The organism is Rahnella sp. RFA10(1/100) (assembly GCF_004195115.1).
GTDB classification, from domain to species: Bacteria; Pseudomonadota; Gammaproteobacteria; order Enterobacterales; family Enterobacteriaceae; genus Rahnella; species Rahnella perminowiae.
On record NZ_SEWR01000004.1, the window covers coordinates 403,561 to 515,420 of the forward strand.

Below are 111,860 nucleotides of genomic sequence, written 5' to 3' on the forward strand. Positions count from 1 at the left end.
AACCTCACAGCCAGTGCCTTTACAGACCTGGGCTTATCCCTCTGCACAGAGGCAGATATGGATAAATTTCTGTATTGATCAGCCAGATAGTGTTTTGTAGCTTGCAGGTATAAGCAGCATATGCTCAGCGCCAGTGCCGTTTATACCCCCCGCACTTGGGGAGAGCTGAATGATTTTATGAACACCCGGTGTTACGGCTGATGACAGTGAACCTGAACTCTTTCAGTCATTTTCCAGTGCTGAGTAGCCGCCGGTGAAGTTCAGCGTGGTGACTTTTATTTCTTTCATATCATGAGTCAGTCAGATTCTTTGTATAAACCCCACTCATTCTGTATTGTTATGATGATTGATGTTTTTGCTACTTCGCGTTGCCATTTTCATCAGTTTGCGGTTATTTCAATCAAATATAGCCTATGCTAACTTTCTTAACCAAGACTATAAGACATTGAAAATAAAGGTTTTTCTATTTTTAGTTTTGTGGCAAACTGCGCATCTCAACGAATAACCCGCCTTTTTTGTTCCCGAAGGCCTGACTGGTCCGTTTTATGCAACTTTATACCATTCTCATTCTGGCGTTCGGTATGTCCATGGATGCCTTCGCTGCGGCAATTGGCAAAGGTGCCTCTCTGCACCGGCCACCGCTGAAAGAGGCATTACGCACCGGGCTTATTTTTGGCGTGATTGAAGCCATCACCCCGGTGATCGGATGGGGAATCGGTCTGGCGGCCAGTCAGTTTATTATGAGTTGGGATCACTGGGTCGCATTCACCCTGTTGCTGATCCTCGGTATCCGTATGATTGTGGAAGCCTTCAGGAAAGATAAAGCGGTAGAAGATACACTGGCACCGCGCCGTCATGGTTTCTGGCTGCTGGTCACGACAGCCGTCGCAACCAGTCTGGATGCCATGGCCGTCGGAGTCGGTCTGGCTTTCCTTCAGGTGAATATTCTGGTGATGGCACTGACTATCGGTGCCGCCACCACTATTATGGCAACATCCGGTATGCTGCTTGGCCGGTTCCTCGGTGCCGCAATGGGTAAATGGGCCGAAATTCTGGGTGGCGTGGTGCTGATCGGTATCGGTACATCCATTCTTGTGGAGCATCTTGGCCTGCTGGGCTGAGATTTTCAGACATAAAAAAGAGGATTTTGTATCCTCTTGATCATTGGATGTTTTCTTTCTTTTCCCTGCCCCTGTTAAACAGAAAAATCCCGGTTCAGATTATCTTCACGCACAAAATCGATAAACGCCTGTAACGGCGCAGGGATAAGGCGCCTGTCATTGTAGTAAAGATACGGCCCGGAAAACGACAGCCACCACGGTTGCAAGATAGCCTCCAGTTTGCCGCTGGCAATGGCAGGCCGCAGCCATTCTTCAAACAGGTAGATAATGCCAGTACCCGCCACCGCCGTTTCCAGCGCCAGATCCATCGCGCCGCCGACACTGACCACCAGCGGGCCGTTCACCTGCACGCTGAGGCTTTCCCCCTCATGTTCGAATTCCCAGTCCGGCATGATCCCGCTGGCATAGCGACCACGCAGACACCGGTGCTGTATTAGCTCCTGCGGATGCGATGGCCTGCCATGCGTATTGAGATAATCCGGGGAGGCCGCCGCAGCATAACGCTGACGGCGCGGCCCGATAGGGATAGCCACCATGTCCAGTTCAAGGCGTTCGTCATAACGGATCCCCGCATCACAACCGTCACGAAATACATCCTGTACATTACTTTCGGCAATGATTTCCAACTGAATATCCGGATAACGCCGCAGAAACTCCGGCACCAGCGCAGGCAAAACCAGCCGGGTTGCACTAACCGGCACATTCAGACGCAGCGTGCCACCGGGCGTATTGCGATAACGGTTGAGAGCGTCAAGTGCCGCATCCACCTCTTTCATGGCCGGAATTAGCCGCTCGAGCAATGCTCTGCCCGCTTCAGTCAGCACCACTGCACGCGTGGTACGGTGAAACAGACGGATGCCGAGCTGCTGTTCAGCACGGCGCACCGCATCGCTCAACCGGGATGGATTGCTGCCCGTGACGCGTGCCGCCTCACGAAATCCCCCCGCTTTCGCCACTTCTACTACTGCATGCAACAGCGCGATATCCATCGGCATTGTGCGTCACTCCGTACAGTTTGTCCTGATCTCACCGGATAGTTGCACAAGCTGAGTGCGGCTACAATCGATGAACACCCACACAGGAGAATTCCATGACACAACCCTCAATGACTTACCGCCTCGGCGACAGAGAAGTGGCGCGCTTAGGTTACGGTGCAATGCAACTGGCTGGCCCCGGCGTTTTTGGCCCGGTCAGCAATGAAGCACGGGGCATACAGGTGCTGCGTGATGCCGTGGCTTCGGGTGTTAATCACATCGATACCAGCGATTTTTATGGCCCGCATGAAACCAATAAGCTGATCAAAAAAGCCCTCCATCCTTATCCCGATAATCTGCGCATCGTGACCAAAGTGGGTGCGCGACGCGATGAAAAAGGCGGCTGGTTACCGGCTTTCAGCCCGCAGGAACTGACGCAGGCGGTGGAAGATAACCTGCGCAATCTCGGGCTGGAGGTGATGGACGTGGTGAATCTGCGCAGCATGCTCGATGTCCATCAGCCGAAAGAAGGATCGCTGGAACCGCAGCTGGAAGCGCTGATCAGGCTCCGGGAACGCGGTCTGATCCGCCATATCGGCCTGAGCAATGTGACGGCAAAACAGGTCGCCGATGCACAGAAAATGACGACCATCGCCTGTGTTCAGAATATGTATAATCTGGCGAACCGTCACGACGATGCGCTGATCGACAGCCTGGCGGAACAGGAGATTGCTTATGTACCGTTCTTCCCGCTGGGCGGTTTTTCGCCTTTGCAGTCAGCGCGGCTTGATGAAGTAGCGGCACAATTGCAGGCAACACCCATGCAGGTGGCGCTGGCCTGGCTGCTGAAACGCTCGCCGAACATTTTGCTGATCCCCGGCACCTCATCACCGCAACATTTGCAGGAAAATCTGGCCAGTGCGAAGGTAACTTTGTCAGATGAGGTAATGGAAACCCTGAACGGAATGGCGGGTTAGACGTCACGCGTCCCCTGCGCATCATGCAGGGGACGTTTTTCGGGATGGCTGAATCTGCGCTGTCTTATTAACGGTCAGATCACGTCAACGGTATCCGGCTGTTCACTGCAATTCGCGGGCCTGTGCACAGATAAGTTTCCTCAGCCATTTCTGCGCATTACTGTCATCCGAACGCCGGTGCCATAACAGATAAAACGGGATTTCCGGCAGCGCTACCGGCGGCGGCGTCATCACGATATTTTGATGTTTCCCGCTGACTATCACGCTGCGTTTCAATACGGTTGCAACATATCCCGTCTGCTGCACAACACCGGCAACACCCGCCATGGTCGGCAGCGTCAGGCGGAGTTCCCGTGTCAGCCCCATTTTTCTGAGCTGTTCATCGACCAGACCATAATGATTTCCTTCCGGCGAGACCAGAATATGGCTCATTGCCAGATAAGTTTCTAACGTCATGCCGTCGCGAGCCGCATCATTGTCGCGGCGGATCAGTGTGACAAATTCATCACTGAACAGAGGCAGTGACAAGATGCGGTTTTCCGGCCGGGTCGGGGGAATACCGATCACCAGATCCACCTCACCGGCATCCAGCATCGACACGGACGCATCGCGGTCGGTAAATGTCCGCACATGCAGCGCCACACCGGGTGCCTGTTCGCTGATCGCCCGCATAATGCCGGGCAGCAGCACCATCAGCGGGTATTCAGACGTACCCAGCGTAAAGGACATTTTTCTGTTCTCCGGCGCAAAATTGTCGTCCGGAGCCAGCAGATTACTCAGTTCGTTAAGCGCTTTTGACACGTGTAAACTGATCTCTTTTGCCCTGGCGGTAGGCAACAAACCGGAAGCACTGCGAATAAACAGCGGATCTGCAAAATGCGTTCGCAGGCGCGACAATGCCGCGCTCATCGCCGGCTGACTGACCGCCGCTTTGCTGGCGGCACGGGTCACATTCCGCTCTTCCATCAGCGCATCAAACGCGACCAACAGATTCAGGTCGAGGCCCTTAAAATCCATAAAACGTATATTCCTCTATATGCTTTTCTTATTTCAATTATGACTGATACAAATGGGATACTCGCTGCGTGCACCACATTAACCCTATAAAAATGCATTCAGCCAGAGGAATTTAGCGATGTCAGACAATAACGAGATGGCAAATCGACTTATAGCGGAACGTAAGGCAGTTGAAAAAATCTATCAGGCTTTCAGCCTGCATAATCCGGACTTAATGGATGAGGCAGTTACCCCGGACTGGAAAGATATTCCCCTCGCCCCCGGACAGGCTTCCGGCCCTGAAGGGCTGAAACCCATCATCAGGGGATTTATTGAAGCTTTTCCGGACGTGAAGATCACCCTTCACGATCTCCTTCAGACGCCGGGGAAGATTGCCGTGCGTGCAGAAATTACCGGCACACATAACGGCAACTTTATGGGCATCGAGCCTACAGGCAAATTTGTCAGCATCCGGTTGCATGAATTCCATGAGCTAAATGGCGAACGCATCACCACCACCTGGCATCTGGAAGACTGGTTTGGCGCGTTCATGCAACTCGGCCAGTTCCCGCCGCAGGGTTAAAAACGGACAATTCGCCGCACGGGCTGACCGGTTCCCTCTCTTTCATTTCGGATTATCCGGCGGCGAGGCCGGTGCGGCGAACCAGTTGTCCTGAGTCACCATGACGGCTGTTTCCGGCTGATTGACAAAATTCGGCGACATAATCTGCACATTAAATTCGTTGAAGACGTCCTGAATATGGCTGTGTAATTCGCTTCTTACTGTGGCAAGGGATTCGCCCGGACGGAGATGCACCTGCAGTTCATAGGCGATATACCAGTCCATCAGACTGAGCTGACGTACCAGCGGTTTATGCTGAAGATCAATACCCTGCGTACGGCTGGCGGCCAGCTCCAGCATGGCGTGCACCTGCCGCCAGGGCGTGTCATAACCGATGGTGACACTGGTTGTCAGGTTGACACCGCCCCCCGGATTTTGTGCGCTGAGATTGGTGATTTTGCCACTGACCACCACAGCATTCGGCACGGTGACAACGTAACTTTCACGGGTGATAATTTTGGTCGCCAGCATGCCGATTTCACTCACCAGTCCTTCGTTATCGCCGATGCGGATCACATCGCCTTTACGCAGCGCCCGGGAATAAATCAGCACCAGTCCGCTCATCGCATGGTTCATCACGCCGGCAGATCCCAACGTCAGCATCAGGCCAAAGAATACGCTGACACCTTTGAAGGCCAGTGAGTTTGCGCCCGGCAAAAACGGATAGGCCGCAGACAGCGCAAACAGCCAGACCATGACAGAAATCAGTTTTCGAGTCGCGCCCACCGTTTCAGGGTGCAGGCCGGGCACCTGCGTTTTTCGGGTCTCAACCCGTTTTAACAGTATTTTTAGCAGCTTGAGAATAAACGCCGTAATGAGGAAAATGATTGCCACGATCATCAAGCCCGGGAACGCCGACACAATCGCCAGAGCGATTTTTTGCACCACATCGACTGACCAGTCACCCAGCGATTCCCCCCAGATACGCGTCCACGGATATAAACGGAACAACCAGCTCAGCCAGAGATAAAACGCCACGATGCTCAGAAAAATTATCAAAATGGCGTATAAATGCACTTCAACCGCACCCAGCAAACTGCGCCACCGGTACGGGATCCACCCTTTCTTCAGCAAAATCCTTGCCGTGAAATACGCTTTCACTTTAGCCCAGGATGTAAACGCCGCGTAGTACAGCAGAATAAGCACAGCGGTACCCGCAACCACTTTGAGTGTCGCGATCGCCAGATACGAGGAAGAATACTGCTCTGCCAGCGAGGTGCGTTGTGTGTTGAAGCGCGCCAGCACACGCTGCGCGGCCTGATCGAGCGTCAGGTCATCGCCTTCATCCAGATCACTTTCCGACAGCAACATCAGTGGTTTACCATTGATTACAAACAACCGCCCCTGCTGACCATAACGTTGCACAGACAGGATCTGCACCGGATGGCGGATGTCCTCCCCGTTCAGCGAACGCAGCGTATTACGGATACGCAACACACGCTCTTCCGGCGTGGACAAACCGAACGTTGCCTGCAACATCACAACCGGCTGATGAAAAATAAACACAGTGCGGGCTTTTTCCTGATCAGACGGCATCTGCCGGGGTTCAGCTGCCTGCAGATGAAAGGAGCCAAAAAATGCCAGCCACGCCAGCAAAACGCACAGTCTGCCCTTTCTCAGCCAGGCCAGTAACTCCATCACCCTCAACCTGCTGTCACCCATCTACAGACTCCCAACACAAACACGGTAGGATCAAGACGCTGACTTAAAAATTTCAAGATAAGTCATCGTGAAATAAGTCTTTTAATTAAAATCAATCTTGGATAAATGCTAGTTACTCAGGGAAATTTTTACTAGCGATCAGGCATCTTTTTTTATTAACTGCGCCTGACCTACCAATGTCAGGTGTGTCAGATGATATGGTTAAACGCAGGCGGCGGGCCTGCGGCAGTCACTGTATCTGCACCAGCAACCGCCCGCAGGTAAAACGTGGCTATTTAAAATGCGAAGCAATAATATTTATTTTAAACGAGGCATGGCGGTAATTATTTAATAACGAGCAGATCCTGATATCGCGTGGTATATCTCGGCGAGAGCATTTCACGCTTCATCTGCCATTGCTGCCGTATGCCCTGCCCTGCAAAATAAAGCGTTCCACGCCCCTTCCTGGCATTCAGATAATCCAATACGCCCATCAGTTTCTGGCTATTATGTCGCGGTGCGTTTTCATCGAAAAGATTCAGCTGAGCCACACCCTGACTGTAAAAATCGCCCAACATAATCCCGGCTTTCTGATAGCGATGTCCCTCTTTCCAGATAGCATCCAGACAGCGCGTCGCCGCAACCATAATATCCCGGCTATCCTGTGTCGGCGTCAGCAAATTAACGAATGAGCTGGATCCATAATAAGGCTCATTTAATCCGAAGGGAGACGTTTTAATAAACGCGGAGATAAACCGGCAATACTGATGTTCATTGCGGAGCTTTTCCGCTGCCCGGATAGCATAACTACAGATAGCCTGACGCATCTGCTCATATTCCGTGATCCGATCACCGAACGAGCGGGAGCAAACAATTTCCTGCTTTACCGGCGCAAACTCTTCCATCTCAAGACACGGTTCACCCCGTAACTCACGCACCGTTCTTTCCAGCACAACGTTGAAATGTTTTCTGACGAACCGGATATCAGTGTCTGCCAGCTGCAGCACCGTCCCGATCCCCATAGACTTCAGTTTCTTCGTGATCCGCCGGCCGACTCCCCAGACTTCATCCACGGGTAACGCCGCCATAAGCTTTCTTTGCCGTTCGACATTTGACAAGTCAACAACGCCACCCGTCTGCCGTTGCCATTTTTTTGCTGCATGATTAGCCAGTTTGGCTAACGTCTTGGTTTGTGCGATACCGACCCCAACCGTCAGATGCGCACGTTGCAGAACAGTGGCTCTGATTTCACGCCCAAACTCCGTCAGATCGCGACAATTGCGCACGCCCGTCAGGTCACAAAAAACCTCATCAATTGAGTATACTTCGCAGCGTGGCACCATCTCCTCAATTGTGGTCATTACCCGGTTGGACATATCCGCGTAGAGTTCATAATTACTACTAAAACAAACTACGCCATGACGCCTGAACACTTCTTTTTGTTTAAAATACGGTTCTCCCATTTTTACAAATGGATATGCTTCAGCAGAACGGGCAATAACACAGCCGTCATTATTGGATAAAACGACCACCGGCCGCCCCTTCAGGTCGGGGCGAAATACCGTTTCACAGGAAGCATAAAAAGAGTTCACATCACACAGTGCAAACATAGTCAGCTCGCAGATTTCACGATATAGGTCACTACGCCGAAAACTTCCAGGCTTTCTTCGCTGCCAATGATGATTGGCGCATAAACACTATTTTCAGGCCGGAGCATGACAACCGGATGCAGTTGCAGGCGCTTAACCGTGAATTCACCGTCAACCGCAGCAATGACAATATTGCCATGTTCAGCTTTACGGGAACTGTCCACGACCAGTAAATCGCCCTCGCCAATCCCGGCGTCAATCATTGAGTCACCGGTCACTTTCACGAAATAAGTGGCACTCGGATGCTGAATCATCAGTTCATTGAGATCAATACGCCGCTCAACATAATCCTGCGCCGGGCTCGGGAACCCGCAGGGGACAAGGTCGCTGAACAAGGGGAATGCCAGGATCTGCCGTGGCTCGTTAAGCGTGAGGAACTGCATTGTAATCACCATCAAGGAAGGCTGTATGTATATACAGTATTATTTATCCCTGATGGAAAGCAAGAGGCTTTAAAGGCGGCGGTGCTTCTGCTGCGTACCGCGCTGAGTAAAAGCCTTTAAATTAAGGGTTTGCCAGACTGTAAATTTTTAGGATTTGAGGGAACGGAGGTCGGTGAGTACAGTCCGGGCATAACCCGGACTGTACTCAGGACTGGCCGGGGAATATCAGCTGATATCTGCGCCGTTGGTCTCAATCACTTTCTGATACCAGTGGAACGATTTCTTCCTGTAACGGTTCCCCGTCCCGGAAATTTTATCGTCGAGGTCGACATAAATCAGACCGTAGCGTTTGCTCATCTCGCCGGTAGACATACTCACCAGATCGATGCACCCCCACGGGGTATATCCCATCAGTTCCACGCCGTCTTCAATCGCTTCAGCCATCGCTTCAATGTGCCGGCGCAGATAATTGATACGGTAATCATCGGCAATAAAGTGGTTTTCATCCGGTTTATCGACGGCGCCCAGCCCGTTCTCCACAATAAACAGCGGTTTTTCATAACGATCGTACAGCTGATTAAGGGCAATGCGCAGACCAACCGGGTCGATTTCCCAACCCCAGTCACTGGCTTCGAGGAACGGATTGCGCGCGCCGCCGAGCAGATTACCCTGTGCCGAAACCGCGTCCGGACTGGTTTTGTTGATGGTCGAAGACATGTAGTAGCTAAAACCAATGTAATCCACCGTATGCTCTTTAATCAGCGCTAAGTCACCCGGCTGAATATCCAGTTCGACGCCCTGCGACTGCCACAACCGTTTGGCATAGTAAGGATATTTACCACCGGCCTGCACGTCGGCGCAGTAGAAATTAAACGCCTGAGTCTCTTTCAGGGTTTCCAGCTGATTGACCGGATTACAGTCATAAGCGTAATGGGTGGCAAACAGGATCATGCAACCCATCTGGATTTGCGGGTGGGTTTCGTGGGCTATTTTTACCGCCAGGCTGCTGGCCACAAACTGGTTATGCCACGCCTGGAATTTCGCCTGAGCCTCAAGCGCACCGGTTTTCACCGTCAGCCCCTGGCTCATGATCGGGAAATGCGCCGCGCTGTTAATCTCATTGAAAGTCATCCAGTATTTCACTTTATGACCAAAGCGGGTAAGCACCGTGCGGGCAAAACGCTCAAAGTGACCAATCAGTTCACGGTTTTTCCAGCCACCAAATGCTGTAGCCAGATGGAGCGGCATCTCATAATGGGAAATCGTGATCACCGGTTCGATGCCGTGTGCGATACAGGCATCAATCACCTGCTCATAATGCTGCAGCCCCGCTTCGTTGGGTTCCTGCTCAATACCGTTCGGATAGATGCGGGTCCAGGCGATAGAAAAACGGTAACACCTGAATCCCATCTCTGCGAACAGCGCGATATCTTCCCGGAAGCGATGATAGTGATCGATACCTTTATGATTGGGATACGTATATTTTGCAGGATCAAGGGTAAAGTCAAACTCCGGGGAGGAAACGATGTTTAAACGGTCTTTACCACCCGGGATCGCATCGACAATCGACAGCCCTTTGCCATCCTGATCGTAAGCGCCTTCAACCTGGTTTGCCGCCGTTGCCCCACCCCACATAAAGTCTTGCGGAAACTTACCTTTCATAAAAAACTCCCTGAACGTGTCTGGTGATCCCTCGGATCATTTAGCAAAGGAGTAATTTACCTGCCAAAAGACGGCTCTGCCAGAAAAGTTACGCCGATGTCCGGACTTTCACGCGTAACCGACCCAGTGATCTAAATCACAGATTTTGCTGCATTAATCACTCCCGGAACCGCTTATCCCGCGTAATAACCGCTTATCTGCCTCTGTGACCGCTGACCAAGTTTCCCCCCTCCGCGCCCGCGAATTTGGCACCCTATGCAGGCACATAAAACAGGCCCCTGCCTCTCTGAAAGCGATCCTTAATAAAGAAAACAGAGAAGGGTATTTCGTGAGTCCTTTTAAAATAACCGGGTTATTTATGAATAAAAAAACATTATTCAAGCACATACCGTGGATGATTGTTGCCCTCCTCGGTGCCTGCTGTCTGGGCGTGGTTGCCCTGCGGCGGGGTGAACATATCAGCGCTTTGTGGATAGTCGTGGCCTCTGTCTCGGTCTATCTGGTGGCCTATCGCTATTACAGTCTGTATATCGCACAAAAGGTCATGAAACTCGATCCTTCGCGCGCGACGCCCGCAGTGATCAACAATGACGGTCTGAACTATGTGCCGACCAACCGCAACGTGCTGTTTGGCCACCACTTTGCTGCCATCGCCGGAGCCGGTCCTTTGGTCGGTCCGGTGCTCGCTGCACAAATGGGGTATCTGCCGGGCGTGTTGTGGCTGCTGGCCGGCGTGGTTCTGGCCGGTGCGGTGCAGGACTTTATGGTGCTGTTCATCTCTTCACGCCGTAACGGTGCGTCTCTGGGCGAAATGATCAAAGAAGAAATGGGACCGGTGCCGGGCACTATCGCCCTGTTCGGGTGTTTCCTGATCATGATTATTATTTTGGCGGTGCTGGCCTTAATCGTGGTGAAAGCACTGGCGGAAAGTCCGTGGGGAGTGTTCACCGTCTGTTCCACTGTGCCGATTGCCCTGTTTATGGGCATCTATATGCGCTTTATCCGGCCAGGTCGCGTGGGTGAGATCTCAGTGATTGGCGTTGTTCTGCTGGTCGCGGCAATCTGGTTCGGCGGCGTTATCGCCAGTGATCCGTACTGGGGTCCGGCGCTGACCTTCAAAGACACTACCATTACCTTTACTCTGATTGGTTATGCGTTTATTTCTGCCCTGCTGCCGGTGTGGCTGATCCTGGCGCCGCGCGACTATCTGGCAACGTTCCTGAAAATCGGCGTCATCGTCGGACTGGCGATCGGTATCGTCATCCTCAATCCGGAACTGAAAATGCCGGCCCTGACCCAGTACATTGACGGTACAGGTCCGTTGTGGAAAGGTGCGCTGTTCCCGTTCCTGTTTATTACCATTGCCTGCGGCGCGGTATCGGGTTTCCACGCGCTGATCGCCTCCGGCACCACGCCTAAACTGCTGGCCTGCGAAACAGATGCACGGTTTATCGGTTACGGTGCCATGCTGATGGAATCCTTTGTCGCCGTGATGGCACTGGTGGCAGCATCAATCATCGAACCGGGTCTGTACTTCGCCATGAACACTCCGCCGGCCGGTCTGGGCATTACCATGCCAAACCTGCACGAACTGGGCGGCGATAATGCGCCGATGATCCTGGCGCAGCTGAAAGACGTCACGGCGCATGCTGCGGCCACCGTCAGTTCATGGGGGTTTGTCATCTCGCCTGAGCAGATTATGCAGACGGCGAAGGATATCGGTGAACCCTCAGTGCTGAACCGCGCAGGTGGCGCACCTACGCTTGCCGTCGGGATTGCACATGTGTTCCACAAAATTATGCCGCTGGCCGATATGGGCTTCTGGTATCACTTCGGCATTCTGTTTGAAGCGCTGTTCATCCTGACCGCGCTGGATGCGGGGACGCGTTCCGGCCGCTTTATGTTGCAGGATTTGCTGGGTAACTTTATCCCGTTCCTGAAAAAAACCGATTCACTGGTCGCCGGGGTGATCGGCACCGCAGGCTGTGTCGGCCTGTGGGGTTATCTGCTTTATCAGGGTGTGGTCGATCCACTGGGTGGCGTGAAAAGCCTGTGGCCGCTGTTCGGGATTTCTAACCAGATGCTGGCTGCCGTCGCGCTGATCCTCGCTACCGTCGTTCTGGTGAAAATGAAACGCACGAAATATATCTGGGTCACCCTGCTGCCTGCCATCTGGCTGCTTATTTGCACCACCTGGGCATTGGGGCTGAAACTGTTCAGCACCCATGCACAGATGGAAGGCTTCTTCTACATGGCCGGTCAGTATAAAGAACGCATCAGCGCAGGCGGTGCGAACCTGACTCCGGAGCAAATCAGCAATATGCATCACATTGTGATCAACAACTACACCAACGCCGGGCTGAGTATTCTGTTCCTGATTGTGGTGTACAGCATCATTTTCTACGGTATCCGCGCCTGCCTGCAGGCACGTAAAACAGACAAGCGTACCGATAAGGAAACGCCTTATGTGCCGGTACCGGCGGAAGGAATAAAACTCTCATCCGGGCATTGATTGTTTTTCTGAAAGCCCCGCACTCCGGGGCTTTTCAGTTTAAATTCAAAGGAGTATGTATGTTTGACAACTTAGGTGCAGCGAAGAAATACCTCGGACAGGCTGCACGTATGCTGGTGGGCATACCGGATTACGACACCTACGTTCTGCATATGCAGACCAACCACCCGGATACGCCTGCGATGACCTACGAGGAATTTTTCCGTGAACGCCAGCAGGCGCGTTATGGCGGAGACGGTAAAGGCGGAATGCGCTGTTGTTAAGAGGGCGCCGTTATTAGCAGGAAGGCAAACATGACACCGATTGCAGTCACAGTATTAACAGGCTTTCTGGGTGCAGGGAAAACCACACTCTTACGCCAGATTTTGCATACGCAGCACCAGATGAAAATTGCGGTGATCGAGAATGAATTTAGTGAAATACCGATCGACAACCAGCTGATAGGTGACCGTGCCACACGTATTACCACCCTGTCCAATGGCTGCATCTGCTGTACCCGCTCGGGAGAACTGGAAGCGGCGCTGCTGGATTTACTGGACAGCGTGGATAAAGGCGAGGTGCGGTTTGACCGGCTGATGATTGAATGTACCGGCATGGCCGACCCCGGCCCGATCCTTCAGGCGTTTTTCGCCCATGAGATTATCTGTGAGCGTTACGTGTTAGATGGAGTTATCACGCTGGTGGATGCCGTTCATGCCATGTCGCAGCTGGATCAATTTCCTCTGGCGCAGTCGCAGATTGGTTATGCTGACCGCATCGTGCTGACCAAGACTGATGTGGCCGGTGAATGCCCTGAACTGGCAGAGCGGCTGCAACGAATCAATGCACGTGCACCGGTTTATAGAATGATTCAGGGTGACATCGATCCGGCGCTGCTGTTTGATATCCGCGGGTTTATGCTGGAGGAGAACGTGGTCGCCGCCAGACCGCTGTTCTACCGCGTCGCGCCGGAGCAAAATGCCGTCTCTTCAATTGTCGTGGAGCTGGATTACCCGGTCGCGCTGACGGCGATATCGAAGGTGATGGAAGAACTGCTCGCCGGTTTTGCAGATAACCTGATGCGTTATAAAGGGATGTTATGGATAGCCGATCAGCCATGCCGTCTGTTGTTCCAGGGGGTGCAGCGGCTGTACAGCGCCGACTGGGATCGCGAGTGGCAACCGGACGAAACACCGCACAGTGTGTTAGTTTTCATTGGCATGCAGTTGCCCGAAACCGAAATCCGCGAGGTCTTTGCGCGGCTGCGACCAGCCTGCTTAATCTGACCAATTTGACCTAAAGAAAAGCGGCGGGGTTTACAGCCCCACCGTCTCTTTCAGCGATTTCAGATAGCGGCGGCTGACCGGCACAATCTGACCATCGCGCAATAACAGTTCAGCCTGGTTTTTATCTTCCAGACGGATTTCCTTCAGATAATCCATGTTCACCAGATACTGCCGGTGACAACGTAACAACGGCGTGCGGGTTTCCAGCGTACGCAATGTCAGCTCCGTAAATGTCTCTTTACCATTCTGCCCGGTGACATACACCCCGCCGACCCGGCTGCTCACATAGGCTACATCTTCCAGCTGTAACAGCCAGATACGGTTGCTGCTGATACAGGGGATAAATTTCAGCGGCTGCTGATATTGCGGTAACTGCGAAACGTCCTGCGTCTGATAACCCTGACGTAATCTGGCCAGGGTTTTCTGAAGCCGCGCCGCCTGTATGGGTTTGAGCAGATAATCAAACGCGCACTGTTCAAACGCCTGCACCGCATACTCCTCAAACGCGGTGAGGAAAACAATGTGCGGCCGATGTTGCTGATCGAGCATGCCAACCATTTCCAGCCCGCTGATACGCGGCATCTGAATATCAAGAAATACAATGTCAGGGCGGATTTTATGGATCACACCGATCGCTTCAATGGCATTAGTACACTCGCCGACGATTTCAATGTCGCTTTCATCCTGAAGCTGTAAACGTAAATTTTCCAGCGCCAGTGGCTCATCATCCACAACAAGAACTCTCAACATACCACTCCCCCGGCTGGCAGGCGTAGCGTGACGCGGGTAAAATCATCCGGTTTACAGCTGACCGTAATACCGTAATCATCGCCAAAGCGCGCGCGCAGCCGCTTATCCACCAGACTCATGCCTAACCCGTCACCGCTTGCTTCCGGCTGATATAACCCGGCATTATCTTCCACTTCAACAATCACTCTTTCCCCCTCGCTGTAAGCACGAATAATAATATTGCCATTGCTCAGCAGCTGAGAAGTACCATGTTTAATGGCATTTTCCACTAATGGTTGCAGCGTGAAAGCAGGCAGGCTCTGATCAGAAAAGGCCGCCGGCACCTGTAAATCCACCTTCAGTTGTGACGGGAATCTTGCCAGCTCAATTTGCAGATAAGCATTCACATGTTCAAGCTCATCGGCCAGGGTGACAATTTCAGAGGAGCGTTTGAGATTCTTACGAAAGAATGTCGACAGGTACTGCACCAGTTGCCCGGCCTTGTCACTGTCGTGGCGGATTACCGCCATCAGCGTATTGAGGGCGTTAAATAAGAAATGCGGGTTCACCTGTGCATGCAACAGTTTGATTTCAGACTGCGCCAGTAAAGCTTTCTGTTGCTCAAATTTACCGGCGAGGATCTGCGCCGATAACAGTTGGGCAATGCCTTCTCCCAGCGTCCGGTTGATGGAGCTGAACAGCCGGTTGCGGACTTCATACAATTTGATCGTGCCAATCACCCGCTGATTTTCACCCCGCAGCGGGATCACCAGTGTTGAACCCAGCTTGCAGTTAGGATGCAGCGAACAGCGGTAAGGCATCTCGTTGCCGTCGGCATACACCACTTCATCATTCTCAATGGCGCACCAGGTATATTGGGAGGCGATGGGTTTGCCCACCAGATGATGATCGTCACCGATACCGGTAAAGGCGAGTAATTTCTCGCGATCGGTAATCGCCACGGCGCCGATATCCAATTCTTTCAGCAGCACCTGTGCCACTTTCATGCTGTTTTCTTCGTTAAAACCGCGCCGCAAAATCCCTTCCGTTGAGGCCGCCACTTTCAGCGCAGTGGCCGAAAATGCCGAGGTATATTTTTCGAACATCGCCCGCTTATCCAGCAGGATGCGCATAAACATCGCGGCCCCGAGAGTATTTGTCACCATCATCGGCGCGGCAATGCTGCTGACCAGATTAAGCGCATCATGAAACGGGCGGGCGATCAGCAGGATAATCAGCATTTGCAGTATTTCTGCGACAAAGGTGACACCGGCCGCGACCAGCGGATTAAATAATTTATCGATGCGTCCGCGTTTGATCAACACGCTGTGAACCAGACCGCCTAATAATCCTTCGGCGATGGTTGAAATCATGCAACTCAGCGCGGTCATACCGCCCATCGAATAACGGTGGATCCCGCCGGTCAGCCCCACTAATCCCCCGACCACCGGGCCGCCAAGAAGTCCGCCCATCACTGCACCAATTGCGCGGGTGTTGGCAATAGAGTCTTCGATATGCAGACCAAAGTAGGTTCCCATAATGCAAAAAATGGAAAAGGTGATATAACACAACAACTTATGCGGTAAGCGCACCGTCACCTGCACCAGCGGAATAAATAACCGCGTTTTACTCATCAGCCAGGCAATCACTAAAAACACGCACATTTGTTGTAGCAGCAGTAATATTAAATTAAATTCGTACATTCCCGGGCACCCAAAAACTGACAAGCTGGCAATATATCGTGCTTAAAAAAAATTTACCTTGAAGCTACCCGAAGAATAGGAATATTTTTATTGACGAATAAACTTTCATATTCTTTTAAAGGAAATATAAGGAGATTATTTAAAGGTACCGGTCAGGAAACGACAATATTTATTGAGCAGGTACCGCGCCCCGGCGCACATAAGCAAACGGCTCCCTGTCATGGAAGCCGTTATATTACCGGATAACTTATCAGTTCCGCGCCGTCTTTAATGACTACGGCCGGATTGAAAGGGACCGTTTAGCAGGTGACATCCATGATCAGTATGGCTCTCCGCTGGCCGATAATGCAAAGGTGCCCACCGGCATGACGGGCAGATATTTTTTATAATAATCGTGATAGTTTTTCACCGGGTCAATATCCTTGAATAAATCAGGATAAAGGGACTTTGCAATAAACTGTACCATGGTGAAATCGACCAGCGTACGCGATGCACCCTGATAAACCCCGAAGAGTTTGTCGTTTTTAATAGCCGGTAATGAACTCCAGCCGTCACGGTGAGCGAATCCGTTGAGTTTTGCTCTTGCGGCGGCTTCATTAACGCCGATGCCCATTTCTAACGCCGTATCGACTTTATTGTTCTCCCTGCCGGAAATAAAAATGACATCCGGTTTGGCGACCAGCAACTGCTCAGGGTTAATTTCGCCCCACTGTTTAACGAAAGGCGCTGCAATATTTTCACCACCTGCGAGACGCAGCATCACGCCCCACATATTTTCGCCGTAGGTAAATGAATACTCGGCCGGACCTTTATTGCCAAACTCAATATAAACTTTTGGCTTAGGCAAATTCGCTTGTCTGATCCTGTCTTCAATCAGCGCGATGTTGTTTTTATAAAGCCGGGCAAGCTCATTCGCGCGGTCGGTCTGGCCGGTTAATGTCCCGATAATCTCCGTGGATTTCACATGATTTTCCACCGTTTGATCATTATAGTCGAGCACAACAACCGGGATATTCAGGCTCTGAAGCTGGGTAACTTCATACTTCAGGGCGGCGTACTGCCAGCTGGCTAAAATGACCACATCCGGTTTCAGGCTAATCACTTTTTCCAGCGACACGTTGTGCAGATCGATTTCGCCGATATCCGGAATGTTGGCGATGGACGGGCGGTGTTTAATATACATATCCCAGTTCGCAGGTACCTTGCCATGCCAGGCTTCACGGGAGATGCCGACAATATGATCAAACGCTTGCTCACCGCCGACCGCCATATAGTCTTCAAAATAGAATCCTAATACCGCTCTTTTCACCGGGGTTTCTAAGGTTATTTTATTTCCCAGGACATCAGTCAGTGTGGTGGTTGCGGCACTGGACTGTCCGGTCATCACGACTGACAGCATAAAAAGTAAACCATGAAGTAACTTCATTTAATTCCCTTAGGTATTGTGTGATTATCATCTGCAAGTGAAATTCATTATTATGGAAACCGATTTACTACACGGTTTATTTACCTTAAGTCACTGTAAAAAAAGGCGTGACGCCACACGATTATCGCGGCGGTATATTATACGTTCAGTTGGCTACATCAGTACAGTCACAACTGCGCACTGCCGCGGTCGGGGCAAACAAGATCGGCTGATGTGAGTTTGCGTGATGACCGCTAATATCAATCGGAAAACGCTTCTCAGATGCTGAGCTATAATTAAAATTTACCGATAAGAAGGAGAATTATATGGCTCCAGTCGCGAGTATAGCAGGTGGGATTATATTTATTATCGTTGGCGTTGTGATGCTGTGGCTATTGGTGAAGGCGCATAAAGGCAACGCAGGCAAGAAGTTCTTTACTCCTCACAAATGCATGTTACTCATCGGGACCCTTGTCTCTTTTGTTATTTCCATTGTATTTTTCACCTCTTCTTCCTGATGACAGCTTAATTTTTGTCGTTAATGCCCCGGTTTTTATCGGGGCATAATAGCCGACAGGCTCCTCTTCTGCCCATCCTCGTCTATCATTATTATTCGTTTGCTAACTGCCTGCTTAATCGCTCAATCTTTTGTGAGGTGAATCGATGCAACGCGATGCATTTATGACAAGCTGGGGGGCGAGTTTCATTTCCGCCGGGACAGTTCTCTTTCGGGTGTGGGCGCCAGGCCAGGACAAAATGACCCTGCGACTTTCCGGCGAAAACAAAGACATGCTGCCGAAGGAAAACGGCTGGTTTGAGTTTGTGGCAACCGGTGTTTCTCCCGGTGAGGAATATCAGTTCATTCTTGCCAACGGCCTGCCTATTCCTGATCCCGCCTCGCGTGCGCAGCTTGCGGACGTCAACGGCCCTTCGCTGGTGACCTCGTCATCAGGTTATACATGGCAGAATCTTGACTGGAAAGGCCGTCCGTGGGAAGAAACGGTCATTTACGAGATGCATATCGGGACATTCACGCCCGAAGGCACTTTCAGCGCCGCGCAGGAGAAACTTGCCTGGCTGGCAGAAACCGGCATTACCATGATAGAAGTGCTGCCGCTCTCACAATTTGGTGGTAATCGCGGATGGGGTTATGACGGTGTCTTGCTGTACGCGCCTCACTCCGCTTACGGCTCGCCGGATGATTTCAAAGCCTTTGTCGATGCCGCGCACGGTGTCGGCATCTCCGTGGTACTGGATATTGTGCTTAACCATTTTGGTCCTGAAGGGAATTATCTGCCGCTGCTCGCACCGGATTTTTTCGATCCGCAACGCACCACGGCATGGGGTGCAGGCATCAATTATCGAAATGAAGCGGCCCGATGCTATATTGCGCAAGCGCCCCTGTACTGGCTCAAGGAATACCGGCTGGACGGCCTGCGCTTTGATGCCATCGACCAGATGAAAGACACCTCTTCCCCGCATATTCTGATCGAAATCGCCGAGCGAATTCGCGAAGAGATAACCGACCGCCCGGTGCATCTGACCACTGAGGACAGCCGCAATGTGATCTTTTTGCACCCGCGCAATGCTGATGGCAACGTGCCGCTGTTTACCGCCGAATGGAATGACGATTTCCATAACGCCATCCATGTTCTCAGCACCGGTGAAACGCATGCCTACTATCAGGACTTTGCGCAAAATCCTGAGAGACTGGCAGCACGCGCATTAGCAGAAGGTTTCGCCTATCAGGGTGAAAAATCACCACAAACCGGTGAGCCACGCGGTGCGGTCAGCCGCAGGCAGCCGCCGGTAGCCTTTGTCGATTTCATTCAAAATCACGACCAGATTGGTAATCGTGCACACGGTGACCGGCTGATCACGCTGGCTGGCGCTGAACGTACGCGCGTTCTGCTGGCCGCTTTACTGTTATCCCCGCATATCCCGCTGCTGTTTATGGGCGAAGAATATGGCGAAACCCGCCCGTTCCTGTTCTTTACCGATTTTGAAGGTGAACTGGCGCAGGCAGTTCGCGAGGGCCGCGCCCGGGAATTTGAAGGGCACAGCGATTACGGCAGCGAAACCGTACCCGACCCTAACGCCCTCAGCACCTTCGAAAATTCGAAACTTGACTGGCAAAAACTGACCCATCCCGAAGGCAAAAACGCACTGGCACTGACCCGCAAGCTGCTGGCGTTGCGCCAGAAACATATCGTGCCCTTACTGACACCGGCGAAAGGCGAAGTCGGCCAGATTGTCGGAACTTCAGCCGGTTTTCTCGCGGTTAAATGGGTATTCCCCCGAGGCACACTTTCGCTGGTACTGAATGTCGGTGAAGACACGCACCCGCTTCCTGAACTGCCGGGAGAAACACTTTTTGCCTGGCCGCCGGAAACGGTGACCTCCGTACCCGGCTCCCTTATTGTCCGTCTTGCGCCAGGAGTTTTACCGTGAAAATCCCCACTGCAACTTACCGCATTCAGTTCCGTAACGGACTGAACTTTGACACCGCAACCGGGCTAATCCCCTATTTAAAACAGCTGGGGATCAGCCATTTGTATGCTTCTCCGGTGTTTACGGCAACGTCTGACTCCACCCATGGCTACGATATTACCGACGCCAACGAAATTGATCCGTCGATTGGCGGACGCGAAGGCTTCGACCGTATGGCGCAGGCACTGAAAGCGGCAGGGATCGGACTGATCCTCGATATTGTGCCCAATCATATGGCTGCCTCACCCGAAAATGCCTGGTGGCGTGATGTCATTGAACACGGCGAAAAGAGCCGCTATGCACGCCATTTTGATATCGACTGGTCGCGTCGGCTGACGTTGCCTTTCCTCGGGGATTCTTTTGAGGATGCGCTGCAAAAAGGCGAGATTACGCTCAAGGTTGATCCCCTCACTGGAAAGCCCGCTTTCGACTATTTTGGGACGTATTATCCTGTTGCGCCCGGCACCCTCACGGCAGATAACACAGACGGTCTGAACAAAACAGAACTGGCCGCATTACACGAACGCCAGCCCTACCGGCTGATGTGCTGGCGGGATGCGCCCCGCGAGCTTTCGTACCGGCGCTTTTTTGAGATCACAGGTCTCGCGGGGGTACGTGTAGAAGATGACGTCGTTTTCGATGATACGCACCGGCTGATCCTCGAACTGGTCCACGCGGGAGTGGTCGATGGCCTGCGGGTCGATCATGTGGATGGTCTTGCCGATCCCAAAGCTTATCTTGAACGCCTGCGGGAAAAAGCCGGGCCTGACTGCTATATCACGGTCGAGAAAATTCTGGGCAAAGGCGAGCGCCTGCCACCGGACTGGCCGGTTTCCGGTACTACAGGTTATGAGTTTATTGCCTCGCTTTCGGATGTGCTGGTTAATGATGAGAATATTGCAGTGCTTAGCGAGCTTTACGATAACGTGGTGGGCAAGCCGGTGGACCTGCGCAACGAACTTCGCGCGGCCAAGCTGATGATGGTGGAGAAAAATTTCGAAGGTGAATTCACTGCACTCTGGAAACTGGCTACCGATATTGCCGGGACAGAAGACGCGCCGTATGAAGAAAATGATATCCGCACCGCATTGCGCGAATTACTGATCGCTTTCCCGGTGTACCGCACTTACGGCACACCACGGGGCATGCCTGCGGAAGACGCGGCACTTTTACACAAGATACTGCGTAAGGTCAGCGCCACGATCCTTCCCGTTCAGGCTGAAATCCTCGCGTTTCTGGTGCGTATTCTTTGTGGAGAAACCTCCGCGGCGGCTGCATCGCAGGCCGGTTTATTCCGCACACGTTTCCAGCAACTGACCGGGCCGCTGATGGCTAAATCGGTGGAAGACACGCTTTTTTTCCGTCAGAACATGGAGTTGGCGCTCAACGAAGTGGGCGCGGAACCGTTAATTCGCACCTTCTCCCTCAGCCGCTTCCATACGGAGATGATAAAACGCTGCGAAGAGCAACCGGAAGCGCTTTCCGCAACGTCCACGCATGACACCAAACGGGGTGAAGATGCCCGCGCCAGACTGTTTACGCTGACTGAAGCCCCGCAGGAGTGGGCCGCCTGCGTGAAACGCTGGCACCGGATGAACGAGTCAAAGGTGAGAATACTTCCCGATGGCCCGGCACCACGCCCTGCGCTGACATGGATGCTCTATCAGGCGCTGGCGGGCGCATGGCCGGTTACCCTGGCACCTCAGGATGAACAGGGTTTGCAGGAACTCGACGACCGATTTCAGAGTTTTGTCGAAAAAGCACTGCGTGAAGCCAAGCTGCGCACGAGCTGGGATGACAATAACGAAGACTATGAAAAGGCAGTGCTGGATTACGCGCATCATTTGCTTTCACCGGCAAACCGGCTCTTCCTGCAAGATTTCCATACATCGATCCAGCCATTTATTCAGGCCGGACTGGTGAACAGCCTGACCCAGACGGTGATAAAACTCATGGCACCCGGCGTACCGGATATCTATCAGGGCAGCGAGGCGCTAAATTTCAGTCTTGTTGATCCCGATAACCGCCGTTTGCCGGATTTCACCCGGCTGGAACAGCGGTTAAGGCAGGATGAAAAACCGGCCTGGGACCAGCAGGCATACTGGCTGAACGGCCATCTGAAACAATACGTCGTGGCAACGCTCGCCGGGCTTCGCCAGCAAAAGCCTGCGTTGTTTCAGCAGGGCGACTATGTTCCGCTCAGTGCAACCGGGAAGCACGCCGAAAACGTTATCGCGTTTGCGCGGGTGAGTAATGACGAGGCCGTCATTATTGCGGCACCGCGTCTGGTACTGGGTTTACCCGCGCGGGGATTCCCGCAGACGGAAATCGTACTGCCGCCCCATCTTGCTTACCGGCCCTACCGGGAGCTGTTCAGCGATAAAGAGATTACGCTGAACAACCAGATAGATATGGCGGTCTGGCCGGGTTTTGCTCCTGTCATCCTGATAGCGTCCGCCTCCTCTTAACGGAGGTGGAACTTCACGTTACCGACAGGTCTATGCGACGGATGCGCGGGAAGGCGTGCCGGGTAACAGAATGATTTTCCGGCAATCTTCCTGCCGTTTTTCGAAGATGTTATAACCTTTCGCGGCATCTTCCAGCGGCATATGATGCGTCACGATTTCTTCCGGTTTCAGTTGTCCGGATTCAATTAACATCAGCAGATCAGGAAGATAGGCATGAACATGCGTCTGCCCCATTTTAAAGGTCAGCCCTTTATCAAAAGCATCGCCAAATAAAAAACCGTGAATAAAGCCCGCGTAGACACCCGGTACGCTGACTATCCCGCCGCGGCGTACCGCAGCAATGCACTGGCGTAACGCTTTCCCGCTGCTGCCTTCAATCTTCAGATTGCTCAAAATGGTTTCGGTAAGGCTGCCTTTGGCTTCAAAACCAACGGCATCGATTACCGCATCAACGCCGCGGTGTCCGGCAGTGTGCTCAATAATCCAGGCTGCCGCATCGTCATTTTCATCGAAATTAATCGGGATCACTCCATACCGCTCCTGAGCAAACGCCAGCCTGTAGGGGTGATGGTCAATCATGAATATCTGTTCAGCGCCCGCCAGCCGGGCGCAGGCTGCGCTTAACAACCCCACCGGCCCCGCACCGAAAATCGCCACACTCGAACCGGGCATCAGTCCGGCATTTTTAACCGCCTGCCAGGCAGTGGGTAATATATCTGATAAAAACAGCACCTTTTCATCGGCTAATCCGTCCGGGACTTTAAAAGGCCCGGCATTCGCTTTTGGCACCCGCACATATTCAGCCTGCCCGCCCGGAATTCCGCCGTACAGGTCGCTATAGCCAAACAGCGCCGCCGGGGGGGTGATGTTTTTGGGGTTAAGCGCCGCACCTTTGTTGGGGTTAGTGGTTTCACAGGCGGCATACTGGTTGAGTTTGCAGAAAAAACATTCTCCGCAGGCAATAACAAAAGGAATAACGACGCGGTCACCTTTAGCGACGGCAGTAACATCCGCTCCGGCTTCCACCACTTCACCCATAAATTCATGACCAAATATATCGCCATGGTGGGTGCCCGGTATTTTCCCGTGGTAGAGATGCAGGTCAGAACCACATATTGCCGTTGCCGTCACTCTCAGGATGATATCATCGCTGGCCTGAAGTACCGGGTCAGGCATGTTATCAACACTGACCTTGTACGGGCCGTGATAAGTCAATGCTCTCATGATTAATTTTCCTTTCAGGTCTTATTCAGACCGGTTAAGAGAATAGTAAATAATGATCACTGAGAGTATTCAGTCTAGCCCACCCTTATAGAGTGTCAAAAATACACTATATTTCTCACCTGGAAATATGCAGGTTTAAGCACAGGAATTTTAATATTGAAATTAAAGGTTAATACTCAGGTATTGAGAATAATCCTAATTTTGACTTATTTACATCATCAAGACTAAGCTAATCAAAGAAGTGTTCCCCCTGCGAAAGTTTCAGGATGCAAACAGGGCAATATGGCAGAGGATTGCCGGCTTTCTACCTGACACGATGATCTTCGACATGTCGTCACGTATGACAAAACCACGGGAACAGACACACTAATTTAACGCAACCTCTTCACCAGAGAAAAGCGACATGGACAAAGATGATCAACATCAGTTTGAACAAAGGACCACGCCAGTAGAAGAAAACATTAAATGGATCAAAACCGCGTGGCGGCTTGAGCGCATTGGTTTTTTTCTGCTGGGTTTGTTTATTCTTTATGCCTTGCTGGGAGGGTTTTCTCAGGGCTGGCTGAGCGATTCACTCTACCAAAACGATCCGACCTCGACACAAATCACTTATGAAAAATACCTGCGCAGCGACACCGAGTCACCGCTGATTATTGCCTATCCCGTTAAGCAAGAGAAAAGCGATCATATTACCCTCAGTGGAAAATTCGTGAATGAATATGACATTATTAACGTCAGCCCCGAAAGTGCCGCGATACACCGTAGCCCCGGCACGATGATCATCTACCCGAACAACCCCGGCGTTGCGAATACAGGTAGCGTGCAACTCACACTTAAACCAAGGGAATTTGGGATCTATACGCTCTCTGTAACGGCAAATAATAACTCGCCTTTTATCTTCAAACAGATTGTTTTTCCTTAGGGGGTTAAAATGGAAAATGTCCTAAGAGCAGCCATTATGTATGTTTTCCTGTTTATTATTTTTAAAATTTCAGGACGCAAGACACTGCTCGAAATGACTATTTTTGATTTTATACTGGTGCTGATTATCAGTGAGGCTACCCAACAGGCCTTGCTTGGGGAAGACTTCTCCATTACGGGCGCGATGATCACTATCGGAACACTGATTTTCATCGATAAAGGTTTAGGAATTCTGGAAAACAAAATTCCTAAACTTGATTTATGGCTTAATGGCTCTCCTATTATCCTCATCGAGAATGGCAAAGTCCTCGATCAGCGACTGCGTAAATGCTCCCTTTCCGAAGATGAAATCCTGGTAGTGGCTCGCCAGCAGGAAGGGATAGTTAACCTCAACGAGATTAAATTCGCCATCTTAGAAAACAACGGGAAAATATCGATTATCCCTTATAAAGAATAAGGCACCGCGTAATGAGGTGCGTTCGCAGTAACCCGGTGTTCCCGCTGATCATGCCCGTTTTTCTTCACGGGTGACGTCCAGTCTGCCGTTTTCAGGTTCAGCTTGCGTTCTGACAATCATATTCGGCAATGCCATTTCGATCCCCTGCTCGATCAGCTTTTCAATAATGCGGATGTTAATTTCCTGCTGGATATCCATGTATTTATTATAATCGGCAGTATTGACGATATGGACCACTTCGATATTCAGACGATCGGTACCAAAACCAAGCAAATGCGCGCGGTCAAACTTGGTTTCGCCGATATCGATAATAATTTCCTTTACCAGATCACCGATAATGCGCAGCTTTTCCGGCGGCGTATTAATCGCGATGCCAAAATTGAAAACAATACGCCGGGTTTGCATGCGTTTGTAATTATGCAGCGTTTGCTGGAGCAGAATAGCATTGCCGCAAACGATCTGTTCCCCGCTCAGGCTGCGTATCCGCGTCGTTTTAAGACCGATATGTTCGACAGTACCGGCAACATCATTAAAAACGACAAAATCACCAATTTCGAAAGGCTTATCAAAACCGATAGATAAGGAAGCGAATACATCACTGAGAATGGTCTGGATCGCCAACGCGATAGCGATACCGCCCACGCCCAGGCTGGCGACAAGCGCGGTAATATTCACGCCCACATTCGCTAATATCGACAGCAACATCACTGACCACACTACCGCGCGGAAAATCAGCCCGGTGATCACCAGCGTTACCGGGTTTTTGTTCATCCCGGGCTGACGCATAATATGACGTAACCACGAGACAACGGCCTGATCCAACCACAATGCCATCTGGAACGCCAGCACCAGGAACCATGCATGACTGATGGTGTTGTAGAGATTATCGGGCAGATTAACAAACCGCAGGCTGAACAAAAAAGCAGCAACGAAAAGCAGTAAATTACTCGTCCGGTTGAGGATCTCGCCCAGAATAAAACGGATACGGTGGCTGGCCGCATTGACCTCACCCCAGCGTTTTATGCCTTTGCGCAAGAATGACACCAGCCAGCTCAGCAGCCAGTACGTAACAAGCGTGACCACGCACATCGTCGCGACGCCGGTCCAGAACACCGGTGTAATCACCAGCGCGATAAAATCGAAATGTGATAAAAACTTCATCTTCCCTCCCGGAATTAATCACAAACCTTCAGTATAGAAAACGGGTCAGCATAGAACCAGGAATAGGAAAGTTCGGCAAAAACCGGGGGTGACGGTAAAGGAAAAACTTTGCTGATGTCTTACGTTATCGGTATTTATATTATATTCGGTCCGGTTTACTATGATTTCTGGCGTGAGTCCGATGTCCTGAAAAAACGTTCAACTGAGGTGCTTATTATGAAAAGAGCTTTAGTGATTGGTTATATGTCGTTCGTTTCAATTGCATTGGTTACCGCGCTGATAATCGGTGCCCGAAACGGATAACGCAGGTGCTGTAGGATGCATAGGATGAGGCTAAAAAGCGTTCTGACTTCCAGAAATATGTGCTCTTTGTGGCTCTTTTTTGACGATGACTTGAATTACAGGCGGGTCTGGGATTACTCTTAGATCAGCTGACGAAAGAACAGCAGACCATAAGCACCATACCCTTAAATAGCCCACCCATGCGGTGGGTTCTTTTTTGCCTGTCATTCCGCATTAAGAATTATCTTAGTTCAGACATCTGTCAGACGTAAAAAAACCGGTGACACTTTCATATCACCGGTTTTTGCTGCGGGTTAACGCAAAATGAACCTTATGCGTTCAGTATGTCCTGTGCGGTTTTCTCAACCAGCGCCAGCAGCACTTTCACATCTTCCAGCGTGACCGTCGGGTTCAGCAAAGTCAGTTTCAGGCAGGTGATGCCGTTATGCTCGGTTACCCCCACGTTCGCACGGCCGGATTCCAGCAACGCATCCCCGATTTTCTGGTTCAGCAATGCGATTGCCGCATCGCTGCTGCCCGCAAGTGTCTGCGGACGGTAACGGAACAGAACGCTCGCCAGCTGTGGCTTCATCACCAGTTCCAGCGCAGCTTCAGACGTCACGTATTGGGCGACTTCCTGCGCCAGTGACACACCGTGATCGATGATCGCAGCGTACTGCTTCTGCCCTAATGCTTCGAGCCCCATCCACAGTTTCAGCGCATCGAAGCGACGCGTGGTTTGCAGAGATTTGGATACCAGATTCGGTACACCAGCTGCTTCGTCAAATTCAGAATTCAGGTAAGCCGCCTGATATCGCATCAGCTCATAATGACGCTCTTCTTTAAGCAGGAATGCACCACAACTGATGGTCTGGAAGAACTGCTTGTGGAAGTCCAGCGTGATGGAATCCACCAACTCGATGCCGTCCAGATAGTCGCGGTATTTTTCGGACAGCAATAACGCACCGCCCCATGCCGCATCCACATGCACCCAAATCTGATGCGCTGCCGCCAGTTCGGCAATAGCACGCAGCGGGTCGATAGCACCAGCGTCAGTGGTCCCGGCGGTTGCCACAATGGCCAGGATCTGATCGCCATTAGCTTGTGCCTGTGCCACTTTTTCGCGCAAATCGTTGAGATCCATACGGGCAAACTCATCGGTTTTCACCAGCGTAACGCACTGATAGCCCAGACCGAGCAATGCCATGTTCTTCTGCACGGAGAAATGCGCGTTTTCAGAACATAACACTTTAATTTTACGCAGATTGCCCACCAGGCCATCCTGCTGAATGGAATGCCCCTGACGTGCAAAGAAGGCGTCACGTGCCAGCATCAGGCCCATCAGATTGCTCTGAGTACCGCCGCTGGTGAACACGCCTGCGTCGCCAGCCTGGTAGCCCACCTGCGTACGCAGCCATTCGATCAGCTTCATCTCAATGATGGTCGCTGACGGGCTTTGATCCCAGGAGTCCATGCTCTGGTTGGTGGCGTTGATCAGCACTTCCGCAGCCTGGCTGACCACCAGGCTCGGGCAATGCAGATGCGCAACACATTGCGGATGATGCACAGACAAACTGTCTTTCAAAAAATACTCAATCGCACGTTCAATCGCGGCCTGGTTACCCAGACCGTTTGGATTGAAGTCCAGCTTGATACGTTCACGCAGCTCAGCAACGGTTTTGCCCTGATACATTTCAGGTTGTTGCAGCCACTGCACAACCGCTTCACTGCTCTGTGCAATGGCTTGCTGGTAGGCTTCAGTGCTTTGCGCTGAGCCTGCCAGAATCGGGTTTAACTCGGACATCAGGATCTCTTACTCCGCTCAGGCAGGTTTGACGCCAGCCGCTAACAGCGCCTGCTCAAACTTGTCGAGGAAAATACCCAGCTCATCGTTAGTGATCAGCAGGGAAGGCAACAGGCGCAGCACGCAACCATTACGGCCGCCGCGTTCGAGGATCAGACCAGCTTCGAAACATTTTTTCTGCAACAATGCAGACAATTCGCCGTCAGCCGGGTAGCAACCCATGTGATCCTGCGCTTCGTTTGGTTTGACGATTTCGATACCAATCATCAGGCCCAGACCGCGTACGTGACCTATCACCGGATAACGTTTCTGCATGTCAGCCAGTTTGCCTTTCAGCCACTCGCCCTGTGCAGCCACTTTCCCGGCAATGTCCTGTTCTTTAAGAATTTTCAGCGTGGTCAGGCCGGTGGCCATCGCCAACTGGTTACCGCGGAAGGTGCCAGTGTGGTGACCCGGTGCCCAGGCATCGAACTCTTTCCTGATACCCAGCACGGCCAGTGGCAGACCGCCGCCGACCGCTTTAGACATCACAATGATGTCCGGCTCAATGCCCGCGTGTTCGAACGCAAACTGTTTACCGGTACGGCAGAAACCGGCCTGAACTTCGTCGAGGATCAGCAGAATGCCGTGTTCCTGAGTCACTTTACGGATGCGCTGCAACCACTCAGCCGGAGCCGGGTTCACGCCGCCTTCACCCTGAACCGCTTCCAGAATGACAGCCGCAGGTTTGCGAACGCCGCTCTCAACGTCGTTGATCAGGTTTTCGAAGTAATAGGTTAAGGCTTTAACGCCAGCGTCACCGCCAATACCCAGCGGGCAGCGGTACTGATGCGGATAAGGCATAAATTGCACTTCCGGCATCATGCCGTTAACCGCTTCTTTCGGAGACAGGTTACCGGTCACTGCCAGCGTGGCATGAGTCATACCGTGGTAGCCACCCGAGAAACTGATAATGCCGCTACGGCCGGTGACTTTTTTAGCCAGTTTCATGGCAGCTTCAACCGCGTCCGCGCCTGAAGGACCGGTGAACTGCAGGCAATACGCTTTGCCCTGTTGTGGCAATAAAGAAAGCAGATATTCAGAGAACTGATCTTTCAACGGGGTTGTCAGATCCAGTGTATGTAACGGCAAGCCGCTGGTAATGACATTTTGGATGCTTTGCAGCACGTCCGGATGATTATGTCCAAGAGCAAGCGTACCCGCGCCAGCCAGGCAATCAAGATATTGATTATTCTCAACATCAGTGATCCAAACGCCATTGGCCTTCGCAATTGCCAGAGGCAATTTACGTGGATAGCTCCGAACATTCGATTCAAATTCAGCTTGTCTCGCCAAATAGGTTTCATTGTTTCCGTTTAATGAATTCGCACCTAAACTGTCAATACGGACTTTATCCGTCATCATATCTCTCCTACAACCGTGGGTTATTAGAACGCCACAATTGAATAAATTTGATTAAAAAAATTACCAGCGTGTGAAAAACGCGGCCAATATATGGCTTTTTTGCCCCCACCTCAATAATTTATTTTGTATAGATTTGTTTATTCTTTCCTATATGAATCAATATGTTGCTGATTTAATGAACGATCATGCTGACTTAACTGAGTTACACGGTCATTAATAAAGCACTAAAAAGCCCCTCCGGCTTGCTAAACCCCCCGTAAACACGCGACAGGACAGCCTTAAAATCGGGCAGTGGTGTTGCACCGGCAGACCCGCTTAACATGATGTCGCTGCACAGATAGCGACGCGTGAACAGTCTTTCAGGAAAGTTGTTTAATTATAGCGCGCAGGGGGTGATATGAGTGATGACATTAAAGCATCAGGGAGTAAATGGCTGAATAGCCGCCAGATATAAATTTTGAAATATATTACAGCGGCATAGAGTCCGGTTATTACAAAAATAATACTGAATTAGGTTTCACGCGTATATAAACAATACGCCCTGATCTTTACCTCATTATTCAGATTATTAAGTCAAACATTATGGTAAAGCTTATCCAGCGCGACACCCTCATGGAACGTTGGCGACAATGGATAATCCCAAAATCTCATGATTTCAGGATTATGGGATTCTTAAAAACGACGTGTCAGAAGAAAATGTCTGGTCAAGGTGACTAACGGGAAAAACGGGCGTTAAACCGTCCCTGAGCCGTCAGGCTCAGTTGCGCTCAGGATCGCCTGCCTGCTCACGTTTTTGTCTTGCCGCCTCGCGGGCTTCAGCGTCGCGTTTCTCATGGGTAGCGATGGCTTCGTTCTGAATACGGGTTGTGGTGTCTTCCTGCTCTTTGATCTGTCGCTGTATCTGCTCATGATATTCATTGGCAGACTTCTGGCTGTCCTCGCGCCATTGACGCTCAGACTGTAACATCTGTTCATGCTGCTGCCGGTTTTTCTCAGCGAATTGATCTTGCAGTTGTTGTCTGCCTTGTTGGTCTGCAACGGCGGTAAAACTGAAAAGTAATGCAGAAGTACAGGTGATACGGATCAAACGGGATAAAGAACCTGCCATGGATAAACTCCCTTTCCAAAAGTGTTTAAAATTCTTATAAAAACATCCGATTACAGGGAAAGAGTATAAAGCAGGGCGGCAGGCAGAAAGAGGAAGTGTCTTAAAAGTCTGAAAACGGCGAAAGTCCCCTTCCGCCGTCTGATGCTTACGTCATCAATACCCCTGCGTAACAATTTTTGCTGCGGAAGCCAGCACATCGCGACGGGATTTCGCATTTTTCTCCGGCTGCGTAAAATAGGTAATCAGGATCAGCGGAGCCTTATTTTCCGGCCAGATCACCGCAATATCATTCGTTGTCCCGTAATCGCCGCTGCCAGTTTTATCGCCAACCACCCAGGTCGCAGGCAGCCCCGCGCGGATACTCATCGCGCCGGTGGTGTTGCCTTTCATCCATTCCACCAGTTGCGCACGTTGCGGTTCAGCCAGTGCGCTGCCCAGCGCGACGTGTTGCAGACTCAGCGCCATCGCTCGCGGTGATGTGGTGTCGCGGTCATCGCCCGGAATGGCGGTGTTCAGTGTCGGTTCGGTGCGGTCCAGACGGAACGTTTTATCGCCGAGCGTGCGGGCATATTCCGTGACTTTCTGCGGCCCGCCAAGCTGCCCGATCAGTTTATTCATGGCGGTATTATCGCTGTACTGCAAGGCGGCGGCAGCCAGTTCGCCGATCGTCATCCCCGTACCGAGGTGCTTTTCGGCGATCGGGTTGTAATTTACCAGATCAGATTTTTTGATGCTGACGTGCCGGTTCAGCAGTTCCGTTTGCGTTTCACTTTGTTTAAGAATGGCTGACGCGGCCATGAACTTACTGGTGCTGCACATCGCAAAACGTTCATCGGCACGGTAAGCAATCTGGGAGTTGTCTTCGGTATTAATCAGCATCACGCCAAGACGGCCACCGCTGTCTTTTTCCAGCGCGGCAAGCTGCTGCTGCACTGACGTCATTTTTGTAGCCGTTTGCGCCCAGGATGCCGCGCTGAATGCGAGCATTGGCACCACAGCCGCCGCCATCAGGACGGTTTTACGCAGGGTATTTTTCATCATCAAAGCCTTCTCCTTTATATTGGCGAAGGGATTATGGCAAAAGCAGGGGCAGAAAGTAAAAAACCCGACACGAATGTCGGGTTTTGAGCAGAAAAAAGCCGTGATATCACGCTTAAAACGTTTCCCAGTTTCCTTCCTCAACGCCGGGGATCGTCTGTCGGTTTGACAGAAACGCCGGTGTTTTCGTCTGAGAGGCTTTGCGCACCGCAGCTGTCGCCGAACCCGCGCTGACTTTGAAAATGCTGATGGCCTGCGACAAACGCTCAGCCTGCTCGTTGAGCGAATGCGCCGCCGAAGAGGCTTCCTGAACTAACGCGGCGTTCTGCTGAGTCACTTCATCCATCTGGTTGATGGCTTTGTTAATCTCTTCAATCCCGGTGCTTTGTTCGTTACTGGCAATGGCAATTTCGCCGACGATGTCTGTCACATTTTTTACGCTGGACACCACTTCCGCCATGGTGGCACCGGCTTTGGCGACCAGCTGCGTGCCGTTATCCACCTTCGCCACAGAATCATCGATCAGCACTTTGATCTCTTTGGCAGCACTGGCAGAGCGTTGCGCCAGATTGCGCACTTCGGAAGCCACCACGGCAAAACCACGCCCCTGCTCACCGGCACGCGCCGCTTCAACAGCAGCGTTCAACGCCAGAATGTTAGTCTGGAAAGCAATACCGTCAATCACTGCAATGATATCGACGATTTTGCGCGAGGAGATATTGATACCTTCCATCGTGTTCACGACTTCACCGACCACTACACCGCCCTGCACCGCCACGCGGGAAGCCTGCGCCGCCAGCTGATTGGCCTGACGCGCATTATCGGCATTCTGTTTCACCGTGGCTGTCATCTGTTCCATAGCGGATGCGGTTTCTTCCAGTGAACTGGCTTGCTGCTCGGTACGGGAAGACAAATCCAGGTTTCCGGCAGCAATTTCACCGGATGCGCTGGTGATGGCATTCGTGCCTGCACGCACTTCGGTCACGATCCTCAGCAGATTTTCATTCATGTTTTTCAGCCCCTGCATGAGCTGCCCGGTTTCATCCTGCGAAGTTACCTGGATTTGCGTGGTCAGATCGCCGGCCGCTACGTTTTCTGCCACTTTCACGGCAGTATGCAGCGGACGGGTGATTGAGCGGGTCAGGAAATAACCCAGCGCGGCTGCCATTAAAATGGCCAGCGCAGAGAAAATCAGCGTCAGCTGAATGGCGGTGGCACCATCGGCCAGCGCTGTTTTACCTTCGGCCTGTAATTGCTGATCCTGAGAGTTAGCAAACGCGGTCGCCAGGTCCAGATACGCATTTTGCGAAATGGTCAGTTTACGCAGAACAAACTCGGTCGCCCCTTCCATATCACCGGCACTGGCTAAGGCAATCAGTTGCTCTTTGGCGGTTTCGAATGTTTGCCCCGCCTCCTGCAACGCTTTGATTTTTTGCTTGCCGGTCATGGTCGTCTGAATAGCGGCGATTTTGTCCATTGCGACATTGGTTTGTTTAACCGTGTCATCCAGCTGGACATAACGCTTCTTATTCTGCTCAGGATTTTTAGTATCAATGACGATGCCGCGCAGATATTTAATCTGGTCATTTACGCCGTCGCGGACGTCAAATGCCAGCCGGACTTTGACGTAACGGTCACTGACTATTTGGTCAATACTGCTATTGATGTTGCTTATTTTGGTAATGGCGATAGCGCTGACAATCACTAAAAGCAAAATGATAAGGCCGAATGCTGTCCCTAAACGGGCGCCGACACGCATACTGTTGATCAGTTTACACATTTTATTTCCCTTATTTCCTGGCCATTAAAAATTAATACAATGAAAAATAATTCAAAATATTGATTACATAGCGGAACTACTTTCTAATAATCTAATTAATTCTTAAAGGTTATCGGTATAAATAAGGGAATCTTTAGTGATGTGAATATTGGGAAGTGTAAAGAGGGATAAATGGTTCTGCTCCTCCCCTGTGCAGGAGAGGAGCATTATCAGGCAAACATTTCCTCAAGCCAGCCAACCCGCATTTCAGGCACGGATCGCAGCAACTCGCGGGTGTAATCATCCAGCGGTTCGGCCAGTGCGGAGGTGACCGGTCCCTGACGCACAATCACACCCTGTCTGAGCACCGCGACTTCATCGGCGATTTCGCGCACTACCTGCAAATCGTGGGTAATAAACAGGTAAGAAATGGCGGTGTCCTGCTGGATCTGGCGCAGTAATGCCAGCACATCGCGGGCAACTAACGGGTCGAGCGCCGAGGTTGGTTCATCGCAAACGATAACTTTTGGCTCCGCTGCCAGCGCCCGCGCAATACACACGCGCTGTTTTTGCCCGCCGGAAAGTGCGGCAGGAAAACGCGCTGCCAGTTCGGCATGTAATCCGACCTGCGCCAGCAGTTCACTCACCCTGGCCTCGCGCTGGCTGCGGTTCAGGCTTGTAAAGCAGGCCAGTGCACGGGAAATCTGACTGCCAATGCGCTCTTTCGGATTCAGCGCCGTGTCGGGGATCTGATGGATCAGTTGTACATCGCGCAACTGAACGCGGCTGCGCTGGTGCAAACTGGCGGGCAATACTTGCTGATTCAGACTGACTTCTCCGCTTTCCTGGGTAAGCAGCCCGCAAATCACTTTACCGAGCGTCGATTTCCCCGAACCGGATTCACCGATCACCGCCAGCGTGCGCCCGCGCGGCAAACTCAGCGAAACATCTTGCAGTACCGGCTGTGCATGATAGCGAGCACTGATGTTACTGATATCCAGCGCTGCTGGTGCATGACCCGTTTGCGGCGTTTTGTTCCCACCCTGCGCATGCAGCAAACGGCGGGTGTAAACCTGTTGTGGCTGGCTCAGCAATTGTGCCGTTCCCGCCTGTTCAACTGTTTTACCGTGCTGCAACACCATAATGTGATCGCTTATCTGCGCCACCACCGCCAGATCATGGCTGATGTAAATCGCCGCGACGCCGGAAAAGCGGATCACATCACTGATAGCTTTCAGCACGCCGAGCTGGGTGGTGACATCCAGTGCGGTGGTCGGCTCATCGAAAATCAACAACTCAGGCCCGGCGCACAGCGCCATGGCAATCATCGCGCGCTGTAACTGACCGCCGGAAACCTGATGCGGATAACGCTGATAAAACGCCTGTGGATCCGGCAGACCAAGCTGTTCAAACAGAGCAATGGCTTTGGCCTGCGCCTGACGGCGGGGATACACATTGTGTTTCAGCGCCGCCTCAATGACCTGCTCGCCGAGGGTGATCACCGGATTAAACGCCGCTCCGGCAGACTGCGCGACATAAGCAATCTTTCTGCCGCGCACCTGACGCAACTGGCGCTCAGAAAGCGAAGTCAGTTCCTGTCCGCTGAACGCAATTTTGCCGGACCGGATGCGCATCCCCTGCCGGCAATGCCCGAGAATAGCCAGTCCGATGGTGGATTTGCCTGCGCCCGATTCGCCGATCAGACCCAGCACTTCGCCGCGCTTCACAGTGAAAGAGACATCATCCACCAGCGTGCGCGAATTTTTACCCTGCGACACCACGCACAGGTTTTCGATACACAGTACGTGCTCATTCATGCTTTTTTCCCCCACACACGACGCTCACCGCTTATCAGCCAGTCCGCCACGGCGTTGACTGCCAGCGCCAGTACCGCGATTGCGCCCCCCGGCACCAGTGCCGCCCAGACGCCAAACAAAATGCCGTCTTTGTTATCGCGCGCCAGTCCGCCCCAGTCAGCGGTCGGAGGCTGAATACCCAGCCCGAGGAATGACAGCGCAGAGAGAAACAGCAGAATAAAAATAAAACGCAGGCCGAATTCGGCGATCAGCGTCTGGAGCGCATTGGGTAAAATCACATGCAGGAGGATCCAGCCGAGACTTTCACCGCGCAACCGCGCCACATCAACAAATTCCATTACGCCGATATCCACTGCAAGGGATCGGGCCACGCGCAGCACACGGGTTGATTCCAGCAGGCCAAGCACCAGCGTCAGCACCAGAATGGTTTTCGGCAAAACAGCCAGCACGATCAGCGCCAGGATCAGCGTCGGAATAGCCATCACAATATCGTTGCAGCGGGAAATCACCTGATCCAGCCAGCCGCCGCGCAGTCCGGCAATAAACCCGAACGTACAACCGACGATAAACGCCACCAGTGCCGCCAGTGCGGTCACACCAAGGGAAACCCGTGTGCCCCAGATCAGGCGGGAAAGCAGATCACGGCCGAGATTATCGGTGCCCAGAATGGAACCGGGCCCCGGTAAATCCCACGACATGCCGATCGTCTGATCCGGCGTGTGCGGGGCCAGCCACGGGGCAAAAATGGCGATAAGGATAAACAGGCTTAGCACCAGCAGGCCCAGTATCGAAGCAGGTTTTAATGCAGGCATTACAGCAATTCCTAAGATTCAGCGGTTATGGCGTAAACGCGGATTGGCGACCAGCGCCATCACATCCGCCAGCAAATTCAGCAGGATATAAATACCTGCCAGCAGCAACGCGCAATCCTGCATCACCGGAATATCGCGTTTGCTGATGCTGTCGACCATGTACTGCCCGAGTCCCGGATAAACAAATACGTTCTCGACAATCACCACACCGACCATCAGATAGGCCAGATTGATCGCCACGACATTGATGATCGGCCCCACCGCATTGGGCAATACGTGACGCCATAAAATGCGCGACGGTGACAGCCCTTTGAGCAACGCGGTATCCACATACGCCGAACTTTGCGCGGCTATCAGCGCAGCGCGGGTCATGTTGCTCATATGGCCGAGGATCGCCAGTACCAGTGTGGCGCATGGCAGGGAAATGGCGGAGAGTTTGGCCGCCAGCGGCATATCCGCAGTGATACTGCTGTTGCTCGGTGCCCACGCCAGCGTGATGGCAAATATCAGAATCAGCAAATAACCGGAGAAAAATTCCGGCAGGGCCACCGTGGCGCGGGTGATGACGTTGAGCAGTGTATCAATGATACTGCCCTGATAACGCACAGAAATAAACCCGATCAGCAGCGCCAGCGGAACCGCAATCGCGGCGGTACATCCGGCCAGAAACAGTGTATTCCCCAGGCGGGTAAACAACGGACCGCTGATGGCTTCGCGACTCGAAAAACTGGTGCCGAAATCGCCGTGCAGCACACCCGCCAGCCAGCTCAGATAACGGCTTACCGCCGGTTTATCCAGCCCCAGTTGAAAATTCAGTTCGCGGATAGCATCGGGCGTGGCGCTCTGACCGAGGATCGCCGTCGCCGCATTGCCCGGCAGCAGTTGTACACCGGCAAAAATCAGCACGGAAACGGCCAGCACCACCAGCACGCCATAGAACAGCCGCACCAGTACCATGCTCAGCAAGCCGGAGCGGTGTTGCGAAAAACGGCCCGCAGGCCGCTGTGTCACTTTCTGTTGTGCAGATAAGTCAGACATATTTTTACCCGGTTCAGCCTTCAATCCAGACTTTCTCTGCCGCACGGTTACCACTGAGCGGCATTCCCGGAACGGATGTAAACCCTTTAATTTTGGCGGAACAACCGTCGAGCGCATCGGCGTACAGCGGGATGATCTCGCTTCCCTGATCAACCAGCATCACCTGAATGTCATGGTAAATCTGCCTGCGGCGCGCTTCGTCCGGTTCACCGCGTGCGGCTTTGACCATCGCATCGAAAGCCGGTACGTGCCACGCCGATTCATTCCATGAAGACTGACTGGTGAACACCAGAGAGAGCAGCGCGTCGGCGGTCGGACGGTTCGCCCAGTTCGACGACACAAAGGCTTTTTTCTGCCAGATATCATTCCAGAACGCATCGTCCGGCACGCGCACCACATTCAGGTTAATGCCCGCTTTGGCGGCGGATTGCTGATAAAGCTGACCGGCATCGACCGCGCCGGGGAAACCGGCATCGGCGACATTCAGCGTCAGAGGGCCGCTGAAACCGGATTTCTTCCAGTGGAACTGCGCTTTTTCTGGGTCGTACGGACGCTGCGGAATATCTTTCGCAAAGTATCGGTTCGACGGGAAAATCGGGTTGTCGTTCGCCACGCTGGCGTAACCGCCGAGCACGGTGTCGATAATTTTCTGACGATCGATGGCGTATTTGAGCGCCAGACGGCCATCAACATTATCGAACGGCGCCAGATTTGACAGCCCGGGGAAGGTGTAAATCATGCTGTCTTTCGCCCGTACCAGTTTCAGGTTCGGCATACGTTCGATGCGGCTGACAATGCGCGGATTCACGCGGTTAATCAGCTGTGCCGAACCACTGACCAGTGCGGCCACACGGGCTGTTGAATCGTTCATCGCCAGCGTTTCGACAGAATCGACATGCCCGCGTTCGCTGTTCCAGTAGTTCGGATTACGTTTGGTCAGCGCGGACACACCCGGCTGGAATTTTTCAAGGATAAATGCGCCGGTGCCGATGCCTTTATCAAAGTTTTCATTTTCAGCAGTAATGGCGAAATGCACGGCGCTCAGCAGCCAGACGAATTCGACGTCCGGTGCGGTGAGCTTAACAGTGACCTCATGGTCGCCGGTAGCTTCAATCGAACTGACGGTGTCCAGATAACCTTTCACCGGCGAGGTGGATTTCTCACCCCGGTGATGATTGAGGGAATACACCACATCTTTCGCGCCCAGCGAACGGCCATCATGGAACTGCACGCCCTGACGGATTTTCAGCACCCAGGTTTTGCTGCCATCGGTTGAGGCCCAGGCTTCAGCCAGTGACGGTGCCAGTCTGGCGTTTTCGTCGATTTCCACCAGATTGTTAAACATCTGCGAACCGACGAAATACATGTAAGTTTCGAACCAGAATGCCGGATCCAGACGGTCGGTGCTGGAGGCATTGTCCACGCCGACGACCAGATGGCCGCCTTTTTTCGGTTTTTCTGCCTCCGCAGCAAAGGCATTGCCCAGCCACAGTGAATGGGTAGCCGCAGCAACGGAAAGTGCACCCGCACTTTTAATAAATGAACGACGATCAATCATGGTTTTCCCCTGTCTGCGAAGAATGCATCTTCAGCATTAATATGCGTTTTATTCTTTTTATGGATGTTATCTGGTGATGGATATTATCTGGCGAAGGCCTGTTTCAGCGCGGCAATATGTTCAGGCCCGATCCCGCAACAACCGCCGACCATGGTCGCACCCTGCGCCACCCAGTCTTTCGCGAAATCGAGATAACCGGCAGGATCAGTGTCCTGACGCATTTTGCTCAGCCCTTCATTGGCACCGCGTTTATTATCGGAAGGCTCGAATGCATTGGCATACACGCCGATATCAAGCTGAGATCCCTGTGCCGTCAGCGCCGCTCGTGCAGTTTTCACCGCAGTCGCCATCACTTCAGGACGGCTGCAATTGAACAGCACCGCCGCCGCAGAAACCCGCAGCGCCACGCTGACCGCATCGACAACCGCTTCACCGGAGCGCAGCAGCGCATTACCCTGATCGTCGAGATTGTCCTGCAAGGTAAAAGACAGCCACAGCGGACGCGGGTCATCGCCCAGCACATCGCGCACGGCTTCGACTTCTGCGACAGAGCTTTGCGTTTCCGCCAGCCAGACATCAACGCTGTCCGTCAGGTTATCCACCAGCACTTGCAGTAATTTTTTGGCCGCCACTGGCTCGAACAGATCCGGGCGATAAGATCCGAGAACCGGAGGGAGCGAACCCGCAACCTGCACGGCAGCCCGTGCCGCATCAGCCGCCTCGCGAGCCAGCTTGCCGGAGAGCGCAATCAGCGCAGCGCCCTGCTCCGCAAAAACTTCTTCACCCACGTGGAACGGCACAACGGCGTAACTGTTGGTGGTAATGACCTGAGAACCGGCAGCAATAAAAGCATCGTGAGCAGCCCGAACAAATTCAGGAGCCTGCATCAGCGCCAGTGCAGACCATTCAGGCTGGCGAAAAGGAGCCCCCATGCGGGCCAGTTCGCGCCCCATGCCACCATCGAGGATTTTAATGTTACTGATCATTGTGCCACCGCCGTTGTATTTTTCTTAGCCGAATCAATCGTTAATCCGGCAGGTGGTGACACTCTACAAAACGAACGTTTAGATGTCTAGATTTCTTAATGGCTAAAAGGTGGGTTTTTTATTGTAAACTGGTCTCACTCGCCGTGAGGGCTGGATCGGGAATATTTCGGTTTCTCACTTGCTGTGAGGGCAAACCGGGAATATTTCGGTTTCTCACTAACGGTGATCACACGACCCTTCGCGCCGAAACCGACCAGGAGGGAAAAATGCTTTTTCCCTCTTGGATCTCCCTTCGCTTTTTCAACACGCGCTCCGCTCGCTGGCTATGTTTCAGGAACCACAGCGACAGGCTGGAAATCTTGCCGCTGTGCGGTGCCTTCTCTCGGTCCTGAAGTCTGAGGTCTTCAGGCCGCTCCGTTCAGCAAGATTTCTGAATCGCCCGCACGATCTTAAAATCAATGGCAGACTGTTTTTCATCTTTTAAAAAGGTTGACTGGCGTGCTCAAAATTCAGCTGAACGGAGCGGCTTCGAGACCTGTGGCCCGAAGACCGAGAGAAGGCAGTGCGAAGCACCTGGATTTGCGCCACTTACTATAGCCACGAAACACGTCCGTCGTGCCCGCGACAGCGCGCAGTGAAAGAGCCCGAGGGGTCTTGGGGGGTGGCGGCGATAGGCCGTCCCCCAAGTCGGTGTGGGCCGACGCCCACGGTCTTGACCTTAAAAGGCCTGTGTGGACGCCCCCCGTCTGTAATATTTATTTACAGCGATAAACCCAATGCGTATTATTCTCATTCGCTTTATTAACCATGACCATTTTATCTTGTCCAGCCCTTGTCCGGGGGATTCTGGCGGGGTTTGCTCATGCAGATAAAGCCGTATTCATACAAAAATGCCGTGGCTTAAAAATAATAAAATAACCGTGTGGAGAATAGTTATGCCTGTTTTTTCAGGGAATTGCGCTGTCAGGAACAATAAGCAAAACATTGATAATAATTCCGGAAAGAAACGTTCACTTTCAGTGATCGCATTGTTAATTTCGTCGTCATTGCATTCTGCGTATGCCGCAGACACCACCGTTAAGAAAACGGGTGACGATACTGTGGTGGTCACCGGGCAGAGTAACGCCAACAGCACCGCTGATACCGCCGCCACCGATTACAGTGTCCCGGTCACCACCGCAGGCACAAAAATGGCTCTGACAGCGCGCGATATTCCCCAGTCCGTCAGCATCATCAGCAAGCAGCGCATGGAAGATCAGCAGTTACAGTCTTTGGGTGACGTGCTGAGAAATACCACCGGCATTCAGGAAAGCGTTTCGGATCTTGACCGTCGTACTTATTACGCCCGTGGCTTTCTGATCGACAACTACATGGTCGATAACATTCCGACCACTTTCGATCCGCGCTGGGACCTGGGCGATTCACAGTCAGACACGGCAATTTACGACCGTATCGAAGTGGTGCGTGGTGCAACCGGCCTGATGACTGGCCCGGGCAACCCGTCGGCCTCCGTCAACCAGGTGCGTAAACACGCCGACAGCAAAGAATTCACCGGTAATGTTTCGGCTACTTACGGCAGCTGGAATAAACAGCGTTACGTGGCGGATTTAGCCACTCCGCTGAACGAAACCGGCAGTATACGTGGCCGTCTGATCACCGGTTATCAGGACAAAAACAGCTACGTTGAACGCTACGGCGCAACAAAAAAATTCGTCTATGCCACCGTTGATGCTGACCTGACTGATTCCACCCTGCTTTCCGCAGGCTACGAATTCCAGCAAACCAACACCGACAGCCCGACCTGGGGCGGCATGCCGCGCTGGTATCTGGACGGCAGCAAAACCGATTATCGTCGCGGGTTTAACTCAGCGCCGGACTGGGCTTACAGCGATAAAGAAACCACCAAGCTGTTCACCACCCTGAAACAGTCATTCGATAATGGCTGGCAGGCCACGCTGAACGGCACCCGTACTGAATCCCATATCGACAGCAAAATGATGTATATCGACGGGACATTCGATAAAACAACCGGGGTAGGTGAATCCGCCTATGCCGGTTATCCGGTGGTCGCAGGAACCGGCTATAACACCGGTAAACGGAAAGTCGATGGTGTGGATGCCTTCGCCAGCGGCCCGTATGAACTGTTTGGCCGTCAGCATGAACTGATGACCGGTGTGAGCTACAGTAAACAGCAGAACACTTATTACAGTTCATTTGCCAATATCACCACCGAAGAACTGGGCAATTTTAACGATTTCAACGGACAGTTCCCCGAAACCGACTGGGCTCCGCGTGCTCTGGCAGAAGAAGATGTTATTCGTCAGAAATCAGCTTACGTGGCTACACGCCTCTCGCTGGCCGACCCGCTGCACCTGATCGTTGGGGCGCGTTACACTAACTGGAATTCTCATACCCTGACCGACCAGATCGAGAAGAACAACATCACACCGTACGCGGGTCTGGTGTTTGACATCAACGATACGTGGTCCACATATGCCAGCTATACGTCAGTATTCCAGCCACAGACTTACCGTGATATTAACGGCGGCTACCTGTCACCGGTCATTGGTAAGAATTACGAAGCGGGGGTGAAAGCCGACTGGTTCAACAGCCGCCTGACGGCCTCTGTTTCCGTGTTCCGTGCAGAGCTGGACAACGTCGCGCAAAGTACCGGCCGTACAATCCCGGGCTCAACCGATACGGCTTACGAAGGTAAAAATGGCACTGTCAGTCGCGGCGTAGAATTTGAAGTGAACGGCGCCCTGACTGATAACTGGCAGATGACGTTCGGCGGCACCCGTTATATTGCAGAAGATGAAAACAGCGATGCAGTTAATCCTCAGTTGCCGCGCACCCAGCTGAAATTATTCTCCAGCTATCGTCTGCCGATGTTGCAGGATCTGACCGTCGGCGGTGGTGTGAACTGGCAGACACATGTCTGGGATACGGTTCCGGGGCCAAGCGGCAACGGTACGCGCTATGCGGAACAAGGCAGCTACGCGCTGGTTAATCTGTTCAGCCGTTATCAGGTCACCAAACAGCTGGCAGTGCAGGCTAACGTGAATAACCTGTTTGACAAAGAATATGACACCAGCGTGAATCAGTATGTGGTGTACGGGGAACCGAGAAATGTGTCGGTGACGGCGAGCTATAGTTTCTGATTTGCTGAGGCCGCAGCAATTGCGGCTTATCACTTGCAGTGAGGGCAGAACGGGTATATTTCGGTTTCTCACTCGCCGTGATGGCTGGATCGAGAATATTTCGGTTTCTCAAGTGCTGCGGTCACATGACGCGCTGCGCCGAAACCGACCAGAGGGGAAAGGCTTTTCCCCTCTGAACTCCCCTCGCTTTTTCAATACGCGCTCCGCTCGCTGGCTATGTTTCAGGTATCTCCGCGACAGGCTGGAAATCTTGCCGCTGCGCGGTACCTTCTCTCGGTCCTGAAGCCTGAGGTCTTCAGGCCGCTCCGTTCAGCAAGCTTTCTGAATCGCCCCCACGATCTTAAATTCAACGGCATACTGTTTTTTATCTTTTAAAAAGGTTGATTGGCGTGCTCAAAATCCAGCTGAACGGAGCGGCTTCGAGACCTGTGGCTCGGGTCGAGCTCTGCGAGACAACGTCACGAAGTGACGGCCCGAAGGGCGAGGCCGCAGGCCGAGTAACACCGAGAGAAGGCAGTGCGAAGCACCTGGATTTGCGCCACTCACTATTGCACCAGAACATGTCCGTCGTGCCTGCGACAGCGCGCAGTAAAAGAGCCCGGAGGGTCTTGGGGGGTGGCGGCGATAGGCCGCCCCCCAAGTCGGTGTGGGCCGACGCCCACGGTCTTGACCTTGACCTGGAAATTGATTTTAAAATCGCCCCCTTTGCACCGATCCGTGCAAAAAAACCAAAACTTACATAATTCCCCATGTTTCAACATGACTTTATAAAGTACCATTAACATCATGAACACCATCCCCAATACTCCTGTCTTTGACGGTCATAACGACCTGTTACTTCGCCTGTGGCTGCATGACGCAGCAGATCCTGCTGCTTTGTTTCTTGATGGCTCCCTTGAGGGGCATCTCGATCTCAGGCGCTGTCGTCTGGGTGGCTTTGCAGGCGGATTATTCGCTGTTTTTGTACCACCTGCTTCGTATATGCCACAACTGAAGCCCAATTCCCCTGCAGAAATCCATGATGCTTACACCATTACGCAAGCGCAGATTTCGCTGCTGGAACGCCTTGAAACACAGTCCGCCGGGCGGGCAAAAATCTGCCGGACGGTCGGTGAAATTGAAGCGTGTATTGCGCAGAATGTGCTGGCGATGGTGATGCATATCGAAGGGGCGGAAGCACTCGGGGATGATTTCTCGCGGCTGGAGCGCTGGTATGAAAAAGGGCTACGCAGCATCGGTCCGTTGTGGAATTTACCCAACCAGTTTGGTACCGGTGTAAAGGGTGACTTCCCCGGTTCGCCTGACACCGGAGATGGCCTGACGCCCGCCGGGCTTGGATTATTGCGTGAGTGTAACCGGAAAAAAATTCTGTTTGATGTCTCGCATATGAATGAAAAAGCCTTCTGGCAGACGGCGACATTCAGCGATGCTCCGCTGGTCGCGACCCACTCAAATGTGCACGCGCTGTGTCCGCAACCGCGCAATCTGACCGATAAACAACTGGCCGCAATTGCAGAAAGCGATGGCTTCGTTGGTGTTAATTTCGGCACTGCTTTTCTGCGGGCCGATGGAAAACGTAACGGCGATACCCCGGTAACCGAAATTGTTAAACATCTTGATAACCTTCTTGATAAACTGGGGGAAGAAAATGTCGGTTTTGGTTCGGATTTCGACGGTATCAATGTGCCGGATGCTCTCTGTGATGTTGCCGGAATGCCTTTGCTGCTTCAGGCGATGTCTGATGCGGGATACGGCAATGAATTGATCGAAAAAATCGCGTACCGCAACTGGCTGAAATTATTAAAACAGACCTGGGGTGAATAGTTTTTCATCCGGGGTTTTGCGTTAATCCCTGTGGCTTACAGGGCAATATCGGTTTGCGTTCATCGCAACATTTTTATAGCCAAACCATCAATATTTGACAATAAGCCGATCACCTGCCGCAATTAAAGCAGCAGTGAACTTAACACTGTAATCACCAAGAGGACATTATTATGTGGACTAAACCTTCATTCGAAGACCTGCGTTTAGGCTTAGAAGTGACACTGTACATTTCTAACCGCTAAGCCTTTATGCCCACGGTTAACTGTGGGCATCTTCCTTCCCTTTCCCCTGGTTTTCATATGCAGATTATCGTACTTGGTTCCGCAGCTGGTGGCGGTTTCCCTCAGTGGAACTGCAATTGCAGCAATTGTCAGGGCGTGCGCAATGGCACCATGAAAACGTCCCCGCGCACGCAGTCTTCTATTGCCGTCAGCGATAATGGCACCGACTGGGTGCTGTGTAATGCCTCGCCGGACATCTGTCACCAGATTGCCGCTACGCCGGAACTGATAAAACACGACGTTTTACGCGGCACCGCTATCGGGTCAATCATCCTGACCGATAGCCAGATTGATCACTGCACCGGCCTGCTGAATTTGCGTGAAGGCTGCCCGCATCAGGTGTGGTGTACGCCGGAAGTCCACGAAGATCTGACCACCGGTTTCCCGATCTTTACCATGCTTTCTCACTGGAATGGTGGCCTGCAACACCACGCTATCGAGCCGGAGAACCGCTTCTCCGTTGCCGTGTGCCCGAACCTTACATTCACCGCCATTCCGCTGCTGAGCAATGCGCCACCGTATTCGAAATATCGCGGTAAGCCGCTGCCCGGTCACAATATCGCGCTGTTTATCGAAGACTCCCATACCGGCACCTCGCTGCTGTATGCACCGGGTCTGGGCGAGCCGGACGATGAACTGCTGAAATGGCTGAACAAAGCGGATTGCCTGCTGATTGACGGCACACTGTGGCAGGACAACGAGCTGGCAACCACCGGCGTAGGCCGAAATACCGGCAAAGACATGGGCCATCTGGCGCTTGCCGAAGAACAGGGGCTGATCGCCCTGCTGTCGTCACTTCCGGCAAAACGCAAAATTCTCATCCATATTAATAATACCAACCCGATCCTCAATGAATCCTCTGCCGAGCGGCAGGCGTTGACACAACAAAACATCGAAGTCAGCCGGGACGGGATGCGCATCGAACTGTAGGGCAAAACGACCATGAGCATATCGACAACACAGACGTCACCGATGACGCCGCAGGAATTTGAACAGGCGCTGCGTGCCAAAGGCGCGTTTTATCACATCCATCATCCGTACCACATTGCGATGCATAACGGTCAGGCGACCCGCGAGCAAATTCAGGGCTGGGTGGCGAACCGTTTCTATTATCAGACCAGCATTCCGCTGAAAGACGCGGCGATCATGGCCAACTGTCCGGATGCGCAAACCCGCCGTAAATGGGTACAGCGTATTCTCGATCACGACGGACATGGCGGCAGTGAAGGCGGTATCGAAGCCTGGCTGCGTCTGGGCGAAGCGGTGGGGTTAGACCGCGATGTGCTGCTTTCAGAAGAAAGGGTGTTACCGGGGGTGCGTTTTGCGGTCGATGCCTACGTCAATTTTGCCCGCCGCGCCGTCTGGCAGGAAGCCGCGTGCAGCTCGCTGACGGAACTGTTCGCTCCGCAAATCCATCAGGCACGCCTCGACACCTGGCCGCAGCATTACACATGGATTGAGGAAGAAGGTTACGGTTATTTCCGCAGCCGCCTGAGCCAGGCTAACCGCGACGTCGAACACGGCCTGCAACTGGCGCTGGAGTATTGCGATACTGTCGAAAAACAACAGCGCATGCTGGAAATTCTGCAATTCAAACTCGATATTTTGTGGAGCATGCTCGACTCCATGAGCATGGCCTACGAACTGAACCGCCCGCCGTACCACAGCGTGACGCAACAGGCGGTCTGGCATAAAGGAAGACTCCTGTGATCACCATTACCGAACACTACACGCCGATGTTTCGTCGCGGCTACCGCATGCAGTTTGAGAAAACGCAGGACTGCCATGTGATTTTGTATCCGGAAGGGATGGCGAAACTCAACGACAGCGCGACCTTCATTTTACAACTCGTGGATGGCGAGCGGACGATCGCCAATATCATTGATGAGCTGAATACGCGTTTCCCGGATGCCGGCGGCGTGAATGACGACGTCAAAGACTTCTTCGCTCAGGCCCATGCACAAAAGTGGATTACGTTCCGTGAACCGGCTTAACCCTGCGGTCAAACCGCCGCTGTGGCTGCTGGCCGAACTGACCTACCGCTGCCCGCTGCAATGCCCGTATTGCTCGAATCCGCTTGATTTCGCCAAACAGGAAAAAGAGCTGACCACCGCCCAGTGGATCAAGGTGTTTGAAGAAGCGCGGGAAATGGGCGCGGTGCAAATCGGTTTCTCCGGCGGCGAACCGCTGGTGCGTAAAGACTTGCCGGAGCTCATCCGCGCTGCGCGTGATCTGGGTTTTTACACCAACCTGATCACGTCCGGCATCGGGCTGAGCGAAAAGAAAATCGATGCGTTTGCCGACGCCGGACTGGATCATATCCAGATCAGTTTTCAGGCCAGCGATGAGACGCTGAACGCCGCGCTGGCGGGTAACGCCAAAGCATTCCGGCAAAAACTCGACATGGCCAAAGCGGTAAAAGCCCACGGTTATCCGATGGTGCTGAACTTCGTGTTGCACCGTCATAACATCGATCAGATCGACAAGATCATTGATCTGAGCATTGAACTGGAAGCCGATGATGTCGAGCTGGCGACCTGTCAGTTTTATGGCTGGGCGCAGCTCAACCGCGAAGGTTTACTGCCTACCCGCGACCAGATCGCCCGCGCCGAAAATGTGGTGCACCAGTACCGCGAAAAAATGGCCGGCACCGGTAATCTGGCCAACCTGCTGTTTGTGACACCCGATTATTATGAAGAACGTCCGAAAGGCTGCATGGGCGGCTGGGGAGCGATATTCCTCAGTGTGACGCCGGAAGGCATGGCGCTGCCGTGCCACAGCGCGCGCCAGTTGCCGGTGGAATTCCCGTCGGTGCTGGACAATACCTTGCAGGAAATCTGGTACGACTCGTTCGGTTTTAACAAATACCGTGGCTTTGACTGGATGCCGGAACCCTGCCGTTCGTGTTCAGAAAAAGAGAAAGACTTCGGCGGCTGCCGCTGTCAGGCCTTTATGCTCACCGGCAATGCCGACAACGCCGATCCGGTGTGTTCAAAATCTGAACATCACGGCCAAATCCTCGCCGCACGAGAACAGGCCAATTGCACCAACATTCAGATCAATCAGTTGCAGTTCCGCAACCGCGCGAACTCTCAGTTGATTTTTAAAGGCTGAGGGTCTGATGCTGCCAGCCGCAGAGACCCTGACACTGAGCAACGGATTGCGGGTCAATATTCTCCATGACCCGCAGGCTTCACGTGCCGCCGCGCTTATTCATCTCAATGCCGGAAGCCATCACGAACCGGAGGAATTTCCCGGGCTGGCGCATCTGTTTGAGCATGTAGTGTTTGCCGGAAGCCATCAGTTTCAGGGCGATGACCGGCTGATGATGTGGGCGCAGGCGCAGGGCGCACGACTCAACGCCACCACGCATGCCACCTCGACGGCATGGTTTTTTGATATGACACCGGCAAAGTTTGAAGACGGACTGGCGCGTCTGACGGACATGCTGGTGCAGCCTTTGCTGACCACAGATGCCGTACAGCAGGAAGTGGCCGTAATCGACGCCGAATATCGCATGCTGACCACTCATGCGGATTCCCTTTGTGATGCGGCGCTGAGCCTGGCTTTTGCCGCACCGGCACAACTGCGCGATTTTCACATCGGTAACCTTACCGCTTTCGGTGAGGATATTTCCGCTCTGCAACAGGCGCTGATACATTATCATCAGCAATTCTTCACCGCACGACGGCTCACGCTGTGGCTGCAAGGCCCGCAATCGGTCGCTGAACTCGCTGCACTGGCCGGGCGTTACGGCAATGCCTTTGCTGCCGGTAAAGGTTCCCCACCGGCCCATACTCAGCCACTGGCGCTGAGCCGGGAACGCTATCTTCAGTTGCGTCTGGAAAGTTCGCCACGCCTGCGTTTTTCATTCCCGGTGACGCTTTCTCCGGCGCTGACATTACTGCGCCAGTTGCTTACCGATGAAGCGCCGGGCAGTTTACTGGAACAACTGCGAACGCAGGCGCTGGCCGACAGCGTGCGGGTTTCGCTGCCTTATACGGATACCACGCACGCCATCCTCAGCATTGAATTTTTCGTCTGCGATACCCCCCTGGCCTTGCGTGCCGGTGTCGAAACGTTGTTCTGCCACTGGCTGCAACAGGTTGGCGACTTAAGCACCGGACATTTGCAGCATTATGTTGCCCTCGCCCGTCGCGACTTCAGCCGTTTAACACCGCTGGAGCAACTGCGCGCCCGTACCCTGGATTTCCCGCCTGCGGCTCAAAACGGCTGGCAGAAATTGCTCAGCGAACTAAAGCCGGAAAATATGACACGGCTGTGGATTGCCCGGGATGTGCACGGACATAACGCGTCAGTTCAGGGTTTTACTTTGCCGGTCAGTTTCTCTGCCTGGCAGTCGCAAAGTGACAGCGTCACTGAATCACACTTTATGTTTTACCTCCCTCACGCAGAAGAAGCGCATACAGCGGATGAAAGCATACAGACAACCGGCGCTCCGCTGACCTTACTGCAGGCCTGCATCGCCCGTGCGAGCCTGCGGGCACTGTGTGCATTGTCCGCCCATCAGGGGAATTCGCTGATATTCAGCTACGAACAGGGAAACGGATTATTACAGCTTAGCGGATGTCAGGCATGGACGGCGCGCACGCTCGCGGCCGCACTGAGACTGCTGCGCGCGCCTTCTCCCGCCGCGCTGGCACAAGGCAGGCGACTGTTTGAGCAGGAACAGCGTCAGCTGAGATCGGACATCGCGATACGCACCCTGCTGGCAACATTGCCGGAAGTGGTCAGCGGATCGTCCGGTAACGTACATGAGTTGCCGACTCCGGGTGACGATGCCGCCGTGCTGATGTTCTGCCCGCTGGCGGAAAACACTGCTGAATGTCTGGCCGCCACGCAGGTTTTGGCATCTTTCCTCGAGCCAAAATTTTTCCAGCAATTGCGCGTCGAAAAAAATGTCGGATACGTGGTGAGTTGCCGTTTCCATCAGACGGCGCGTCAGTCCGGGATTTTGTTTGCATTACAATCGCCGTCGTATGACACAGAAACGCTGCTGGGGTTTATCGATACGTTTATCGCGGAGATCCCGTCCGTCATTGATGGCATCACCCCACAGACACTGGAAGAAAAGCGCTGCACGCTGCGGGAATCGCTGAGCGTGAGGCCAGCTGACAGGCTGGAAGCGGCGAGGCAACAGTGGCTGAGGGAGTTTGCCTGTGCGCCGGAAATCAATGAAGCGTCTGTTGCGGCGATTACAACAGAACAACTGCTCGCCTGTGTACGAGCACCGGACAACTCCCTTCCCTGCGCAGCGGAGGGTTGGAGTGGGGTATTGCAGAAAAATCAAGAAGTTGATGTCTGCTTTGGCCATCGCTTCGTCCTTAAAACCCCCTCCCCGCCTCCCCCTTCGCAGGGTGAGGAGTAAAAAGTTTTCTTCAGCTACACTGTACGCAGATAAGATGTTAAGGATAAACATGCAAACTCCTCCCGCTCTCCAGCCGGACCACGCATTCGACACCCTGCTGGATCACTATAAAAAAGCGTCATTGCGTACCAGCGGCATCTGGTTACTGCTCGCTAATCTGAGCTTTGTGCTTTTTCTGTTTGGCCGGCACCAGTTCCGGGTATTGCTGGATCCGCACGCCGATGTGGCGGTTTCCGGTCCGGTGCTGGATAAGCTGGCACTGATTTTTCTGGTTTTTATCATCCTTCTTTTACCCGTATTGCGCTTCATACGCTCACGTACGCCCGCGATGGTACTGGCGTTTCTGGTCGGTTTGTACTGGGCCGTCGTGTTCCATTTCATGCTGACCAGTGATACGCAGCAACAACTGGTCTTCCCGCTTTTCTGCATGCTGATTTTTACGGCGCTGATTGCGTTGTACCCGACCATGCCGATCCTTTACAGCTTCACATTGCCGCTGTGGTTTTCATTATTTTTTCATCTGATACTGCTGAAAGCGGATATTCCGGTTCTGGAAATCGTCGCGATGATTGTCGCCAGCGCCCTGTTTGAGACAGCGCGTATTATGCTGAGCCGCTGGTTTGTGCTTTCCGTGCGGCGGGAATGCGACAACCAGTTGCTGGTCAGTAAGCTGGATAACCTGGCACATTACGATCCGCTGACAGGTGTAGCGAACCGCCGCCAGCTCGATAAACAACTTCAACAACTGATTGCACAAACGGAACGTCAGGGCGGTATTTTTTCCCTGATCATGATTGACGTGGATTATTTCAAAAAATACAACGACCATTATGGTCACCAGGCCGGAGACAACTGCCTCGTGGGCATTGCGGAGTGTTTCAGGCAGGTGGTCAGGCAACCGGCCGATCTGGTGGCCCGTTATGGCGGTGAGGAGTTTGTGATCCTGCTGCACAGCGCCGCTGCAACAGATGCAGAAGTGGTCGCACAACGCATCAGGCAAAGCGTGGCGCAGGCGGCCATCCCCCACGCCTTATCGCAGGTGGCAGACACGGTGACAGTCAGTCAGGGCATTATGCAATGGTCGCCGGGCATGACTTCGCTGGAATTACTCCAACGTGCCGACGGCGCACTGTATGACGCCAAGCATGCAGGACGAAACGGCTATTGCGTGGGACAGTGAAGCAGGGCGTGGCTTCGAACGGAAGTTACGCCCTTTGCATTTTATAAGCTTGCGCGGTGAACCTGATTCCGTCCGTAGACCAGGGAGTCCCCGCTGATGTCAGCAATGGATTTCGCACCGGTCAGTATCATTGCGACCCGCATTTCTTTTTCGATAAGATTCAGCAGATTAATCACCCCCGCTTCGCCCGCTGCGGCCAGTGCATACACAAATGCCCTGCCCAACAGCACACTGTCGGCACCGAGGGCGATCATACGCACCACATCCAGCCCGGTACGGATGCCGGAATCCGCGAGAATAGTGATATCGCCTTTCACCGCATCCGCAATAGCAGGCAACGCGTGAGCGGTGGACAGCACCCCGTCGAGCTGCCGGCCGCCGTGGTTGGAGACCACAATGCCATCGGCACCAAATTTTACGGCGTCTTTGGCATCTTCCGGATCCAGAATGCCTTTAATAATCATCGGACCTTTCCAGAACTCACGGATCCATTCCAGGTCTTTCCAGGAAATCGACGGGTCGAAGTTCGCCGCCAGCCAGCCGATGTAATCCTCCAGTGTGGTCGGTTTACCGCGATAGGCCGAAACATTACCAAGATCATGCGGTTTGCCATTCAGGCCGACATCCCATGCCCATTGCGGATGCATCACTGCCTGAAACATCCGGCGTGCGACGGCATTCGGGCCACTCATACCGGAATGCGCATCGCGATAACGTGCGCCGGGCGTCGGCATATCCACGGTAAACACTAATGTTTTGACGCCCGCGGCCTGCGCACGTTCCAGCGCATTGCGCATGAAACCACGATCTTTGAGTACGTAAAGCTGGAACCACATCGGACGGTCGATGGCCGGTGCCACCTCTTCAATCGGACAGACAGAGACGGTCGACAACGTGAAAGGAATACCTTTTTTCGCTGCCGCACGGGCCGCCTGAACTTCGCCGCGTCGCGCGTACATGCCGGTCAGACCCACCGGTGCCAGCACGACGGGCATCGCCAGCTTTTCGCCAAACAGTTGGGTCTCCAGGCTGAGATCAGACATGTTTTTGAGGATGCGCTGGCGCAGGGCGATATCGGCCAGATCGGCGGTATTACGTCTGAGCGTATGCTCGTTGTAAGCACCACCGTCGATGTAATGAAACAGAAATGGCGGCAGTTTACTTTTTGCCGCAGCGCGGTAGTCCGTTGATGCAGAAATGATCATGATATTTTCTCGTTATTCATAACGCGCTCTTTTATTTGGCGCTGTAGGGGTGCAGAAAGTGTAGTTGAAAATACACAACACGAGAGAAAACAATGACAACGAATTTCAGCGCTGTTTCACGATCCCCATTAATTTTGCAGTGATCTGCGCTGAAACCTCAGCAACTTTGGAAACTAAACCCACGCTCCGCCCCAAAAGAGACTAAGCTCAGGGGAGACGCCCGCCCGGCGACAAATTCGATCTGCCTCCCTGCCCTCTGCCCACTATTCTCTTCGAGTGAACTCTTATCGCAGCCCAGGCAACTGCCTTTTCGGGTTCGCGTAAGGTATGTCGACGTGAAAAATGCTGTGATTAACTGGTTTAAAAGTAAAAGAGCACCACCTGTTCCGGTCATTACCCGACGTCATCGGGCCAGCGCGCTGGAAAATCCCGCGCCTATCCGCGCCGAACTCTTCTCAGCGGATCAGATGGAACGTTTTGGCGGCAAGCTGGCACTCTCGCATAAACTTTCCGGTAAGAAACTGCCCTACTACCTGCTTAAACGTCTCGACGATAACGAAAAAGTCCTGACCCGCAGCTGTCTTGTCCTTAGCAGTGGCGACAAAGCCAGTATCACGCCCGCAGGAGAATGGCTGCTCGACAACTTTTATCTGATCGAAGAACAGATCCGCGTCGTTCGCCAGCTGCTTCCGAAAAACTTCGGCAAAGGCCTGCCCTCACTGGGCGCACCGCATTTTTGCCCGCGCATTTATGACATCGCCACCGAAGTCGTCAGCCACAGCGACGGACTCTGGGACATCACCACGCTCACCCGTTTTCTCTCCACCTATCAGAGCGTGCGACAGTTGACGCTCGGCGAATTGTGGGCGTTTCCGGGGATGCTGCGCCTGGCGCTGATCGAGAACCTGCGCCGCGTCAGTATTGAAGTGGCAAATGCCCAGCAGGAGCGCAATCTGGCCGATTTTTGGGTCAATAAATTGCAAGACAGCGCCGAGAACGATCCGGCCAGTCAGATCATAGTGATTGCCGATATGGCACGCAGCAATCCACCGCGCACCAGCGCGTTTGTCGCTGAACTGGTTCGCCGTCTGCAGGGACACGGTTCAATACTGGCGCTGCCGCTGACCTGGGTGGAACAGCGTCTGAGTGAAGTCGGCCTGACGCAGCGGGAAGTGATCGACAAATTTAATCAGCAACTGGCGGCCAACCAGCTTTCAGTCAGCAACAGCATTATGGGATTACGTCAGCTGACAGAAATGGACTGGGCGGATTTCGCTGAAAATCTCAGCGTGGTGGAGAAAATTCTGCATGAAGATCCCGCTGGCATTTACGCCTCCATGCACTTCGATACCCGCGACAATTACCGCCATCAGATAGAACGCCTTTCGCGAAATTCCCGCCACGACGAGGCCTTTGTTGCCAGCCGCGCGATTGCCTTAGCACAACAGGCCAGCGGTGCTGTCCAGCAACGACATGTGGGTTATTACCTGATCGACGCCGGGCGCAAGGCACTCGAAAAAGACCTGAATGTCAGATTCTCATGGGTAACGCGCATGCGTGGCCGCCTCAACCAGACTCCGCTACTCTCGTGGCTCGGCAGCCTGTTGCTGCTGACCACCGCCGTCACCGCTGATGCACTCTACCGTTCCGCCCATACGCCCATGCACTGGTTATGGTGGAGTTTGTTAGTACCGGTAGTGCTGGTCGCCAGCCAGTTCGCGCTCAATCTGCTCAGCGAAATCACCACCCGCAGCCGGACGCCGCAACCGCTGCCGCGCCTCGAATATGCCGGTGGCATTCCCGCATCGGCCAGCACGCTGGTGGTGATCCCTTGTCTCCTCGGCAGTCGCAAGAATATCGAGGCGCTGATCAGCAGTCTCGAGGTTTGTTATCTCGGCAACGTGTTACCAAACCTGAATTTCGCGCTGCTCAGTGATTTTCATGACAGCGTAAATCCGCAGAATGCGGATAACGATGCCCTGCTGGCCTTTGCCGTGCAGCAAATTCAGGTGCTGAACCGCCGTTATCCCTCTGCGCAGGGTGCACTGTTTACGCTGTTGCACCGCGACAGCGAACTCAATGAGAAACAAGGCGTGTGGATGGGGTATGAGCGTAAGCGCGGCAAACTGAATGCGCTTAACCGCTGGCTGCGCGATGAAGGCGAGCCGTTCTCGCTGACCGAAGGCAGCACGCAGGCGCATCTGCGTCAGGTGAAATACGTTATCACTCTCGACAGCGATACCGTGCTGCCGCGGGCCACCGCCCATCAGCTGATCGCGGCAATGGCGCATCCGCTCAATCATCCGGTGTATGACGAAAAACGTCATCGGGTGGTTTCCGGTTACGCCATTCTCCAGCCACGACTGGCGGAGGAAATCCCGGAAAATGGTCAGGGACGCTACGCCGCTTTATGCAGCAGCGTGCCGGGCAACGATCCTTATTCGTCGATGTCTTCCGACATCTATCAGGATTTATTCGGGGAAGGCTCTTTTGTTGGTAAAGGTATTTACGACGTCGATATGTTCATCCGCGCGACGGACAATACCTGCCCGGAAAACCTGGTGCTCAGCCACGACCTGCTGGAAGGCTGTTACGCGCGCTCGGGTATGCTCAGCGATGTGGTGCTTTACGAGCAATATACCGATCATTATCTGGCAGACGTGGCGCGTAAAACCCGCTGGATCCGTGGTGACTGGCAGTTGCTTAACTGGCTGGGGGTTTATGTCACGCAGGAAGATGGGACGCGCCGCCGTAATCCGCTGACCACGCTTTCCCGCTGGAAACTGTTCGATAACCTGCGCCGCAGTCTGGTCGCGCCAGCCCTGCTGGTTCTGATCTTCACCACGCTGCTGGTGGTGCCGGACAAACTTTACTGGCTCGGTTTTATTACCGTGATGTTGCTGTTCCCGGCGCTGGTGGCGCTGGTGTTAGACCTGCTGAATAAAGGGCCGCGACGGGCGCTGGTTCCGCATCTGAAAAGTGTGGCATCGGCCACCGTCAGCCGGATTTCCCGCGTGTTGCTTAATCTGATGACGTTGCCGCACGAAGCCGTTTATTCGGTGCAGGCGATTTTGCTGACACTGTGGCGACTCAGTGTCAGCCATCGCAAGTTACATGAGTGGGCGAGCATCAATATCAGCGCGAAATCCCGTGCACATTCGCCGGGATATTTCTACCGCCGCATGTGGGCTAATCCGCTGGCAGGCGTGGCGGTCATTTTGCTCGCTGCGCAGGCAAGTCCGCCGCTGCTGGGCTTTGCCGTCCCGCTCGGCCTGCTGTGGTTTATCGCGCCGCGTATTTTGTGCTGGCTGAGTCAGCCTGCCCGCCGCCAGGTACCGGATCTGGACGCACAACAACAAATTTATCTGCGTCAGGTTGCCCGTCAGACCTGGTCCTTCTTTGAAGTTTTCGTGAATGAAACAGAAAACTGGCTGCCGCCGGATAACTTCCAGGAAATCCCACAGCCGGTGATCGCGCACCGCACCTCGCCGACCAACATCGGGCTGTCACTGCTGGCCAATATTACCGCGTGGGATTTTGGTTATCTCACCCAGGGTGAAGTGCTGGAACGCACTATGCTGACGCTCGATACGCTGGATAAACTCGAGCATTATCGCGGACATTTATATAACTGGTACGACACACGCACGCTCCAGCCGCTCAATCCGCGCTACATTTCCAGTGTAGACAGCGGCAATCTTGCCGGGCATTTACTGACGCTGCGCACCGGCTTACGTCTGTGGCGAACACAGCCAGCCATCAATCTTCCGTCATGGCTAAAAGGTCTGGAAGACACGCTGAATATGGCGGAAGCCCCGGCAGATGCCCCGCTGGCGGCTAAGCTTCGCGAAAGTCTGAAACAGGCTGCGGGCGAAAAAGCTGAGCAGAGTATTTTGAGCCTGCGCGAGATGCGTGTGCTGATTGCCGCCACCGCAGAAGGCTGGCTGCAACGACTGGCGCAGCAACTTGATGCCGGTCTGCAGGCGTGGTCAGAATTTTACGCAGAATTGTCGCCGGAGGCGCAAAACGCACCACTCCCTTCGCTGCAATGGCTGGCGCAACAGGATGCCCGAACGGCACCGGCGCTTTCCCGCGCGATCGGTCTGGCACGGCAGCGTCTGGACATTATCGGCGAACTTGAACAGCGCCTTAATGACCATGCGCGCATGGATTTCCGCTTCCTGTACGACAAGAATACCCATCTGCTGACCGTCGGATATAACTGCGACTCTCATAAACTGGACAGCGGGAAATACGATCTGCTGCCTTCTGAAATTCGGCTGACCAACTACGTCACTATCGCCACCAACCAGTTGCCGCAAAAAAGCTGGTTTGCGCTCGGACGCCTTTTCACCGTGATCGACAAACAGCCGTCGCTGATGTCGTGGAGCGGATCGATGTTTGAATACCTGATGCCACAACTGGTGATGCCGGCCTATCCGGATACCCTGCTGGTGCAGATGTGTCAGACCGCCGTTGACCGGCAAATCGCCTGGGGTAAGGAAAACAGCGTGCCGTGGGGGATTTCTGAATCCGCTTATGCGGCATTTGACCTCAACCAGAATTATCAGTATCACGCGTTCGGCGTGCCCGGTCTGGGCCTGAAGCGAGGTCTTGGTGAAGACATGGTGGTCGCGCCTTATGCCACCATGATGGCGCTGATGATCCGCCCGCAGGAAGCCTGCCTCAATCTCAATGTACTGGAACATTGCGGGGCGCGTGGCGAATACGGTTTTTACGACGCGCTGGATTACAGCCCGTCGCGTCTGATCCGTGGCCAGATTTACATCGTGGTGCGCTCTTACATGGCTCACCATCAGGGAATGGGTTTCCTGGCGCTGGGCAATGTGCTGCTCGGCGCGCCGATGACCGCACGCTTCGCCGCCAATGCCGCGTTCCAGTCGGCACGCCTGTTGTTGCAGGAACGGGTGCCGGATGCCGTCGAGCTTTACAGTCCGCGTCGTCACTTTGAATCTCATGACAACACGCTGCAAAAAGTAAACATTGAGTTGCGTGAATTCACCGACACCAGCAGTGCCTCGCCGGAAATTCAGCTGCTGTCTAACACGAATTACCATCTGATGGTGACGCAGGCCGGTGGCAGCGTCAGCCGCTGGAAAGACCTGACGCTGACCCGCTGGCGGGAAGATGCAACACGCGATAATCGCGGGATTTTCTGCTATCTCAGCGATCCGGAGTCCGGCGCGGTCTACAGCAATACCTGGCAACCGCTCGGCAAACAGAAAGGCACCTATCATGCGGTGCTGAACGATTTCGGTGCGGAATTCAAACGCACACAGGGTTCGCTGACCATGCAAACCCACATCGTGGTTTCGCCAGAAGACGACGTCGAAATCCGTCGCATGACGGTTACGCATCATGGCCGCCGTCCGCGTGAGCTGGAAATCACCACCTATGCCGAAGTGGTACTGGCGCCAGCCGCCAATGACACCGCGCATCCGGCCTTCAGCAATCTGTTTGTGCAAACCGAACTGGTGCCCGCACAGGAAGGGATTTTGTGCCACCGCCGTCCGCGTGAACCGGAAGAACAGTGCCCGTGGATGTTCCATATGATGGCGATCCACGGCTCTTTCGAACGCGAAACGTCGTTCGAAACCGACCGGTCGGCCTTTATCGGACGCGGCAATACCGCGGCTAGCCCGCAGGCCTTGCGTCAGGGCGGACCGCTCACTAACAGCGCCGGTGCGGTGCTGGATCCGGTGATGTCCATCCGCCAGCGCATTACTCTGAAACCCGGCGTGCCAGTGATTATCGATATGGTGTACGGCATTTCCGACACCCGGCTGCAAAGTCTGATGCTGCTGGAAAAATACCGTGACCATCATATTGCTGATCGGGTATTCGAAATCGCCTGGTCGCACAGTCAGGTGGTGCTGCGCCAGCTGAATGCCACCGAAGATGACGCGGGATTGTATAACCGTCTGGCCGGTGCGCTGGTTTTCGCCAGTCAGGAACTGCGCGGCGATGCGCAGACCGTGGCCGCCAACCGCCGCGGGCAATCCGGTCTGTGGGGGCAATCGCTTTCCGGCGATCTGCCGATCGTGCTGCTCACCCTGACCAGCGATGAAAATATCGGGCTGGTAACGCAACTTATCCGCGCGCACAACTACTGGCGTCTCAAAGGGCTGAAGGTCGATCTGGTGTTGTTATGCAATGACTCCGGCGGCTATCAGCAGGCGTTGCAAAATCAGATCCTCAGCCTGGTCGCTTCCGGCGCGGGCTCCAGTCAGACCGATATTCCGGGCGGAATTTTTGTCCGCAATGGCGAACAACTGACGCAGGAAGACCGCACACTGCTGATGAGTGTGGCGCGGGTGGTGATCGACGACCGCCGCGGCTCGCTGGCCGATCAGCTCAACCTGCGTATGCAATTGCCACACGTCTCACTGCCTGCTCTGTTGCCAGTACGCACCGTCACCGACAATACGCCGGTTGCCGCAGCGCCACGTGACCTGACCTGTTTCAACGGGCTGGGCGGATTCTCGCCGGACGGACGTGAATATCAGATTGTGCTCAACGAAGGCCAGAACACGCCTGCGCCGTGGTCAAACGTGCTGGCAAATGCCGGTTTCGGGACGGTGATTTCAGAAAGCGGACAGGCCTATACGTGGTTTGAAAATGCCCACGAATACCGCCTTACGCCGTGGGAAAACGATCCGGTCAGCGACAGCTCCGGTGAAGCGTTATATCTGCGCGATGAGGAAACCGGCAGCGTCTGGTCACCGGCACCGTTACCGGTACGCGGCAACGGCGGCTATGTGACACGCCACGGTTTTGGCTACAGCGTTTTCGAGCATACCGGACACGGGATCAGCAGCGAAATGACGGTACTCGTGGCGGAACATGCGCCGGTGAAACTGATTATGCTGACGCTGACCAACGTCTCGGGGCGGCCACGCAGGCTGTCTGTGACCGGTTATGCCGAATGGGTGATGGCGGATTTACGCGCCAAATCAGCCATGCATATCGTTACCTCCGCGGCCCATGTGGCTCAGGGTTGCGGCGTGCTGGCGACCAACCATTACACCAGCAACGGCTCCCCGCGCACCGCCTTCTTCGCCGTAACCGGCGCGCACTGTTCGGTGAGCGGCGATCGTCGTGAGTTCCTCGGGCGCACAGGGTCAACGGCAGCGCCCGCTGCAATGAAAAATCAGCGGCTGTCGGATAAAACCGGCGCAATGCTCGATCCGTGCGGTGCGGTTCAGTCCGCCACCACGCTCATTGACGGCGATCAGCGCACCTTTGTTTTCGCCCTCGGTCTGGGACAAAACGCCGGTGAGGCCGAAGCCTTAATCCATCAGTTCTTCCAGGAAGGCGCCGCGCAGGCTGAGCTGGACAGAATTCATCACCACTGGCATCAGGTGCTGGATAAAATTCAGATCACCACGCCGGATAAATCTGTCGACCTGCTGACTAACGGCTGGCTGATTTATCAGACCCTCGCCAGCCGGATCCTTGCCCGCAGCGGCTATTACCAGTCCGGCGGCGCGTTTGGTTTCCGCGACCAGTTACAGGATACGCTGGCGCTGACCCACGCGGCGCCGGAACGTATGCGTGAGCAGATCCTGCTGTGCGCGTCACGGCAATTTATCGAAGGCGACGTTCAGCACTGGTGGCATCCGCCAACCGGCAACGGCGTGCGCACCCGCTGTTCCGATGACTATTTATGGTTGCCGCTGGCGATCAGTCATTACATCGCGGTGACCGGCGATCACGCAATTGCAGAAGAACAGGTGCCGTATCTTGTGGCGCGCTTGCTGGCTCCGGGCGAAGAGTCGTTTTACGAACAACCGGTGGTCAGCGGAACACGCGAAAGCCTGTGGCAGCACGGTATCCGTGCGCTGAAACATGGCCTGCAAATGGGCGGGCATGGCCTCCCGCTGATGGGCGCGGGCGACTGGAACGACGGCATGAATCTGGTCGGTCTGGGCGGACGCGGGGAAAGCGTCTGGCTGGGCTTCTTCCTGTATGACGTGCTGCAACGCTACGGCGAACTGGCGGAAATCCGTCAGGACACCGCCACCGCCACCTTGTGCCGCGAAGAATCGGCGCGGCTTAAACAAAATCTCAACGATCATGCCTGGGACGGCGAATGGTATCTGCGCGGTTATTTCGACAGCGGTGAAACGCTTGGTTCGCACGTCAATGCGGAATGCCAGATTGACGCCATCGCTCAGAGCTGGTCAGTGCTTTCCGGGGCAGGCACACCGGAACGTACCGCCAGCGCCATGCAGTCGGTGGACAAATATCTGGTGGACAGTGACGCGGGGCTGATCAAACTGCTGACGCCACCTTTCGACGGCAACGGGCCGAATCCGGGATACATTCGCGGCTATCTGCCGGGCGTACGCGAGAACGGCGGGCAATACACGCACGGGGCAATCTGGGCGGTGATGGCTTTTGCCAGACAGGGCAACACCGAACGCGCGTGGCAACTGATGTCGATGATCAACCCGATTAATCACAGCCTGACACCGGATGCCGTCAGTCGTTACAAAGCCGAACCTTACGTGATTTCCGCCGATATTTACTCGGTGGATCCGCACAGCGGGCGCGGCGGCTGGAGCTGGTACACCGGCTCCGCTGGCTGGACGTATCGCCTGATCACCGAATCTTTGCTCGGCATCACCCGCCACGGCGACGCCATTTCGATCCACAGTAAACTCCCGCAGGACTGGCCGGAAATCACCGTCACCTACCAGCAGGGCAGCAGCCGTTATCTGATCACCGTCCGCCGCAGTACCGGAGAATATTGTGTAACGCTGGACGGCACTCCACTTGCCGGTGACAAGATCCCGCTCAATGATGATGGCGTTGAACATCGGGTGGAGGTTGAATTGGGAGAGTGATACCGCTGCCTCTCAAAGCCCCGCAGCGGGGCTTTTCATATAATGCCGCCTAATCTAAGACCGGACGGCAATAACTCACTCAATGAATGATCGCATCAAGTTTTGCCGTAATAAGACTAAAAAATGCATCCTGAACGAAAGCCTGTCCGTTTGAGAGTAAGGTAGATAACTGACGTTCATTTTTATAATAGTTATCAATCTCATTTGATTTCTGTCGTTTAGTCTTGAGACGTTCTGGTTCAGGATACATTTGTGCCACACTATTTTTTTCAGACCGTCTGGTCACAACAACAATTTTTTCCAGCATAGGTCTAACGACAATATCTTGCAGGCAATGCCCGTTAATAAACATATAGGCATTGTCTTCAGTAATGCCCCTGGTCGTCAAAATCGTTTTGAAACTGTCGAAATCAGCATGATCAGTGATAGCTGCATGCAAACTCTGGCTATAGGCCTCGACCTGCGTTTGCAATTGAATGATAGCGTCATCATTTACCTGAAGTTCGTCATTGATTAAACAAACCCCCAAACTAACTCTGACAGCCAGATTAAATTCACCCTCACTATATTGCTGCCAGTTTTTATTATGTAAGTAGGAAAATGCACATAAAGCGGGATAGACAACGTGGGAATATCGTATCAGCGCCTCATGAATTTGTGACGGTAATTGTTGGTGAAAATATAATATTCCGGTAATGGCACCAAGAGAATGATGGCAACATTGGAAGCTTTCTCTCGAATAGCAATGAGTGTGCAAAACGAAAGGATTGTTGTTCATTTCCTGAGCCTCTGCATGACGATCTGGGCATAAAAAATCATAATCGCTGTCAACGGCAACCAAAAACTCCTGATTCAGTTCCGCATAACGCTTCTGTAATGTGCGTTTTCCGGCAGCCTGCTCTTTAGAAATTGGTCGGACTTTGTAACGTGAACCATCAACCGCATTGACGACGTGTTGCCAGAAGGGAATGTCGGTGGGATTCTCGACGAAAATGTTTCCCATAGCCTGACCATTCTGAATTGTATTATACGTTTTGATAAATGCAGGTGAGGAAATCATCCTTGAAAAATCAGACATTACGTGACTCCACCACAATATTTTCCATGTCAATGTATGAATCCATATAACCGTCCATGATGACCGCAGGGCTGTGCGTAACGACAACAATCTGACAATTAGGATTCAGCGTTTTGATACTGTCCAGCAGCTTTTCCTGCCAGTTAAGATGCAGGGAAATCTCCGGTTCATCCATCAGTAAAAATGCCGGACTGTTTTTGGTGTTAGCCACTTTGGCCATGATGTACAGAAGCTGGCGTTCACCGGAGGAAAGTTTGCTGACTGGAAGCGGCGTTTTTGAATCTGGCGTAATGACCTTCAGTCCGTCTTTAACCTGTACTTTTTTTCCACTGTCGGCGAAGTGTCGATTTACTTCCTTAATAAACGCAAGTGTGTATTTTCCTTTCGGGGTTTTTACAATATCTGAAATTTCTTTTTCTATTTCCCAGTCTAGTAAATTACCCTGCCGGCCGTCGCTTCCGGTTAAAATCTGCTGAGAGTTAGCGCTCATATTGATGGTGGAAATGAAATTAACTTTTACCACTGAATCCAGAAAGTATTTTTTATTTTCTGACAGACTGAACTTAGCGTTAAAAAAATTTCGTATTAAAGATAATAGCGATGGCTGTTTTTCAACCTCTGCCCTATTCTTTAATTTAATACGTTGTTTACTAGCATCAAAATAATCATTTACTAAATTACTATTTAATGTTTCTCGTAGATGATTATTCACATCTCCAAATATAGTTTTCTCAACACCTTCAGGATCGACATATGATAGTTGTCTATTTTCAAAGTTGATCACCTCATCATCAGAAAAAGTGAGTGTAGCAATAATACAACTCTCGATTTCTGTACAAGATTGACGCAACAACAACGCATGCAAGATCTTCAGCAATGTCGTTTTACCCAAACCATTTTTGCCCACCAAAACGGTGACATCATTGAAATGGAGCTCGATATCTTTGTGTCCAAAAAGCTTCTCAATTTTGAGTGTTTTCAGTTTCGGGTGCATGTTCATCATCTCGTCGCAGATTTATACGTTCAGTGTAAGTCATTGAAGAGAAGGACGACAGAGGCAGAACCGCTGACCTTCCCCTTCATTAAAAGATTTGCGCGATGTTACGCATTTCTAAACTTGATACAGATCATCACAAATGCGTTTTGGGTTTGATCGAATGATAATCATTATCGTTTAATGCCGGCGAATAAATGATTGTTTTTCAGGAGAAGACAAACTCAATGAGCTTAGACCTCGCGCGTTTTTACGCTGCCGCTGACGGGCTGCCGTTCCCCGACCGTTGGGCCGTGATGCCCTGGCGGCCTCAGCAGCCCGTTCCGCCGCAGGATATTCCCGCTCAGTGGCAGGCGCTGTGTCAGCGTCCGCTTCCGGCCAATAAACGTCTGGTCTATCTGCATATCCCCTTTTGCGCCACACACTGCAAGTTTTGCGGGTTCTACCAGAACAAACTGGAAGCAGAAGCCACGGAACAATACTGTGATTATCTGATCCGGGAAATAGAACAGGAAGCCGCTTCGCCGCTGCATCAGTCCGCGCCTGTCCACGCCGTCTATTTTGGCGGTGGCACACCGACGGCGCTCAGCGCAAAGCAATTACACCGGATCATCAGCACGCTGCGGCGCCGTTTGCCGCTGGCACCGGATTGCGAAATCACCGTCGAGGGGCGGATCCTTAATTTCGATGACGAGCGCATTGACGCCTGTCTGGATGCGGGGGCTAACCGTTTTTCGATCGGCATTCAGACGTTTGATACCCATGTCCGCCAGCGTATGGGACGCCGCGCCAGCCGTGAAGAAGCGATACAGTTTCTGCGTAAACTCGGTGAGCGTGACCGCGCCGCCGTGGTTTGCGACCTGATGTTCGGATTACCGGAACAGACGCCGGAAAGCTGGCGCGAAGATTTGCAGATCGTCCGCGATTTACCGCTGGACGGCGTGGACCTTTACGCCCTGAACCTGCTGCCTTCCACGCCGCTGGGCAAAGCTGTGGAAAATAAACGTGTGTCGCTGCCGGATGTCACGCTGCGCCGTGATTTCTATCTCGAAGGCGAGGCTTTTCTGGCGCACGGCGGCTGGCATCAGATAAGTAACAGTCACTGGGCGCGCACCACGCGGGAACGCAATCTGTACAATTTGCTGATCAAAAAAGGTGCCGACTGTCTGGCTTTTGGCAGCGGTGCAGGCGGCAATCTCGGTGGGCAATCGTACATGACCGCACGCAGTCTGGAGATGTATTACCAGCAGATGGACGCAGGACAAAAACCCATCATGATGATGACCGCAGCTACGACCGGCGAACACCGCTGGCGGCTGGATTTACAGGGCGGTATAGAGGCGGGCCGGTATGACCTCAGCCGCATCGTCACCGATCCTTTACCGCTCGAACCACTGTTACAACAGTGGCAACAGTGCGGCCTGATGCACAACGAAGGCCCGCGTTTTAATCTCACTCCCTCCGGACGATTCTGGGCCAGCAATATGTTGCAGGCCTTACAGACATTGATCCCACAACTGACTTTACGGAATACCACTCATGCCAACGGATAAACTTCAGTCCCTGATCGACTTTCTCGCCACTCAGCCCGACGGAACCGTCGAAGATATTGCTCGCGAATATCACATCCCCCCGCTGGAAGTGATCCAGAACATGCCGGGGAGCTATCTGTTTGCAGGGACACATTTCGATGCAGTATGGGACAACATCACCGGATGGGGTGAAGTCACGACGCTGGTCAATAATGACGATCTGATCCTTGAATTTCATGGCGAATTACCGTCCGGCACACATCGTCACGGTTACTTTAACCTGCGCGGCAAACAGGGCATGAGCGGGCATATCCGCGCAACACACTGTCAGCACATTGCACTGGTTGAACGTCCGTTTATGGGAATGAGCACAGCAAGTGTCTGGTTTTTAAACGCTTCCGGTTATGCCATGCTCAAGGTTTTCGTCGGGCGCGACAGCCATCGTGAATTACTGACCGATCAGCTGAATGCATTTCGAGCCCTTCCCGCCCTTCAGGCTGAGAGAGAGAACCAACTTTGAACACTTTGCTAATTTTTGGCGCAGGCAGCGGCGTCGGCGCTGAACTGGTGGCGCTGACGGCGCAGGAACGTCCGGTGGTCGCGCTTATCCGCAACGCCGAACAGGCGCAAACCTTGCGCACACGTGGTGTGACCGTCATTGAGGGCGATGCGCTTAATCCCGCCGACGTTTTACAGGCCTGCCAAATGGCAGGCAGCGGGGCACAAATCGTGTCCACTCTGGGCGGTAAACTCGCCGATTACACCGCTAACCGGTTGATCATTGATACTGCAGAGCAGGCCGGAATCCGCCAGATGTTGCTGGTAACTTCCATTGGCTGCGGCGACAGCTGGCCGACGCTGTCTGCCCGCGCAAAACAGGCGTTCGGACAGGCCGTACGCGAAAAATCACTGGCGGAAAGCTGGCTGCAAACCAGCACGCTGGACTGGTGCATTTTACGCCCCGGCGGCCTGATGAATGGCGAAGCGACAGGCAAAGCGCATCTGATCCAAACCGAAGCCCACGGCCGCGTGCGCCGCAGCGATGTCGCGCTGCACATTCAGCATCTGCTGGCCTCCGGCGAAGGCTGGGGTAAGATTTTCGCGTTGTGTGATTCGACGCTGGAAGGGGAAAGGTTCTGAGGAAGATGCCCGCAGTGTTGTAAAAATGATGTGCTGAAGTTATCAGATAAACAAAAAGCCGCTCCTTGTACAGAGCGGCTTTGTCATATCAGCGTTTCCGCCTTTAATCTTTCGTCGCCACTTTTAGCAGAACCACGCCGGAGAAAATCAGCAGCACGGCGATCACGCGCAGCGGGTTGAGGCTTTCGCCGAACATCACCACGCCGAGAATGAAGGCACCGATAGCGCCGATACCGACCCAGACGGTGTAAGACGTGCCGAGCGGCAGGGTTTTCATCGAAATCGCCAGCAAAATCACGCTGAGGATCATGAAGAAAACCGTGAGAATACTGGGAATAAGGCGGGTGAAACCGTGAGATTCTTTCATTGCGGTCGACCAGACCACTTCGAAAATACCGGCAAGAAACAGATAGAACCAGGCCATGATAGTTCCTGAAAACGCGCAAGGTCGTCCCTGCTTAGTATGGCTGAGTCTCTGGTCGTCCAGTCAGCATGAAGAGTGAAATATTATAGTCCACTCATTCATGCTGATACAAAAACATAATCAGGATTCAGAGCGGTACAGAAAACTGGAAACAGGCACCGTGTTTCGGCTGTTCGATAAGCGTAATGTCACTGCCGTGGAGTTGCAGAATGCGGCGCACAATCATCAGCCCCAGACCACCCGCGCGGTGTTTGTTGGTACTGAGTATCGACGGACGGACAAACAGGCTGTCTTTCAGCTCCGGCGCAATCCCCGGACCGCTGTCTTTCAGTTGCACCATCACCTGCCCTTCGTGCGGCCACAATTTAATTTCTATCGTGCCCCCTTCCGGCGTAAAGCGGATGGCGTTATCCAGCAGATTGGTCAGCACACGTTCAATCATGCCCAAATCGGCATTCACCAGCGGAATACCCGGCGTAATATCGGCCAGTAATTTTTGCCCGCGGGTTTCGGTCGCCAGTTCAAATTTCTGAAAAACATCCTGCACTAATTCACTCAGTGAGAAAGGTTCTTTCTGCGGTTTCACGACGCCATATTCCAGCCGTGCCAGCTCAAATAATTCCTGCGCCAGTCGCCCGACTTTTTTACTTTGCATCAGGGCAATATTCAGGTAACGCTGCCGGTCTTCATGACTCAGATGGTCTGATTTGACCGACAACGTTTCCAGATATCCGTGCAGGGAAGTCAGCGGTGTGCGCAGGTCATGGGAAATATTGGCGATAAACTCCCGCCGCTGCTGATCCTGCACCATCAGGCTTTGCCATTGCTGATCGATGCGTTTTGCCAGTGCGACAAACGCCTGTTGCAACTGCGTGACTTCATCGCGGGCAGCGCCCGCCGGTGCATCGCCTTTTGCCAGCGCCTGGATCGCTTCCATGCCACCGGTATCAAGTTGGGCAATCTGCGAGGTCAGTTTACGCACCGGGCGCGTCACCCAGCGGAATGCCAGCGCACCGGCCAGCAGGCCAAACAGCGCCACCAACCCCATAGACCGCAGCGCCAGAGAAATCGCCGACTGGTACTGCGCGTCGCTGGTCAGCGCGGTGTATTGGTCACCGAGAAGCACGATATACACATACCCTTTGATGATACCGTCTACCCGTAACGGGGCGGCGCTGAATACCTGACGCGTTTGCGGATCCCGCGGATTCTCGCCATATACCGGCATTTTCGCACCGTTGAGCAACGCGTTAACCGGTGTTAAGTCGATCTTCTGCTGTTGCAGTCGCCCGGGCGGTGCCGCATTACCGACGATATTGCCGTCTTTATCGAGCAGATACACTTCTACGCTCGGGTTCACCGCCATCAGTTGATCAAACAGCGTATGTACCGCTTTGGGATCCCAGTTTCCCTGGCTGAGCAGCGGATTATTTGCTGCAATCTGCGTCGCCAGATTGGCCGACAGACGTTGGATCACCGACTGGCTGTACTGATTACTCGAGCGCACCTGCATGTAGACGGAAAACGCGCAACACGCGATCAGCAGCACCATAAACACCAGGGTCAGTCTTTGCGCCAGCGTGAGATTTTTCATGATTTACCCTTGTGCTTCTTCAGCAGAAGACACGAATTTATAACCTTTTCCCCACACGGTCAGAATACGTTCCGGCTCGGCCGGATTGGCTTCTATCTTAATGCGCAGACGGTTGATATGGGTGTTTACCGTATGTTCATACCCTTCATGTTCATAGCCCCAGACCTGATTTAACAGGCTGAGCCGGGAGAACACTTTGCCGGGATTTTTGGCAAAGAAGTACAACAGATCAAACTCGCGCGGCGTCAGTTCAACCGGCTGATGGTTCAGCATCACGTCCCGTGCAATCGGGTCGATGACCAGACCGGAAAAACTTAGCGTACCGGCATCCATTTTCATATTACGGCTCATGGCTTCCTGCCGCCGGAACAACGCCTTGACCCGTGCGACCAGTTCCAGCATGGAGAAAGGTTTGGCCAGGTAATCGTCCGCGCCCAGCTCCAGCCCGAGGACACGATGCACCTCGCTGGAACGTGCGCTGATAATAATGATCGGCGTGTAACGCGTCATATTACGGGCGCGGCGGCAGATTTCCAGACCATCGATACCCGGTAGCATCAGGTCGAGGATCAGCGCGTCCCAGCCGCCTTTTTCCAAATGTGCCACGCCCAGATTGCCGTCAGCAGCATGGGTAATTTCATAGCCTTCATCGCGCAGATGCAGGCTGAGCAGTTCCGCGATATCCCCGTCATCTTCAACGATCAGGATCTTCTTCGTCTTATCCATGTGTTATCCCAAAACGTGGCATTCCCCAATGGTTTGAGTCTACACAAGCAAAGCCCGCCGAGTTATCACATTTTATTTAACTTTGCGTGAGGTCTCGGGGAACAAATCCGCTCAATACTCGCTACATCACAGGACGGACAGCCGGATTTCATCATGACAATACACACGGACTTACCCGATCAGGCCAAACAAAAACCCGCCATCGTGCATCCATTATGGCTGCGGCTGTCGCACTGGCTGAACGCGCTGGCGGTGCTGATTATGGTGACCAGTGGCTGGCAGATTTATAACGCCTCACCGCTGTTTGATTTTGCTTTCCCGCCGGGGGTCACATTGGGTGGCTGGCTCGGCGGCGGAATTCAGTGGCATTTTGCCGGTATGTGGCTGTTCGGCTTCAACGGCCTGTTTTACCTGCTGATGAACATTTTTACCGGACGGATGAAACGAAAGTTCTGGCCGCTGACGCCGCGCGGCATCTTCAATGATTTGTGTGCTGCCCTGCGCGGCAAGCTGAAACACGACGACTTACGTCACTACAACATGGTGCAGCGCGCGGCATATGTGTTCGTGATGTTCGACGGCATCGTGCTGGTACTTTCCGGGCTGGTGGTATGGAAATCCGTGCAATTCCCGTTGCTGCGCGAACTGATGGGCGGCTTCGATACAGCGCGTTACGTACATTTTCTGGCGATGGCTTCGCTGGTGGCATTTGTGGTGCTGCATATCGTGATGGTGGCACTGGTGCCGAAAACGCTGATTGCCATGCTGCGCGGTCGCTGAGGAAAACCCATGAAAAAACTCATTAAAAAAAGCATCAGCCAGATTTTCAGCACCGCCGACAGCGAAGCGATTGTACAGGAAGCCAAAAAACAGATTATCCGCGAACTGGATGCGCCTTCCCGTCGCCTGTTTTTACAGCGCGGGCTGACGCTCGGCGGCGTCGCGATGCTGACCGGCTGCGATATCAGCGATAACGCCAGCGTGGAAAACGCACTCGGCAAAATCTCCGGTTTCAATGATCGCGTACAGGGCTGGCTGTTCGGCTCAACGCGTCTCGCGCCGGTGTATGCCGAATCGATGATCACCCGTCCGTTTCCGTTTAATGCGTTCTATGCCGAAGACGACGCGCCACAAGTCGACGGCAACGACTATCGCCTGAAAATCGCCGGTCTGGCACTGGATAAACGCGAATGGTCACTGCCAGCGCTGTACAAAATGGCGCAGGTCAGTCAGGTGACGCGACACATTTGTGTCGAAGGCTGGAGCGCGATTGGCAAATGGGGCGGCGTGCCGTTCGGTGATTTTCTGCGCCTGATTGGGGCAGATCTCACGGCGGAATATGTCAGTTTCAAATGCGCCGACGAGTATTACACCAGCATTGATATGGCGACGGCGCTGCATCCGCAAACCCTGTTGGCGCTGACTTATGACGGCCAGATTTTACCGCGTAAATACGGTTTTCCGATGAAACTCAGAATGCCAACCAAACTCGGCTACAAGAATCCAAAACATATAGAAGTGATTGAAATTACAAACAAATTTACCGGTGGCTACTGGGAGGATCAGGGCTACAACTGGTTCGGCGGAAGCTGAACATTATCCATAAAACCCTTTGTATATCAAAACCTAAGAGAAGGATTTACCATGAAAAAGTTAACTGTAATGATGATGTCGGCTTGTCTGATGATGGGCGCAGTGAGCACCACTTATGCCGCTGACGCAATGGCGAAGAAAGACACCATGGGCCACATGTCGAAAGATTGCATGAAAAAAGACAGCATGAGCAAAGACAACATGGCGAAAGACAGTATGGGCAAAGACTGTATGTCGAAAGATCACATGAAGAAAGACAGCATGTCGAAAGATTCCATGTCCAAAGACAACATGAAAAAAGGGGCAATGAGCCAGTAAAGCGCTTTCCCCTTCGACTCTGTAGCCAAAACGCCTCCGTCTGTTCAGCGGGGGCGTTTTGCTTTTTGTTAAACCTGAATAACCCGATGATGAAGACTTAATTCAAATATTCATTACTTTGTGGCACTGGACGCCAGGCGAATCTGAATATCATTGTCGAGATTATTCACCCAATGGTTATAACTGCGGTGGATCTCGCCTTTCTCTGCCAGCAGGTTAGTGCTGCCGACATAATTAATGGTGTAGCCGCTGGTGTTATAGGTAATACGGATATCGGCTTTGTGCTCACGGTTATTCAGATGACCGTTAATTACGCCCGGTGCGCCATCCGTCATTATCCAGCCACGTTTTTGTCCTGCGTCGATAATAGCGGTCCTGATCTGACTTGCTGAATTATGTGTTACCAGCGTGGTATGCGGCGTGGATACCGGCTCGGTACGCGCGCAGCCAGAAAGCGCCATGACACAAACAAGGCCGATAAGTAACTTACTTGTAGATTTCATGTGAACCTTTTAGAGTAAAAATTTCAGATAAGAGATTGAAAAGTCACCACAATATACGCCAATGTCCCAAAGGTGTCATGAAACGTGCCGGTTGAGTTTCATCTATTTCATGCGTAGTATATAAAATATATATGATTCGTATACTGCTGAGGCAACCCATGGGTATCATTAAGATTTCAGAACTGATGCACGAGAATTTGCGTATTGCCAGCATGGCTTATACGCGTTCGATGAACGCACAGGCCGAGCACTGGATGAAAATTGGCATGCTGATGGAAACGCACCCCGACATGACGCACAGCGAAATTTCGCAATTGCTGGTGCGGTGTAGCGTGGAATCGGATGAAAATGCAGGCAGTATCCGCACGTTGTTAAACGTGGGCGCCACACACAGGAAGGCAAGCAATGAATAATGGTTTAGATAGCCGGTATTTCGTCAATAATAACCGCATGGTCAAAACGCCGGAAGGCCTCGATAAAGCCCGTATTGCCGGCAAACTGGCAGCACGAGTATTGCATATGATCACACCCTACGTTGTACCGGGTGTCACCACCAATGAACTGGATCGCATCTGCCACGATTTTATCGTCAATGAATTGCAGGCGATCCCGGCCAATATCGGTTATCACGGCTATCAGAAAACCACCTGTACCTCCGTCAATCACGTCATTTGTCATGGCATTCCTTCTGATAAAGCGCTGAAAAAAGGCGATATCGTCAACATCGACGTGGCGCTTATCAAAGACGGCTGGTACGGCGACACCAGCCGCATGTATTACGCGGGCGAGCCGGGTATTCTGGCCCGCCGTCTGGTAGATACCACGTTTGAAGCGATGATGGCGGGCATTGAAGTGGTGCGTCCGGGTGCAACGCTTGGCGATGTGGGTTATGCGATTGCCGCTGTCGCCAGACGCGAAGGCTTTTCCATCGTGGAAGAGTATTGCGGACACGGCATCGGTATGGGTTATCACGAAGATCCGCAAGTGCTGCATTACGGCGAGCAAGGCCGCGGACTGGTTTTACAGGAAGGGATGTTATTTACCATCGAACCGATGCTGAATGCCGGTAAAAAACAAAATAAAGTCATGCCCGATGGCTGGACCGTGGTCACCAAAGACCACTCGTTATCCGCACAGTGGGAACATATGGTTGCGGTAACGAAAACAGGTTACGAGATCTTAACGCCGTGGCCTGAAGAGATGTGACTATCCTGAAAGTATAAAGCCTCCGACCGGAAGGCTTTATACTTTCTGAGGTGCGGCTTAACTGCGCTCAATTTCTTTGGTCGCACGATCTAATGCATCCGTGATTTTATACAAGGTTTCCTGTTCGATCGGGCCTTTCGCCAGCCGCAGATTAAGCGCCATGCGGATATTATTTATCGCACGCTGCATTTCCGGAATACTGCGATTGTTTGACAAAATCGCCAGTGAATGCAGTTTCTCTGTCACTGAGCCGAGCAGTTCTTCCTGCCCGGCCAGTGACTGCGCACCTTCCGGTGTGATCGAATATTGCTTCTTCCCGCCCTCTTCCTGGCTGGCTGAAATCAGCCCCTGTTCTTCTAAAAATGTCAGATTCGGATAAATGATACTGGCACTCGGCGTGTATTCACCTTTAGATAATTCTTCAATGGCTTTGATCAGCTCATAACCATGGGCGCAACGCTGCTGCAAAAAATGCAGCATCAGCAGACGGATGTCACCCGTTTCGAACATTCTTTCACGGCGGTGTTTATGATTCATCATCGTTACTTATTATGCCAATAAGCCACACAACGCACGAAGTTTGGATCGAGTCCGCAGGTTTCAACGAAATAGTCATTCAGCCCTTTCGCGAATTTGCCTTCACCGGTCGCCCAGATGTAGTAATCACTTTCCGGCAGAAGCAGGCTTTTCACCTTCTTCACGACCGCATCCTCTTCCTGATAACCGCCGTGCGTATCGCTGATAATCCAGTCGATGCTGACATCATTTTCTTCATCTAAGTAGCTGACACAACTCACATCTCTCACTTTCGCCAGCACGGTGATATTGGCATCTGAACCGGCCTGTTTCAGTTCGCGCAGACGGCGTTTCACCGCCGGAAGACCGGTTTCGTCGCAGATATAGAGCTGCCATTTGTAACCGGCAGGAATAATCAGTGAACCACGCGGTCCGCCAATGATCAGTTTATCGCCCGGCTTTGCGCCGGCCGCCCATTCGCTGGCGACACCACCGTCGTGAATATAGAAATCCAGTGTCAGTTCGTTGCTCTGAGCATCAAAGTGCAGCGGCGTATATTCGCGGTTCAGCGGGCGTGCTCCTTCACCCCATACAATGCCTTCTTCGGTCACTGCCGGTGGCGTAATCACATCCCCCGGATTTGCCGGAAAAAACAATTTGATATGGTCATCAAAACCGCCTGACGTAAAACCTTTCAGCGCGTCACCGCTTAAAATAATCCTTTTAAAACAGCCTGATAGGCTTTCACTCTGTTTGACCGTGATATGACGGAAAACCAGATCATTTTTGACACGGAGCGGCAAGTTTGTGGCAGGGGTTTCAGTGCGATGTTGTGCCATCAGTTTCTCTCTTATGCGTAAGTTTTGTTGAAAGATATATCTTAGTTATATTTTATTCAACCCCATAAAGTGTAATGCGCTGTCTTCTTTTCCCTGTATTTTTCACCTCGCCTTTATCTCTCCCTGAGAACAGACGGGATAAATTTTGTTAAGGAATGCATTTTTTTATATCATTTTGTTGATAACAATTATCAGTATCATTATCATTCTCAAAAAGCCAGGGTGGGCGTTGACGCCAGGTAAGCCCATACTTTATAAGGATAATGGCTTTTTCAGGGAAGAATTGAATGCAGATGACCAGTGCGTCTGTTTTGTCGAAAGGCAGTAAATGCGAGCAGAACTCTAAAAATTAGTGCAGGACAAAAACAAATGTTCACATCCTTTACACAGCAGGGTTTAGTGAAAAACGTCATTTTCATGGGGACGATTCTCACCACCACATTTCATGTAAATGCAGCGGAAGCCGTGAAAGACAATACCGATCTCACCGCAAACAATACGCAATCTTCTGAAGCCATCAAAAAAAAACCGGCGGTGCGTACAGCTCAGGATCTGGCGCAGAACAATGAAGAAGTCATGACGGTCACCGAAACGATGCCGGATAAAAAACCGGGTTCGAAAACCACCCTCACAGCAGCCGAAATGCAGCGCAAAGGCGGTAATGATTTCGGGACTATTATGCGTTATGAGCCGCTGATCACCGCGACCGGCGCGAGTGGCGGCTCCGGCAACGGCAAAAGCGGTTTTGACCGTAGCGGTTATACCGGCTATAACATTCGCGGCCTGGAAAGCAACCGCGTAGGCATTGATGTCGACGGTATTCCGCAGCCAAGCGCCACCGGGCGCAGCTACGTCAGTCGTGCGGGGCTGAATACCTTTGGTATTGGCCGTGATTACATTGACCCGTATATTTATGGTCAGGTGGATATTGAATCCGGTGCCACATCAGCCGACCGTGCCAACACCTCCATCGGTGGTGCCGTTTCTTTCCTGCCAAAATCTGCCGACGATTACCTGCGTCCGGGCAAGGAAACTTATTTCGGTTACCAGTCTGATTATGATTCCTCAGACCGTTCCTGGCACAACGGCATCACCGCTGCCGCCGGTGACGAAACCCTGCGTGGCCTGATCGCCATCAGCCGCCGCGACGGTCAGGAAACCAGCAACAACAGCGGAACGCTGGATGCGTATCCGGCCAACTGGCACTCTGACGCCATCATGACGTCGGTAATCTGGCAGCCTAATGACGCCCATAAAGTCACCGGCACCCTTGATTACTACGAAAAAGTAAACCACACCCATTACGATACCTGGAACAACGCGGGCAGCGCGATTCTTGGCACCGCACAGCAGCAAAGTAACACCCGCCGCTGGGGTGCAAGCCTGAAAGACGAATGGACGCCGTTCAACGATTACGTGGATGCCATCGTCTCGAAAGTCTATTACCAATATACTCAGGCGCACGACAACACTTATCTGCCAAACGAAAGCAAGCAGATGATGAATGTCTACTCGAACTACGACGTAAACACCTACGGCGCAGAAACCAGCTGGCTGAAAACGCTGGGTCGCCATGAGTTAAGTGCCGGTATCAACGGTCGCGTGTCCAACACCGAACGTCCGTTCCGCGAAAGCCCGGACCAAAGTGCTTTCACGACCATCATGCAACCGGAAGCCAACAGCCGGACGTATATCCTCGGCGGCTTCCTGCAAGACACCGTTAAGTTTGACCTCGGCGGCCATAACTTCTCTGTAGTGCCTGCGGTGCGTGTCGCATATCAGAATACCAAGGCACAAAATCTGTCAGACTTGTCTAACAGCATCGTTTCTGAAGATCAGGTTTCCACCCTGTACGGTAAAGCCAACTCCGATACGCAGGCTCTGCCATCGCTGGCCTTCACCTATGACATCACCCCTAAACTGATGACTTATCTGCAGTACCAGCGCGGCGCGCAGTTCCCGGATGCCAGCCAGCTTTACGGTTCCTGGAACCTCGGTTCTAACTATGCAGGACGTGGTCAGTATGCACTGATCGGTAACACTAACCTGAAAACCGAAACCAGCAATAACTTTGAATGGGGTATGAAAGGTGAAGCCACGGAAGGCGTGACCTTCAGGACTTCCCTCTTCTATAACACCTACAAAAACTTCATTGCTAATACCCGTTACACCCGCGCGGGCAGCCCGGGTATGTTCACCAACGTGCCATCCAATATCTATACAATTTATCAGGCAGAAAACCGCGATGAAGCGTTTATCTACGGTGGCGATCTGAGTACCAAAATTAACTACGGCACCTGGTTTAGCCGCGTTGATGGCCTGAGCACCACCTTCGCACTGGGTTATGCCAAGGGTGAATCGAAATCCAGCTACGACGGTGACAAATACGTGGATCTCGACAGCGTACCGCCAATGAAATTTGTGGCAGGCGTGGCATGGGATGCGCCATCCGGCGTCTACGGAACCGCCCTGACGGCAACCTTCGTGAAAGGCAAAAAAGCCGAAGCGACCAGCCGACAGAGCTATACCAATGCCGGTACGCCAATCACCGGCTCCACCACCGAATACATGAATGTGCCGGGTTACGGTATGGTGGATGCAACGGCCTACTGGAAAGTCGCGAAGAACGTCAAGCTCAGCGGCGGTGTTTACAACATCACCGATCGCAAATACTGGGATTACCTGAGCAGCCGTACGCTGACCGAAACCACTAATCAGGATGAATACAATAAAGCGCTGGCCGTGATGCCGGGGCGCAGCTTCCAGCTGGGTGTGAACGTCGATTTCTAACCGATAATACTCAACCGGGCAAAATCAAGAGCGTCATGTGCAAACATGACGCTTTTTTAATTTTACGCAAATAACCTGTTTTCACGCACGTCCACATTGGGGTTCAGCAGATAAACTCTGGTTTTACCCAACCGAAATGTGAGATTACATGGACTTAATCAGAAAACCTCTGGCACTTGCCCTCGCTTTACTCTTGTTACCGGCGGTTGTTTCTGCCACGACCTTGCGATACACCGATCACGAACCGCTGGGCGCAATGCGCACCCGCTTTATCAAAGATGTATTATTTCCGGCGATTGAAAAAGAATCCCATGGGCGCCTGAAAATTGAAGAGCACTGGGGTGGCGAACTCTCTACCGGCTACGATGCATTGCGCACTGTGCGCGAAGGAAACAATGCAGATATTGGCATTGTGGTGCCGGAATATACCGCCAAAGAGTTACCACTGCATCAGCTTTTCAAAAGTTTTCCGACAGGGCCATCCGGCGATAAACAGATAGCGTTCTTCCGCCGCGTATACGCCGAAATCCCAGCCTTCCCCGCTGAACTGGCAAAGAATGGTGTGGTAGATATTTTTCTCTCAACAGGTTATCCGGTGGCCTTTTTCAGCACACATCCGCTGGAGAAACTGCAGAATATCAAAGGCACCGCTTGGCGTTCAGCCAGTTTTTGGCATCAGAACTTCCTGCGTAATGCGGGCGCGACCCCAGTGACCACACCGTGGGGCGAACAAACGGTAAATGCATTTAAGACCGGTAAACTCGACGGCATTTTGGTCAACATTGACAGCGGTTATGATCTGAAAATCCAGAAGATGGCACCGGAGGTTATAGTCTCGAAAGAACTGTGGTTGGGTCATCTTTACCTTCTGGTGATGAACCATAAAGTCTGGAACGGACTGGCGCAGGAAGATAAGGACGCCATCACCCGCGCCGCTAATACCGCTTATAAAGTTGCCGGTTCGATGATGGATCACAGCGTTGAACCGCAACTGGATGCCCTGCGTAAAGACGGTGCAAATGTCCGCGTTCTGCAACACAGTGAAGTCACGTACTGGCAGGAAGTGACTGGCTATCAGGACATCCAGGCCAACTGGGTGAAGAACCAGGAAGCCGCTGGTGTTAAGGATGTCGCATCCACCCTGCAAAAAGTCAGTAAAGTCATGGAAGAAGAGATGAAGTAAAAATGCCTTATTCTGCGGCAGGAGGGGATCCCCTGCCAGGATCCCATTCTGATTATCAGGTTCTCTGAAGCAGCGCTGACGCCATCTGTATTATCTGCCGGTACTGGCTGAGCCGCGTTCTCTGTAGTCGGCGCAGGCTGATCTGATCACCCTGTGCAGCAGACCGATTTTAAAAACCGTATCACCCCGTGGCAGACGCTGCGTAGCGGCGTCAAACAACACGGTTTGGCATGAAGGCACTTGCAGCTTGATATATCGCCCCAATATAGAGCTACACTATAAAGTTGCAATGTCACCTGCCAGGAGCAATGATAATGAACAGAGAACTGAATGATTTTGAACGTTTTGTCATCGAAAACAAAGGGACAGAGCGCCCGAATACCGGTGAGTATAACGACCACTTTTCACCGGGCCGTTACGTCTGTAAAAGATGTTCTGCGCCGCTGTATTCCTCAGAACACAAATTCGAATCCCATTGCGGCTGGCCAGCTTTCGACGATGAAATTCCGGGTGCGGTAGAACGTGTGCCGGATGCCGATGGCCGCAGAACAGAAATTGTTTGTGCGAACTGTAAGGCACATCTGGGGCATGTCTTTGAGGGAGAATATTTGACCGAGAAGAATCTGCGCCATTGTGTAAACTCCGTTTCAATGATTTTTGAAAGTGCCGACGCGCAGGGAAATTACCACAAAGCAGAATAATCGCTTATTTCTGATGTGATAAACCCATAAAAAGAAGGGCCGCACAGGGGCAGCCCTTAAAAGGAAGAACTCCAACAATATTATAATGGCATGATGTTTTACCCTAAGGGTTGCTCAATAAACATCATGCCGGCATTATAATTGAATATGATTTATTTTCTATTCTCATTGCGTCTGTAAAAAGTAATAACTTTGTAAGACGGATTTATTATCACCACGTCTTACCGATATTAAACTGGAATTGCTCAGCGCTGTCCCCTTCATATTTCACCAGCGGCTGCGCATAAGAGAATACCAGCGGGCCAAGCGGGGATTGCCATTGCAGCGCTATACCACTGGAAACACGAATATGTGTCGGGTCACTGTAATCCGGAATACCCGCGGCTTCGGTCGCTGAGGTATTTTTCCATTTTGTATCCCACACCGTGCCGGAGTCGACAAATAGTGATGTACGGACCGAACTGGCGTATTTCTCGCTGATGAACGGCGTCGGCACATACAGTTCCGCGCTGGCAATCGCCATCGCATTACCGCCCACCGCATCAGTCGATTTGGTCACCGGACAGGTGGAATACGAGTTGTCAGCGCTGCTGCATTTGTAATACGCCGCTTTCGGCCCGATGGTGTTGGAGGAGAAACCGCGAACCGAGCTGGAGCCGCCCGCGTAGAAGTTGTCGTAGAACGGCACTTCGTTGCTGCCAATGCCTGCCGCATAACCGGCTTTGGCGCGGCCCATTAATACCCAGTCCGATTTGTCGCTCAGCGGGATGTAATGGTTGGCATCGAAGGTGATTTTGTAATAGCTGTCGTCCGAGCCCGGCGTGGTAACTTTTGCTACCAGACTGGCGCGCGTGCCGGATGACGGGAAGAAGCCGCGGTTAAGATCGTTATACGCCCAGCCGGCGCTGGCGAAGAAGTCATTGGTGCTCAGTTGTGCATCACTGCTGGTAGACGTCGTCACCAGCCCCGGCTGTACGCCGCTGGCATTGAGATAGCGCCAGACCGCTACCTGCGGCTCCATATCACTCAGCGTACTGTGAACGTAATCCAGCCCCAGATTCAGCGTATTATTTTCGCTGACCGGCAGACCGAGATTCACGCCCGTGCCGTAACTTTGCAGGTTATACGCCGCCAGATCGTTATCTTCTGCGTCGTAATGGTTGTAGAACACTTTACCGCCGAGGCTGATACCATCAACGGTGTAATACGGGTTAGTCGCCGAGACTTCGACATAAGTCTGATAAGAGTTACGTGTACCGCTGAAGCTGACCGTATTACCGCTGCCCAGCCAGTTATCCTGCGTCACACCGAGCTGATAACTGATGCCACTGTCAGTGCCGTAACCCACACCCACGTTGAATGTACCGGTATTGCGTTCTTTGACTTTGTAAACCACATCAACCTGATCTTGTGAACCCGGTACCGGCTGCGTATCCACATCGACCGACTCGAAATAGCCGGTACGGTTCAGCCTGTCTTTGCCCTTTTGCACCAGATCATTGCCCAGCCACGCGCCCTCCATCTGGCGCATTTCACGCCGCAACACTTCATCTTTCGAGGTGTCATTACCTTCAAAACGAATGCGTCGCACCGAATAACGGTTGCCGGCATCCACGCTGATACGCAGTTTCACGGTTTTATCCGTTTCATTAATGTCGCTTTGCGTCGTGACATGCGGATAGGCATAGCCGTAGCGGCCCAGCAAATTTTTGATATCACTTTCCACTGTGGTGACTTTCGCGCCGTTATACCACTCACCGGCAGGAATAGTGGCAAGTGTTTCAATTTCGGAAGAATGTCCGGCCATATCACCGGTCACCACCACGCCGGACACGGTATATTTCGCACCCTCGGTAATATTGACGGTAATATAAATTCCTTTTTTATCCGGCGTTAAACTGACCTGGGTGGAATCAATATTAAAACGGGCATAACCGCGGTCGAGATAAAAACTGCGAAGTGTTTCTAAATCACCTGACAATTTTTGTTTTTCATATTTTTTATCGCCAATCACATTCCACCACGGCACCTCATCGCGCAGCTGGAAATGGGCGATTAAATCGTCACTGGTAAAAGCTTTATTGCCCACAATATTGATTTGTTGAATTTTTGCCGACACACCTTCGGTAAAGACCAGTTTCACGTCCACGCGGTTACGCGGCAACGGCGTCACCACCGCTTTAACACTCGCGCTGTATTTGCCGACGCTGTAATAAAAATCCTCCAGCCCCTTTTCAATCGACGAAATGGTGGTGCGGTCCAGCGCTTCCCCGACGCGGATCCCTGAGGCTTCCAGGTTCTGCTGCAACATCTCGTCCTTTATGGCTTTGTTGCCTGAGAACGTAATGCTGGCAATCGTTGGCCGTTCTTTCACCTGGACAATCAGCGTGTTGCCATCTTCAAGCACCTTCACATCGTCAAAATTGCCGGTCGCAAACAATGCACGGATCGTCTGGCTGATATCGTCATCGGATACCGTATCTCCCACGCGCACAGGAATGCTCAGCAACGCCGCACCCACAGTGACCCGCTGCAATCCTTCGACGTGAATGTCTTTTACGACAAACCCGCCGGCAGCAAAAACCGGGACACTGCTGAACAGCAGCGACGCTAAGAGTAATTTTTTCATTGTCATGTGATCCGTGCTCGCCGTTTTTCAACTCACAAAAATTCCTGTTAACAAAAGATTTTGCTAGCAGAAGAAATAACCTCGCTAACAGACTGTGAGATATAGGCGAGGTTCAGCGGCTAACTTTTGATTTTCGTAAAACATGACATTGGATTACGCATTACTTACATTCTTTTCGCCGGAAGAACAGTTGCAGTCCGCGTAAATTCATCGGGCGCGGACCCGGTTTAAGACGAAAATGCCTTTAAGGTATCGCTATCGGGTAATGCGGTCATTGCGCCTCTGGCAGTGGTGGCCAGTGACCCGCATGCCAGTGCCTGCCGGATAATAGATTGCCAGACATTGTCCGACCTCAGCGGCCAGTGTTGCGCCAGTCCGGCCAGCAATCCGGCAACAAATGCATCTCCGGCGCCGGTGGTATCCACAGCCTTCACTTCGGGCGCGGGGTAGTGTTTCAGACCCGCATTATATTTCCGGTAGACCGAAACCCCTTGTTTCCCCTGCGTGACCAACAGCAGTTCGGGTTTATACACGTCGCACAGGCGCAGTACCCCTTCTGATAACAACGCTTCACCCGTCAGAAATTCCAGCTCATCCTCTGAGATTTTAATCACATCAGCCAGCGACAAGGCGCGGGCAAGATTGTCACGCAACAGGCCTTCATCAGACCACAAGTCATGCCGGATATTGGGGTCAAAACAAATATACCCCCCTGCTGCTTTCATTTTTGCCATAGCCAGAAAGGCGGTAGAACGCGAAGGTTCCGCAGATAACGCTATCGAGCATAAATGTAAAAAATCCCCGGGCTTGAAAGCCGGGATGTCGTTGGGCTGCAGAAAGAGATCAGCGCCCGGACGTACCATAAATGTGAAGGTTCGCTCTCCGTCAGCATCGTTTTCCACGACGACGGTGGAGGTTCGGTGATGAGCATCAAGGTACATACAATCAATATTCACCCCCTCATCACTGAGTGTTTTTCGCAGAAACTTTCCGAACGGATCGTCACCCACACGTCCGATAAATGCGCTGTCACCTCCGAGGCGGCGGATCCCGACGGCAACATTCGCCGGTGCCCCGCCCGGACATTTTAATAAGCGGCCATCTTCTTCAGCGATCAGATCCACCACGGCATCGCCCAATACCCAAACCCGGTTAGTCATCTTCATTCCTTTTTTAAATCCTGATAAATCGTCTGGTGATAAAATAGAAGAACCGGTTTAGCTATTCAAGTGCAAATGAAATTTCAGGCTTAGAGAATATTTTGCCAGCAAGATCACAATCCCACGACAAGACCTTAAAAATTCATTGCCTGCATACCATGCGAATGCTTATTGTGCTCAGGAAAACCAGTTTAGCAATTTAGCTAAACAGTTTTCCCCATAATAATTAAACCTCTTCTGAGTGATAAAAATGATGATGAAACCCCGCTATCTTGCTGTTGCAATTGGATTAATTTTGTCATGCACCGCCCAGGGCGCCGATATTTCAGCCAGTGCCATTGAAGCCCGCTTTGCCGCGTTAGAAAAAAGACTACAAGTCGCCGAAAACCGCGCCGCCAAAGCAGAGAAACGTGCCACTGAAGCTGAACAGCAGGTCAAAACACTGGAAGCGCGCACAACCAGTAATGAACAACAGACACGGCTCGTGGCGAAGGATGTTGAGACGACCGGGCAAAAAACAGCAGAGGTGGCTAAACGTACTGAAACGTTAGTCGCTGACAACAATAAAAACAGCAGTGATAACAGCGGGTTCAAATTTACGGGATATGCACGTTCAGGCGTGATCATGAATGATTCGGGGACCTCAACAGAAAGTGGTCCTTATGTTACGCCTGCCGGGCAAACTGGCGGTGCGGTAGGACGTCTGGGCAATGAAAATAATACCTACGTCGAGCTGAATCTGGAGCATAACCAGACGATGGCCAGCGGCGCGACCTCCCGTTACAAAGTCATGCTGGCTGATGGTCAGCGCAGCTACAACGACTGGACCGCAGCCACCAGTGAATTAAATATCCGTCAGGCCTTTGTTGAACTCGGTTCTTTACCCACGTTCAGCGGCCCCTGGAAAGATTCCACCCTCTGGGCGGGTAAGCGCTTTGACCGCGATAATTTCGACATTCACTGGCTTGATTCCGACATCATCTTCCTGGCAGGCACAGGCGGCGGGATTTACGACGTTAAATGGGGGGAGAACCTGAAAAGTAACTTCTCGCTCTACGGAAGAAACTTTGACGATCTTGAAGACAAGAATAGCGATGATACCCGCATCGAGAATTACATTGTTACGGCCAATAACTATGCCGGACCTTTCCAGTGGATGCTAAGCGGGCTGCGGGCCAAAAACAATCAGGATCGCGAAAATACCGGCACCAGGGGGGTCACCAATGCGGCGGATACCGGCTTCCATACCCTGCTGGCGTACCACGGCGACAGTTTTTACGGCCTGCGTGAAGGGACATCCAAAACAGCACTACTTTATGGTCACGGGCTGGGAGCAGAGGTGAAAGCACTGGGCTCTGACGGACATCTGACTGACGATGCCAGTACGCTTCGTCTGGCCACATACGGTATCACGCCGATCAGCAAAAACTGGAGCATCGCACCGGCTGTTCTGGCTCAGCAGAGTAAAGACCGCTATGTCTCCGGAGATAACTATAAATGGCTGACGTTTAATACCCGGCTGATCCAGCAAATTACTGAGAATTTCGAGCTGGCGTATGAAGGCAGCTATCAGTATATGGATCTCGATCCGCAAGGTTACAGCGATTACAACAAAGTGAAAGGGGGTTTCTACAAACTAACCTTTGCACCGACTTTCAAGGTGGGCGATATCAGCAACATGCTGAGCCGTCCTGAAATACGCTTCTTCGCCACCTATATGGACTGGAGCAAAGAACTTGACAGTTACTCCTCCAGCGATTCCTTTGGTACTGATGGCTTTACAGCGGGCGGACAGTGGAATTTCGGCATCCAGATGGAAACCTGGTTCTAAACAGCAGGGTTTGATTCAAAAAAAGCGCCTGGCCTAACCGGGCGTTAACGATAATGATAAATTAAGGGATTCTATGAACATCAATGCAATCGCGACTGAGCTGCTTCCGCTGTTGGGTGGGAAGGACAATATTGCCAGCGCGGCACACTGTGCCACACGTCTGCGCCTGGTGCTGGCAGATGACAGTCTGATCAACAAAAGTGCTATCGAAAAAGTGGAAGGCGTAAAAGGCTGTTTCAGCAATGCCGGACAGATTCAGATCATTTTCGGTACAGGGTTAGTGAACAAGGTGTACGCCGAGTTTATTAAAGTGGCCGGTATCAGCGAATCAAGTAAATCCGAAGCCGCCGATATTGCGGCACGGAAACTCAATCCCTTCCAGAGACTTGCGCGCGTACTGTCGAATATCTTTGTGCCGATTATTCCGGCAATCGTCGCGTCCGGCCTGCTGATGGGGCTGCTCGGTATGGTGAAGACCTACGGCTGGGCCAACCCTGAGAGCGCGATTTTTATCATGCTTGATATGTTCAGCTCGGCGGCATTTATCATTCTGCCGATCCTGATTGGTTTTACTGCCGCACGGGAATTTGGTGGCAATCCGTTCCTCGGTGCCACCCTCGGCGGTATTCTGACACATCCGGCGCTGACCAATGCCTGGGGTGTTGCCAGTGGTTTCCATACCATGAATTTCTTTGGTATTGAGATTGCGATGATCGGGTATCAGGGCACGGTCTTCCCGGTTTTACTGGCCGTCTGGTTCATGAGCTTCATTGAAAAACGCCTGCGCAAAGTGATCCCCGATGCACTGGATTTGATCCTGACACCGTTCCTGACGGTCATCATTTCCGGTTTTATCGCTTTCCTGATCATCGGCCCTGCGGGTCGTGCGCTCGGTGACGGTATTTCGTTTATTCTCAGCACATTAATCTCCCATGCCGGTTGGGTGGCAGGGCTGGTGTTCGGCGGATTGTATTCAGTTATCGTGATCACCGGTATTCACCACAGCTTCCATGCAATTGAAGCGGGTTTGCTGGGGAATCCGCATATCGGCGTGAATTTCCTGCTGCCTATCTGGTCGATGGCCAACGTTGCACAAGGCGGGGCCTGTCTTGCCGTCTATTTCAAAACGCGTGATGCGAAAATTAAAGCCATTGCGGTGCCTTCGGCCTTCTCCGCGATGCTGGGCATCACCGAAGCGGCAATTTTTGGTATCAACCTGCGCTTTATGAAACCTTTCCTCGCGGCGCTGGCAGGCGGTGCGCTCGGCGGTGCCTGGGTGGTGGCAATGCATGTCAATATGACAGCGGTTGGTCTGACCGGTATTCCGGGGCTGGCCATCGTGCAATCCAGTTCGATTCTCAGCTATCTGATCGGGATGGTGATTGCCTTTGGCAGCGCATTCCTGCTGTCATTGCTGCTCAAATACAACACGGAGAGTGAAAAATGACGGAAGCCGGATTGCTGAAAAAAGCGCTGCACAGCGTGGTGGCGGGTCAGGTTAACGCGGCGGCAGATCCTTATCGTCCCGGCTGGCATCTCGCGCCGCCGGTCGGGTTGCTCAATGACCCGAATGGTTTTATCCAGCATAACGGACGTTTCCATTTATTCTACCAATGGAATCCGCTGGCCTGCGCGCACGGTGCCAAGTTCTGGGGGCACTGGAGCTCAGCAGATTTGCTTCACTGGCAGCATGAACCGCTCGCGCTGGTGCCGTCAGAAGAATTCGAAACCCATGGATGCTATTCCGGTTCAGCCGTGACCGATAACGGCCAGCTGACACTCATTTACACCGGTAATGTGAAATATCCCGATGGCAGCCGCACGGCATTTCAATGTCTGGCACGCGAAAACACAGAGGGCCAGTTTGATAAAACCGGCCCGGTACTCTCCCTGCCGGCAGGTTATACCGGACATGTCCGGGATCCCAAAGTCTGGCGACATGAAAACCATTGGTACATGGTGTTAGGAGCTCAGGATCTTAACCTTCAGGGCAAAGTATTATTGTTACGATCCGACAACTTATTAGCCTGGGATCTTCTCGGCGAAATGGCCGGTTCAGGTTTACACGGGCTGGGTGAATTCGGCTACATGTGGGAATGCCCGGATTTATTCCGGCTGGGCGATAACGACATTCTGATTTGCTGTCCGCAAGGTTTAGCGGCGGAATCTGACCGTTATCTGAATACGTTCCAGTCGGGTTATTTTGTCGGGCAACTGGATTACGACAATGCGACCCTTGAGCACGGCGAATTCACTGAGTTAGATCTGGGGTTCGAATTTTATGCGCCGCAAACTACGCAAACGGATGACGGGCGACGCCTGCTCATCGGGTGGATGGGCATACCGGACAGTGATGAATTTTTCCAGCCGACAATACAAAATGGCTGGCTGCATACAATGACCTGCCCGCGCGAACTGACGATGGTGGCGGGTAAAATCATGCAAAAACCGGCACGGGAACTGCAACAACTCCGTCGTGATGAGCAGGCATGGCAGGGAACTGCCGACGATTGCCCTCATCTGGACATGACAAAAGCCCAGACGGAAATTATCACTGAACACGCTTTCAGTGCGGATTTAGGTGGCGACATGACGCTCAGCTTCGACGGAGAATGGCTGCGTTTAACGCGAAAAAACCGGCGTACTGGTTTGCCGGAACACCGTGTCTGGCGCGGCGCACTGCACAAGCTGACGGTATTAAGCGATGCGTCGAGCCTTGAGATTTTCATTAATGACGGGGAAGCTGTGATGTCCTCACGCTATTTTCCTGCTTTACCTGCCCAACTGACCGTACGGGGTTCTCATCAGATTGCGCTGCGCCACTGGTCGTTGGCTGAATGCGTGATAGAATAAATGCCCTTTCGGATAACAGAATATGGCGCAGTGAAAAAGACCAAACGCATCACTATCAGTGGCATAGCCGAACTGGCTGGCGTGTCGAAATCGACTGCCAGCCAGGTGCTTAACGGACACAGCAAGAAGTTTCGTATCTCCGATCTCACCCGGGATCGGGTACTCGCTGTGGCAGCAGAACATCATTATCAGCCGAGCATTCACGCCCGTTCGCTCAATGTCACCCGCAGCTTCACGCTTGGGCTGGTGGTGCCGGAAATGACCAACTATGGATTTGCCGCCTGCTCTAACGAACTTGAAATGCTTTGTCGTGAGAACGGCATGCAGTTGCTGATTGCCTGTACGGATGAAAATACCAGCCAGGAAACGATGGTTGTTAATAACCTTATTCAGCGGCAGGTCGACGGGCTTATTGTGGCATCAAGCATGCTCAGTGATGCGGAATACGTAAAAATCAGTCAGCAATTACCCGTAGTCTTATTTGACCGCCATATGCAGGACACTCAGCTCCCTATGGTTGTCTGTGAAGCCATAGAATCTTCAGCAGAGCTGGTCTCCCGGATAGCCCAAATCCAGCGTGATGAGTTTTATTTTCTCGGTGGACAGCCGCGAATTTCACCGACCCGTGACCGTCTCGCGGGTTATCAGCTTGGGCTGCAACGTGCAGGTGTCAGCCTGAATCCCGATTGGGTTCTGTATGGTAATTACCATCCCAGCTCCGGTTATGAAATGTTTGCGCAACTTTGTGCCCGCCTTGGACGCCCGCCCAAAGCCCTCTTCGTTGCGTCATGTGGCTTGATGGAAGGTGTTTTGCGATATATGAGCCAGCATCAGTTGCTGGAGAGTGATATCCACCTGTGCAGTTTTGACGACCATTATCTTTATGACTCCCTGTCTGTGAAAATTGACACGGTCGCACAGGACTGCCGTGAACTGGCCATGCACTGCTTTAGTATGATAAGTGGGCTGATGAATGAACAACCCGTAGAACAGCCGCAATGCTTTTTAACCCCTAAATTGCACTGGCGCTCCCCGCCTTTTACACAGATTAATTATGGAACGCTACCGCTACGCTAAATGAAATAATCTCGATAACGATGCTGACCAGTCTGGTTCTGAGCGAGGAATATATTGCTGCCAGAACCCGCTGTTATCACTCGCCCAGGGTGGTACAGTCGGAGAACCTTTTAACCAGAACTGGATCTTTTTCATTACCTGAGGATTATGCCTGTTTCGATATATCCATCTTAACTCCACGCCCGTGAAAGATCTCCCGTGCTGATCCCTCGGATGAGACTTTTCTGCCACCATATTCAAATCTATTTCATCAAGAATAAAATGAACCGTGGTATTATCCTGTAACGTAGAAACCCAAAATAATCCTGCCTTACACTTTCTCCCAATAACCTGGTGATGATGTACTGCTCTGCCATTCATATTAAAACCTTGGGCCTCACATATTGCTTTATATTTTGAATGAGAGGATAACGTACGCAAATAGTCAGCCTGCTTTAAAGGCTTTACTCTCTCGTATTTATGCTGGAGCGTCTGTTCAACCTTTGTCGCGGCATATTGGTCTATCGTTGAAATATTCTTAGGGGTAGCCGAATTTTTGAAAAATTCGAATTTATTAGAATACATCCCCCTTTGCTCATGCATCCCGTAAACCAAATCCCCTTCCTCAAACTGCTTTTTGAATGGCGGAAAAAATGGCATTTTGATCTCCTTATGCTCTGCATATCATTGTCCTCCCGTAATTTTATCATCCTCCTTCAGAGACTGCATCAATAAAAATCAGGTCCTGCCACTCCTGTACTGCTCTCTCCGCTTACTGCCCTAACTTCCGTATTAATTAACATAACCTCATGTAAGTTAACATCCCCGGCTAATTAAATTTGTTCCGCTGTGACGGGTTTCAAAATACCCGCAGATGATTTCCTGTATATTGATATAGTGAATGATTTCAATTACCACTACAGGTAATCGTAATGAATAACAAATATAAATTGCATGAGTTTCTTGATATAAAAAGACTTCAAACCCTCCAGGATAATTTCAGTAAATCAATGATGATTGCTTTAGTCGTCGTCGATCAGGATGGTGTGCCGGTCACGCAGGCGAGTGGTTTTTCAGATTTTTGCGCCCGTTCAAGGTGTAACCCATCTCTGGCAACGCATTGTTACGAAAGTGATAATGCCGGTGGCCGGGCCGCTATGCGGGCCGGAAAACCGGTGGTTTACCGCTGCTACTGCGGGTTTGTTGAGTTCGCCGTGCCGATCATGATAAACGATCATTATCTCGGGGCATTTATTTCCGGTCAGGTGAAAGTCGAGGAGGAGAAAGAGCGCACCATTCCTTATATCCTCGATAACAACCAAATATGGAAAGAGAATGCATGGCTGATCGATTTACATCAGGACGCTAAACGTATGCCATATGATCGTTTTGAATCTACGGCCTCCACGTTACTGCACGTCTCTTCTTATCTGGTGGAACAGGCGCATACCAATAATATTCAGCGCGAACTGCACAGGAAAGATCTGGAACTTACTGACGAATTACGTAAAAGAGTGGAAACAGAACGTTCACTGCATGAGGCAGAATTTAAAGCCCTGTCATATCAGATTAACCCGCACTTTCTCTTTAATGTATTAAATACCATTGGCCGCCTGGCATATCTGGAAAATGCTCAGCGGACAGAAAACATGGTACATGACTTCTCGGACATGATGCGTTATTTGCTGCGTAAAAGTAATCATGGCCTGATTACGCTGCGGCATGAAATTAATTATGTCACCAGTTATATGTCGATTCAGAAAGTGCGCATGAATGACCGTTTTGATTATCAGTGCGATATTCCTGAAAAGTATGCGGAAGTCGTCTGCCCGTTTTTGATATTGCAGCCCCTGGTCGAGAATTTTTTCAATTACGTCGTCGAACCGCGTGACACCCCCAGCTGGCTACGCATCAGCGCCAATGACGACGGGCATGATGTCATTCTGCAGGTGACCGACAACGGCGACGGTATTTCACCAGCCGACATTGCCAACATTTTATCCGGTGATGAAAATCGCCAGAAAGGCGGCATCGGTATTAATAATATAAAAAACCGGCTTCAGCTGTTATTTGGTGAAAGCTATGGACTGGGCATTTCCAGCCTCCATCAGCCACAAAGGGGAACCACCATCACCCTGAAATTCCCCATGCTGCAAGCCTGATAAACGGAGACGTGAGCATGTACAATATTGTGATTGTAGAAGATGAACTCATTGAATCTGAATCTTTGCGGCGGATTGTGTCTGAGTCCGTCGGTAATTCCATAGTACATGAAGCCAGTACCGGCAAGAAAGCCATCCAGCTGATCGACAAGCTTGATCAAATCGACATGATGTTGGTCGATATTAATATTCCGCTACCCAATGGTAATCAGGTGATTGAATATCTGCGGACCAAAAGCGCCAGTACCAAAGTGATTGTCACCACGGCCAACGATGATTTTGATCTTGTGCGCAGCATGCTCAACCTGAAAGTGGATGATTATTTGCTGAAGCCGGTGAAGAAAAGCACCCTGACCGATGCCATCCGTAAAACCCTCGACGTCAGTGATGTGGATATTGTGGCGTCGCGGGCGCTGAAACAAACCGTCGGTACGATGATCGAACGCTGCGATTATCCTCAGTGGCATAACTTCCTGTTTGACGCACTGGATAACACCTGCGCTGCCACGCCATCCGCTATAAGCCAGCGCAAAATACTGACAGATGTGCTCGAATTAATGCATCAGCACCTCATATCATGGGGGGAGAAAGGCCAGCCAGCGGCAAAGACAGTGACGGCGCTAATCCAGGAAATCAGCCAGTCCGGTATTTCCGCCAGCACCTACTACCGCATCATGTCCCGGCTGCTGAGCATCGGGGAAACGGTTTTCGACCATGCACTTAAGCACTTCACTGGCTCGATGAGCTTTATCGATCGCGCAAAATTCCACATCGAAAAAAACATTCTTGATAACCTGACGCTCGACGACATTGCCGCACGATCCTTTGTCAGTTCCTGTTATCTGAGCCGGGCGTTTAAGAAAATGACCGGCGCCGGTTTCTCAAACTACATCGCCGGCCGCAAGATAAACGTTGCCAAATCGCTGCTTCAGTGCAGTGACCTGAGGATCAATACCATTGCGCTGGAGCTTTCCTGGCAGGATGCCAACTATTTCTGCCGGATATTCAAAAAGGAAACCGGTATGGCCCCGTCTGATTTTCGTAAAATCGTCGCGCCTGTACCTGCTTAATGCGCAGACCGGTTAATTCTGTACGCGCACTCAGCGTGAGGGCAAAAAAATCCCCCCTGTCCGCAAGATAGTGTACGTCGCTTTCACCGGCCGCCTCTACCATAGGTGAGCTGTTGAACAACGTGACACAACTTCAGAGCGCATCTGTTGCAGGATCCTCGACCCGCGTTACCGTCAGGCCGTCTGCGACGGCCATGTTTATCGCAACATTTTCCCCTGGAAAAAACCGAAAAACACAGACACTACGCGGGAACACCTGAAAGAGTGCACGACGCACTTCACTATGAATCTGGTAACAGGAGCGATCTATGCCCGGACAAAGTTTGGGATTAATTGAAACTGTCGGTCTGGCCGCTGCGGTGGAAGCCGCGGATGCCGCGATGAAATCCGCGCACGTCACGCTGGTCGGTTATGAACTCACTCAGGGCGGCGGTCTGGTTACCGTCAAACTGGCAGGCGAAGTCGGCGCAGTCAACGCGGCCATCGCGGCGGGAGTGATGGCAGCCAGCAAAGTCGGCACCGTCTTTGCGCACAAGGTGATTGCCCGCACGGCGCAATATCTTGAAAGCATGATTTATTCCACAGAAACCACCGGTATGACGCCCGCTAAATCTACATTCACAACGCAGAAAGATCCGCAAAGCATACCCGTGGTTAATGTGGAAGCAACGCCAGCTCCGTACTCATGCATGGATTTTCAGGAAGAAGTGAAGAAGGAAGAGGAAGCGCCGGTCATCGTGAACAAAAGCCAAAAATCCCGTCGCGGCAACCGTAGAAAATAAGCGTTACCTGCACATAAAAAACGGCGATGCCACTGTACCGCCGTTTTTATTGGTTGGGTTAGAAAAGCCTAAGATTTGGCGACATCCGCCACCGGTGCGTTTCCCGGCAGGTTTTTACCGATACACAGGCGATATACCGCAGCGCCCAGGCAGGCACCGATCACCGGGGCAATAATCGGGATCAGGAAATAGGGAATGTCGCGACCACCGGTCATGCCGATGTTGCCCCAGCCCGCGAAGAAGCTGAACAATTTAGGGCCAAAATCACGCGCCGGGTTCATGGCAAAACCGGTCAGCGGGCCGGTTGATGCGCCAAGAACGGCGACCAAAATGCCGATCAGCAACGGCCCCAGCGGACCACGCGGCACACCGTTACCGTCGTCGGTCAGCGCCATAATCAGCCCCATCAGAATTGAGGTGATAACCATTTCAATAAACGCCGCCTGCCACACGCTTATCGCCGCAGACGGATAGGTACTGAATATACTGGCCAGTTGCAGGCTTTCCACGCTGCCGCGCACCATATGATTGGCGGTTTCAAAATTAACAAACAAGTTGTGATAGAACATGTACGCCAGCAGCGCACCACCGAAAGCGCCAGCCACCTGCGCTATAATATAGGGTATTACTTTACGCGCGGGAAAACGGGCAAACAGCCACAAGGCTATCGTGATCGCCGGATTAAGGTGTGCGCCGGAAATGCCCGCCGTGAGATAGACGGCCAGTGAAATCCCCAGTCCCCACACAATACAGATTTCCCACAAACCGAAACTGGCCCCCGCCACTTTCACTGCTGCCAGACAACTGATGCCGAAAAACAAAAATAAGCCGGTACCGAGAAATTCCGCAATACATGGCGTCTTCACTGAATCATGCATACAACGACCTTATTTTGATTATATTTTTGAAAAGCTGAATATCCTGGCCGGAAACTCAGCCGCCGATATGGCAATGAAAACCGGACGACTCCACTTCTTTTTTTAATAATTCCATTTTGGATCCAGTAATACTTTCCACGTCCCCCATCGGATAAATACGCCCAAGCAGACTATATTTATTTTCGCCAAAAGCGTGATACGGCAATAAATGCAAGGTATCGACATGGGACATCAGTCGCGCAAATTTCACGATATGACGTATTTCTTCCGTATTATCATTCACCCCCGGGATCACAGGTATACGCACTATGGTTTTTGTCATGAAAGAAATACGTAACAGATTTTCCAGGATCTGGCGGTTATCCATCCCGGTATTGGCCTGATGCACTGCCGGGTTGATCGCCTTGATGTCAGTCAGCGCCAGATCGACATAAGGGAAAACGTCAGCAATTACCTCGGTTGTGGCGAAGCCGGTCGTTTCCATCGCCGTGTGCCAGCCCTTCTCCTTACAGGCTTTCAGCAATTCCCGGGCAAACGCAGGCTGCGCCAGGGGTTCTCCGCCGGAGAGCGTGATCCCGCCACCTGAACGCCGGTACAAATTTTCTTCTTTCTGCAATTCCCGCATCACTTCCGCCACCGTCATGCGTTTACCTTTCATTTCCAGTGCCTGAGTCGGGCAGACCTGGGTGCATTTACCACAATCAATACACCGTTCACGATCTATAAAAGAAGTGTTATTAACGGATAATGCCTGTTGCCGGCAGACTTCAAGACATTTACCGCAACGAATACAATCACTCTTTTTAAATAATAATTCCGGTTGCGGATGTTGTGATTCCGGATTACTGCACCATTTGCAGGCCAGCGGACAGCCTTTAAAAAAAGGAATGGTGCGGATACCCGGTCCGTCATGCAGAGAATAGCGCTGAATATTAAATAATACGCCTTCCGTTTCGTAATCGACTTTATTCATAACTTTACCCACCATCAGCGCCACAGGTTATTTAAAAAACGGGCCATGTGTTGTACATAGCCCGTGAAGGTAGCTAATCAGAATTGCTGTTCTGTGCGGCTGATAATGTCGTCCTGCACTTCTTTCGCCAGCACCACAAACTGCGCACTGTAACCGGCGACGCGTACCACCAGATCCTGATGTTGCTGCGGATTGTTCTGCGCTTCGATCAGGGTTTTGCGGTCGATGACATTGAACTGGACGTGCATCCCTTTCTTATCAAAGTAGTTACGTACCAGCCCGCTGAAATGGCGCAAACCCTGCTCTCCGGCCAGTGACGACGGCAGGAATTTCTGGTTGTAAAGCGTGCCGTTAGAGGCAATGAAGTGATCGAGTTTGGCCACTGAATTAGCTGCTGCGGTTGGCCCCTGGGTATCTTTACCCTGACGCGGTGAAACGCCGTCGGCCAATGGTTCTTTCGCCATGCGTCCGTCCGGCAGTGCTGCCACGTCTTTGCCGAACAAGACGTTAGCAGAAACCGGATAGATACCGGCCTGAAACTGACCGCCGCGCGGGTTGGTATATTTCTCGACTTCCTGGCAGTAAATCAGCGCACATTCACGTGCCACGAGATCCACTTCATCGATGTCGTTCCCGAAGCATGGGCTATTTTCAAGAATGTGTCGGATCTCTTCGAAACGTGAGTTGCTCCCTGCCGGAGCTGCGGAAGTGCCGCTGGCAAGCTGACGGTAAACTTCATTTTTGATCGCCGTTGGATCCAGTGAACCATGCTGTTCGATGATACGTTTCACCATCTCATGAATTTCCTGTTCTCCCAGCGATGACTTACCGTCTGCCGCGTGAGGTGCGCAGCCGACTGTATGACCAAAGTTAGCGTCGAGTGCGCTTTTCAGTTCAGTCAGTGTCAGTTTGCGGTCTTCAAAGACTTGTTTCCGGAGGGCATAAACGGAGTCCCCGGTGTCAGCGATACCAAAGGCCTGCGGGCCGGTAAAGTTGTAGATCGCGCCGCCTTCCTGTAACGACTTACCGCGACCGATACAGTCATCGACCAGCGCGGAAAGGAACGGCAACGGGCAACGCTCGCCATGGGCGATATCTACACTGTTACAGGCTTCCACCAGCTGATGCACGAAATGCACCATCTGTTTTTTGAAGGCGGTAAAGAAATCATCAATGCTGGTGTATCCGGTCATTTCGCCGGTCACCGGCCCTAACTGTTTGTTGCCAGCGCGGCCATTGTTAAGCGTGATTTCCAACACTTTTGCCACATTGAAGAATGCCGCATCGTGCCAGCCTTCGGTGCGGTGCGGCGACTGCGGCTCCACGCAGCCAATGATGCAATAATCACGGGCATCGTGCAGGGAGACACCACGGTTTTGCAGCGCCGGGATAATCACTTCATCGTTGTACATCGCCGGAACGCCCAGCCCCATGCGTACCAGTTCACAGGCGCGGAACAGGAATTCATCCGGCGTACCCTGCCAGACGCGAATAGAGAACGACGGTTGTGGCAGACGCACATGCGCCGTCGCTTCCATGCACATGTAAGTCAGCGGGTTGGTGGCATCACGGCCGTCTTCAGTCTGACCGCCGACGCATAGGTTCTGGAACACGGCGTATCCGGCAAACGCCTGGGCAGAAATTTCGTCGCGGGTCTTGTTGATATCGTTGAGCTTTATCCAGCAACAATCCACCAGTTCCTGGGCAAACTCTTTCGAAATGGAGGTATCGGCAGCCAGATATGGGTACATATACTGGTCAAAACGCCCCGGCGATATAGAATGCCCGCTGGATTCAATCTGCAACATGCTTTGCAGGAACCAGAAGGTCTGGCACGCTTCCCAGAACGTAGTGGCACCGTTTTCCGGTACACGGCTACAGTTTTGCGCAATCTGTTCCAGTTCGCGTTTACGTGCCGGATTGCTTTCCAGCTGTGCCAGACGCGTGGCTTCCTGCGCGTAACGGTGCGCAAAAGTGATAGCTGCCTGATAACTGATTATTACCGCGTTATAGAATTGTTCTTTTTTAATATATCCCGGTTCTGAACGATCCAGATTTTCCAGTTCGCAGGTCACCCGATTAATAATGCCGCGAAAACCGATTTTCAGTATTTTCCCGTAATCTACACTCACATGTCCGACGCCGCCGTAGAAATAGTTACCTACGGTAAATACGCCGCTGGCCATGCTTTCTTTGGTGCCTTCCGACATATAAGATGCGGCCAGCGAACTGGTGGTTTTACCCGGCCAGTATTTAAAAGCTTCGTGAAGTTCGTCAGCCGTTTTTTCCGGAATAATAAACGGATCGGCGACCCGGTGCTGCATAGTATTAAATTCTTTTTCCACCCAGTCATAAGAGAATTCAGGGCATATTTCGGTAGAGCGAGGATTAATGGTCACCGCACCGACAATCAGTTCGTCAGGGCGAATAGTGACCGGCAGTTCATTAAATATTTTTTCGACCACGCGTGCCCGGCGCATAATGGCAGGCAGTTGTTCATTTTCTTTATAAGCCTCCGTCGCTAATACGGCGCGCTCAGATTCTACATAGGGTTTAGCATGCAGGATCATATTTTTGAGTCTTACAACACGTTCGGTCGGATTAGAAAAGCCTTTCTCTAACATAGAATAACTCCCGAAATTAATTATTAAACCTTGCGGCAGTAATCGTTTTTATCAGCGTATAATCAGAAAGCCGTATTGTTGTTGTCGTCTTCTATTATTCGCATGGCTTCATTCACGGCGGCGACTTCACCGAATATGGCCAGTGTTGTAATATGTTGCGGGCAACTGCCGAATATTTCCGAGACCACCACATTGGCACTTTTACTGGCGGCATCTGCATAGAAATAAAGATCCGGCACCGGTAACATAATCATGCCAATCGCATCGATACGGATAAGATCAAGCCGTGAACGAAATTCCCCGGGCATCCTGCGTTTTATCATTGCCACGATGTCCGGCGTGGGTGCGTTTATGATGCGTTTTTTCATCGCCGCGCCTTATCTGACGTTAAGGGCCTCGACCATCACGCAGCGACGGGCTCTGGCGAAAGAACGCGCCGACGTCAGCCCTTCTCCGGTCGGTCCGGCAATGGTAAACGTGGCATGCCCTTCGCCGCCAACACCCAGCCCGGCATAGGAAGGCCCATTTTTCACAAAAATCGTGGTCTGGATCTGACGTGCCATTTTGGTGAGCTTTTCGACATTGGTGGAATGCATGATGGCGGTATGGCGATTGCCATGCTCGACCTGCACCGCCAGTTCGATGGCTTCATCGACGTTATCGACCCGCACCACCGGCAACACCGGCATCATCAGTTCATGTACCACAAATGGATGATTTTTCGCCGTTTCCACCAGGATCACTTTGGTGTCTTCCGGCGCGATGATGCCCAGTTGCTGCAGGATATAGCGTGCATCTTTACCCACAAAGGCGGTGTCCGGGCCGGTACCTTTCTCGTTCAGTACCAGTGACTCCATCTGGCGAAGAAGCGCTTTGTCACACAGTAGATAACCGCCACTTTTCTTCATGCAATGGATCAGATAATCCGCGACCTGATTGACAACAATGACTTCTTTCTCCGCCACACACGGCAGATTGTTATCGAAACTGCATCCGCAGATGATGTCACGGGCGGCCTTTTCGATATCGGCGGTTTCATCGACGACCACAGGCGGATTCCCGGCTCCCGCGCCAATGGCTTTTTTGCCGGATGACATTACCGTTTTCACAATCGCCGGGCCGCCGGTGGCCACCAGCATGTTGATGCGCGGATCACTAATCAGGGTGCTGGTGTTGTCGATGGAAGGCTGCGTAACAGTCACCACCAGATTGGCCGGTGCGCCCAGGCTGGCGAGTTTGTGGTTAATCAGTTCCACGCAATAGAGGGAAACCTTGCGTGAGCGAGGATGCGGGCTGAACACCACGGAATTTCCCGCCGCCAGCATGCCGATACTGTTGTTGATAATGGTTTCTGTCGGATTGGTGGTCGGCGTGATTGAACCGATTACCCCGTAGGCAGAAAACTCCGTCAGGGTCAGCCCGCTGTCGCCGCTCAGCGCGCCGGTAATGAGGTCTTCCGGCCCCGGTGTTTTCTGCGCAGCAACACGATTTTTAGTCAGCTTATCGGCGTAATTCCCCATGCCGGTTTCTTCCACTGCCATACGCGAAATAGTCTGTAAGACCGGTTCCTGCAGGAAGACATCGCGGATACCCTGAACAAATGTCGCCCTCTCCTGCATCAGACAGTGGCGATACTGAACCTGCGCGAGCACCGCTGCGGCGATGGCTTCATCCATTGATGCAAATGCGCCATTACCCGGTTCGCAGGCCGGTGACGGGATCGTCGTGACCCGTTTCTGCGCCAGCGCTCTGGCAACAATGGCGTTGAGAGAGGCGCTGGCCGGTGCCGGAGGGCGTTCCGGCGCAGGCGGCGGCGCGGTCTCTGCAGCACTGTTTATTACCGCACTCTCCGGCGTCATTTTGGTAAACCTGCTCAGCACGCTGGAGACCGCCTGAGCAATTTCAATATCATTCATGCTGTTAATTCCTTACTGCACGTCACTTCGCAAGGTTAACCCTCAAATATAGGGTTTGGTGGTGGAACTGATCGGTGACGGATCCAGCGTGGCAAGCAGTTGCAGCCCCACTTCACGCGCGGCAATCACTGCCTGACGCACCGCACCGGAATCACCGGCAAAGGTGAAAATGACTTCGTTACTGAAGCTGGTGCCTTTTGACGGACTGGCGTAACCCACCGGTTCGATCACCGCCGATTTGGCCGCCACATCGGCAATCACTACGCCGATGGCCGCAGGCGAGGCACAGGTCATGCCAAAGGCTTTACCGACAGGTGCACCAAAAGCTTTATTCAGCGCAAAGCTGGCGCGGGCGGTGTACTGGAATTCAAGGTGTCCCGCCGGTGAACCGTACACATCGCCCATGGTGCGTTCAATTTCAGACAGCGCCACTTCAATGGCACGGCGGACATCAGACACATCAGATGCACCGAAAATAATTAAGCACCCATGTCCGCCGCCCCCTTGCGTATCACGCGCAAGTTCAACCGATAATATTTCACTGTTGGTGGCTTTCACCGCTTCGTCGGCCGCGAAAATATGCGGGCCCGCACCGGTTCTGGCGCCAAGAATACCAATAGAGCGATATTTCTTGTCGATATTCATGACGTCATGTAATTGATTATCGACATTGGCAATAACCAGACCAATAGTATGTCCGAGAGCGGTTCCGACGAATTCCGTTAAACCACAGCCCGCAATACTGGCGGCTTTTTTATCTCCGGCATTTTCACTGGTCTGCTGATTCACTGCTTCAGATATAATCTGCTCAACAAGATTATCTCTCATGGTCAGTATCCTCTGAGGTTATTAACCAACGGCTTTTGGCAGGATTTTTTCCACTTCGATATGCGGACGCGGAATAACATGCACAGAGACCAGTTCGCCCACTTTGAGTGCTGCCGCAGAACCGGCATCAGTCGCCGCTTTAACCGCGCCAACATCGCCGCGCACCATTACCGTAACCAGCCCTGAACCTATTTTTTCATAACCGACCAACGTGACATTGGCAGATTTCACCATGGTATCTGCCGCTTCAATTGCAGAAACCAGACCTTTTGTTTCAACCATACCTAATGCTTCTTGTTGCATAAAAACCTCGAATAATGAGTGGGGACGTTAATTAACGCAGGCGTTATTAATACAGACCGCCAGCCCGCGTATGTTTATCCTGCCGGCAAATTCTTCACGCAGGATGATAATAAAGATTTCATGACCAAATGTTTTGCCCGCCAGCCGGACTTTCTTGTTATTTCTTCAGGGAGCCGGACAAGAAAATCTCTCTGTTTTCTTATTTATTCATTCACTGTCTGCGCGTGACAAATTGCCAGCGCATCCAGCGCAATCATTTTTTCTTCATCAGTCGGGATCACCGCCACATAAGGAGAGTTTTGTGGCGATATCACACCGGCCCTTCCGCCGCAGGTTTGCTGGTTTTTATGTGAGTCCAGCTTCAGCCCCAATACGCCAAGGCGTTCAAGCGTCAGTTCCCTGATCAGCGCCGAATTCTCACCAATCCCGCCGGTAAAGATCAGAGCATCAAGACGTTTCAGAGATGTCAGATGCGCACCCAGATGGCGTGCCAGCCGGTGAACCATCACATCAATCGCCAGTGTCGCCCGCTTGTCGCCCTGGCTGCGCGCATCCTGTAACGTGCGGCAATCGCTGGAAAGACCGGATATCCCAAGCAGGCCGGACTGGTTATTCACCATTTTGTACAGCGCGTCGATACTCTGGCCGGTACTGGCCGCGATATGCGCCGCTGCACCAAAATCCAGATCGCCGCAGCGCGTACCCATCACCAGCCCTTCAAGCGGCGTCATGCCCATCGAGGTATCCACGCTGCGTCCGTTCTGCACCGCACATACCGAAGAACCGTTGCCGAGATGGGCAATCAAAATGCCGTGATCTTCAGGGTCTAGTTCCAGCATGCTCAGCGCTTCGCCCGCAATATAACGGTGAGAGGTGCCGTGAAAACCGTAACGCCGCACCTGATAACGCCGCTGATATTCCAGCGGGATCGCATAGGTGTACGCCGCCGCAGGCAGCGTCTGATGAAACGCCGTGTCGAACACCGCGACCTGTGGCACCAGGGGCAACAGCGCAATGGCCGCTTCGATGCCGGTCAGATTAGCCGGGTTATGCAGCGGTGCCAGCGCCGACAGTGTGCGGATTTTTTCAATCACTTCAGACGTCAGGCGAACCGAATGTTTGAATTCGCTGCCGCCGTGGGCGACACGGTGTCCGATGGCCCGCACCACTGGCAGCCACCGACGTTCAGTCAGTTCCCTGAACAGCACTTTCAGTGCGCAAACATGGCTGGCTTCACTCAGCGCGACGCGGGTTTTCTGCCCGTGGCAGTCTTTCAACGTCATGCTGGCATTATCCAGTCCCAACCTTTCTGCCAGTCCGGAGAGAACCGGCGTGCCCGTCTCAGACGCGATCAACGAAAACTTCAGCGAGGATGACCCGCAATTGATAACCAAAACCAGTGAACCGAAGGACATATTGACCCCTGTTAATCATTTTCAGTTATGAGTGCGAAACGGGCTGTGCTGAAACGGCGCAATGTATTGCGTGCAATCGTCAGATCCTGTTCCACCGTGCCACCACTGATGCCAATCCCGCCAAGTAACACGCCCTGTGACCAGCACGGTAAACCGCCGCCAATGCAGCAAATACCGCTCTGATGCTGCAACCCGTAAAGCGCTGCGCCCGGTTGGATCAGCGCGGCGAGTTGGTGAGTGGACATTTTCAGCACCACGGCTGTCAGCGCTTTTTCGGGCGCAAGGCGGTGGCTTACCAGCAATGCATTCTCCATGCTGAAAAAATACCGCTGATGCCCGCTGGCGTCGGCCAGGCTGAACACCACCGGCACACCAATGGCCTGCGCTTCTTCTTGCGCAAACCGGGCCAGCAACGCACAGTCGTCAAGGGTCAGCGCATGCCGTTGTCCGGCTTGCTGTCGGGAAATGGCCGCGCTTATCCAGCTGTCCAATTGTTCAGACATAGGGGTTCCTCAGGAGAGATCCTGTGGATCGACAATGCCGACCACGGCTGCATCAATCACAGAATGCGCTTTGCTGTTGCTCATACGCGCTGAACTGCCGGTGGAAATAATGACGATTTCGCCATTTCCCGCACCGACGAAATCCACCGCCACCTGAGCACTGCCGGTGGGCTGATAATGCTCATCAAGCCGGGCAACCATCAGTAATTTGGCCCCGTTTAACGAGATGTGTTTGGTGGTGGAGACCAGCGCACCGGTCACTTTTGCCAGATACATAACTCCTCCCCTTTCACCGGATCACGGTGATGTTCTGTCGGCGAATTTCATCCTGCGCAGCAGGCGTAATCAGTGTGTTGCGGCCAATGCGTAAAACGTCTGTCACGCGGTGAAGACGGATATCGTTCAGCGTGATCAGCCGTTTTTGACAGACGCTTTCTCCGCTGCCCGTTACCGCGATGCCGTATTGCCTGAGGGTGTCGATGTATTGCTCCAGCCTCACCTGCAATGGCGGCGCAAAGCCACTGTCACCGAGATGCATAAGTTCAGGGTTCAGGGTGACTATCACCGGCGTCTTAGTGCTCAGTGCATGGAAAACCTGCACAGTCGCGAGATTGTCGCGGATACCCAGCGCAATTTTGCTCAGGCTGTTGGTGGAAAGTGCGGGTAAATACAGACTGTCGACAACCTCAGCGGTCAGCGGAGCAAAATCATCAGCGAGGTATAACGGATCGATGTCAGGCAGTAATGCTGCTTTCAGGCCGGACTGGCTCGCACTATGTGAAAACGCCACACGTAGCGCATAACCCGCATTGTCCAGTGCCCGCAGGCTTTGCAGCGTCATCGGCAATGTCGTCAGATCGTCCCCGCTGATCAGCACACGCACGGTTTTGCCTCCGGCCTTCAACGCAGCACGCTTGCGCACCAGTAAACCGGCAATTGACCGGTCGATCAGGCGAGATAAACGCTGGCGTTCTCCAGGAGTCACAGGTGAGATCCCCGGCCAGACCGGAATACCAGATCGCCGTTGCGCAGCCCCAGGCCATTGGCTTCCTCCACATCAATATGCAATTCCAGCACCGCACCGGCGCTGATCCGCACCAGAACGTGGCTGAGAATGCCCGCACGTTGCCCCTGTGCCTCTAAATCAATTTCCATACCCTCGCGCAGGCCGTAGCGTGCCGCTTCCTGTGGCGAAATATGAATATGACGCCAGGCGACAATTGTTCCCTGTGATTTACTGACGCGCCCTTTCGGCCCGACAAGTTCAATACCCGGTGAGTTTTCCAGGTCACCGGACATTCTGACCGGGGCCTTCACCCCGAGCACAAAACCATCGGCTACCGAAATCTCGATCTGCGTGGTGCTGCGCAGCGGTCCGAGCACCCGGACATTCGCGATTTCGCCTTTCGGGGTGCGGAGTGTCACGGTTTCTTCAGCAGCAAACTGACCGGGTTGCCTGACTTTTTTCAGGCATGTCAGCGTCGAGCCGTAACCGAAAAGAACATCCATATCTTCACGGCACAGATGCACGTGACGGTTAGAAATCCCAACCGGCACGGTAAACTGCGGTGCAGGGTATTCGCCGGTTTCAGCGATACAGGAAAGCAACTGGTCTATATCCCGCCTGCAAGGCGTGTAAGGGTTGGAGGCAGTGCAACCATCCGCTAACGCGGTTTCTGTCAGGGACAGACGCATTGTTTCAAATACGGCTAAATCCGTGCCGAGCTCTCTTAACGTGCGGGGAATACCAAACTGCAGATTGAGCTGACGGATTTTCTCCACCAGTTGGGAAATCATCTGTTGCGGTTCAGCGGGGGCAATACCCGGAATCATCCTGGCACACTGGCAGTAACGGGCAGTGGTTTCGGGTGAGGCGTGCGCGGCGTTAAATTCAATGACTAACGGCAACAGCATGGCGTTAATTTTACCGTGCGCAATATGCAACATGCCGCCGACAGCATGCGCCATACCATGCACCAGCCCCAGTCCCGCCGAGTTAAATGCCATGCCCGCCATACAGGAGGCATTATGCATATGCGTACGCGCTGCGACGTTTTTTTCATCAGCATAAATCTGCGGCAGAGACTGCCACGTGATGGCAATGGCTTTTTCGGCCAGGGCGTCGCTGAAATCATTGGCACCCGTTGAAACCAGCGCCTCGATGGCATGCGTCAGCACGTCCATTCCGGTATCAACGGCGATATGCCGCGGTAGACTCAGCACCAGTTCCGAGTCGAGAATAGCGGTATCCGGCACCAGCGCCTGCGAAACCAGCGGATATTTGCGGCCATTCTGCGGGTCGGAAATGATCGCGTAAGAAGTCACCTCGGACCCGGAACCGCTGGTGGTAGGAATGGCAATCAGCTCAATGCTCTTTGACTGACCGCCAGTCTGCTGATAATGGTCTTCCAGCGTGACCCTGATACCTTTGGCGGCATCAAGGGATGACCCCCCGCCCAGTGCAATAATCACATCCGGCCTGAAGGCTTTAAACTGCGCCGCCCCCTCCAGCAAAATATCCGTACCCGGATCCGGTCTGACCTTGCCGTATATCGATACCGTTGCCTGCGGCATCTGGTCAGTCACATACGCCGTTCTGCCCGAAGTCAGCATAAATTCATCCGTGACGATCGCGACTTTTTTGTTATTCAGGCGGCTTAACACGTTGACTGACCCGTTGCCAAAATATACCCGCGGGCTGGAGAAAAATTCACTTGCCATTATTTCAGCACCCTTACTCAGATTAGCGGCATACGAAATGCAGCGTAAAAAAGATGCCGTTAACCTAGCATTCACTGCCTGAAAGGGGATTGCGCACGGTTGTGCAGGTGAAGGACTTTTTTGCTCTGTTGTTTTCAGGGCAGGCAAGAAAATGCAAGGTGAAAAATTTTTCCCGGAGAAAATCGCAAAAACTTTTGCATTAAATTGACACATTTTGTTATGTTATCACATATCAAAACACGCAAAACGGTGTACAGGCTTAGGGAATGACACGCAACAGGACGCAAAACACTGAACCGGTGCTCGCCGTGGAAGGAATGACAATGCGGCTTGCCGGTGAAACACGCATCAGCGGGCTGAGTTTCAGCATCGGTGCCGGCGAGCGCGTTTGCCTGCTGGGCGCTTCCGGCTCCGGTAAATCGCTGACTGCCAGAGCGGTCACCGGCACGCCGCCTGCGGGTGCAATACTCAGCGGCAGCATTCGGGTGAATGGCGTCGAGGCGTGCGGAATACATCCGGTGTCACGCTGTATGACCAGCCGCGTCGCTACCGTTTTTCAGGATTCCTCTACCGCGCTGAACCCGCTGATGACACTCGGAAAACAGTTGCGTCTCGCCCTGCCTGCCGCCAGCGAGGACCAACTCTGCACAATGCGGGATGCCGTAGGGCTGGGCGATATTGCGCAATTTTACACCCGCTATCCGGCAGAACTTTCCGGCGGCCAGCGCCAGCGTTTGTGTCTGGCGCTGGCCATGCAATCCACGTCTTCGCTGCTGGTAGCGGACGAGCCGACCACCGCGCTCGACGTGCTGACCCAGCAGCAGGTCTTACAGGCTATGCGTAACGCCTGCTCCAGCCAGCCATCGCCCCGTGCGCTGTTGTTTATCACCCATGATATTGCCGTCGCCGCGCAGTTATGCGAACGCGCACTGGTGATGGAAAACGGCGTACTGGTGGAATCTGCCGGTATGGCGCAGTTGCTCAGCCATCCGCAGCATCCTTATTCCCAAAAACTGGTTCACGCCGCAAGACAGGCCGCCGTGTTGCATCAGAATACCGGGTCACGGTACGGGGTTGCCGTCTGATGGAACCTTCACTGCCTCGGGTCACCGGACCGTTTCTGCATCTGCAAAATATCAGCCGCCATCTCACCCTGCCGGGTTCTTTCGGGCGCACGCAGCGCACTGCCCTTTTTGAGGATCTGTCGCTGCGTATCGGCCGCCATGAAACCCTCGGGCTGGTCGGCGCGTCAGGCTGCGGAAAATCCTCCCTGCTGAGGATCCTGCTGGCACTCGAAGCGCCCGACAGCGGCGATGTGTATTGCGCCGGGGTCAGGATCCGTCCCGGTTCTGCGCGTTCTCTGCGCGAATACCGGCAGCGTGTACAGTATATTCCACAGGACCCGGCCAGTTCGCTGCCGCCGGTTCAGACCCTTTATCAGATTATTGCCGAGCCGCTGAAACGCCTCGGGTTTAGCGGTGATATTCGCCTGCGCGTGAGCGAGGTGATGGCGCAGGTTCACCTGAGCGAAGGGTTAATGTCGCGTACGGCAGGTGAACTCTCAGGCGGACAGGCGCAGCGGCTGGCAATCGCGCGCGCGCTGGCGATAGGCCCGCAATTTCTGGTCGCCGACGAACCGGTCAGCGGGCTGGATATGCCGCTGCGCAGGCAGGTCAAACAGTTACTGCAACAGGTGACCCGGCAAAATGGCATGGGCCTGCTGATGGTCACGCACGATATTTCGATGGTCGCCGGGCTATGTGACCGTTTGCTGGTGATGCACGGCGGCAAAATTGTAGAAGACCGTGTCACACAGGATGTTTTGCACACCCCGGACCATACGCATACCCGGCAGCTGCTACAGGCCATTCCTCATTTACCTTTAACTGTTAACGGATAACCGGATGCTGACCCGATCCATTGCGCGCACTTCCGCGCCCAAACCGCCGCTGCTGCTCGCCAGCAGTCTGGTATTTAACATTGGCTTTTATGCCGTGGTGCCGTTCCTGGCGATTTTTCTGCGCGATGATTTATTGCTTTCCGGCTGGGCGATCGGGCTGGTGCTGGGCCTGCGGACATTCTCGCAGCAAGGGATGTTTTTGCTCGGCGGCGCACTGTCTGACCGCTACGGCGCACGGGTGATCATTCTCTTGGGCTGTGTGGTGCGTATCGCCGGTTTTCTGCTGCTCGGGCTTTCCGACACGCTGGCACCGGTTATTCTCGGCGCCTGCCTGACCGGCATCGGCGGCGCACTGTTTTCTCCTTCGATTGAAGCCCTGCTGGCGCAGGCCGGAACGCACAGCGAAAAAGCCGGAAAACGCAGCCGGGCTGAATGGTTTGCGCTGTCCGCCGTGTGCGCTGAACTGGGCGCGGTGCTGGGGCCATTACTCGGATCGCTGCTGTCCGGTTATGGTTTTCAGCCGGTGGCGCTGGCCGGTTCTGGCCTGTTTCTGATTGCGTTGCTGGTGTTGTTTTTCACCCTGCCCGCCACGCCAAAACGCGCCGCTGAACTGAAAATTGTGCCCTGGTGGCAGACCTTCCGTCAGCCGCGTTTTGTGGCCTTTATCATTGCCTACAGCGCTTACCTCTTCAGCTACAACCAGTTGTATCTGGCGCTGCCGGTGGAATTGCGCCGTTCAGGTGGCAGCGAACAAGATCTCGGGCCGCTGTTCGTACTGGCTTCGGTTCTGGTGATCGTTCTGCAAATGCCGCTGGCGCGATTTTCCCGCCGGATGGGTGCCGCTCGGATTTTACCTGCCGGCTTCGGATTGCTGTCATCCGCGTTTATCGCCGTGGCGCTGTTCGCCTGGACGGTTCCGCCGGAAGGCTGGTTGCGGCTGCTGCCTTCCGTATTGCTGATTACTCTGCTGACTGTCGGACAGATGCTGATTGTGCCGGTCGGCATGGATCTCATTCCGCGCTTTGCCGGGCAACATAATCTCGGCGCGCATTACGGTGCGCTGTCGTCAATGGGCGGCATTGCGGTGCTGACGGGGAATTTCCTGCTCGGCGGCCTGCTCGATAACGCCCTGACGCCCTCTCCGGGCGCAGTGATCCCGTGGCTGGCACTGGCCGCCGTTCCCTTTTTAAGCGCGCTGGCGATGTGGCGAATCTGCCGCCAGTTGCCTCCTCCTGCAATCTGACAAGGAATTTGTGATGTCTCTGAAACATGTAAGCCCGCTGGCCGGGCTGCTTTCTGCTGCGCTTTTACTGACCGGATGCTTCAGTGAAGCCGATAAAAACCCCGGCAAAACTGCGGATCAGCGCCTGCGGCTGGCGATGTTACAACCGCCGCGTTCCGGCCTGACGCCGCTCAGCGACGATGCGTTTAAACTCTCGCGCTGGAGTACGACAGAGACGCTGGTGACGCTCGATAAACTCGGCGAAGCACAACCGGCGCTGGCGACAAAATGGCTGCAAACCGGTGATAACAGCTGGCGTTTCGAGCTGCGCCATGGCGTCAGATTCCACGACGGCAGCCTGCTTGATGCCGCCACCGTGGTAAATGCCCTGACCGTCGCCGCTCATGCCGCGCCGAAACCACGCATTCTGGATGGCGTGCAACTGACCGCCGTAGCGGACGGCGAACAGGCTGTTAGGGTGACCACCGCACAGCCGGATCCGTTGCTGCCACAGCGGCTCTCCAGCCCGCAGCTGGCTATCCTTTCGCAAAAAGCCTACCGCCCCGGCGGCGTGGTGGATCCGCGCCATGCCGGTTCCGGCCCGTTTGAACTGATGCAGGTGAACGGCACCAGCAACGCCCGGCTGGAACGCTTCGGCGGTTACTGGGGCGAAAAGGCCAAAGCCAGCGGCATTGATGTCAGTTTCGTGCCGGACGGCACCGCACGCGGCGCGGCGTTACGCACCGGCGCGGCAGATATTGTCGAAGCCATTCCGGTGTCTCAGGCCCCGTTGCTGGATCAGAAGCTCATCCATGAAGTGCCAATGCCGCGCACTAACACGCTGTATCTCAATACGCGGCTTGGAGTGATGCGGGATCCCGCGCTGCGTGCTGCCGTTCGCGACGCCATTAACCGCCAGCAACTGGTGGATAACGTCTACGAAAAACGCGCCGATGTGGCACAGGGGCTGCTCGGCCCGGCATTATCGTGGGCCGCACCACTGCGCCAGCCCGTAAGCCCTCCGGTGGCCGCCCGTAAACCGGCTGGTGAAACCATCACCTTAGCAACCTTCAGTGACCGTGCCGAGCTGCCGGAGGTGGCAGTGTATCTGGCACAGCAACTGACGGCAGCCGGTTTTAGCGTGAAACAGGTGGTGCGCGAATATTCACAAATCGAATCTGATGCGCTGGCGGGCAAGTTCGATGCGTTTATTTTATCCCGTGCCACTGTGCTGGATTCCGGTGACCCGGTGGCGTACATGTACAGTGATTTTGCCTGCAAAGGCTCGTTTAACATTGCGCAGCTTTGCCGTCCTGATATCGATCAGGCCCTGCAAAAGGCTTCCGTTATTCCGGCAGGTGCTCAACGCCGTCAGGCGATCATGCAGGCTGAAAACCTGATCCTCGCCACGGATGCCGCCATTCCGATGTTGCATGAGCGGGTGATTCAGGGCGAATCGGCAGACATCCGTGACGCGGTGCGCGACCCGCGTGAACGCACGTTAATCAATGCCGCCACACAGCGCGTGGTGCAGGCCGACTGATGAGTGAATCTCTGTATTGCCGCACCTGCGCGGGCGTCAGTCGTCTGCGTATGAGTCAGACCCGTGGCGCAGGGGTGCCGCTGATTTCTCGCTGGCTGACGCTGGCCACCATCGTGGTGTTGACCGGCCTGCTGCCGTGGTTGTCGGGCAGTGATCCGGCGCTGTCATTGCTGCGCGCACGCTCCGGCGAACAGGAAGCCACGCCGGAAGCGCTCAACGCGATCCGCCTGTCGCTCGGGCTGGATCATGGGCCAGGGTACGCACTCACGCACTGGCTTGGCGGATTACTGAGCGGTGATGCGGGCGTTTCCTGGGTGTCTGGTCTGCCGGTGTTACCGGGCCTGCTGCAGGCAACAGGTGTTTCACTTACGCTGATGACAGCTTCCGCCGGCGTGGCGTTTCTGATTGCGCTGCTGTTATGCGCAGGGACACTGATTGGTGGTTTACAGGGCAGAGTGCCCCGGCCCGCGGGTTTTCTGGCGGCGCTGCTAACGGCGCTACCTGAATTTTTACTGGCGTCGGTGCTGCTGATCACCGGCGCTGTCTGGCTGAAACTGTTCCCGCCTTACGGGTGGACCGGCTGGCATAACGCGGTGCTGCCTTCGCTGGCGCTGGGGATTCCGGCGGGCGGTTATCTCGGGCGGCTGTATTCCGATGCCCTCAGCAGTACCTTTAATGAAAACTGGCTGACCACCTGGAGTGTACTGGGAATTTCACGCCGCCATACCGCACTGGCCATTATCCGGCGCACATTGCCCGGCGTGATACCTTTAACCGGACTGGTGCTGGTATCGCTGACCGGCGGCGCAATCGCGGTGGAAAAAGTCTTTGCGATACCGGGCATCGGGCGCGCTACCCTGGGCGCGGCGGCAGCCGGCGATTTACCGGTGTTACAGACCGGCGTGCTGACCCTGCTGTTGCTGGCTTGCGTGATCGGCATGCTGACGGGCGGCATCCGGCGGATATTACTGGGCCGCGCATTGTCATTGGGCGCAGTACCCGTTCCGCAACCGGTAACCCTGCCTGAAAAACAGCGGGTATGGTTACCATTGCTTTGTCTGAGCGTTTTAGTGGTTATGGTTCTCGCCGGTTTGCCACGCGATCCGCTGACATCAGCGTATCTGCGCCTGCAATCGCCTTCTCTCGTTTTACCCTTTGGCGCTGATGCTATGGGTCGTGACCTTCTCGCACGTGTGGCACATGGCACAGTCAATACCTGTTTGCAGGCGCTGATGGTTTCACTGATTTGTCTGTTCGCAGGCGTGATTGCCGGCGCTTTCCCCCGTGCGATGACCGGCCCGATTGAAATCACTAACGCGCTGCCACCGGTCATTGCCGGTCTGGTGATCGCCGCCATCAATGGTCCGACCGCCACCGGCGCGGCAATTGCCGTCACCGCCGTCAGCTGGGCACCGCTGGCGGCACATACTGCCGCGCTGGTGGCCGAAATCCGCGCAAGGCCATATATGCAGATGCTTGAGGTCATTGGCGTAGGCGCACTGCGCCGTAATGTATTTTATGTGTTTCCTGCGCTGGCCGGTCCGCTGTTACGTCACGCCCTGCTGCGTTTACCGGGCATCGCGCTGGCGCTGGCATCCTTAGGTTTTCTCGGGCTTGGTGCCCCCCCGCCCGCGCCGGAATGGGGACGCGTGCTGGCCGAGGGTATGCCTTACATCGAGCGGGCGGTGTGGAGCGTACTCGCTCCGGCCGGGGCACTGGCGCTGTTGTCTGTAATGATGGTGACAATGAGTAATTTACGTTGGAAAAACCGCGCTCAGCAGCCAGGAGCGCGGCATTAATAACTTTTCGACTGAGCTATCCAATATTGAATTTTCAGTTCAGGAGAGCATGGAATAAGCTCAGCAGGAATATCGGGTTTCTGTAAAAAGTCTCTGATAAAAGTTTTGTCACTTCAGGAAGACAATTATTGCGGATTGCTTCTATGTGTATCCACCTCATTACGTGCGGCATTTTTCCGGAAAAATTTACAAATTAACAGTAAAATAAATAACCTCAGCTTATATGAATAAACTTATTAGAAACATCTAAAAAATATATATTATTAACTTTATAACATACCCCGGAAGACATTATTTTAAAGCGTTAATCATATATCACTTTTATCGTGGATGTTTTTGAGTAGAATGGCGCAGGCTTTAAATTTGACTTAAGTAACATTTGTTTTTTATTCATTCCGATAATGATTTAACACAATGGATTAGTTTAATAACCCATGAACAGGGTTTCGGTGAAGCAGCTGCGTTGTGCCAAAAGGACTTAAACGATGAGCATTCAGGAATACATTCTTGCTGGCAGTAAATTACCGGTCCACAACCATTACCAGTTAAGATTTAAACGGCTGGAATCCCGGCAGCCCGGCGTTGATATTTCGGTGCTCAGGTTCAGCGGCAGCGAGGCCATCAGCGATATCCTGCGCTATGAAATTGCGTTCACCAGTGCGGTGAAAGACATTCCCGC

General features: G+C 53.0%; 90 protein-coding genes, 1 other RNA gene and 1 pseudogene. 47 read left to right on the plus strand and 45 right to left on the minus strand.

What is annotated here, in order from left to right:
- Window positions 1–545 precede the first annotated feature (545 nt).
- A complete protein-coding gene (gene mntP, locus ETV65_RS15190; protein ID WP_129953646.1) occupies window positions 546–1,121 on the plus strand; it encodes a manganese efflux pump MntP in 576 nt (191 codons plus the stop codon).
- 74 nt (window positions 1,122–1,195) lie between these two features.
- Here the strand turns inward: mntP and ETV65_RS15195 are convergent, their stop codons facing one another.
- A complete protein-coding gene (locus tag ETV65_RS15195) occupies window positions 1,196–2,116 on the minus strand; it encodes a LysR family transcriptional regulator (RefSeq protein WP_129953647.1) in 921 nt (306 codons plus the stop codon).
- A gap of 95 nt (window positions 2,117–2,211) precedes the next feature.
- Between ETV65_RS15195 and ETV65_RS15200 the strand changes: the two genes are divergently transcribed.
- Window positions 2,212–3,072 (plus strand): aldo/keto reductase family oxidoreductase, encoded by an 861-nt coding sequence (locus ETV65_RS15200; protein WP_129953648.1) that lies wholly within the window; start codon window positions 2,212–2,214, stop codon window positions 3,070–3,072.
- A gap of 102 nt (window positions 3,073–3,174) precedes the next feature.
- Here the strand turns inward: ETV65_RS15200 and ETV65_RS15205 are convergent, their stop codons facing one another.
- Entirely contained in the window at window positions 3,175–4,089 is a 915-nt protein-coding gene (locus ETV65_RS15205) for a LysR family transcriptional regulator (protein WP_129953649.1), read from the minus strand.
- Window positions 4,090–4,207: 118 nt separating this feature from the next.
- On the opposite strand from ETV65_RS15205, the gene ETV65_RS15210 reads away from it, so the two are divergent.
- Window positions 4,208–4,651 (plus strand): ester cyclase, encoded by a 444-nt coding sequence (locus ETV65_RS15210; protein ID WP_129953650.1) that lies wholly within the window; start codon window positions 4,208–4,210, stop codon window positions 4,649–4,651.
- A gap of 42 nt (window positions 4,652–4,693) precedes the next feature.
- On the opposite strand, the gene ETV65_RS15215 is transcribed toward ETV65_RS15210, so the two are convergent.
- From ETV65_RS15215 to ETV65_RS15230, 4 genes are all read right to left on the minus strand, one after another.
- Complete coding sequence (locus ETV65_RS15215) at window positions 4,694–6,352, minus strand: mechanosensitive ion channel domain-containing protein (RefSeq protein ID WP_129953651.1); 1,659 nt, start codon at window positions 6,350–6,352, stop codon at window positions 4,694–4,696.
- Between the two features lie 323 nt (window positions 6,353–6,675).
- Entirely contained in the window at window positions 6,676–7,941 is a 1,266-nt protein-coding gene (locus tag ETV65_RS15220) for a Y-family DNA polymerase (protein ID WP_129953652.1), read from the minus strand.
- Window positions 7,942–7,943: 2 nt separating this feature from the next.
- Window positions 7,944–8,363, minus strand: a complete 420-nt coding sequence (locus tag ETV65_RS15225; protein WP_129953653.1) for a translesion error-prone DNA polymerase V autoproteolytic subunit — start codon at window positions 8,361–8,363, stop codon at window positions 7,944–7,946.
- A gap of 225 nt (window positions 8,364–8,588) precedes the next feature.
- The gene (locus ETV65_RS15230) at window positions 8,589–10,025 is read right to left on the minus strand and encodes a 6-phospho-beta-glucosidase (RefSeq protein ID WP_129953654.1); all 1,437 of its coding nucleotides are present in this window, start codon (window positions 10,023–10,025) and stop codon (window positions 8,589–8,591) included.
- 358 nt (window positions 10,026–10,383) lie between these two features.
- On the opposite strand from ETV65_RS15230, the gene ETV65_RS15235 reads away from it, so the two are divergent.
- From ETV65_RS15235 to yjiA, 3 genes are read left to right on the plus strand one after another with little or no spacing between them, the layout of a single operon-like run.
- Entirely contained in the window at window positions 10,384–12,537 is a 2,154-nt protein-coding gene (locus tag ETV65_RS15235) for a carbon starvation CstA family protein (RefSeq protein WP_129953655.1), read from the plus strand.
- Between the two features lie 59 nt (window positions 12,538–12,596).
- Window positions 12,597–12,800, plus strand: coding sequence for a YbdD/YjiX family protein (locus ETV65_RS15240; RefSeq protein ID WP_129953656.1), 204 nt, complete (start codon window positions 12,597–12,599; stop codon window positions 12,798–12,800).
- A gap of 30 nt (window positions 12,801–12,830) precedes the next feature.
- Window positions 12,831–13,802, plus strand: a complete 972-nt coding sequence (gene yjiA / locus ETV65_RS15245; RefSeq protein WP_129953657.1) for a GTPase — start codon at window positions 12,831–12,833, stop codon at window positions 13,800–13,802.
- A gap of 30 nt (window positions 13,803–13,832) precedes the next feature.
- Here the strand turns inward: yjiA and btsR are convergent, their stop codons facing one another.
- From btsR to ETV65_RS15260, 3 genes are all read right to left on the minus strand, one after another.
- Window positions 13,833–14,552: a two-component system response regulator BtsR gene (gene btsR / locus ETV65_RS15250; RefSeq protein ID WP_129953658.1), complete on the minus strand. Its 720-nt coding sequence runs from the start codon at window positions 14,550–14,552 to the stop codon at window positions 13,833–13,835.
- Entirely contained in the window at window positions 14,546–16,234 is a 1,689-nt protein-coding gene (locus ETV65_RS15255; protein ID WP_129953659.1) for a sensor histidine kinase, read from the minus strand. The genes btsR and ETV65_RS15255 overlap by 7 nt, the downstream gene beginning before the upstream one ends.
- Window positions 16,235–16,553: 319 nt before the next feature.
- Window positions 16,554–17,660 (minus strand): ABC transporter substrate-binding protein, encoded by a 1,107-nt coding sequence (locus ETV65_RS15260; protein ID WP_129953660.1) that lies wholly within the window; start codon window positions 17,658–17,660, stop codon window positions 16,554–16,556.
- Between the two features lie 305 nt (window positions 17,661–17,965).
- Here ETV65_RS15260 and ETV65_RS15265 point away from each other — a divergent pair, with 305 nt between their 5' ends.
- The 3 genes from ETV65_RS15265 to treY all read left to right on the plus strand — a co-directional run bounded on the left by ETV65_RS15265 (window position 17,966) and on the right by treY (window position 22,597).
- The gene (locus ETV65_RS15265) at window positions 17,966–18,157 is read left to right on the plus strand and encodes a hypothetical protein (RefSeq protein WP_129953661.1); all 192 of its coding nucleotides are present in this window, start codon (window positions 17,966–17,968) and stop codon (window positions 18,155–18,157) included.
- Between the two features lie 145 nt (window positions 18,158–18,302).
- A complete protein-coding gene (gene treZ, locus ETV65_RS15270; RefSeq protein WP_129953662.1) occupies window positions 18,303–20,090 on the plus strand; it encodes a malto-oligosyltrehalose trehalohydrolase in 1,788 nt (595 codons plus the stop codon).
- A complete protein-coding gene (treY, locus tag ETV65_RS15275) occupies window positions 20,087–22,597 on the plus strand; it encodes a malto-oligosyltrehalose synthase (protein WP_129953663.1) in 2,511 nt (836 codons plus the stop codon). The genes treZ and treY overlap by 4 nt, the downstream gene beginning before the upstream one ends.
- Window positions 22,598–22,627: 30 nt before the next feature.
- Here treY and ETV65_RS15280 read toward each other — a convergent pair whose 3' ends face one another.
- The gene (locus ETV65_RS15280) at window positions 22,628–23,821 is read right to left on the minus strand and encodes a zinc-dependent alcohol dehydrogenase (protein ID WP_129953664.1); all 1,194 of its coding nucleotides are present in this window, start codon (window positions 23,819–23,821) and stop codon (window positions 22,628–22,630) included.
- Window positions 23,822–24,224: 403 nt separating this feature from the next.
- On the opposite strand from ETV65_RS15280, the gene ETV65_RS15285 reads away from it, so the two are divergent.
- The gene (locus ETV65_RS15285; protein WP_129953665.1) at window positions 24,225–24,743 is read left to right on the plus strand and encodes a hypothetical protein; all 519 of its coding nucleotides are present in this window, start codon (window positions 24,225–24,227) and stop codon (window positions 24,741–24,743) included.
- Between the two features lie 9 nt (window positions 24,744–24,752).
- Window positions 24,753–25,199 (plus strand): YetF domain-containing protein, encoded by a 447-nt coding sequence (locus tag ETV65_RS15290; RefSeq protein WP_129953666.1) that lies wholly within the window; start codon window positions 24,753–24,755, stop codon window positions 25,197–25,199.
- Between the two features lie 48 nt (window positions 25,200–25,247).
- Here ETV65_RS15290 and ETV65_RS15295 read toward each other — a convergent pair whose 3' ends face one another.
- The gene (locus ETV65_RS15295) at window positions 25,248–26,360 is read right to left on the minus strand and encodes a mechanosensitive ion channel family protein (RefSeq protein ID WP_129953667.1); all 1,113 of its coding nucleotides are present in this window, start codon (window positions 26,358–26,360) and stop codon (window positions 25,248–25,250) included.
- Between the two features lie 114 nt (window positions 26,361–26,474).
- Between ETV65_RS15295 and ETV65_RS15300 the strand changes: the two genes are divergently transcribed.
- Window positions 26,475–26,663: a hypothetical protein gene (locus ETV65_RS15300; protein ID WP_129953668.1), complete on the plus strand. Its 189-nt coding sequence runs from the start codon at window positions 26,475–26,477 to the stop codon at window positions 26,661–26,663.
- A gap of 310 nt (window positions 26,664–26,973) precedes the next feature.
- On the opposite strand, the gene ETV65_RS15305 is transcribed toward ETV65_RS15300, so the two are convergent.
- From ETV65_RS15305 to ETV65_RS15350, 10 genes are all read right to left on the minus strand, one after another.
- Window positions 26,974–28,446 (minus strand): aspartate aminotransferase family protein, encoded by a 1,473-nt coding sequence (locus ETV65_RS15305; RefSeq protein ID WP_129953669.1) that lies wholly within the window; start codon window positions 28,444–28,446, stop codon window positions 26,974–26,976.
- Window positions 28,447–28,464: 18 nt separating this feature from the next.
- Window positions 28,465–29,850, minus strand: coding sequence for a diaminobutyrate--2-oxoglutarate transaminase (locus ETV65_RS15310; protein ID WP_129953670.1), 1,386 nt, complete (start codon window positions 29,848–29,850; stop codon window positions 28,465–28,467).
- Between the two features lie 757 nt (window positions 29,851–30,607).
- The gene (locus ETV65_RS15315; RefSeq protein ID WP_129953671.1) at window positions 30,608–30,958 is read right to left on the minus strand and encodes a hypothetical protein; all 351 of its coding nucleotides are present in this window, start codon (window positions 30,956–30,958) and stop codon (window positions 30,608–30,610) included.
- Window positions 30,959–31,111: 153 nt separating this feature from the next.
- Window positions 31,112–31,999 carry an RAHN family extended-spectrum class A beta-lactamase gene (gene blaRAHN / locus ETV65_RS15320; RefSeq protein ID WP_129953672.1) on the minus strand — a complete coding sequence of 296 codons (888 nt, stop codon included), beginning with the start codon at window positions 31,997–31,999 and terminating at the stop codon, window positions 31,112–31,114.
- A 112-nt stretch (window positions 32,000–32,111) separates the two neighbouring features.
- Window positions 32,112–33,776, minus strand: a complete 1,665-nt coding sequence (locus ETV65_RS15325) for a methyl-accepting chemotaxis protein (protein WP_129953673.1) — start codon at window positions 33,774–33,776, stop codon at window positions 32,112–32,114.
- Window positions 33,777–33,985: 209 nt separating this feature from the next.
- Window positions 33,986–35,572 carry an ABC transporter ATP-binding protein gene (locus ETV65_RS15330; RefSeq protein WP_129953674.1) on the minus strand — a complete coding sequence of 529 codons (1,587 nt, stop codon included), beginning with the start codon at window positions 35,570–35,572 and terminating at the stop codon, window positions 33,986–33,988.
- Complete coding sequence (locus ETV65_RS15335; protein WP_129953675.1) at window positions 35,569–36,384, minus strand: ABC transporter permease; 816 nt, start codon at window positions 36,382–36,384, stop codon at window positions 35,569–35,571. Before ETV65_RS15335 ends, ETV65_RS15330 begins: the two co-directional genes overlap by 4 nt.
- A gap of 18 nt (window positions 36,385–36,402) precedes the next feature.
- Window positions 36,403–37,341, minus strand: a complete 939-nt coding sequence (locus ETV65_RS15340; protein ID WP_129953752.1) for an ABC transporter permease — start codon at window positions 37,339–37,341, stop codon at window positions 36,403–36,405.
- Window positions 37,342–37,435: 94 nt separating this feature from the next.
- Window positions 37,436–38,977, minus strand: coding sequence for an ABC transporter substrate-binding protein (locus ETV65_RS15345; protein WP_205951596.1), 1,542 nt, complete (start codon window positions 38,975–38,977; stop codon window positions 37,436–37,438).
- Between the two features lie 86 nt (window positions 38,978–39,063).
- On the minus strand, window positions 39,064–39,966 hold the full coding sequence (locus ETV65_RS15350) for a homocysteine S-methyltransferase family protein (RefSeq protein WP_129953677.1): 903 nt from the start codon (window positions 39,964–39,966) through the stop codon (window positions 39,064–39,066).
- A 935-nt stretch (window positions 39,967–40,901) separates the two neighbouring features.
- On the opposite strand from ETV65_RS15350, the gene fhuE reads away from it, so the two are divergent.
- The 10 genes from fhuE to ETV65_RS15400 all read left to right on the plus strand — a co-directional run bounded on the left by fhuE (window position 40,902) and on the right by ETV65_RS15400 (window position 51,801).
- Window positions 40,902–43,127: a ferric-rhodotorulic acid/ferric-coprogen receptor FhuE gene (fhuE, locus tag ETV65_RS15355; RefSeq protein WP_129953678.1), complete on the plus strand. Its 2,226-nt coding sequence runs from the start codon at window positions 40,902–40,904 to the stop codon at window positions 43,125–43,127.
- A 417-nt stretch (window positions 43,128–43,544) separates the two neighbouring features.
- A non-coding RNA gene (locus tag ETV65_RS15360) (RtT sRNA) lies at window positions 43,545–43,627 on the plus strand.
- Window positions 43,628–43,913: 286 nt separating this feature from the next.
- Entirely contained in the window at window positions 43,914–44,951 is a 1,038-nt protein-coding gene (locus ETV65_RS15365; protein ID WP_129953679.1) for a dipeptidase, read from the plus strand.
- Window positions 44,952–45,121: 170 nt separating this feature from the next.
- Complete coding sequence (pqqA, locus tag ETV65_RS15370; RefSeq protein ID WP_013578120.1) at window positions 45,122–45,193, plus strand: pyrroloquinoline quinone precursor peptide PqqA; 72 nt, start codon at window positions 45,122–45,124, stop codon at window positions 45,191–45,193.
- Window positions 45,194–45,250: 57 nt separating this feature from the next.
- A complete protein-coding gene (gene pqqB, locus ETV65_RS15375; RefSeq protein ID WP_129953680.1) occupies window positions 45,251–46,162 on the plus strand; it encodes a pyrroloquinoline quinone biosynthesis protein PqqB in 912 nt (303 codons plus the stop codon).
- A gap of 12 nt (window positions 46,163–46,174) precedes the next feature.
- The gene (gene pqqC / locus ETV65_RS15380) at window positions 46,175–46,942 is read left to right on the plus strand and encodes a pyrroloquinoline-quinone synthase PqqC (RefSeq protein ID WP_129953681.1); all 768 of its coding nucleotides are present in this window, start codon (window positions 46,175–46,177) and stop codon (window positions 46,940–46,942) included.
- Window positions 46,943–46,968: 26 nt separating this feature from the next.
- Window positions 46,969–47,226, plus strand: coding sequence for a pyrroloquinoline quinone biosynthesis peptide chaperone PqqD (gene pqqD / locus ETV65_RS15385; protein ID WP_235174637.1), 258 nt, complete (start codon window positions 46,969–46,971; stop codon window positions 47,224–47,226).
- Window positions 47,189–48,346, plus strand: coding sequence for a pyrroloquinoline quinone biosynthesis protein PqqE (gene pqqE, locus ETV65_RS15390; RefSeq protein WP_129953753.1), 1,158 nt, complete (start codon window positions 47,189–47,191; stop codon window positions 48,344–48,346). The genes pqqD and pqqE overlap by 38 nt, the downstream gene beginning before the upstream one ends.
- 7 nt (window positions 48,347–48,353) lie before the next feature.
- On the plus strand, window positions 48,354–50,621 hold the full coding sequence (gene pqqF, locus ETV65_RS15395; protein ID WP_129953683.1) for a pyrroloquinoline quinone biosynthesis protein PqqF: 2,268 nt from the start codon (window positions 48,354–48,356) through the stop codon (window positions 50,619–50,621).
- Window positions 50,622–50,670: 49 nt separating this feature from the next.
- The gene (locus ETV65_RS15400) at window positions 50,671–51,801 is read left to right on the plus strand and encodes a membrane-associated sensor domain-containing protein (RefSeq protein ID WP_129953684.1); all 1,131 of its coding nucleotides are present in this window, start codon (window positions 50,671–50,673) and stop codon (window positions 51,799–51,801) included.
- 41 nt (window positions 51,802–51,842) lie between these two features.
- Here the strand turns inward: ETV65_RS15400 and lldD are convergent, their stop codons facing one another.
- The gene (gene lldD, locus ETV65_RS15405; RefSeq protein WP_129953685.1) at window positions 51,843–53,006 is read right to left on the minus strand and encodes an FMN-dependent L-lactate dehydrogenase LldD; all 1,164 of its coding nucleotides are present in this window, start codon (window positions 53,004–53,006) and stop codon (window positions 51,843–51,845) included.
- 467 nt (window positions 53,007–53,473) lie between these two features.
- On the opposite strand from lldD, the gene ETV65_RS15410 reads away from it, so the two are divergent.
- The gene (locus ETV65_RS15410; RefSeq protein ID WP_129953754.1) at window positions 53,474–61,876 is read left to right on the plus strand and encodes a glucoamylase family protein; all 8,403 of its coding nucleotides are present in this window, start codon (window positions 53,474–53,476) and stop codon (window positions 61,874–61,876) included.
- 79 nt (window positions 61,877–61,955) lie between these two features.
- Here the strand turns inward: ETV65_RS15410 and ETV65_RS15415 are convergent, their stop codons facing one another.
- Complete coding sequence (locus ETV65_RS15415) at window positions 61,956–62,954, minus strand: DUF4435 domain-containing protein (protein WP_129953686.1); 999 nt, start codon at window positions 62,952–62,954, stop codon at window positions 61,956–61,958.
- Entirely contained in the window at window positions 62,947–63,948 is a 1,002-nt protein-coding gene (locus ETV65_RS15420) for an ATP-binding protein (protein ID WP_165383744.1), read from the minus strand. Before ETV65_RS15420 ends, ETV65_RS15415 begins: the two co-directional genes overlap by 8 nt.
- 227 nt (window positions 63,949–64,175) lie before the next feature.
- Here ETV65_RS15420 and hutW point away from each other — a divergent pair, with 227 nt between their 5' ends.
- Genes hutW through ETV65_RS15435 form a run of 3 tightly spaced genes read left to right on the plus strand, consistent with a single transcriptional unit; the run spans window position 64,176 to window position 66,620 of the window.
- The gene (gene hutW / locus ETV65_RS15425; RefSeq protein ID WP_129953688.1) at window positions 64,176–65,501 is read left to right on the plus strand and encodes a heme anaerobic degradation radical SAM methyltransferase ChuW/HutW; all 1,326 of its coding nucleotides are present in this window, start codon (window positions 64,176–64,178) and stop codon (window positions 65,499–65,501) included.
- Window positions 65,488–66,000 carry a heme utilization cystosolic carrier protein HutX gene (gene hutX, locus ETV65_RS15430; RefSeq protein WP_129953689.1) on the plus strand — a complete coding sequence of 171 codons (513 nt, stop codon included), beginning with the start codon at window positions 65,488–65,490 and terminating at the stop codon, window positions 65,998–66,000. Before hutW ends, hutX begins: the two co-directional genes overlap by 14 nt.
- Window positions 65,997–66,620 (plus strand): NAD(P)-binding oxidoreductase, encoded by a 624-nt coding sequence (locus ETV65_RS15435; RefSeq protein WP_129953690.1) that lies wholly within the window; start codon window positions 65,997–65,999, stop codon window positions 66,618–66,620. The genes hutX and ETV65_RS15435 overlap by 4 nt, the downstream gene beginning before the upstream one ends.
- A 103-nt stretch (window positions 66,621–66,723) precedes the next feature.
- Here ETV65_RS15435 and ETV65_RS15440 read toward each other — a convergent pair whose 3' ends face one another.
- From ETV65_RS15440 to ETV65_RS15450, 3 genes are all read right to left on the minus strand, one after another.
- The gene (locus tag ETV65_RS15440) at window positions 66,724–67,044 is read right to left on the minus strand and encodes a multidrug efflux SMR transporter (protein ID WP_120162965.1); all 321 of its coding nucleotides are present in this window, start codon (window positions 67,042–67,044) and stop codon (window positions 66,724–66,726) included.
- Between the two features lie 127 nt (window positions 67,045–67,171).
- Window positions 67,172–68,638 (minus strand): ATP-binding protein, encoded by a 1,467-nt coding sequence (locus ETV65_RS15445; RefSeq protein ID WP_129953691.1) that lies wholly within the window; start codon window positions 68,636–68,638, stop codon window positions 67,172–67,174.
- A gap of 3 nt (window positions 68,639–68,641) precedes the next feature.
- Window positions 68,642–69,364, minus strand: a complete 723-nt coding sequence (locus ETV65_RS15450) for a response regulator transcription factor (protein ID WP_129953692.1) — start codon at window positions 69,362–69,364, stop codon at window positions 68,642–68,644.
- A 153-nt stretch (window positions 69,365–69,517) separates the two neighbouring features.
- Between ETV65_RS15450 and ETV65_RS15455 the strand changes: the two genes are divergently transcribed.
- The 3 genes from ETV65_RS15455 to ETV65_RS15465 are packed head-to-tail and all read left to right on the plus strand — an operon-like array spanning window position 69,518 to window position 71,275.
- The gene (locus ETV65_RS15455; RefSeq protein WP_129953693.1) at window positions 69,518–70,144 is read left to right on the plus strand and encodes a cytochrome b/b6 domain-containing protein; all 627 of its coding nucleotides are present in this window, start codon (window positions 69,518–69,520) and stop codon (window positions 70,142–70,144) included.
- Between the two features lie 9 nt (window positions 70,145–70,153).
- On the plus strand, window positions 70,154–70,957 hold the full coding sequence (locus ETV65_RS15460; protein ID WP_129953694.1) for a molybdopterin-dependent oxidoreductase: 804 nt from the start codon (window positions 70,154–70,156) through the stop codon (window positions 70,955–70,957).
- Between the two features lie 51 nt (window positions 70,958–71,008).
- Window positions 71,009–71,275, plus strand: coding sequence for a pentapeptide MXKDX repeat protein (locus ETV65_RS15465; protein WP_129953695.1), 267 nt, complete (start codon window positions 71,009–71,011; stop codon window positions 71,273–71,275).
- Between the two features lie 113 nt (window positions 71,276–71,388).
- Here ETV65_RS15465 and ETV65_RS15470 read toward each other — a convergent pair whose 3' ends face one another.
- Entirely contained in the window at window positions 71,389–71,778 is a 390-nt protein-coding gene (locus ETV65_RS15470; RefSeq protein ID WP_129953696.1) for a hypothetical protein, read from the minus strand.
- A 158-nt stretch (window positions 71,779–71,936) separates the two neighbouring features.
- Between ETV65_RS15470 and ETV65_RS15475 the strand changes: the two genes are divergently transcribed.
- Together ETV65_RS15475 and map are read left to right on the plus strand one after the other, a co-directional pair.
- Window positions 71,937–72,191, plus strand: coding sequence for a ParD-like family protein (locus ETV65_RS15475; protein ID WP_129953697.1), 255 nt, complete (start codon window positions 71,937–71,939; stop codon window positions 72,189–72,191).
- Window positions 72,184–72,984 carry a type I methionyl aminopeptidase gene (map, locus tag ETV65_RS15480; protein WP_129953698.1) on the plus strand — a complete coding sequence of 267 codons (801 nt, stop codon included), beginning with the start codon at window positions 72,184–72,186 and terminating at the stop codon, window positions 72,982–72,984. The genes ETV65_RS15475 and map overlap by 8 nt, the downstream gene beginning before the upstream one ends.
- 57 nt (window positions 72,985–73,041) lie before the next feature.
- Here the strand turns inward: map and ETV65_RS15485 are convergent, their stop codons facing one another.
- Window positions 73,042–73,524, minus strand: a complete 483-nt coding sequence (locus tag ETV65_RS15485) for a PadR family transcriptional regulator (RefSeq protein ID WP_235174459.1) — start codon at window positions 73,522–73,524, stop codon at window positions 73,042–73,044.
- Between the two features lie 2 nt (window positions 73,525–73,526).
- Window positions 73,527–74,339, minus strand: coding sequence for a siderophore-interacting protein (locus ETV65_RS15490; RefSeq protein ID WP_129953699.1), 813 nt, complete (start codon window positions 74,337–74,339; stop codon window positions 73,527–73,529).
- 369 nt (window positions 74,340–74,708) lie between these two features.
- Here ETV65_RS15490 and ETV65_RS15495 point away from each other — a divergent pair, with 369 nt between their 5' ends.
- The 3 genes from ETV65_RS15495 (at window position 74,709) to ETV65_RS15505 (ending at window position 79,013) form a co-directional block, all read left to right on the plus strand.
- Entirely contained in the window at window positions 74,709–77,129 is a 2,421-nt protein-coding gene (locus tag ETV65_RS15495; RefSeq protein WP_129953700.1) for a TonB-dependent receptor, read from the plus strand.
- 148 nt (window positions 77,130–77,277) lie between these two features.
- Entirely contained in the window at window positions 77,278–78,312 is a 1,035-nt protein-coding gene (gene dctP, locus ETV65_RS15500) for a TRAP transporter substrate-binding protein DctP (protein WP_014341798.1), read from the plus strand.
- A 314-nt stretch (window positions 78,313–78,626) separates the two neighbouring features.
- Complete coding sequence (locus tag ETV65_RS15505) at window positions 78,627–79,013, plus strand: methionine-R-sulfoxide reductase (protein WP_013578081.1); 387 nt, start codon at window positions 78,627–78,629, stop codon at window positions 79,011–79,013.
- A gap of 211 nt (window positions 79,014–79,224) precedes the next feature.
- Here the strand turns inward: ETV65_RS15505 and bamA are convergent, their stop codons facing one another.
- Together bamA and ETV65_RS15515 are read right to left on the minus strand one after the other, a co-directional pair.
- Window positions 79,225–81,648, minus strand: coding sequence for an outer membrane protein assembly factor BamA (gene bamA, locus ETV65_RS15510; protein WP_129953701.1), 2,424 nt, complete (start codon window positions 81,646–81,648; stop codon window positions 79,225–79,227).
- A gap of 221 nt (window positions 81,649–81,869) precedes the next feature.
- Window positions 81,870–82,802, minus strand: a complete 933-nt coding sequence (locus ETV65_RS15515; RefSeq protein WP_129953702.1) for an aminoimidazole riboside kinase — start codon at window positions 82,800–82,802, stop codon at window positions 81,870–81,872.
- Window positions 82,803–83,052: 250 nt separating this feature from the next.
- On the opposite strand from ETV65_RS15515, the gene ETV65_RS15520 reads away from it, so the two are divergent.
- The 4 genes from ETV65_RS15520 (at window position 83,053) to ETV65_RS15535 (ending at window position 88,563) form a co-directional block, all read left to right on the plus strand.
- The gene (locus ETV65_RS15520; RefSeq protein WP_129953703.1) at window positions 83,053–84,633 is read left to right on the plus strand and encodes a carbohydrate porin; all 1,581 of its coding nucleotides are present in this window, start codon (window positions 83,053–83,055) and stop codon (window positions 84,631–84,633) included.
- Window positions 84,634–84,706: 73 nt separating this feature from the next.
- Entirely contained in the window at window positions 84,707–86,080 is a 1,374-nt protein-coding gene (locus ETV65_RS15525; protein WP_129953704.1) for a sucrose-specific PTS transporter subunit IIBC, read from the plus strand.
- Window positions 86,077–87,486: a sucrose-6-phosphate hydrolase gene (locus tag ETV65_RS15530; protein WP_129953705.1), complete on the plus strand. Its 1,410-nt coding sequence runs from the start codon at window positions 86,077–86,079 to the stop codon at window positions 87,484–87,486. Before ETV65_RS15525 ends, ETV65_RS15530 begins: the two co-directional genes overlap by 4 nt.
- A gap of 30 nt (window positions 87,487–87,516) precedes the next feature.
- Window positions 87,517–88,563: a LacI family DNA-binding transcriptional regulator gene (locus tag ETV65_RS15535; RefSeq protein ID WP_129953706.1), complete on the plus strand. Its 1,047-nt coding sequence runs from the start codon at window positions 87,517–87,519 to the stop codon at window positions 88,561–88,563.
- On the opposite strand, the gene ETV65_RS15540 is transcribed toward ETV65_RS15535, so the two are convergent.
- Window positions 88,555–89,202: a hypothetical protein gene (locus ETV65_RS15540; RefSeq protein ID WP_129953707.1), complete on the minus strand. Its 648-nt coding sequence runs from the start codon at window positions 89,200–89,202 to the stop codon at window positions 88,555–88,557. The genes ETV65_RS15535 and ETV65_RS15540 overlap by 9 nt on opposite strands.
- Window positions 89,203–89,474: 272 nt before the next feature.
- On the opposite strand from ETV65_RS15540, the gene ETV65_RS15545 reads away from it, so the two are divergent.
- The 3 genes and pseudogenes from ETV65_RS15545 to ETV65_RS25380 all read left to right on the plus strand — a co-directional run.
- Window positions 89,475–90,704 carry a PocR ligand-binding domain-containing protein gene (locus ETV65_RS15545; RefSeq protein WP_129953708.1) on the plus strand — a complete coding sequence of 410 codons (1,230 nt, stop codon included), beginning with the start codon at window positions 89,475–89,477 and terminating at the stop codon, window positions 90,702–90,704.
- A gap of 17 nt (window positions 90,705–90,721) precedes the next feature.
- Window positions 90,722–91,774: a response regulator gene (locus tag ETV65_RS15550; protein ID WP_129953709.1), complete on the plus strand. Its 1,053-nt coding sequence runs from the start codon at window positions 90,722–90,724 to the stop codon at window positions 91,772–91,774.
- Between the two features lie 308 nt (window positions 91,775–92,082).
- Window positions 92,083–92,322 (plus strand): annotated as a pseudogene (locus tag ETV65_RS25380) (BMC domain-containing protein); the annotation flags it as partial.
- Window positions 92,323–92,624: 302 nt separating this feature from the next.
- On the opposite strand, the gene pduF reads toward ETV65_RS25380, so the two are convergent.
- The 12 genes from pduF to ETV65_RS25335 all read right to left on the minus strand — a co-directional run bounded on the left by pduF (window position 92,625) and on the right by ETV65_RS25335 (window position 104,717).
- The gene (pduF, locus tag ETV65_RS15560; protein ID WP_129953711.1) at window positions 92,625–93,434 is read right to left on the minus strand and encodes a propanediol diffusion facilitator PduF; all 810 of its coding nucleotides are present in this window, start codon (window positions 93,432–93,434) and stop codon (window positions 92,625–92,627) included.
- A gap of 55 nt (window positions 93,435–93,489) precedes the next feature.
- Window positions 93,490–94,407 carry a glycyl-radical enzyme activating protein gene (locus tag ETV65_RS15565; protein WP_129953712.1) on the minus strand — a complete coding sequence of 306 codons (918 nt, stop codon included), beginning with the start codon at window positions 94,405–94,407 and terminating at the stop codon, window positions 93,490–93,492.
- A 77-nt stretch (window positions 94,408–94,484) separates the two neighbouring features.
- A complete protein-coding gene (gene grpM / locus ETV65_RS15570; protein ID WP_129953713.1) occupies window positions 94,485–97,031 on the minus strand; it encodes a glycyl radical diol dehydratase GrpM in 2,547 nt (848 codons plus the stop codon).
- 62 nt (window positions 97,032–97,093) lie between these two features.
- On the minus strand, window positions 97,094–97,399 hold the full coding sequence (locus tag ETV65_RS15575) for a BMC domain-containing protein (protein WP_129953714.1): 306 nt from the start codon (window positions 97,397–97,399) through the stop codon (window positions 97,094–97,096).
- A 9-nt stretch (window positions 97,400–97,408) separates the two neighbouring features.
- Window positions 97,409–98,947 (minus strand): aldehyde dehydrogenase family protein, encoded by a 1,539-nt coding sequence (locus tag ETV65_RS15580; RefSeq protein ID WP_129953715.1) that lies wholly within the window; start codon window positions 98,945–98,947, stop codon window positions 97,409–97,411.
- 42 nt (window positions 98,948–98,989) lie between these two features.
- Complete coding sequence (pduB, locus tag ETV65_RS15585; RefSeq protein WP_129953716.1) at window positions 98,990–99,775, minus strand: propanediol utilization microcompartment protein PduB; 786 nt, start codon at window positions 99,773–99,775, stop codon at window positions 98,990–98,992.
- Window positions 99,776–99,796: 21 nt separating this feature from the next.
- Entirely contained in the window at window positions 99,797–100,078 is a 282-nt protein-coding gene (gene grpH / locus ETV65_RS15590; protein WP_095925478.1) for a propanediol utilization system shell hexameric protein GrpH, read from the minus strand.
- Between the two features lie 203 nt (window positions 100,079–100,281).
- Window positions 100,282–101,493 (minus strand): propionate kinase, encoded by a 1,212-nt coding sequence (gene tdcD / locus ETV65_RS15595; RefSeq protein WP_129953717.1) that lies wholly within the window; start codon window positions 101,491–101,493, stop codon window positions 100,282–100,284.
- Between the two features lie 11 nt (window positions 101,494–101,504).
- Window positions 101,505–101,996, minus strand: coding sequence for a heme-binding protein (locus tag ETV65_RS15600; RefSeq protein ID WP_129953718.1), 492 nt, complete (start codon window positions 101,994–101,996; stop codon window positions 101,505–101,507).
- 9 nt (window positions 101,997–102,005) lie between these two features.
- Window positions 102,006–102,272: a EutN/CcmL family microcompartment protein gene (locus ETV65_RS15605; RefSeq protein ID WP_129953719.1), complete on the minus strand. Its 267-nt coding sequence runs from the start codon at window positions 102,270–102,272 to the stop codon at window positions 102,006–102,008.
- Between the two features lie 13 nt (window positions 102,273–102,285).
- Entirely contained in the window at window positions 102,286–102,981 is a 696-nt protein-coding gene (locus ETV65_RS15610; protein WP_129953720.1) for a flavoprotein, read from the minus strand.
- The gene (locus ETV65_RS25335) at window positions 102,978–104,717 is read right to left on the minus strand and encodes an iron-containing alcohol dehydrogenase (protein WP_205951593.1); all 1,740 of its coding nucleotides are present in this window, start codon (window positions 104,715–104,717) and stop codon (window positions 102,978–102,980) included. The genes ETV65_RS15610 and ETV65_RS25335 overlap by 4 nt, the downstream gene beginning before the upstream one ends.
- Before the next feature lie 266 nt (window positions 104,718–104,983).
- Between ETV65_RS25335 and ETV65_RS15620 the strand changes: the two genes are divergently transcribed.
- The 6 genes from ETV65_RS15620 to ETV65_RS15645 all read left to right on the plus strand — a co-directional run.
- Window positions 104,984–105,802, plus strand: coding sequence for an ATP-binding cassette domain-containing protein (locus ETV65_RS15620; protein WP_129953721.1), 819 nt, complete (start codon window positions 104,984–104,986; stop codon window positions 105,800–105,802).
- Window positions 105,802–106,617 (plus strand): dipeptide/oligopeptide/nickel ABC transporter ATP-binding protein, encoded by an 816-nt coding sequence (locus ETV65_RS15625; RefSeq protein WP_129953722.1) that lies wholly within the window; start codon window positions 105,802–105,804, stop codon window positions 106,615–106,617. The genes ETV65_RS15620 and ETV65_RS15625 overlap by 1 nt, the downstream gene beginning before the upstream one ends.
- Before the next feature lie 4 nt (window positions 106,618–106,621).
- Window positions 106,622–107,860, plus strand: coding sequence for an MFS transporter (locus tag ETV65_RS15630; RefSeq protein ID WP_129953723.1), 1,239 nt, complete (start codon window positions 106,622–106,624; stop codon window positions 107,858–107,860).
- A 13-nt stretch (window positions 107,861–107,873) separates the two neighbouring features.
- Window positions 107,874–109,382, plus strand: a complete 1,509-nt coding sequence (locus ETV65_RS15635) for an ABC transporter substrate-binding protein (protein ID WP_129953724.1) — start codon at window positions 107,874–107,876, stop codon at window positions 109,380–109,382.
- On the plus strand, window positions 109,382–111,181 hold the full coding sequence (locus ETV65_RS15640; protein WP_129953725.1) for an ABC transporter permease subunit: 1,800 nt from the start codon (window positions 109,382–109,384) through the stop codon (window positions 111,179–111,181). The genes ETV65_RS15635 and ETV65_RS15640 overlap by 1 nt, the downstream gene beginning before the upstream one ends.
- Before the next feature lie 485 nt (window positions 111,182–111,666).
- The coding region (locus ETV65_RS15645; RefSeq protein WP_129953726.1) for a hypothetical protein at window positions 111,667–111,860 on the plus strand (194 nt) is incomplete at its 3' end.

Coding starts and splice junctions, on each gene's coding strand:
- mntP (WP_129953646.1), top strand. CDS start 546: ATGCAACTTTATACCATTCTCATTCTGGCGTTCGGTATGTCCATGGAT.
- ETV65_RS15195 (WP_129953647.1), bottom strand. CDS start 2,116: ATGCCGATGGATATCGCGCTGTTGCATGCAGTAGTAGAAGTGGCGAAA.
- ETV65_RS15200 (WP_129953648.1), top strand. CDS start 2,212: ATGACACAACCCTCAATGACTTACCGCCTCGGCGACAGAGAAGTGGCG.
- ETV65_RS15205 (WP_129953649.1), bottom strand. CDS start 4,089: ATGGATTTTAAGGGCCTCGACCTGAATCTGTTGGTCGCGTTTGATGCG.
- ETV65_RS15210 (WP_129953650.1), top strand. CDS start 4,208: ATGTCAGACAATAACGAGATGGCAAATCGACTTATAGCGGAACGTAAG.
- ETV65_RS15215 (WP_129953651.1), bottom strand. CDS start 6,352: ATGGGTGACAGCAGGTTGAGGGTGATGGAGTTACTGGCCTGGCTGAGA.
- ETV65_RS15220 (WP_129953652.1), bottom strand. CDS start 7,941: ATGTTTGCACTGTGTGATGTGAACTCTTTTTATGCTTCCTGTGAAACG.
- ETV65_RS15225 (WP_129953653.1), bottom strand. CDS start 8,363: ATGCAGTTCCTCACGCTTAACGAGCCACGGCAGATCCTGGCATTCCCC.
- ETV65_RS15230 (WP_129953654.1), bottom strand. CDS start 10,025: ATGAAAGGTAAGTTTCCGCAAGACTTTATGTGGGGTGGGGCAACGGCG.
- ETV65_RS15235 (WP_129953655.1), top strand. CDS start 10,384: ATGAATAAAAAAACATTATTCAAGCACATACCGTGGATGATTGTTGCC.
- ETV65_RS15240 (WP_129953656.1), top strand. CDS start 12,597: ATGTTTGACAACTTAGGTGCAGCGAAGAAATACCTCGGACAGGCTGCA.
- yjiA (WP_129953657.1), top strand. CDS start 12,831: ATGACACCGATTGCAGTCACAGTATTAACAGGCTTTCTGGGTGCAGGG.
- btsR (WP_129953658.1), bottom strand. CDS start 14,552: ATGTTGAGAGTTCTTGTTGTGGATGATGAGCCACTGGCGCTGGAAAAT.
- ETV65_RS15255 (WP_129953659.1), bottom strand. CDS start 16,234: ATGTACGAATTTAATTTAATATTACTGCTGCTACAACAAATGTGCGTG.
- ETV65_RS15260 (WP_129953660.1), bottom strand. CDS start 17,660: ATGAAGTTACTTCATGGTTTACTTTTTATGCTGTCAGTCGTGATGACC.
- ETV65_RS15265 (WP_129953661.1), top strand. CDS start 17,966: ATGGCTCCAGTCGCGAGTATAGCAGGTGGGATTATATTTATTATCGTT.
- treZ (WP_129953662.1), top strand. CDS start 18,303: ATGCAACGCGATGCATTTATGACAAGCTGGGGGGCGAGTTTCATTTCC.
- ETV65_RS15280 (WP_129953664.1), bottom strand. CDS start 23,821: ATGAGAGCATTGACTTATCACGGCCCGTACAAGGTCAGTGTTGATAAC.
- ETV65_RS15285 (WP_129953665.1), top strand. CDS start 24,225: ATGGACAAAGATGATCAACATCAGTTTGAACAAAGGACCACGCCAGTA.
- ETV65_RS15290 (WP_129953666.1), top strand. CDS start 24,753: ATGGAAAATGTCCTAAGAGCAGCCATTATGTATGTTTTCCTGTTTATT.
- ETV65_RS15295 (WP_129953667.1), bottom strand. CDS start 26,360: ATGAAGTTTTTATCACATTTCGATTTTATCGCGCTGGTGATTACACCG.
- ETV65_RS15300 (WP_129953668.1), top strand. CDS start 26,475: ATGTCTTACGTTATCGGTATTTATATTATATTCGGTCCGGTTTACTAT.
- ETV65_RS15305 (WP_129953669.1), bottom strand. CDS start 28,446: ATGTCCGAGTTAAACCCGATTCTGGCAGGCTCAGCGCAAAGCACTGAA.
- ETV65_RS15310 (WP_129953670.1), bottom strand. CDS start 29,850: ATGATGACGGATAAAGTCCGTATTGACAGTTTAGGTGCGAATTCATTA.
- ETV65_RS15315 (WP_129953671.1), bottom strand. CDS start 30,958: ATGGCAGGTTCTTTATCCCGTTTGATCCGTATCACCTGTACTTCTGCA.
- blaRAHN (WP_129953672.1), bottom strand. CDS start 31,999: ATGATGAAAAATACCCTGCGTAAAACCGTCCTGATGGCGGCGGCTGTG.
- ETV65_RS15325 (WP_129953673.1), bottom strand. CDS start 33,776: ATGTGTAAACTGATCAACAGTATGCGTGTCGGCGCCCGTTTAGGGACA.
- ETV65_RS15330 (WP_129953674.1), bottom strand. CDS start 35,572: ATGAATGAGCACGTACTGTGTATCGAAAACCTGTGCGTGGTGTCGCAG.
- ETV65_RS15335 (WP_129953675.1), bottom strand. CDS start 36,384: ATGCCTGCATTAAAACCTGCTTCGATACTGGGCCTGCTGGTGCTAAGC.
- ETV65_RS15340 (WP_129953752.1), bottom strand. CDS start 37,341: ATGGTACTGGTGCGGCTGTTCTATGGCGTGCTGGTGGTGCTGGCCGTT.
- ETV65_RS15350 (WP_129953677.1), bottom strand. CDS start 39,966: ATGATCAGTAACATTAAAATCCTCGATGGTGGCATGGGGCGCGAACTG.
- fhuE (WP_129953678.1), top strand. CDS start 40,902: ATGCCTGTTTTTTCAGGGAATTGCGCTGTCAGGAACAATAAGCAAAAC.
- ETV65_RS15365 (WP_129953679.1), top strand. CDS start 43,914: ATGAACACCATCCCCAATACTCCTGTCTTTGACGGTCATAACGACCTG.
- pqqB (WP_129953680.1), top strand. CDS start 45,251: ATGCAGATTATCGTACTTGGTTCCGCAGCTGGTGGCGGTTTCCCTCAG.
- pqqC (WP_129953681.1), top strand. CDS start 46,175: ATGAGCATATCGACAACACAGACGTCACCGATGACGCCGCAGGAATTT.
- pqqD (WP_235174637.1), top strand. CDS start 46,969: ATGTTTCGTCGCGGCTACCGCATGCAGTTTGAGAAAACGCAGGACTGC.
- pqqE (WP_129953753.1), top strand. CDS start 47,189: ATGCACAAAAGTGGATTACGTTCCGTGAACCGGCTTAACCCTGCGGTC.
- pqqF (WP_129953683.1), top strand. CDS start 48,354: ATGCTGCCAGCCGCAGAGACCCTGACACTGAGCAACGGATTGCGGGTC.
- ETV65_RS15400 (WP_129953684.1), top strand. CDS start 50,671: ATGCAAACTCCTCCCGCTCTCCAGCCGGACCACGCATTCGACACCCTG.
- lldD (WP_129953685.1), bottom strand. CDS start 53,006: ATGATCATTTCTGCATCAACGGACTACCGCGCTGCGGCAAAAAGTAAA.
- ETV65_RS15410 (WP_129953754.1), top strand. CDS start 53,474: ATGGAACGTTTTGGCGGCAAGCTGGCACTCTCGCATAAACTTTCCGGT.
- ETV65_RS15415 (WP_129953686.1), bottom strand. CDS start 62,954: ATGTCTGATTTTTCAAGGATGATTTCCTCACCTGCATTTATCAAAACG.
- ETV65_RS15420 (WP_165383744.1), bottom strand. CDS start 63,948: ATGCACCCGAAACTGAAAACACTCAAAATTGAGAAGCTTTTTGGACAC.
- hutW (WP_129953688.1), top strand. CDS start 64,176: ATGAGCTTAGACCTCGCGCGTTTTTACGCTGCCGCTGACGGGCTGCCG.
- hutX (WP_129953689.1), top strand. CDS start 65,488: ATGCCAACGGATAAACTTCAGTCCCTGATCGACTTTCTCGCCACTCAG.
- ETV65_RS15440 (WP_120162965.1), bottom strand. CDS start 67,044: ATGGCCTGGTTCTATCTGTTTCTTGCCGGTATTTTCGAAGTGGTCTGG.
- ETV65_RS15445 (WP_129953691.1), bottom strand. CDS start 68,638: ATGAAAAATCTCACGCTGGCGCAAAGACTGACCCTGGTGTTTATGGTG.
- ETV65_RS15450 (WP_129953692.1), bottom strand. CDS start 69,364: ATGGATAAGACGAAGAAGATCCTGATCGTTGAAGATGACGGGGATATC.
- ETV65_RS15455 (WP_129953693.1), top strand. CDS start 69,518: ATGACAATACACACGGACTTACCCGATCAGGCCAAACAAAAACCCGCC.
- ETV65_RS15460 (WP_129953694.1), top strand. CDS start 70,154: ATGAAAAAACTCATTAAAAAAAGCATCAGCCAGATTTTCAGCACCGCC.
- ETV65_RS15465 (WP_129953695.1), top strand. CDS start 71,009: ATGAAAAAGTTAACTGTAATGATGATGTCGGCTTGTCTGATGATGGGC.
- ETV65_RS15470 (WP_129953696.1), bottom strand. CDS start 71,778: ATGAAATCTACAAGTAAGTTACTTATCGGCCTTGTTTGTGTCATGGCG.
- ETV65_RS15475 (WP_129953697.1), top strand. CDS start 71,937: ATGGGTATCATTAAGATTTCAGAACTGATGCACGAGAATTTGCGTATT.
- map (WP_129953698.1), top strand. CDS start 72,184: ATGAATAATGGTTTAGATAGCCGGTATTTCGTCAATAATAACCGCATG.
- ETV65_RS15485 (WP_235174459.1), bottom strand. CDS start 73,524: ATGATGAATCATAAACACCGCCGTGAAAGAATGTTCGAAACGGGTGAC.
- ETV65_RS15490 (WP_129953699.1), bottom strand. CDS start 74,339: ATGGCACAACATCGCACTGAAACCCCTGCCACAAACTTGCCGCTCCGT.
- ETV65_RS15495 (WP_129953700.1), top strand. CDS start 74,709: ATGTTCACATCCTTTACACAGCAGGGTTTAGTGAAAAACGTCATTTTC.
- dctP (WP_014341798.1), top strand. CDS start 77,278: ATGGACTTAATCAGAAAACCTCTGGCACTTGCCCTCGCTTTACTCTTG.
- ETV65_RS15505 (WP_013578081.1), top strand. CDS start 78,627: ATGAACAGAGAACTGAATGATTTTGAACGTTTTGTCATCGAAAACAAA.
- bamA (WP_129953701.1), bottom strand. CDS start 81,648: ATGACAATGAAAAAATTACTCTTAGCGTCGCTGCTGTTCAGCAGTGTC.
- ETV65_RS15515 (WP_129953702.1), bottom strand. CDS start 82,802: ATGACTAACCGGGTTTGGGTATTGGGCGATGCCGTGGTGGATCTGATC.
- ETV65_RS15520 (WP_129953703.1), top strand. CDS start 83,053: ATGATGATGAAACCCCGCTATCTTGCTGTTGCAATTGGATTAATTTTG.
- ETV65_RS15525 (WP_129953704.1), top strand. CDS start 84,707: ATGAACATCAATGCAATCGCGACTGAGCTGCTTCCGCTGTTGGGTGGG.
- ETV65_RS15530 (WP_129953705.1), top strand. CDS start 86,077: ATGACGGAAGCCGGATTGCTGAAAAAAGCGCTGCACAGCGTGGTGGCG.
- ETV65_RS15540 (WP_129953707.1), bottom strand. CDS start 89,202: ATGCCATTTTTTCCGCCATTCAAAAAGCAGTTTGAGGAAGGGGATTTG.
- ETV65_RS15545 (WP_129953708.1), top strand. CDS start 89,475: ATGAATAACAAATATAAATTGCATGAGTTTCTTGATATAAAAAGACTT.
- ETV65_RS15550 (WP_129953709.1), top strand. CDS start 90,722: ATGTACAATATTGTGATTGTAGAAGATGAACTCATTGAATCTGAATCT.
- pduF (WP_129953711.1), bottom strand. CDS start 93,434: ATGCATGATTCAGTGAAGACGCCATGTATTGCGGAATTTCTCGGTACC.
- ETV65_RS15565 (WP_129953712.1), bottom strand. CDS start 94,407: ATGAATAAAGTCGATTACGAAACGGAAGGCGTATTATTTAATATTCAG.
- grpM (WP_129953713.1), bottom strand. CDS start 97,031: ATGTTAGAGAAAGGCTTTTCTAATCCGACCGAACGTGTTGTAAGACTC.
- ETV65_RS15575 (WP_129953714.1), bottom strand. CDS start 97,399: ATGAAAAAACGCATCATAAACGCACCCACGCCGGACATCGTGGCAATG.
- ETV65_RS15580 (WP_129953715.1), bottom strand. CDS start 98,947: ATGAATGATATTGAAATTGCTCAGGCGGTCTCCAGCGTGCTGAGCAGG.
- pduB (WP_129953716.1), bottom strand. CDS start 99,775: ATGAGAGATAATCTTGTTGAGCAGATTATATCTGAAGCAGTGAATCAG.
- grpH (WP_095925478.1), bottom strand. CDS start 100,078: ATGCAACAAGAAGCATTAGGTATGGTTGAAACAAAAGGTCTGGTTTCT.
- tdcD (WP_129953717.1), bottom strand. CDS start 101,493: ATGTCCTTCGGTTCACTGGTTTTGGTTATCAATTGCGGGTCATCCTCG.
- ETV65_RS15600 (WP_129953718.1), bottom strand. CDS start 101,996: ATGTCTGAACAATTGGACAGCTGGATAAGCGCGGCCATTTCCCGACAG.
- ETV65_RS15605 (WP_129953719.1), bottom strand. CDS start 102,272: ATGTATCTGGCAAAAGTGACCGGTGCGCTGGTCTCCACCACCAAACAC.
- ETV65_RS25335 (WP_205951593.1), bottom strand. CDS start 104,717: ATGGCAAGTGAATTTTTCTCCAGCCCGCGGGTATATTTTGGCAACGGG.
- ETV65_RS15620 (WP_129953721.1), top strand. CDS start 104,984: ATGACACGCAACAGGACGCAAAACACTGAACCGGTGCTCGCCGTGGAA.
- ETV65_RS15625 (WP_129953722.1), top strand. CDS start 105,802: ATGGAACCTTCACTGCCTCGGGTCACCGGACCGTTTCTGCATCTGCAA.
- ETV65_RS15630 (WP_129953723.1), top strand. CDS start 106,622: ATGCTGACCCGATCCATTGCGCGCACTTCCGCGCCCAAACCGCCGCTG.
- ETV65_RS15635 (WP_129953724.1), top strand. CDS start 107,874: ATGTCTCTGAAACATGTAAGCCCGCTGGCCGGGCTGCTTTCTGCTGCG.
- ETV65_RS15640 (WP_129953725.1), top strand. CDS start 109,382: ATGAGTGAATCTCTGTATTGCCGCACCTGCGCGGGCGTCAGTCGTCTG.